Annotated in this window: 96 protein-coding genes (2 of these 96 cut by a window edge); 52 read left to right on the top strand and 44 right to left on the bottom strand. The window is 56.3% G+C overall.

Annotation, left to right across the window (positions count from 1 at the left end):
- A protein-coding gene (locus L881_RS0111605; RefSeq protein WP_025733864.1) for a hypothetical protein crosses the window boundary here: on the bottom strand, positions 1-1,170 show its 5' portion. It extends 297 nt beyond the left edge of the window; the window shows 1,170 of its 1,467 coding nt (coding positions 1-1,170); its start codon is at positions 1,168-1,170; its stop codon lies beyond the left edge, outside the window.
- A gap of 172 nt (positions 1,171-1,342) precedes the next feature.
- On the opposite strand from L881_RS0111605, the gene L881_RS0111600 reads away from it, so the two are divergent.
- The 3 genes from L881_RS0111600 (at position 1,343) to L881_RS0111590 (ending at position 4,669) form a co-directional block, all read left to right on the top strand.
- Positions 1,343-2,236: a BrxR family helix-turn-helix transcriptional regulator gene (locus L881_RS0111600; RefSeq protein ID WP_025733863.1), complete on the top strand. Its 894-nt coding sequence runs from the start codon at positions 1,343-1,345 to the stop codon at positions 2,234-2,236.
- Positions 2,237-2,599: 363 nt separating this feature from the next.
- Complete coding sequence (locus L881_RS0111595; protein ID WP_025733862.1) at positions 2,600-3,181, top strand: hypothetical protein; 582 nt, start codon at positions 2,600-2,602, stop codon at positions 3,179-3,181.
- Positions 3,182-3,397: 216 nt separating this feature from the next.
- Positions 3,398-4,669, top strand: coding sequence for a carbohydrate porin (locus tag L881_RS0111590; protein WP_169730608.1), 1,272 nt, complete (start codon positions 3,398-3,400; stop codon positions 4,667-4,669).
- 108 nt (positions 4,670-4,777) lie between these two features.
- On the opposite strand, the gene cydC is transcribed toward L881_RS0111590, so the two are convergent.
- From cydC to gltA, 4 genes are all read right to left on the bottom strand, one after another.
- Positions 4,778-6,517, bottom strand: coding sequence for a thiol reductant ABC exporter subunit CydC (gene cydC, locus L881_RS0111585; RefSeq protein WP_025733860.1), 1,740 nt, complete (start codon positions 6,515-6,517; stop codon positions 4,778-4,780).
- Positions 6,514-8,334: a thiol reductant ABC exporter subunit CydD gene (gene cydD, locus L881_RS0111580; RefSeq protein WP_051464884.1), complete on the bottom strand. Its 1,821-nt coding sequence runs from the start codon at positions 8,332-8,334 to the stop codon at positions 6,514-6,516. The genes cydC and cydD overlap by 4 nt, the downstream gene beginning before the upstream one ends.
- A 600-nt stretch (positions 8,335-8,934) precedes the next feature.
- Positions 8,935-10,425: a glutamate--tRNA ligase gene (gene gltX / locus L881_RS0111575; protein WP_025733858.1), complete on the bottom strand. Its 1,491-nt coding sequence runs from the start codon at positions 10,423-10,425 to the stop codon at positions 8,935-8,937.
- Between the two features lie 189 nt (positions 10,426-10,614).
- Positions 10,615-11,907, bottom strand: a complete 1,293-nt coding sequence (gltA, locus tag L881_RS0111570) for a citrate synthase (RefSeq protein ID WP_025733857.1) — start codon at positions 11,905-11,907, stop codon at positions 10,615-10,617.
- 568 nt (positions 11,908-12,475) lie between these two features.
- Here gltA and sdhC point away from each other — a divergent pair.
- From sdhC to pcsA, 13 genes are all read left to right on the top strand, one after another.
- Entirely contained in the window at positions 12,476-12,874 is a 399-nt protein-coding gene (sdhC, locus tag L881_RS0111565) for a succinate dehydrogenase, cytochrome b556 subunit (protein WP_245587974.1), read from the top strand.
- Positions 12,868-13,215 (top strand): succinate dehydrogenase, hydrophobic membrane anchor protein, encoded by a 348-nt coding sequence (sdhD, locus tag L881_RS0111560; RefSeq protein WP_025733855.1) that lies wholly within the window; start codon positions 12,868-12,870, stop codon positions 13,213-13,215. Before sdhC ends, sdhD begins: the two co-directional genes overlap by 7 nt.
- A gap of 5 nt (positions 13,216-13,220) precedes the next feature.
- Positions 13,221-14,993: a succinate dehydrogenase flavoprotein subunit gene (gene sdhA, locus L881_RS0111555; RefSeq protein ID WP_025733854.1), complete on the top strand. Its 1,773-nt coding sequence runs from the start codon at positions 13,221-13,223 to the stop codon at positions 14,991-14,993.
- Between the two features lie 17 nt (positions 14,994-15,010).
- The gene (locus tag L881_RS0111550) at positions 15,011-15,721 is read left to right on the top strand and encodes a succinate dehydrogenase iron-sulfur subunit (RefSeq protein WP_025733853.1); all 711 of its coding nucleotides are present in this window, start codon (positions 15,011-15,013) and stop codon (positions 15,719-15,721) included.
- 172 nt (positions 15,722-15,893) lie between these two features.
- Positions 15,894-18,731, top strand: coding sequence for a 2-oxoglutarate dehydrogenase E1 component (locus tag L881_RS0111545; RefSeq protein WP_025733852.1), 2,838 nt, complete (start codon positions 15,894-15,896; stop codon positions 18,729-18,731).
- A 91-nt stretch (positions 18,732-18,822) separates the two neighbouring features.
- The gene (odhB, locus tag L881_RS0111540; RefSeq protein WP_025733851.1) at positions 18,823-20,394 is read left to right on the top strand and encodes a 2-oxoglutarate dehydrogenase complex dihydrolipoyllysine-residue succinyltransferase; all 1,572 of its coding nucleotides are present in this window, start codon (positions 18,823-18,825) and stop codon (positions 20,392-20,394) included.
- 154 nt (positions 20,395-20,548) lie between these two features.
- Positions 20,549-21,988, top strand: coding sequence for a dihydrolipoyl dehydrogenase (lpdA, locus tag L881_RS0111535; RefSeq protein WP_025733850.1), 1,440 nt, complete (start codon positions 20,549-20,551; stop codon positions 21,986-21,988).
- A gap of 219 nt (positions 21,989-22,207) precedes the next feature.
- Entirely contained in the window at positions 22,208-23,380 is a 1,173-nt protein-coding gene (sucC, locus tag L881_RS0111530; protein ID WP_025733849.1) for an ADP-forming succinate--CoA ligase subunit beta, read from the top strand.
- Complete coding sequence (gene sucD / locus L881_RS0111525) at positions 23,377-24,249, top strand: succinate--CoA ligase subunit alpha (protein WP_025733848.1); 873 nt, start codon at positions 23,377-23,379, stop codon at positions 24,247-24,249. Before sucC ends, sucD begins: the two co-directional genes overlap by 4 nt.
- A gap of 294 nt (positions 24,250-24,543) precedes the next feature.
- Positions 24,544-25,653: an S-(hydroxymethyl)glutathione dehydrogenase/class III alcohol dehydrogenase gene (locus tag L881_RS0111520; RefSeq protein ID WP_025733847.1), complete on the top strand. Its 1,110-nt coding sequence runs from the start codon at positions 24,544-24,546 to the stop codon at positions 25,651-25,653.
- A 189-nt stretch (positions 25,654-25,842) separates the two neighbouring features.
- A complete protein-coding gene (gene fghA, locus L881_RS0111515) occupies positions 25,843-26,715 on the top strand; it encodes an S-formylglutathione hydrolase (protein WP_034579634.1) in 873 nt (290 codons plus the stop codon).
- A gap of 104 nt (positions 26,716-26,819) precedes the next feature.
- The gene (gene mtgA / locus L881_RS0111510; RefSeq protein ID WP_025733845.1) at positions 26,820-27,536 is read left to right on the top strand and encodes a monofunctional biosynthetic peptidoglycan transglycosylase; all 717 of its coding nucleotides are present in this window, start codon (positions 26,820-26,822) and stop codon (positions 27,534-27,536) included.
- A gap of 55 nt (positions 27,537-27,591) precedes the next feature.
- Positions 27,592-28,362, top strand: a complete 771-nt coding sequence (pcsA, locus tag L881_RS0111505; protein WP_342664106.1) for a phosphatidylcholine synthase — start codon at positions 27,592-27,594, stop codon at positions 28,360-28,362.
- 113 nt (positions 28,363-28,475) lie between these two features.
- Here pcsA and L881_RS0111500 read toward each other — a convergent pair whose 3' ends face one another.
- Positions 28,476-29,255: a TSUP family transporter gene (locus tag L881_RS0111500; protein ID WP_025733843.1), complete on the bottom strand. Its 780-nt coding sequence runs from the start codon at positions 29,253-29,255 to the stop codon at positions 28,476-28,478.
- 92 nt (positions 29,256-29,347) lie between these two features.
- Positions 29,348-30,379: an aspartate carbamoyltransferase gene (gene pyrB, locus L881_RS0111495; protein ID WP_025733842.1), complete on the bottom strand. Its 1,032-nt coding sequence runs from the start codon at positions 30,377-30,379 to the stop codon at positions 29,348-29,350.
- A 387-nt stretch (positions 30,380-30,766) separates the two neighbouring features.
- On the opposite strand from pyrB, the gene L881_RS0111490 reads away from it, so the two are divergent.
- The 3 genes from L881_RS0111490 to tusA all read left to right on the top strand — a co-directional run bounded on the left by L881_RS0111490 (position 30,767) and on the right by tusA (position 32,769).
- The gene (locus L881_RS0111490; protein WP_025733841.1) at positions 30,767-31,162 is read left to right on the top strand and encodes a DUF4168 domain-containing protein; all 396 of its coding nucleotides are present in this window, start codon (positions 30,767-30,769) and stop codon (positions 31,160-31,162) included.
- A gap of 178 nt (positions 31,163-31,340) precedes the next feature.
- On the top strand, positions 31,341-32,435 hold the full coding sequence (gene rlmM, locus L881_RS0111485; protein WP_034579629.1) for a 23S rRNA (cytidine(2498)-2'-O)-methyltransferase RlmM: 1,095 nt from the start codon (positions 31,341-31,343) through the stop codon (positions 32,433-32,435).
- 91 nt (positions 32,436-32,526) lie between these two features.
- Complete coding sequence (tusA, locus tag L881_RS0111480) at positions 32,527-32,769, top strand: sulfurtransferase TusA (protein ID WP_025733839.1); 243 nt, start codon at positions 32,527-32,529, stop codon at positions 32,767-32,769.
- An 87-nt stretch (positions 32,770-32,856) separates the two neighbouring features.
- On the opposite strand, the gene L881_RS0111475 is transcribed toward tusA, so the two are convergent.
- Both L881_RS0111475 and L881_RS0111465 read right to left on the bottom strand, forming a co-directional pair.
- Positions 32,857-33,546, bottom strand: a complete 690-nt coding sequence (locus L881_RS0111475) for a hypothetical protein (RefSeq protein ID WP_025733838.1) — start codon at positions 33,544-33,546, stop codon at positions 32,857-32,859.
- Between the two features lie 339 nt (positions 33,547-33,885).
- Complete coding sequence (locus L881_RS0111465) at positions 33,886-35,313, bottom strand: MATE family efflux transporter (protein ID WP_034579520.1); 1,428 nt, start codon at positions 35,311-35,313, stop codon at positions 33,886-33,888.
- A 222-nt stretch (positions 35,314-35,535) separates the two neighbouring features.
- On the opposite strand from L881_RS0111465, the gene L881_RS0111460 reads away from it, so the two are divergent.
- Positions 35,536-36,120, top strand: coding sequence for an elongation factor P hydroxylase (locus tag L881_RS0111460; RefSeq protein WP_025733835.1), 585 nt, complete (start codon positions 35,536-35,538; stop codon positions 36,118-36,120).
- 25 nt (positions 36,121-36,145) lie between these two features.
- Here L881_RS0111460 and L881_RS0111455 read toward each other — a convergent pair whose 3' ends face one another.
- Both L881_RS0111455 and L881_RS0111450 read right to left on the bottom strand, forming a co-directional pair.
- On the bottom strand, positions 36,146-36,661 hold the full coding sequence (locus L881_RS0111455; RefSeq protein WP_025733834.1) for a hypothetical protein: 516 nt from the start codon (positions 36,659-36,661) through the stop codon (positions 36,146-36,148).
- A gap of 229 nt (positions 36,662-36,890) precedes the next feature.
- The gene (locus tag L881_RS0111450; RefSeq protein WP_025733833.1) at positions 36,891-37,733 is read right to left on the bottom strand and encodes a TatD family hydrolase; all 843 of its coding nucleotides are present in this window, start codon (positions 37,731-37,733) and stop codon (positions 36,891-36,893) included.
- 166 nt (positions 37,734-37,899) lie between these two features.
- On the opposite strand from L881_RS0111450, the gene L881_RS0111445 reads away from it, so the two are divergent.
- Positions 37,900-39,861, top strand: a complete 1,962-nt coding sequence (locus L881_RS0111445; protein WP_025733832.1) for an ATP-binding cassette domain-containing protein — start codon at positions 37,900-37,902, stop codon at positions 39,859-39,861.
- Between the two features lie 125 nt (positions 39,862-39,986).
- Here the strand turns inward: L881_RS0111445 and L881_RS0111440 are convergent, their stop codons facing one another.
- The 12 genes from L881_RS0111440 to L881_RS13805 form a co-directional block, all read right to left on the bottom strand.
- On the bottom strand, positions 39,987-40,445 hold the full coding sequence (locus L881_RS0111440) for a universal stress protein (RefSeq protein ID WP_025733831.1): 459 nt from the start codon (positions 40,443-40,445) through the stop codon (positions 39,987-39,989).
- A 138-nt stretch (positions 40,446-40,583) separates the two neighbouring features.
- On the bottom strand, positions 40,584-41,051 hold the full coding sequence (gene slyA / locus L881_RS0111435; RefSeq protein ID WP_025733830.1) for a transcriptional regulator SlyA: 468 nt from the start codon (positions 41,049-41,051) through the stop codon (positions 40,584-40,586).
- A 276-nt stretch (positions 41,052-41,327) separates the two neighbouring features.
- A complete protein-coding gene (holA, locus tag L881_RS0111430; protein WP_025733829.1) occupies positions 41,328-42,392 on the bottom strand; it encodes a DNA polymerase III subunit delta in 1,065 nt (354 codons plus the stop codon).
- Complete coding sequence (locus tag L881_RS0111425; protein ID WP_025733828.1) at positions 42,389-42,961, bottom strand: LPS-assembly lipoprotein LptE; 573 nt, start codon at positions 42,959-42,961, stop codon at positions 42,389-42,391. Before L881_RS0111425 ends, holA begins: the two co-directional genes overlap by 4 nt.
- Positions 42,962-43,064: 103 nt before the next feature.
- Complete coding sequence (leuS, locus tag L881_RS0111420) at positions 43,065-45,644, bottom strand: leucine--tRNA ligase (RefSeq protein ID WP_025733827.1); 2,580 nt, start codon at positions 45,642-45,644, stop codon at positions 43,065-43,067.
- A 239-nt stretch (positions 45,645-45,883) separates the two neighbouring features.
- Positions 45,884-46,621 (bottom strand): YdcF family protein, encoded by a 738-nt coding sequence (locus L881_RS0111415; protein ID WP_025733826.1) that lies wholly within the window; start codon positions 46,619-46,621, stop codon positions 45,884-45,886.
- Positions 46,621-48,162: an apolipoprotein N-acyltransferase gene (lnt, locus tag L881_RS0111410; RefSeq protein WP_245587973.1), complete on the bottom strand. Its 1,542-nt coding sequence runs from the start codon at positions 48,160-48,162 to the stop codon at positions 46,621-46,623. The genes L881_RS0111415 and lnt overlap by 1 nt, the downstream gene beginning before the upstream one ends.
- Positions 48,163-48,267: 105 nt before the next feature.
- Entirely contained in the window at positions 48,268-49,137 is an 870-nt protein-coding gene (locus L881_RS0111405; protein ID WP_025733824.1) for a CorC family transporter, read from the bottom strand.
- A gap of 115 nt (positions 49,138-49,252) precedes the next feature.
- A complete protein-coding gene (gene ybeY, locus L881_RS0111400) occupies positions 49,253-49,735 on the bottom strand; it encodes an rRNA maturation RNase YbeY (RefSeq protein ID WP_025733823.1) in 483 nt (160 codons plus the stop codon).
- Positions 49,732-50,727 (bottom strand): PhoH family protein, encoded by a 996-nt coding sequence (locus tag L881_RS0111395; RefSeq protein ID WP_025733822.1) that lies wholly within the window; start codon positions 50,725-50,727, stop codon positions 49,732-49,734. The genes ybeY and L881_RS0111395 overlap by 4 nt, the downstream gene beginning before the upstream one ends.
- A 181-nt stretch (positions 50,728-50,908) precedes the next feature.
- Complete coding sequence (miaB, locus tag L881_RS0111390) at positions 50,909-52,267, bottom strand: tRNA (N6-isopentenyl adenosine(37)-C2)-methylthiotransferase MiaB (protein WP_025733821.1); 1,359 nt, start codon at positions 52,265-52,267, stop codon at positions 50,909-50,911.
- Positions 52,268-52,314: 47 nt separating this feature from the next.
- Entirely contained in the window at positions 52,315-52,485 is a 171-nt protein-coding gene (locus L881_RS13805; RefSeq protein ID WP_156926556.1) for a hypothetical protein, read from the bottom strand.
- 278 nt (positions 52,486-52,763) lie between these two features.
- Here L881_RS13805 and L881_RS0111380 point away from each other — a divergent pair, with 278 nt between their 5' ends.
- From L881_RS0111380 to L881_RS0111355, 6 genes are all read left to right on the top strand, one after another.
- Entirely contained in the window at positions 52,764-53,096 is a 333-nt protein-coding gene (locus L881_RS0111380) for a DUF1820 family protein (protein WP_025733820.1), read from the top strand.
- 322 nt (positions 53,097-53,418) lie between these two features.
- Positions 53,419-54,087: a TIGR04211 family SH3 domain-containing protein gene (locus L881_RS0111375; RefSeq protein WP_025733819.1), complete on the top strand. Its 669-nt coding sequence runs from the start codon at positions 53,419-53,421 to the stop codon at positions 54,085-54,087.
- A 406-nt stretch (positions 54,088-54,493) separates the two neighbouring features.
- Positions 54,494-55,987 carry an aspartate ammonia-lyase gene (gene aspA / locus L881_RS0111370; RefSeq protein ID WP_025733818.1) on the top strand — a complete coding sequence of 498 codons (1,494 nt, stop codon included), beginning with the start codon at positions 54,494-54,496 and terminating at the stop codon, positions 55,985-55,987.
- Between the two features lie 166 nt (positions 55,988-56,153).
- Positions 56,154-57,281 carry an asparaginase gene (locus tag L881_RS0111365; protein ID WP_211238920.1) on the top strand — a complete coding sequence of 376 codons (1,128 nt, stop codon included), beginning with the start codon at positions 56,154-56,156 and terminating at the stop codon, positions 57,279-57,281.
- Between the two features lie 91 nt (positions 57,282-57,372).
- Positions 57,373-58,080, top strand: coding sequence for a ribulose-phosphate 3-epimerase (rpe, locus tag L881_RS0111360; protein ID WP_025733816.1), 708 nt, complete (start codon positions 57,373-57,375; stop codon positions 58,078-58,080).
- Positions 58,073-58,378: a GIY-YIG nuclease family protein gene (locus L881_RS0111355; RefSeq protein ID WP_025733815.1), complete on the top strand. Its 306-nt coding sequence runs from the start codon at positions 58,073-58,075 to the stop codon at positions 58,376-58,378. Before rpe ends, L881_RS0111355 begins: the two co-directional genes overlap by 8 nt.
- 47 nt (positions 58,379-58,425) lie before the next feature.
- Here the strand turns inward: L881_RS0111355 and gpgF are convergent, their stop codons facing one another.
- The 4 genes from gpgF to L881_RS0111335 all read right to left on the bottom strand — a co-directional run bounded on the left by gpgF (position 58,426) and on the right by L881_RS0111335 (position 63,599).
- Positions 58,426-59,463 carry a glucosaminyl phosphatidylglycerol flippase gene (gene gpgF, locus L881_RS0111350; protein WP_025733814.1) on the bottom strand — a complete coding sequence of 346 codons (1,038 nt, stop codon included), beginning with the start codon at positions 59,461-59,463 and terminating at the stop codon, positions 58,426-58,428.
- Positions 59,464-59,535: 72 nt separating this feature from the next.
- Complete coding sequence (gene gpgD, locus L881_RS0111345; protein WP_025733813.1) at positions 59,536-60,306, bottom strand: N-acetylglucosaminyl phosphatidylglycerol deacetylase; 771 nt, start codon at positions 60,304-60,306, stop codon at positions 59,536-59,538.
- Complete coding sequence (gene gpgS / locus L881_RS0111340) at positions 60,303-61,436, bottom strand: N-acetylglucosaminyl phosphatidylglycerol synthase (RefSeq protein WP_025733812.1); 1,134 nt, start codon at positions 61,434-61,436, stop codon at positions 60,303-60,305. The genes gpgD and gpgS overlap by 4 nt, the downstream gene beginning before the upstream one ends.
- Before the next feature lie 210 nt (positions 61,437-61,646).
- Positions 61,647-63,599: an exoribonuclease II gene (locus tag L881_RS0111335; RefSeq protein ID WP_025733811.1), complete on the bottom strand. Its 1,953-nt coding sequence runs from the start codon at positions 63,597-63,599 to the stop codon at positions 61,647-61,649.
- 255 nt (positions 63,600-63,854) lie between these two features.
- Between L881_RS0111335 and L881_RS0111330 the strand changes: the two genes are divergently transcribed.
- Positions 63,855-64,661, top strand: a complete 807-nt coding sequence (locus L881_RS0111330; protein WP_051464882.1) for an HAD family hydrolase — start codon at positions 63,855-63,857, stop codon at positions 64,659-64,661.
- 210 nt (positions 64,662-64,871) lie between these two features.
- On the top strand, positions 64,872-65,537 hold the full coding sequence (locus L881_RS0111325) for a fumarylacetoacetate hydrolase family protein (protein WP_025733809.1): 666 nt from the start codon (positions 64,872-64,874) through the stop codon (positions 65,535-65,537).
- Between the two features lie 288 nt (positions 65,538-65,825).
- On the opposite strand, the gene coaA is transcribed toward L881_RS0111325, so the two are convergent.
- Complete coding sequence (coaA, locus tag L881_RS0111320) at positions 65,826-66,770, bottom strand: type I pantothenate kinase (protein WP_025733808.1); 945 nt, start codon at positions 66,768-66,770, stop codon at positions 65,826-65,828.
- A 340-nt stretch (positions 66,771-67,110) separates the two neighbouring features.
- Here coaA and L881_RS0111315 point away from each other — a divergent pair, with 340 nt between their 5' ends.
- The 4 genes from L881_RS0111315 to L881_RS14005 all read left to right on the top strand — a co-directional run bounded on the left by L881_RS0111315 (position 67,111) and on the right by L881_RS14005 (position 72,817).
- On the top strand, positions 67,111-67,362 hold the full coding sequence (locus L881_RS0111315) for a GlsB/YeaQ/YmgE family stress response membrane protein (RefSeq protein ID WP_025733807.1): 252 nt from the start codon (positions 67,111-67,113) through the stop codon (positions 67,360-67,362).
- Between the two features lie 891 nt (positions 67,363-68,253).
- On the top strand, positions 68,254-69,600 hold the full coding sequence (locus tag L881_RS0111310; RefSeq protein WP_025733806.1) for an acyltransferase family protein: 1,347 nt from the start codon (positions 68,254-68,256) through the stop codon (positions 69,598-69,600).
- A 27-nt stretch (positions 69,601-69,627) separates the two neighbouring features.
- Complete coding sequence (locus tag L881_RS0111305; protein WP_025733805.1) at positions 69,628-71,910, top strand: YbeU/YbeR family protein; 2,283 nt, start codon at positions 69,628-69,630, stop codon at positions 71,908-71,910.
- Positions 71,911-72,148: 238 nt separating this feature from the next.
- On the top strand, positions 72,149-72,817 hold the full coding sequence (locus tag L881_RS14005) for an NlpC/P60 family protein (protein WP_245587972.1): 669 nt from the start codon (positions 72,149-72,151) through the stop codon (positions 72,815-72,817).
- Here L881_RS14005 and L881_RS13800 read toward each other — a convergent pair.
- The gene (locus L881_RS13800; RefSeq protein ID WP_156926555.1) at positions 72,814-73,029 is read right to left on the bottom strand and encodes a hypothetical protein; all 216 of its coding nucleotides are present in this window, start codon (positions 73,027-73,029) and stop codon (positions 72,814-72,816) included. The genes L881_RS14005 and L881_RS13800 overlap by 4 nt on opposite strands.
- 40 nt (positions 73,030-73,069) lie before the next feature.
- Complete coding sequence (locus L881_RS0111295; protein ID WP_025733803.1) at positions 73,070-73,552, bottom strand: FKBP-type peptidyl-prolyl cis-trans isomerase; 483 nt, start codon at positions 73,550-73,552, stop codon at positions 73,070-73,072.
- A 271-nt stretch (positions 73,553-73,823) separates the two neighbouring features.
- On the opposite strand from L881_RS0111295, the gene L881_RS0111290 reads away from it, so the two are divergent.
- Together L881_RS0111290 and L881_RS0111285 are read left to right on the top strand one after the other, a co-directional pair.
- The gene (locus L881_RS0111290) at positions 73,824-74,462 is read left to right on the top strand and encodes an MBL fold metallo-hydrolase (RefSeq protein WP_025733802.1); all 639 of its coding nucleotides are present in this window, start codon (positions 73,824-73,826) and stop codon (positions 74,460-74,462) included.
- Positions 74,463-74,579: 117 nt separating this feature from the next.
- Complete coding sequence (locus tag L881_RS0111285; protein WP_025733801.1) at positions 74,580-74,867, top strand: hypothetical protein; 288 nt, start codon at positions 74,580-74,582, stop codon at positions 74,865-74,867.
- 230 nt (positions 74,868-75,097) lie between these two features.
- On the opposite strand, the gene proP is transcribed toward L881_RS0111285, so the two are convergent.
- The 5 genes from proP to L881_RS0111255 form a co-directional block, all read right to left on the bottom strand.
- Positions 75,098-76,600, bottom strand: a complete 1,503-nt coding sequence (gene proP / locus L881_RS0111275; RefSeq protein WP_025733800.1) for a glycine betaine/L-proline transporter ProP — start codon at positions 76,598-76,600, stop codon at positions 75,098-75,100.
- 327 nt (positions 76,601-76,927) lie between these two features.
- Positions 76,928-77,812, bottom strand: coding sequence for a UTP--glucose-1-phosphate uridylyltransferase GalU (gene galU / locus L881_RS0111270; RefSeq protein WP_025733799.1), 885 nt, complete (start codon positions 77,810-77,812; stop codon positions 76,928-76,930).
- 278 nt (positions 77,813-78,090) lie between these two features.
- Positions 78,091-79,602, bottom strand: a complete 1,512-nt coding sequence (scpC, locus tag L881_RS0111265; RefSeq protein WP_025733798.1) for a succinyl-CoA:acetate CoA-transferase ScpC — start codon at positions 79,600-79,602, stop codon at positions 78,091-78,093.
- Between the two features lie 105 nt (positions 79,603-79,707).
- Positions 79,708-80,196 carry a transcriptional activator RfaH gene (locus L881_RS0111260; protein WP_034579496.1) on the bottom strand — a complete coding sequence of 163 codons (489 nt, stop codon included), beginning with the start codon at positions 80,194-80,196 and terminating at the stop codon, positions 79,708-79,710.
- Between the two features lie 96 nt (positions 80,197-80,292).
- Positions 80,293-81,870, bottom strand: a complete 1,578-nt coding sequence (locus tag L881_RS0111255) for a TerC family protein (protein WP_025733796.1) — start codon at positions 81,868-81,870, stop codon at positions 80,293-80,295.
- A 558-nt stretch (positions 81,871-82,428) separates the two neighbouring features.
- Between L881_RS0111255 and L881_RS0111245 the strand changes: the two genes are divergently transcribed.
- The 3 genes from L881_RS0111245 to L881_RS0111235 all read left to right on the top strand — a co-directional run bounded on the left by L881_RS0111245 (position 82,429) and on the right by L881_RS0111235 (position 87,069).
- Positions 82,429-82,803: a hypothetical protein gene (locus tag L881_RS0111245; RefSeq protein WP_025733795.1), complete on the top strand. Its 375-nt coding sequence runs from the start codon at positions 82,429-82,431 to the stop codon at positions 82,801-82,803.
- Positions 82,804-84,096: 1,293 nt separating this feature from the next.
- Positions 84,097-84,825 carry a hypothetical protein gene (locus L881_RS0111240; RefSeq protein ID WP_025733794.1) on the top strand — a complete coding sequence of 243 codons (729 nt, stop codon included), beginning with the start codon at positions 84,097-84,099 and terminating at the stop codon, positions 84,823-84,825.
- Positions 84,826-85,599: 774 nt separating this feature from the next.
- Positions 85,600-87,069, top strand: coding sequence for a catalase (locus L881_RS0111235; protein WP_025733793.1), 1,470 nt, complete (start codon positions 85,600-85,602; stop codon positions 87,067-87,069).
- A 369-nt stretch (positions 87,070-87,438) separates the two neighbouring features.
- Here the strand turns inward: L881_RS0111235 and L881_RS14070 are convergent, their stop codons facing one another.
- Both L881_RS14070 and L881_RS0111230 read right to left on the bottom strand, forming a co-directional pair.
- Positions 87,439-87,570, bottom strand: coding sequence for a hypothetical protein (locus L881_RS14070; protein ID WP_281172189.1), 132 nt, complete (start codon positions 87,568-87,570; stop codon positions 87,439-87,441).
- A gap of 289 nt (positions 87,571-87,859) precedes the next feature.
- A complete protein-coding gene (locus tag L881_RS0111230) occupies positions 87,860-88,327 on the bottom strand; it encodes a DUF6314 family protein (RefSeq protein WP_156926554.1) in 468 nt (155 codons plus the stop codon).
- 29 nt (positions 88,328-88,356) lie between these two features.
- On the opposite strand from L881_RS0111230, the gene L881_RS0111225 reads away from it, so the two are divergent.
- From L881_RS0111225 to L881_RS0111175, 10 genes are all read left to right on the top strand, one after another.
- Positions 88,357-89,229 (top strand): DMT family transporter, encoded by an 873-nt coding sequence (locus tag L881_RS0111225; protein WP_025733791.1) that lies wholly within the window; start codon positions 88,357-88,359, stop codon positions 89,227-89,229.
- Between the two features lie 81 nt (positions 89,230-89,310).
- Positions 89,311-90,207, top strand: coding sequence for an NAD(+) kinase (locus L881_RS0111220; protein ID WP_025733790.1), 897 nt, complete (start codon positions 89,311-89,313; stop codon positions 90,205-90,207).
- A gap of 2 nt (positions 90,208-90,209) precedes the next feature.
- The gene (locus L881_RS0111215; RefSeq protein ID WP_025733789.1) at positions 90,210-91,190 is read left to right on the top strand and encodes a metallophosphoesterase; all 981 of its coding nucleotides are present in this window, start codon (positions 90,210-90,212) and stop codon (positions 91,188-91,190) included.
- 18 nt (positions 91,191-91,208) lie between these two features.
- Positions 91,209-92,093 (top strand): rhomboid family intramembrane serine protease, encoded by an 885-nt coding sequence (locus tag L881_RS0111210; protein WP_025733788.1) that lies wholly within the window; start codon positions 91,209-91,211, stop codon positions 92,091-92,093.
- Positions 92,090-92,371 carry a YeaC family protein gene (locus L881_RS0111205; protein WP_025733787.1) on the top strand — a complete coding sequence of 94 codons (282 nt, stop codon included), beginning with the start codon at positions 92,090-92,092 and terminating at the stop codon, positions 92,369-92,371. Before L881_RS0111210 ends, L881_RS0111205 begins: the two co-directional genes overlap by 4 nt.
- Positions 92,368-93,201, top strand: coding sequence for a DUF2797 domain-containing protein (locus tag L881_RS0111200; protein ID WP_245587971.1), 834 nt, complete (start codon positions 92,368-92,370; stop codon positions 93,199-93,201). The genes L881_RS0111205 and L881_RS0111200 overlap by 4 nt, the downstream gene beginning before the upstream one ends.
- 50 nt (positions 93,202-93,251) lie before the next feature.
- Entirely contained in the window at positions 93,252-93,719 is a 468-nt protein-coding gene (locus L881_RS0111195; RefSeq protein ID WP_025733785.1) for a GNAT family N-acetyltransferase, read from the top strand.
- A 215-nt stretch (positions 93,720-93,934) separates the two neighbouring features.
- A complete protein-coding gene (pepN, locus tag L881_RS0111190; RefSeq protein WP_025733784.1) occupies positions 93,935-96,577 on the top strand; it encodes an aminopeptidase N in 2,643 nt (880 codons plus the stop codon).
- A 403-nt stretch (positions 96,578-96,980) separates the two neighbouring features.
- Positions 96,981-97,958, top strand: coding sequence for a DUF1852 domain-containing protein (locus L881_RS0111180; RefSeq protein WP_025733783.1), 978 nt, complete (start codon positions 96,981-96,983; stop codon positions 97,956-97,958).
- Positions 97,959-98,016: 58 nt separating this feature from the next.
- On the top strand, positions 98,017-99,057 hold the full coding sequence (locus tag L881_RS0111175; protein WP_025733782.1) for a methionine synthase: 1,041 nt from the start codon (positions 98,017-98,019) through the stop codon (positions 99,055-99,057).
- Positions 99,058-99,153: 96 nt separating this feature from the next.
- On the opposite strand, the gene L881_RS0111170 is transcribed toward L881_RS0111175, so the two are convergent.
- The 3 genes from L881_RS0111170 to nfo all read right to left on the bottom strand — a co-directional run bounded on the left by L881_RS0111170 (position 99,154) and on the right by nfo (position 100,954).
- Entirely contained in the window at positions 99,154-99,636 is a 483-nt protein-coding gene (locus tag L881_RS0111170; RefSeq protein WP_025733781.1) for an Lrp/AsnC family transcriptional regulator, read from the bottom strand.
- A gap of 129 nt (positions 99,637-99,765) precedes the next feature.
- Positions 99,766-100,053: a hypothetical protein gene (locus L881_RS0111165; protein ID WP_025733780.1), complete on the bottom strand. Its 288-nt coding sequence runs from the start codon at positions 100,051-100,053 to the stop codon at positions 99,766-99,768.
- A gap of 10 nt (positions 100,054-100,063) precedes the next feature.
- Positions 100,064-100,954 carry a deoxyribonuclease IV gene (gene nfo / locus L881_RS0111160; RefSeq protein ID WP_025733779.1) on the bottom strand — a complete coding sequence of 297 codons (891 nt, stop codon included), beginning with the start codon at positions 100,952-100,954 and terminating at the stop codon, positions 100,064-100,066.
- A 657-nt stretch (positions 100,955-101,611) separates the two neighbouring features.
- Between nfo and L881_RS0111155 the strand changes: the two genes are divergently transcribed.
- The 3 genes from L881_RS0111155 to L881_RS0111140 all read left to right on the top strand — a co-directional run bounded on the left by L881_RS0111155 (position 101,612) and on the right by L881_RS0111140 (position 108,421).
- Positions 101,612-103,204 (top strand): glucan biosynthesis protein G, encoded by a 1,593-nt coding sequence (locus L881_RS0111155; protein WP_245587970.1) that lies wholly within the window; start codon positions 101,612-101,614, stop codon positions 103,202-103,204.
- On the top strand, positions 103,197-105,698 hold the full coding sequence (mdoH, locus tag L881_RS0111150; RefSeq protein ID WP_051464880.1) for a glucans biosynthesis glucosyltransferase MdoH: 2,502 nt from the start codon (positions 103,197-103,199) through the stop codon (positions 105,696-105,698). Before L881_RS0111155 ends, mdoH begins: the two co-directional genes overlap by 8 nt.
- A gap of 623 nt (positions 105,699-106,321) precedes the next feature.
- Positions 106,322-108,421, top strand: a complete 2,100-nt coding sequence (locus tag L881_RS0111140; protein WP_025733775.1) for a M13 family metallopeptidase — start codon at positions 106,322-106,324, stop codon at positions 108,419-108,421.
- A gap of 180 nt (positions 108,422-108,601) precedes the next feature.
- On the opposite strand, the gene L881_RS0111135 is transcribed toward L881_RS0111140, so the two are convergent.
- From L881_RS0111135 to gcvH, 3 genes are all read right to left on the bottom strand, one after another.
- Complete coding sequence (locus L881_RS0111135) at positions 108,602-109,834, bottom strand: M20/M25/M40 family metallo-hydrolase (RefSeq protein WP_025733774.1); 1,233 nt, start codon at positions 109,832-109,834, stop codon at positions 108,602-108,604.
- Between the two features lie 83 nt (positions 109,835-109,917).
- Positions 109,918-112,809, bottom strand: coding sequence for an aminomethyl-transferring glycine dehydrogenase (gene gcvP, locus L881_RS0111130; RefSeq protein WP_025733773.1), 2,892 nt, complete (start codon positions 112,807-112,809; stop codon positions 109,918-109,920).
- Positions 112,810-112,942: 133 nt separating this feature from the next.
- Complete coding sequence (gcvH, locus tag L881_RS0111125; RefSeq protein WP_025733772.1) at positions 112,943-113,332, bottom strand: glycine cleavage system protein GcvH; 390 nt, start codon at positions 113,330-113,332, stop codon at positions 112,943-112,945.
- A gap of 562 nt (positions 113,333-113,894) precedes the next feature.
- Between gcvH and gcvT the strand changes: the two genes are divergently transcribed.
- Complete coding sequence (gene gcvT / locus L881_RS0111120) at positions 113,895-115,010, top strand: glycine cleavage system aminomethyltransferase GcvT (RefSeq protein ID WP_025733771.1); 1,116 nt, start codon at positions 113,895-113,897, stop codon at positions 115,008-115,010.
- Positions 115,011-115,186: 176 nt separating this feature from the next.
- On the opposite strand, the gene L881_RS0111115 is transcribed toward gcvT, so the two are convergent.
- Positions 115,187-115,343 carry the 3' portion of an alpha-ketoglutarate-dependent dioxygenase AlkB family protein gene (locus tag L881_RS0111115; protein WP_025733770.1) on the bottom strand. It continues 494 nt past the right edge of the window, so only the last 157 of its 651 coding nucleotides appear in the window; the start codon falls outside the window, past its right edge; it ends in the stop codon at positions 115,187-115,189.

Below are 115,343 nucleotides of genomic sequence, written 5' to 3'. Positions count from 1 at the left end.
CGCAACGGGCTGGTCGGTGGGCGTCTGTATTTCGCGAGGAAGTACCTGTTCAAACTTATCGAGATACAGGTTCAGCACTGTCTCGATATCGAGGAGAATATGCAGCTCATCATCCTGTCTGCGGGGAGCCAGCAGGCAGGCCACCAGCGCATCCATTTCCTGCTCTGCGACCGTGGGCGCATGAGCCAGCAAAGGAGCGAGGGCACCTTTTTCCAGCGTCTCCCGAAACAGGGTATTGTCTCGGGGAATGATGAGATTGAGCCGGGCCTGCTCAAAATCCTTGTTTATATCGTGCAGGCGGTTCTGGTAGGTCAGTGTGAAGGCACTGACGTCGGCAAAAATCTCCTGCGCCTTGCGCAGTTTGTGTAGCTTGTCGGGATGTAAGTCCGAGTGCCTGTCCGCCAGCATTTCGGTGATGGTCGCCAGGGAGCCTTGGATGTGTTCCAGTACTTCTTGCGTCTTGTCGAAGGACTCGATGATGACCGTGTGAATATCGTCCGTGTAGGATGGACTCAAATCGCCTGACTGGGCGGCGCGTACTTTGATCCGCATTCCCGTCAGGTATTGTTCCAATTGCCGTTGGGTTGACTGGATCTGCTGTACGGCCTTGTCAATTTCACCGCGGCGGATGGTTTTAAGGGTTCGCCAGGCAAGAATGGCCGCTCGCTCGACCGGCGTTTCGTCCAGGCGGAGGGTATAAAACAGCATTCCTTCATCGGTCAGGGACCAGAGAATCTCGTCAGTGCCGGGCATCTGGTCGTGGCGTATCAGACGGACTATCTGCTCATCGGAATGTGCTCGTTTTATGAAGTCGTAGTATCGGAGGCGAAAGGAGTCCTTGATCGCAGCGAAAATCCTGCTGGCTACCCATGTATAGCTCAGCGCCTCCTGGCCCGGATATGCCTCCTGCAAGTGTTCTACCAGGCACTGCTCTGCTTCCTTGCGAGTCATGCCAGGCTGATGCTCACGGTCGGCGTAGTAAAGCATGGTGTCGAAGAGGTGCATAATGGCCGCGAGGGCATCAAGGTCGGCTCCTTCAAACACCTTGCGCTGTAGAGCGCTATAGATTGAATCCAGTGTTCGCACGACCAGCAGCGCCTGAGACTGAATGGTCAGCTCTCGGCGTGCCATGGATTCATTGCGGGTCTGCTCAAGAAACTCTTGCGACATGGCGCTCTCCAGATGATAGAGCGCGACTATAACTAATACTTTCATCAGGCAAATTAACTTTGTCTGATGTTTTTATGATCCAAGGTTTTTTTCGCTATTTTTGGTCGCTCTACACTGGTTTCTTGTATCAAGCTGAATAACCAGTGGTCAGCCAACGCAGAATGAAAGTGATATGCATTACTCAACATTTCTCGAGAAGCACCAAGCCTCTCTCAGCCACGCGCAATGGCTACGTTTGCGCTATATTGAGCGGCAGTTGCTGTGGGAGCGAAAAGTGACATCGCGCATGATTGCGAAGGAGTTTGGCATCTCGCCACAGCAGGCCCGGAGCGACGTTCGAGCCTACCTGTCGTTAGCGCCAGACAACGTTTTTGAGCAAGAGGGCGGGCGCAAGGGCTATTGCCCCAGCGCGACATTTTCGCCCGTTTTGCTCGGGGATAATGATCTGGTCTGGCGTGCGACGGCTGAATTTCAACCTCCCCAGGCGGCCCATGTGGAGGAGCTTCCGATTATCCATCGGGCGGTCCCTAGCCATATACTGGCTGTTTTCCTGTCAGCGATTGAGCAGCAGGCCCAGGTACAAGCGGTCTATGCGTCAATGGAAAATCCGCAAGGCACGGCGCGTATGCTCACCCCGACGGTTATCATCACTGTCAATGGACGCCAGCATGTGCGTGCCTATGACTGGGGGAGCCGGATTTTTAAAGACTTTGTCCTGGCGCGTTTTCTGGGTGTACCCGAACCGGTTGCCCCAGCGGCAGCGCCGCCGCCGGAAGATACGGCGTGGGAAGTCACGATCCCGGTGCGTTTTGTGGTCAATCCGGCTTTGAGCAAGGCGCAGCAGGAAGTGATTGAGCGGGACTATCTGCTGGTTCCATGTGAGTTCAGCATTCGCGCGCCAATGATTTTTTATTTATGCCCTGAAAACAATCTGCCTAAAAACGACGAGGAGTATGCACGGGCCATGGACCCTAGCGTTCAGGGGCCTTTTGCCTATCCTGTTCTCGCGGTGCACGCGCAAACCGGTGAGCCTATTCACAAGTATCGTTATGCAGGCCAGCGCTAGATGGTTTTTCCCTTTATGGTCTTTCTCTTTATCAATGTGGATGGTTATACATTGCTAGGGGGATGGTGTTACGGAAAATGGCGTTGCGGCACCGCGCTATGTGAAAGGAGAGTGAACACCACCTTGAAGGTTATCCATGGTGGGGCGGGAATGCGCTCAGGCGGCTCTCGATTTCCCCGTAAGCGCGCACTATCGCTGAATAAGTGCCAGCTCCTCAGCGGCGCATTGATGGCATACCGCTTTCAATAAACGCTTTCCAGCGACAGGATAATATGTGCCTGGAAAGTCACATTACATTTGAGCGCTCGGCGGCAAGCAGTGCTACCCTAGAGCCAACTCAGAATTTCAACAAGGAGACTCCCTATGGTTGCCCATTCACCAGATAACACCGTTGAAAAGCCCGTCACGCATCGCGGGCGCCGCATTGGTGAGTTCTTTTTCGAGCTCGTGCTGTGGCTTTTGATTGGTATGCTGGTGCAGTGGATCATGCCTGACAGTACTCATCTGGCGCTGATGTCTCAAACGGACGGTAGTGAGCCATCCTTTTGGAATGCGCTTGGATTGGTAGCGCTGTTCTTCACTGTACTGGCATTTTTATTGCGTGATTTTTTCGGCACCAAAGCGGCTGCAAGAGGGCTGAGCCTGGTCGCTACTCGTGTTTTGGCGACTACCTTCGATCTCGGCATGTTTGCCTTCGGTGGGTATCTGCTCACCGTGATTCTCGGCCAGAGCAGCGACATGACACTGTGGCAGCAGCTCTTCTTCTCCAACATTATCGTGTTCATTATTAGCCTTGTCGTGCTTGGCGCACTGCTGCTGGTGCTGCGCTGCTCGCATATTTCGCTGGCGTCACTTTCTGTACTGGAATACAAGCCGTTGGCAAGGTTCGCTATCTATATTGTTGCCCTTGTAGCGCTGGTGCTGATCGCTCTGTTCCTGGTGTAATACTCAAAGCAAGCTGCAATGTTCACATGCTGAAGGGAGCCGTTATGGCTCCTTTTGGCTGTCTGCGCTGTGATGTTAGCGGTAAAAACGCTATCTTAGTCTTTTGCTTAATATTTTCTTGGGAACCTCAGGTGTACGCTTGGTGTTCCTGTCTGAGTCCCTGCTCATAATAAATTCCGGACTCTATTTCGAGGTGATGATTCAATGGGAAAATTCATGGTAGTTTGGGCGGGCACGCTCTGTGTCGGCTGCGCCGCTCTATCTTCACAAGCGCAGGCTTACTCGGCCTTTGATCCAGATTCTGAATACATGTTTGGTGACTGGGGCGGTGAGCGTACGCGCCTCGCAGACTCAGGCATTACCTTCGATTTCGATTTTACCGGTGAAGGCGCACGTAATATTGGTGGCGGTGATCGCTCCAGCAGCACCACTAAATTTGCCGACCAGTTTGGCGCAGGGGTCGGGTTCGATCTTGAGAAGCTGCTGGGTGTATCGGGCGCTGACGTACATATGAGTATTACCAACCGTAATGGTCATAATGTCGGTTCGCGTCTCAACTCTCCCGACTCTCTTGTATCAGGATCTTCCACTCAGGAAGTCGAAGGGCGTGGGCCGGTAACTCGCCTGACGTCACTCTGGTGGCACCAGCGTCTCTTCAATAATGCTCTGGAACTGAAGTTTGGTCGTATTCCTGCCGGCGACGATTTTGGCGTTATCGACAACCATTTCCAGAACCTTGCGTTTGGCGGCAACCAGGTAGGCAACTGGGGCAATAATATATACAACTCGCCTATCGCGCAGTGGGCGGCCATTGTTCGCTATAACTTCGTGCCGAATGCCTATTTCCAGGTGGGCGCCTTTAACGTAAATGACAGTAACCTTGAATATGGTCATGGCTTCAACATGACTACCAACGGCTCACAGGGCACTCATTATCCCATTGAGGTGGGTTATACGCCGAAGATTAATGGCCTTCAGGGTACGTACCGCTTCGGTTACTACTACAATAATGCGGACTCTCGCAGCTGGGGCGCGCGTGCGCCGTCTACCAATGATTCCAACTCTGGCCTTTATTACGTCGCGCAGCAGCAGGTAACTCGTCAAAACGGTGATGATGCTCGTGGCCTTACGCTCTTCAGCCAGGGGAATATCAACCATGGTGATACCGCGGGTGTTGATCGCTATATCTCGGGCGGCCTGACCTATAAAGGTCTGTTTGATGCTCGACCCAAGGATGACATGGGCATTGGTGTCGCTTACCTGCACTTCAATAATGACATTAATGACTTCGTTAATTGGTCCAACAGCCGATACGGTACTCACTACCTGCACCAGGGCCATGAAATAGACGCTGAAATCTATTACGGCTTCCAGATTACCAATTATCTGAGCGTGCGCCCCAACCTCCAGTATGTAGCCAACCCTTCCGGTGCCAGTTCAGTGGATGATGGCTGGGTATTGGGCAGCCGTATCGAAGCCACTTTCTAGTCTTCAAGACATTCGAATACATAATCAGCAGTTGATTGCTGGAAAGGGGGGAAGTCCAACGACTTCCCCCTTGTTCGTCATATGAGGGCTTGTGCAGTGTCAGGCTATCTACACGCTCATGGCATGAAGATACTGGCTGTTTATGGCCTGATGGGTGAGTCCTTGTTCGACAATGCTGCCGTTATCCATCACCGCATAGCGGTCGAACCATTCAAGGTCAGTGGCGCGGTGGCTGATGGCCAATAGTGTCTTGCCTTGGCAGCGCTGCCTGATGAATGCCAGCACCTGCCGCTGAGTTGCCGCATCCAGCCCTTCGGTAGGTTCGTCCAGCAGCACGATCGGGGAGTCCTTGAGCAGCGCACGCGCAATACCGAAGCGGCGTAGCTGCCCGCCGGAGAGCGAGGTGCCAGACTCATCGGGCCAGCTCTCCAGCCCTTCCGGCAGCGATGCGACCCACGTAGCAAGCCCCAGCCCTTCGAGCACTTCCATAATGTCGTCATCGCTGATGGCGTTCCTGCCCATACGCAGATTGTCGCGGAAATTGGCGCTGAACACCTGTACCTGCTGCGGCGCTACGCTAAAGAGCTGTCTGAGGGTCGGCTCGCTTAGCTGGCGAATATCGACACCGCCAATTCGGATGTCGCCTGCATCGGGATCGACAAAACGCACCAGACTATTGAGAAGGGTGGTTTTCCCTGTACCGGAGGGACCGCTTAATAGCCAATGTTCGCCCTGACCGAGTGAGAAATTCAGCCGATCAAGCACCTGAATATTCTGGAAGGAGACTGACAGCTCTCTTATCTCCAATTGGTGGCCTGTGACTGACGCTTCATCATGGTCGGGAAATGAGCTGCTGGGCACATTGTCACGCAATTCATTCAAGCGCCGCGCCGCGCGCTGCACTTTGCCCAACTGCTGCCACGCCTGGGGCAGTAGCATGATCGCTTCAAAGGCAGCAACCACCGTCAGTGCGATAGCGGCTACCAGCGTGGTTGGCAGGCCGTAGTGCGTAGCGCTGTAGGCCGCCAGAACCATCGCGCCGGTCACGCTGATACCAAGCAATGCCAGTGACAACCACAAGGCATCTCCCCATTGTCGCGCCAGGATGAGCTGCTGCTGGTCGCGCTGCTGCTGTTGATCCAGCAACGCTTCGCACTCTTGCTGCCATTGACCATAAAGGCTCAATTCAGCAAATGAGTCGAGTCGTTCAACGATGCGTGCGCGCAAGGCAGTGTCGAGCTGCTGGTAATGAGCCGAGTACCGGCGTCCTCGAAACCAGGCGAGCCACGGCCCCAATGTACCGGCAAAGCCCAGAGAGAGCGCGACAAATAGCCCAATGGCGGGGTCGAGCAGCCCAATGAGCACACCGAGAGTGATGATGGTCAGCAGGGCGACGATGGAAGGCACCAGCACTCTTACATAAAGAGCATCCAGGACATCAATGTCGGCGGTCAAACGGGTGCTCAGCTCGCTGCTGCCATAGTGTTGCAGCGCTGGCGGCGAGAGCGGTTCAATCAGCAGGTAGGTGCGTTTGCGCAGCTGTGACAGCAGCTTGAAGGTGCCCTGATGGGTGATGACCCGTTCGCCGTAGCGGGTGATGGTGCGCGATATGGCAAAAAAGCGCACGCCCGACGACGGCAGCATATAGTTGAACGCCAACGCTGTTGCGACACTGGTGCCTGCCAGTGCTGAAGCGTTGAGGAACCAGCTGGAAACCGCCACCAGTCCAACGCTGGAAAGCATCGCCAGCAGATTTAACAATAGCCCGACTATCAGCAGCGGCAAAAAGGGCTTCATCATTGCCACATAGGGCGCCAGGTCGCGCCATGATTCACGGCGAGGCTTCATGGGGCACCTCCTGTGGAGTGATGCACGGCGTGGAGCGGGCCACCTGCTGTGCTGAGTTCATCGAAGCTGCCCTGCGCTGTGATGCAACCGTCATCCAGCATCACGATATGATCCGCCAGTTTCAACAGTTCCAGACGGTGCGTCAGGATAACCAGCGAGTGCCGCTGCTTGAGTTCTTCCAGTGCGTCGATAACCAGACGTTCATTGTCGCTATCAAGACTCGCAGTAGGTTCATCCAGCAGCGTGAGTGGCGCATCTCTGATGAAAACACGCGCCATCGACAAGCGCCTTGCCTGCCCGCCCGAGATCGGCTGGCCGCCTTCCCCTAGTGGGGTGTCGAGCTGCTGAGGAAGGTGCTCTACCCACTCTTTCAGGTGCACCTTTTCCAGAGCGTCCCATAGGGATGCCTGACTAACGCTGGCATTGGCGCCCATGCGCAGATTATCGGCCAGTGAACCTTTGATGATGGCGGGGTGCTGGCCCACCCAGCCCAGCGAGTGGTGCCACTGTTCGCGGGAAAGAGCTGTCAGGGGCTGGTCATTGCACCGTATTGCACCGCTTGATAGCGGCAGAAATCCCATCAGCGCGCTTAGCAGGGTGCTTTTTCCTGCGCCACTGGGACCGATAACGGCGAGGGTTTGTCCTGCCTTGAGAGTGAAGGAGACCTCCTCCAGCGCAGCCTTGGCGCGATTGGGGTAGTGAGCCGTAACCTTATCGAAGGTGACAGATACAGCTCCCTGCGGCTGCCAGGAAGACGATGACTCGTCTTCGGCGTTATCGGCTGCGCCGTTTTCCAGAGGCATCAGCACCTCGGCAGAAGCTTCGGCAGCGGCCTTGGCGTGGTAGTGGGTGCCCAGGTCACGCAACGGCTGATAGAACTCAGGTGCCAGAATCAGGATAAACAGGCCCGATTGGAGGGTGAGGGTGCCGCCCCAGTTGCCAAAATGAAACTGACCGAGATAGACGAAGCCAATATAGATCGCAAGGATAGCGATAGAGACCGCTGAAAAGAATTCCAGTGCAGTCGATGAAAGGAAAGCCAGTTTCAGCACCTTCATCGAACGTTTGCGGAAATCTTCGGAAACGCGTTCGACGCTGCGTGCCTGACGTTTCCCGAGGCCGAACAGCTTGAGGGTAGGAAGACAGCGCAGCGTATCGAGGAAGTGGCTGCTTAGTCTTCCCATCTCGACAATCTGAGCCTGCTGAAGATTTTTTGCACCCATGCCCACCATCGCCATGTTAAGCGGGATCATCGGGCCGGTAATCAGCAGAATCACGCCGGCGGCCCAGTTGAGAGGCATGACGGCAATGATAATCACAAGAGGAATCAGACCGCACAAATACATTTGCGGCACGTAGTCAGCGTAGTAGCCATCCAGGGCGTCAACGTCGTTGCACAAATGGCTGCCAAGCGTTGCACTGTGCTGTCCGCGCACCCACATGGGACTACGTTTTGAAATACTCGCCAGAAGCTGGGCGCGCACTGCCTGGCGCACCTGGATACCGGCTCGGGCGCTGGCGATAGTTTTGGCCCGCAGGCATAGTCCGCGCAGCACTAATGTCACGGGCAGCAAAATAAAAAAAGGGTAAAGCTGCGCGAAAGAGGCACTCTCGATCACCAGACGCTGGGCAATGGTAGCAATGGCATAGGCCTGCACTAACATCAGCAGGGTTGAGAGCGTTCCCATCGCAACAGCGGTTTTGGGCCACCGGCCTGCGTAGGGCAGCTTGCTGCGGAGCCACTTTTTGGCATCTTGAATGGGTGGCGAAGGCGTCGAGGCTGGCTCGGTAGTACGGTCAGTTACGGATGTTGTCATAGGAACTCCCCATCAGGCTGACCAGTGTAATGGATAGTTGTGGTGAGCGGGCGAGGCGATCTGTCGCACAGGCCATTAAATTGCGGCAAGGGTGGGGCTGGAAGGTGGTCGTTTATACTCTGGCTGATTCTGTTTTATAGCTTGACTTTTTTGCTTAAGGCTAAATTTTCAACGCAATGTGCCGTTGTCCACACTTTCTGTGGATAACCCTGTGCAAAACCACTTGTATTTGTCTTCTGATGTGCATCATTAAAGGGGTAGCAGCAAATTGTTTATTTTTTGACCATATTTAAGTTACTGATTTAAAAGAAAATAGTAGGAATTTGTTGATCTTTTATGACAGAAGAGAAGGTTTACGCAGAATGTTTAAGAAAAGTGCATTCAGTGGAAAAGTATTCGCTTGTCAAGCCCAAATAGGGGTGAATTCAATCACGAAGGGATGGGGCGTAACGTCGTTGAACGTGCGCCAAATATGCCGGTTTTAGGTCTGTATATAGGGTGTTTGTCGTGAAAACGGGTGGCACCGGCCTCCTTGTGGTGCCGGTGCCCAGTCTCTCTTTTCAGCAGCAAAGGAGAGACTGTTGCCTGAATAGGCCGCTATCACTCTTCGAACGCGATACCCTGATACTCTTTTTCCAGTGCCTTGGCTTTCTTCTTGGAGATACCGCCTAGCACCTCAACAGCGTTGCGCAGTCGGGCGCGGGTGATGTCCGAGCCTAAAATAGCCATGGCATCCAGCACTGAAGTAGAACTCAGTTGGCCTGTAATAGCGACAAATACCGGCGCCAGTATCACCTTCATTTTCAGTTCGAAATGAGCAGCCAGCTGCTGAACCTGGTGCATGATCGACTCCTTGTCCCACTGCGGAAGCCGTTCGAGGCGCCAGATCAAGAACTGAAGCAGGGCAACCTGGCGCTCCTGCTCGATCTTGATTGCTTCGAAATCGTCGGCTTCAAGCACGGGAATACCCGAGAAGAAATGGCCGGCCAGCGGCATAACGTCCGACAATAGCTGCACACGCGGCCTGATTTCGGGCAGCAGCTGGTGAATATAGTCGCTATTGAACGCCCATTGCTGCATTGCCTCTATAAACTGAGCGTCATCAAGATCTTCACGCAGATATACGCTGTTCAGCCAGCTCAGCTTATCAAGATCGAATACCGGGCCGCCCAGGGATACGCGCTGAATATCGAATTCGGCCTGCATCTCTTCAAGCGTAAATTTTTCACGCTCATCGGGCATTGACCAGCCCATCCGGCCCAGATAGTTGAGCACTGCCTGAGGAAGGAAGCCCATCTTGCGATAATAATTGATGGATGTCGGGTTCTTGCGCTTGGACAGCTTGGTCTTGTCGGGGTTGCGCAGTAGCGGCAGGTGGCACAGAACCGGCATTTCCCAGCCGAAATAGTCGTATAGAAGCTGGTGCTTGGAGGCTGAGTTGATCCACTCTTCACCGCGCAGTACGTGGGTGATTTCCATCAGATGGTCATCGACCACGTTGGCCAGATGGTAGGTAGGCAGGCCATCGGACTTCATAAGAATCTGCGCATCCACCTGCGCCCAATCAAGCTCAATGTCACCGCGCAGCAAATCCTTGACGATACAGGTGCCTTCACTGGGCACCTTCATGCGTACCACATAGGGCGCATTCGCCGCTTCACGACGCGCAATTTCGGCCTCATCAAGCAGCAGGTCATCCTGTTTCAGAGCGGAGAAATTGCCCTCTGCCTTGCGCTGTTCACGCAGCTCGTTGAGCTCTTCAGTGGTGCGGTAGCACTTGAAGGCGTGACCATCGTCGAGCAGTTGCTGAACGTGGCGCTGATAGATGTCCGCACGTTCACTCTGACGGTAGGGGGCGTGTGGGCCGCCCACATCAGGCCCTTCGCTCCACTCGATGCCCAGCCAGCGCAGCGAATCAAAAATCATCTGCTCAGAAGCGCGTGTTGAGCGGGTTTGATCGGTGTCTTCGATACGCAGAATAAATTCACCCTGATGCTGTTTAGCGAAGCACAGGTTGAAGAGTGCTACATAGGCGGTGCCTACGTGGGGGTCGCCCGTCGGGGAAGGTGCAATGCGAGTACGAACGGTCATGGAACAGAACCTTGATGATAATGATGAATACTTCTGAAAAGAAGGTGATCGCGACGTACCGGAAATGCTGTTGGCAATCGTCAGGGGATACGTCGGCAAAGTGGCGCTATTTTGGCATGATTGCAGCATGTCTGAAACTAAAAGCGCCAGCTCAAGGCTGGCGCGTTGGGACGTGCAAATGGCAGGGGCTTATTTGTCGGTGGGGTAATGGCGGAAATCGGCCCCTACGTAAAGCTGGCGTGGACGGCCAATCTTGACGTTGCCCGCGCTGACCATCTCATTCCAGTGGGAAATCCAGCCGATGGTGCGAGCCATGGCGAAAATTACCGTGAACATGTTGCTGGGAATACCCATTGCTCGCAGGATAATACCGGAATAGAAGTCCACGTTGGGGTAGAGCTTGCGCTCTATAAAGTAGTCATCTTCCAGCGCAATCTGCTCAAGGCGCTTGGCAATCTTCAGCTTGGGATCATCTGCGATGCCAAGCTCTCCCAGTACTTCGTCGCAGGCTTCTTTCATCACCTTGGCGCGTGGGTCAAAGTTGCGGTAGACGCGGTGCCCAAAGCCCATCAGACGGAAGGGGTCTTCCTTGTCCTTGGCGCGATCGACAAAACGCTGAATGTTCTCTTCCGAGTCATCGTCGATCTCATCGAGCATGGCCAGTACTGCCTCGTTCGCACCGCCGTGAGCAGGCCCCCAGAGTGCGGCGATACCCGCGCTGATGCAGGCAAACGGATTGGCGCCTGTGGAACCTACCAGACGAACAGTGGAGGTGGAGGCGTTCTGCTCGTGATCGGCATGCAGCATGAAGATGCGATCCATTGCGCGAGCCAGAACAGGACTGACCTTGTACTCCTCACAGGGCGTACTGAACATCATGTGCAAGAAGTTGGCGGCGTAATCAAGATCGTTGCGCGGATAGGAGAAGGGCTGACCAATGCTGTATTTGTAGGTCATCGCTGCCAGTGTGGGCATTTTTGCCACGAGACGGTGCGCCGCGATTCTGCGGTCACGCTCGTTACTGGCTTCCAGACCATCATGATAAAAACCGGCCAGCGCACCTACCGTGCCGCACATGATCGCCATCGGGTGGGCATCACGACGAAATCCCTTGAAGAAGTGGTGGATCTGTTCGTGCACCAGCGTGTGGTAGCGGATGATATGAGCGAATTGCTCATACTGCTCCTTGGTGGGCAGTTCGCCATAAAACAGCAGATAACCGAGTTCAAGGTAGTTGGAGTGTTTCGCGAGTTCATCAATCGGGTAGCCGCGATGCAGCAGCATGCCCTTGTCACCATCAATGTAGGTAATCGCAGAGTTACAGGACGCTGTCGCTACAAAGCCCGGGTCGTAGGTGAAGTAGCCAGCCTTGGTTAGAGCCCTTACATCGATGACGTGTGGACCTACGGTGCCCGAGTAGACCGGCAGCTCTACCTTCTCGTCAGTGCCTTCTAGGCTTAAGGACACAGTATTGTCAGCCATGTTGAACTCCTCGTTTTTAGTCGTTGGTTGATCTCGCAAGCATTGGCAGAAAACGCGCTCAACCGCTCAAGGGGAGGCAGCGATTCAGTCAAATGGGGCCATAAGGTGGCGCTGTTGCTCGCAAGGAATCATTTCTCTCTCATGTTTGCATCGCTAGTGTAACGCTGCGTGACCCTTTTGTGTGTACACCATCCACTTTGGTAGTAGGCCGCCGTGGCCAATCGACCTTCGCCTTCAACTGCCGTACCACAGCATGGCGAGCATGACAGCCGCGCTGATGCGGTATTCAAGGGCTTGTCACCGGTGTAACCGCAGGGCCGTTTTCAGGTACAGCGTGCCTGTGTGCAAGGGTGAAGGCAATTTGTCATCTTGCCTTTGCAGGCATATACTTTTCGTCCGTCAAATAAAGACTTTGGGCTGCCTCTCGCTTCCCAGTCAATCGGCAGTTTGCCAGTGGTTTGGCGTGTCTCTCGATCTGTGACTGCGAGTGCAGAACCTGAAAAGCAGTAAATCAACGCTAACCCTCACCTTCGCGCCGTGCGACGGTCAGGTCGAGAGAGTGATCACCGTGACTAGCAAAAAGCCTATAAAGGCTGCTAAACGTCCAGTTAACCTGGATCTTGGCACTATAAAGCAGCCGCTCCCCGCCCTTGTTTCCATTACCCACCGTGTGACAGGCGTCATGCTCTTTATCGGTCTCATCTTTGCCCTATGGGCATTTGATGTATCGCTATCGTCCCAGCAGGGGTTTGATAGTGTCAGGCACGCCCTTGAGCACAATTTCTTCGCCAAACTGGTCGCCTGGGGTCTGCTTTCAGCACTGGCATGGCATTTCGTGGCCGGAATTCGCCATCTGGCGATGGACCTTCACTACGCTGATGACCGTGAAGGAGGTATGCGTACCTCTAAAATCGTGGTGGTCGTATCGGCTGTTCTCATTGTGCTAGCGGGGGTGTGGGTATGGTAACCATGATTACAAACCTTGGGCGCAGTGGTCTCTCCGACTGGCTGGTTCAGCGTATTTCGGCCGTTGTTCTTGCTCTCTACACCCTGTTCCTGGTGGCATATGTGCTGTTTCACCCCGGGCTTGATTACCTCACCTGGTCGGCGCTGTTCGAAAGCACTGCCATGCGTATCTTTACGCTGGCCGCGCTGCTCTCCATCGCTGCGCACGCGTGGATAGGCTTGTGGACAATCTTCACTGATTACGTCAAGTGCACCCGCCTGCGCCTAGTGCTTCAGGTGGTTGTTGTTCTTGCGCTGTTTACCTTTGTGATCTGGTCCGTACAAGTGCTCTGGGGGGCATGATCTAAATGTCTGATCTTCATGAAATGAGTTTTGATGCCATCATCATTGGCGGTGGTGGCTCTGGCCTGCGCGCAGGTCTGGAACTGGCAAAATCCGGCAAGAATACTGCCGTTCTTTCCAAGGTATTTCCTACCCGCTCTCATACGGTTTCTGCCCAGGGCGGTATTACCTGTGCCATCCAGAGCGCTGATCCCAATGATGATTGGCGTTGGCATATGTACGACACCGTCAAGGGGTCTGACTTCATTGGCGACCAGGAAGCCATTGAATACATGTGTATGGAAGGCCCCAAGGCGGTGTTCGAGCTGGAGCACATGGGGCTGCCGTTCTCACGTTTTGATAATGGCCGTATCTACCAGCGTCCGTTTGGTGGTCAGTCGAAGGATTTCGGCAAGGGCGGCCAGGCTGCACGTACCTGTGCTGCCGCTGACCGTACCGGCCATGCGCTGCTGCACACGCTGTATCAGAACAACCTGAAAAACGGCACTGTCTTCCTTGATGAGTGGTACGCGGTTGATCTGGTGAAAAATGCCGGCGGCGATATTGTTGGCGTTATCGCCTTCAGCATGGAAACCGGCGAAACCTGCCTGATCAAGTCCAAGGCGGTAGTGCTGGCGACCGGTGGCGCGGGCCGTATCTATGCCTCCACCACCAATGCCCTGATCAATACCGGTGACGGTGTCGGCATGGCGCTGCGCGCGGGGCTGCCGGTGCAGGACATGGAAATGTGGCAGTTCCACCCGACCGGTATCTATGGCGCCGGCTGTCTGGTGACGGAAGGCTGTCGTGGTGAAGGCGGCTATCTGATCAATGCCGATGGTGAGCGTTTCATGGAGCGCTATGCGCCCAACTTCAAGGATCTGGCAGGGCGTGACGTGGTAGCACGTTCGATGGTCATTGAAATTCTTGAAGGACGTGGCTGTGGTCCCAACAAGGATCATATCCTGCTGAAACTGGATCACCTTGGCCCGGAAGTGCTGCACAAGCGTCTGCCTGGCATTGTTGAAATGTCGAAGACCTTCGCTCATGCCGATCCTGTGCAGGAGCCGATTCCGGTGGTGCCTACCTGTCACTATATGATGGGCGGCTTGCCGACCAACGTGCATGGTCAGGTGCTGACGCAGGACAAGGACGGCAACGATCAGGTCGTCAACGGTCTGTACGCCTGCGGAGAGGTGGCGTGCGTATCGGTTCACGGCGGTAACCGACTGGGCGGTAACTCGCTGCTTGATCTGGTGGTGTTTGGACGTGCCGCGGGGATGTATATCGAAGAGACGCTTAACCAGGGTGTCGAGCAGCTTGAGCCAACCGAATCCGATATCGAGCAGGCGCTCAAGCGTCTTAACCGCTGGAACGAATCGACTGGTGGCGAGTCGGTACCCGAGCTCAAGCGTGAACTGCAAAACATCATGCAGAACAACTTCGGGGTATTCCGCGAAGAAGAGAACATGCAGAAAGGTCTGGAGCAGCTCGACGCCATGCGTGAGCGTATCGCCAACGCCTATTTGCCTGACAAGAGCATGACCTTCAACACTGCGCGTGTTGAGGCGCTTGAACTTGATAACCTGTTTGAAGTAGCAGAAGCAACGGCGTTTGCCGCGCTTAACCGTCGCGAAAGCCGTGGGGCGCATTCACGCCCTGATTACCCCGATCGAGATGACGAAAACTGGTTGAAGCATTCGCTCTATTTCCCGCAGGAAAAAGAGCTGCGCAAACGCGATGTCAACATGTCGCCGCGCACCGTGGATTACTTCAAGCCTGTTGAACGTCACTATTAAAAGTGGGGAGACCGATAATGACTATGCTGACCGTCTCGGTATACCGCTATAACCCGGATACCGACGACAAACCTTATATGCAGGATTTTCAGGTCGACACCGAAGGGCGCGACCTGATGGTACTGAATGTCATCATGATGATTCAGGAACAGGACGCCAGTGTTGTATTCCGCCGTAGCTGCCGAGAAGGGGTGTGCGGTTCGGATGGTGTCAACATGAATGGGCGCAACGGCCTGACCTGTATCACGCCTCTGTCCCAGGTGGTGAAGAACAACAAGCTGGTGCTGCGTCCGCTGCCCGGCCTGCCGGTTATTCGCGACCTGATCGTAGACATGCAGATGTTTTATCGTCAGTACGAAAGCATTCAGCCTTATTTGCAAAACAACACTACGCCGCCGGCCATTGAGCGTCTTCAGTCACCCGAAGATCGTGACAAGCTGGATGGCCTGTACGAGTGTATTCTGTGTGCGTGCTGCTCGACGTCGTGCCCATCGTTTTGGTGGAACCCTGACAAGTTTGTAGGGCCGGCTGGCCTGCTGCAAGCGTACCGTTTCCTTGCCGACAGCCGCGATGAATACACGAAAGAGCGTTTGGCGCGTCTTGATGACCCGTTTAGTGTGTTCCGCTGCCGTGGCATCATGAACTGCGTTAGTGTGTGTCCGAAAGGGCTAAACCCAACTCATGCCATTGGCAAGATTCGGGAAATGCTGATGACTCAGGCCACCTGAGCCGAGTCTCCATAGGCGCGGAACAGCGCCCTGTTCAGTACCGTCGCTTGCATAGAGGCTGTTGAGGCGGTACTGATCAACATAATTGTTAGTCGAGAGAGTTGCTGCGAGGGCGAAGTATCTCCGCCGCAGCCCGAACAATAGCCTGTAACAGGATTTAGGGTAGGTAACCATGTCACAAGGCACCATGGACTTGATGTGGCGAACGTCGCACATGAGTGGGGCGAATGTTCATTACGTTGAGGAGCTCTACGAGCAATACCTTAACGACGCTTCATCGGTTCCCGATGAGTGGCGCCGCTATTTCGATACGCTGCCCGCCTATGATGGTGGGCCGGCACACGACGTGCCGCTGGCGCCGGTACGCGATGATTTCGAGCGTCTTGGCCGTCAGGGGCAACGTACCAAAGCTGCCAGCGGTGGCTCTTCCGATGAAGAGTTCCGTCGCCAGGTGCGCGTACTGCAACTCATCAACGCCTACCGTTTTCGCGGTCATCAGCACGCGAACCTTGATCCGCTCGGCCTGCGTAAAACAGAGTCGGTGCCCGATCTGGATCTTGCGTTCCATCAGCTCTCCGAATCCGACATGAATACCGAGTTTCAGACTGGCTCGCTCTTTATTGGCAAGGAGCGAGCCAAACTGTCTGAAATTGTTGCTGCGCTGAAGAATACCTACTGCCGCTCGATCGGTTGCGAATTCATGCATATCGTGAATACCGACGAGAAGCGCTGGCTGGAAGAGCGCTTTGAATCAGTGCAGGGCAAGCCCGGTTATTCGGTCACCGAGCGTGAACATATCCTGGAGCGCCTGACGGCTGCGGAAGGGCTTGAGAACTATCTTGCCAGCCGCTATCCCGGTACCAAGCGCTTTGGTCTTGAGGGCGGTGAATCCTTCATCCCGATGGTTGATGAGATGATCCAGCGTGCCGGCAGCTATGGCACCAAGGAAGTGGTCATCGGCATGGCGCACCGTGGCCGTCTCAACCTGATGGTCAATATCCTTGGTAAAAGCCCCGCTGATCTGATCGACGAGTTCGATGGCAAGCATCCCGAACACAGCGGTCAGGGCGATGTGAAGTACCACAAGGGGTATAGCTCCAACGTCATGACGCCGGGTGGTGAAATTCACCTGGCGCTGGCGTTCAACCCTTCCCATTTGGAAATCGTAGGGCCGGTAGTCGAAGGCTCGGTGCGCGCACGTCAGGATCGTCGCCGTGATGAGAGCGGTGATCTTGTCCTGCCGATTTCGGTACATGGTGACGCGGCCTTCGCCGGTCAGGGCGTGGTCATGGAAACCTTCCAGATGTCACAGACTCGCGGTTTTAAAACCGGCGGTACCGTGCACATCGTGATCAATAACCAGGTCGGTTTCACCACGTCGATTCGCGAAGATGCGCGTTCCACTGAATACTGCACCGATATTGCCAAGATGGTGCAGGCGCCCATCTTCCATGTGAATGGCGATGATCCTGAAGCCGTCCAGTTGGTGACCCAGATTGCCATCGACTATCGTCGCCAGTTCCACAAGGATGTGGTGATTGATCTCGTATGCTACCGCCGTCGTGGTCATAACGAAGCCGATGAGCCTTCCGGTACGCAGCCTGCGATGTATGCGGCCATCAAGAGCCACAAAAGCACGCGCGCCCTGTATGCCGAGCACCTGATTAAAGAAGGCGTGATCAGCGACGCGCAGGCCAAGGGCATGGTGGACACCTATCGTACCCAGATTGATGAGGGCGATCAGGTGGTCAATGCTCTGGTGAAAGAGCCTAACACCGCGCTGTTTGTCGATTGGAGCCCCTATGTGGGGCAGCGCTGGAGCGATGACGCCGATACGTCATTCGATGCTGGTCGCCTTGCCGAGCTTGCCGACGGTATGTGCACCATCCCGACTGACGTGAGCGTGCAGCGTCAGGTTGCCAAGGTGTATGAAGACCGGCGCAAGATGATTACCGGTGAAGTGGCCATGAACTGGGGCTTCGCTGAAACCCTGGCCTATGCCACGCTGCTTGATGAAGGGTACTTCGTTCGCATCAGCGGCGAAGACAGTGGCCGAGGCACCTTCTCGCATCGCCATGCGGTAGTGCATAACCAGAATGATGACTCGACCTGGATTCCTCTACAGCATCTCAAGGAAGGGCAGCCGGATTTCTGGATTTACGATTCACTGCTCTCAGAAGAAGCCGTGCTGGCCTTTGAATATGGCTACGCGACTACGGCGCCTGATGGTCTGGTGGCCTGGGAAGCGCAGTTTGGTGACTTTGCCAACGGTGCTCAGGTGGTGATTGATCAGTTCATCTCATCGGGTGAAACCAAGTGGGAGCGCCTGTGCGGCCTCACCTTGTTGTTGCCACATGGCTATGAAGGTCAGGGTGCCGAGCACTCTTCTGCACGTCTGGAGCGCTTCCTGCAGCTGTCGGCAGAAAACAACATGCAGGTAGTACAGCCCACGACCCCTGCACAGATGTTCCATCTGTTGCGTCGTCAGGTTGTGCGCCCGCTGCGCAAACCGCTGGTCGTCATGCAGCCGAAGAGTCTGCTGCGCCACAAGGCGGCAGTATCCTCGATGGAAGAGCTGTCCAGCGGTCAATTTATGAGCCTGATCGACGATCAGAGCGGCCAGCATCCGAGCAGCATTCGACGTGTCATTCTCTGTTCCGGCAAGGTGTATTACGATCTGGCGGCATACCGGGAAGAGCAACAGCGGCATGATGTGGCCATCATTCGCCTTGAGCAGCTCTATCCGTTCCCGGCCGACAAGCTAGAGGCCGCATTGGCACGTTTCGATCAGCTTGAGAGCGTCTGCTGGTGTCAGGATGAACCGCGCAACCAGGGCGCATGGTTCATGATCAAGGAGGAGCTTGATGAGGCCATCGCCCAGAGTCATCCTTCGTTGGGTCGTGTACTTTCTTATGCTGGGCGTGCTTCGTCAGCCGCTCCGGCAGCAGGTTATATGGGCGATCACCTGGCGCAGCAGCAAGCGCTGATCAACGATGCATTTAATGAATAAAGGGGCGCTGCTGTAGAAAGCGCAGGTGCGCTCCTTGAAGGAACGCTCCACACCGATTGTCACAGACACGAGTGTTAAGGAACCAAACAACATGTCTACCGAGATTAAAGCGCCCAGTTTTCCTGAATCCGTAGCGGAGGGAACAGTCGCTGCATGGCACAAGCAGCCCGGTGATAGCGTCGAACGCGATGAGCTCATCGTTGAGATTGAAACTGACAAGGTGGTGCTGGAAGTGGTTGCTCCCAGCGCTGGCGTGCTGAGCGAAATCAAGGTGCAGGAAGGCGATACCTGTGATTCAGAGCAGGTGTTGGGCTTGCTGGGTGTAGCGGAAGAAGCCAGCGCTGGTGTCGCTGAGGCAGTAGTGGCCGCTGAGCATGAAAGCAGTGCTGAGCAGAGCAGAGCAACGGCCAACCAGGCAGCTGTCGAAGGCGGCGCTCGTCATGAAGTCAAGGCTCCCTCTTTCCCGGAGTCGGTGGCCGAGGGCACTGTCTCTACCTGGCACAAGAAACCTGGTGAACAGGTTGCGCGTGATGAGCTGCTGGTTGATATCGAAACTGACAAGGTAGTGCTTGAAGTCGTAGCGCCTGCCGATGGCACGATCAGTGAGATCAAAGCCAGCGAAGGTGATCAGGTGGCTTCTGAGCAGGTATTGGCTATCTTTACCGAGGGTGCGGCTGGCGGTGCTTCAGAAGTAAGCGTAAAGGCTGCGCCCAGCGAGGCGCAAAGCGAAGAAGAAGGTGCTTCCAAACTGGGCAGCAAATGGCTCTCTCCGGCAGCACGTCCGCTGGTGGCCGAGCACAATCTGGATGTCGAAAAGATCTCCGGCAGCGGTCGCAACGGTGTGATCCTCAAGGAAGATGTCCAGAAAGCGCTCAAGGCTGGCAATGCAACCACCAGTGCTGCAACCTCTGCGCCAGCAGCGGCTCCCGCTGCCGCCAGCAGTGCCGAGCTGCCGCAGGGCGAGCGTCCCGAGCAGCGCGTACCGATGAGCCGTTTGCGCCAGACCATCGCCAAACGACTAGTGAATGCGCAGCAGACCGCTGCGATGCTGACGACCTACAACGAAGTCGACATGAGCGCGGTCATGGGCCTGCGTAGCCAGTATCGTGACGTCTTCCAGAAAAAACACGATATCAAGCTGGGCTTCATGGGCTTCTTCGTGAAAGCTTGTACCGAAGCACTCAAGCGCTTCCCGGACGTTAATGCCTCCATCGACGGCACGGATATCGTCTATCACGGCTATCAGGATATTGGTGTGGCGGTTTCTACGCCGCGCGGGCTGGTGGTGCCGGTCATTCGTGATACCGACACTCTGAAACTGGCAGATGTCGAGAAGCAGATCGCTGATTTCGGCAAGCGTGGCCGTGACGGCAAGCTGGGCATCGAAGACATGACCGGTGGCACCTTCACCATCACCAACGGCGGTATCTTCGGTTCGATGCTGTCAACGCCGATCCTGAATCCGCCGCAAACGGCTATTCTGGGCATGCATAACATTCAGCAGCGTCCGGTGGCTGTCGATGGCGAAGTCGTCATTCGCCCGATGATGTACCTTGCGCTCTCTTACGATCACCGCATGATCGACGGCAAGGACGCGGTACAGTTCCTGGTTGCCATAAAAGAGCTGCTGGAAGATCCTGCTCGTTTCTTGCTGGATGTGTAAACAGAGCGTGGAATAGCGCTCATGCCGGGTGACCCAGGAGGTCAGCCCGGCCTTTATTCTTTTGGCACAGGTCTTCGTTGTGACAGCGCAATAGTGTTCAGGCAGGCAACCGTGCCTGTGCCACATCTTTTCCTTTAACGGATGGAACGATTTTATGGCCGATAAATTCGATGTGATCGTCATTGGTGCTGGCCCCGGTGGATACGTCGCCGCGATCAGGGCTGCACAGTTGGGGCTGAAAACCGCCTGCGTCGAAAAGTGGGTGAACAAGGAAGGCAAAACCGTTCACGGTGGCACTTGCTTGAACGTTGGCTGTATTCCTTCCAAGGCACTGCTCGAAAGCTCTCACAAATTTGTCGAAGCGCGCGATCATTTCGCTGACGTAGGTATTGAGGTGGGCGATATTTCCACCAATGTCAGCAAAATGCTCGAATTCAAACAGTCGGTCATTACCAAAAATACCGGCGGCATTTCGATGCTGTTCAAGGCCAACGGTGTCACCGCACTGGAAGGCACCGGCAAGCTGCTGGCAGGCAAGAAAGTGGAAGTAACCGGCCACGATGGCTCCAGCGCCACCTATGAAGCGGCCAACGTGATCATCGCGTCAGGCTCGGTGCCGGTGAACATTCCCCCGGCACCATTGACTGACGACATCATTGTCGATTCCACCGGCGCGCTGGAATTCACCGAAGCACCCAAGCGTCTTGGCGTGATTGGCGCTGGCGTTATTGGTCTCGAACTCGGCTCGGTGTGGAGCCGTCTTGGCAGTGAAGTCACCGTTCTTGAAGCGCTCGACAGCTTCCTGCCAATGGTTGATTCACAGGTTGCCAAGGAAGCGAAGAAACTGCTGGGTAAACAAGGGCTTGCTATCAAGCTGGGAGCCAAGGTCACCGGTTCGAGCGTCAACAATGGCGAAGTGGAAGTCAGCTATACCGACAGCGAAGGCGAAAAAACGCAAACCTTCGATAAGCTGATCGTGGCCGTTGGCCGCAAACCCTATACCGAGAAGTTGCTGGCCGACGATGCAGGCATTGAGCTGGGCGAACGTGGTTTCATCAACGTTGATAACCAGTGCCGCACCAATGTTGACGGTGTTTATGCCATTGGTGACGTTGTGCGTGGCCCGATGCTGGCTCACAAGGCTTCCGAAGAGGGCGTGATGGTGGCTGACATCATTGCCGGGCACAGCAAGGCGCAAATGAACTATGACGCTATTCCTAGCGTTATTTATACCGCGCCGGAAGTAGCCTTTGTAGGCAAGACCGAGCAGCAGCTCAAGGAAGAGGGCGTTGAATATAAAACCGGCTCCTTCCCGTTCTCGGCCAACGGTCGTGCGCTTGCCAATAATGCGCCGGAAGGTATGGCGAAGGTCATCGCCGATGCCAACACTGATCGCATTCTGGGTGTGCATATTCTTTCGCAGCATGCAGGTGAGCTGATTGCACAGGCGGTTATCGCGATGGAATTCGGTGCCAGCGCTGAAGATATCGGTCTGATCTGCTTCGCTCACCCCACCACTTCTGAAGCCATTCATGAGGCTGCGCTGGCGGTGGACGGTCACGCTATTCATATGGCGAACCGTAAAAAGCGCTGAAACCAGTCTTAGGTTGAATACTCAGCGAGGGTCTTTGGAAGTAAGCTTTCCAAGGGCCCTGCACTAGACAGGGCGATGTGAAAACATCGCCCTGTTTGCGTTGGGAGAGTAGAACCTCCAGAGCCGCATCGTCAGGCAGGCCCGGTGGCGAGGTGAGTGGCATAGTGCTATCGGCTGACGTCTGGCGACACAGACCTGGTTTGATTGTGGAGTGGTTCCATGCTGTTGCATGAATACCAAAGTAAACAGTTATTCAAGGAATATGGCCTGCCGGTACTCAATGGCCGCGCAATTGAATCTCCCCTGGAAGTCGCGGAAGCGTGCCGCGCACTGGGTGGGAGCCGATGGGTCGTCAAAGCACAGGTGCATGCAGGGGGCAGGGGCAAGGCGGGTGGTGTAATCATTGCCCAGTCCCCGCAGGAGGCCGAGCAGTTTGCCGAGCGCTGGCTGGGGAAACGGCTTGTCACTCATCAGACCGGTGCGGAAGGGCAACCGGTCAACCGTATTCTGCTTGAACCGGCTGCCACCATTGACCGCGAGTTATACCTTGGCGCTGTGGTCGATCGTTCCAGTCAGCGCGTGGTGTTCATGGCTTCGTCGGAAGGCGGCATGGATATAGAAGAAGTCGCTCGCACTCATCCCGAACGTATCTTCAGCACGACCATTGACCCTCTCACTGACGCCCAGCCCTGGCAAGCAAGAACGCTCGGTTACCAGCTTGGCCTGAATAACAGCCAGCTCAAGCAGTTCTGTCGGATATTTACCGCGCTGGCACGGCTTTTTGCCGAGCGAGACCTGTCGCTGGTCGAGATCAATCCGCTGGTTATCTGCAATGACGGCGAGCTGTGCTGCCTTGATGCCAAAATCAATGTAGATAGCAATGCGCTGTTCCGGCAGCCCGACATTGAGGCCATGAATGACACCACCCAGGATGATCCGCGCGAAGTGCGCGCTGCCGAATGGTCGCTCAACTATGTAGCGCTGGAAGGCAATATCGGCTGTATGGTGAATGGTGCTGGCCTGGCGATGGGGGTGATGGACACCATCAAGCTCAACGGCGGGCGTCCTGCCAACTTCCTTGATGTGGGGGGCGGTACTACCCGTGAACGTGTCGCCGAAGCCTTCAAGATCATTCTCTCCGATCAGTCGGTCAAGGTGGTGCTGGTCAACATCTTTGGCGGCATCGTGCGCTGTGATCTGATTGCTGAAGGCATTATCGGTGCGATCAAGGAGATTGATCTCAAGGTGCCGGTGATCGTGCGTCTTGAAGGTACGCACGCGGCTGAAGGCAAGCGTCTTCTGGATCAGAGCGGCATGGATATCATTGCATCCGAGGGACTGGAAGACGCAGCGCAGCGCGCTGTTGCATTGGCGGGGGGAAGCAGCGAATGAGTATTTTGATTGATCGTTCCACACGGGTTATCTGTCAGGGAATTACCGGCAGCCAGGGCAGTTTTCATTCAAGACAGGCGCTCGATTACGGCACTCAACTGCTGGCGGGCGTTACGCCAGGCAAGGGCGGTGAACTGCATCTGGGGCTGCCGGTCTTCAATACGGTTGCCGAGGCAGTGGCCCACACTCAGGCTGATGCCACGCTCATCTTTGTACCCGCGCCGCTATGCAAGGATTCGATCCTTGAAGCAGCCAATGCGGGTATCAAGCTGATTGTCTGCATTACCGAAGGCATTCCTACCCTCGACATGCTGGTGTGCAAGATACGCTGCGATGAACTGGGCGTGCGTCTGATTGGCCCCAATTGCCCGGGCATCATTACTCCCGGCGAGTGCAAGATGGGCATTATGCCCGCCAATATTCACAAGCCCGGCAAGGTAGGGATCGTTTCGCGTTCGGGCACCTTGACCTATGAAGCCGTGAAGCAAACCACCGATGATGGTTTTGGTCAGTCAACCTGTGTAGGGATTGGCGGAGACCCGATCCCCGGTACCAGCTTTATAGATATATTAACGCTGTTTGAACAGGACCCAGCGACCGAAGCGATTGTAATGATCGGGGAAATTGGCGGCACTGCCGAGGAAGAAGCGGCTGAGTTCATCCGTCACCATGTCAGCAAACCGGTGGTTTCCTATATTGCCGGTGTTACCGCGCCAAAGGGCAAGCGCATGGGCCACGCTGGAGCGATTATCTCAGGTGGTAAAGGGACTGCGGAAGGCAAGTATGCCGCGCTGGAACCCGCAGGCGTTGTAACGGTGCGTTCACTGGCAGGCATTGGTGCCGGTCTGAAACGCGCTACCGGCTGGTAGCCCACGCTTTCTGTGGCTGCTCGTCATCGGCATATCATAACGCCGGGCTTGGGTCCGGCGTTTTTTGTGCGCCACATTTCGACGGGTTACTTTATAACAATCAATGAGGTGCGCTATCCGAATGCAGGCACCAGCCTTTTCATCCATCGCTCTGGGCATTAAGCTTTCGTCATAAAGCAGCATCGTGTGATCCCCATTCGTTTATCGGTAATACGTGCGCCAGACGCTGCGAAGTGGCTTTGGTTTGGTCGCGAATGGCGCGGTGCTGATTCATCCTTGTCCTTGGAGAGCCTAATGAAATCTCGTGCTGCTATTGCCTGGGAGGCGGGCAAGCCGCTTTCCATTGAAGAAATTGATGTTGCAGGTCCCAAGGCGGGCGAAGTGCTGGTGCGCATCGTCGCCACGGGCGTGTGCCACACCGATGCCTTCACGCTGTCGGGGGCTGATCCTGAAGGGCTGTTTCCCGCTGTGCTTGGGCATGAAGGTGCTGGTATCGTGGAAGAGGTTGGTGAGGGGGTAACGTCAGTCGCTCCCGGGGATCACGTTATTCCGCTTTACACCGCCGAGTGTGGCAAGTGCAAATTCTGCCTGTCGGGTAAAACCAACCTGTGCGGCGCGGTGCGTGCTACTCAGGGGAAAGGCGTAATGCCTGATGGCACCTCGCGCTTTTCCTTCGAAGGCAAGCCGCTCTATCACTATATGGGCACCTCAACGTTCTCTGAATATACCGTTGTCTCGGAGTATTCGCTGGCGAAGATTAGCCCTGATGCTCCCCTCGACCGTGTGTGTCTGCTGGGGTGCGGTATTACTACCGGCATCGGCGCAGTCTTCAATACCGCTAAAGTGGAAGAGGGCGCAACGGTCGCGGTGTTTGGGTTGGGCGCGATTGGTCTTTCGGTCATTCAGGGGGCCAAGCTTGCCAATGCAGGGCGCATTATTGCGATTGACCTTAATCCACAGAAATTCGACTTTGCGCGCCAGCTAGGGGCAACGGATTGCATCAACCCTGCCGATTACAATGTGCCCTTGCAGGAAGTGATTGTCGAACTGACTGATGGCGGCGTTGATTATTCGTTTGAATGTATCGGCAATGTCGATGTCATGCGCCAGGCGTTGGAGTGCTGCCATAAAGGCTGGGGCGAGTCGATCATCATTGGCGTAGCAGGTGCAGGTGAAGAGATTGCCACCCGTCCTTTCCAGCTGGTAACTGGCCGAGTCTGGCGAGGCAGCGCCTTTGGTGGTGTAAAAGGGCGCACTCAGCTGCCTGGCTATGTGTCGCGCTATATGGATGGCAAGATCAACATTGATGATTTTGTTACCTACGACCTCAAACTTGAGCAGATCAACGAAGCCTTCGATCTGATGCACAAAGGCAAGTCGATTCGCAGCGTGCTGCACTTTTAATGCAGCCGAGCCACCAGAGCGCGGGCTGATCCGATAAAGGCACGGCAGCCGTTGGTAATGGCTGTCTGGCTTGCGGGCCAGGCACGGCGCGAATCAATGGCGCAGAGTAGCGGCGCTATTTACATTTACCAGCGCAATGCTGTACTGATCGGCCCCGTACTGTTTCATTCTCAAGGAGACTCTCTCGCGATGAGCAATGCTCAGCCTTCCCATCTTGAACTGGTCTCATCACACCTGAGCTTCGGCGGCCTTTATCAGCGCTATCGCCACTCTTCTCAGGTGCTTGATTGTGAGATGACCTTTGGTATTTTCCTGCCCGACCAGCGCCAGCACCCTCAGCCCAATCTGCTGTGGTGGCTATCGGGGCTGACCTGTACCGATGAAAATTTCATGCAGAAGGCGGGGGCTCATCGCCTTGCCAGCGAACTTGGGCTTGCCATTGTCTGTCCGGATACCAGTCCGCGAGGCACCGATCTTCCCCACGAGCATGAGAGTTACGATCTTGGCTCGGGAGCAGGCTTCTACCTGAATGCGACGCGCGCTCCCTGGAATCAGCACTATCGCATGTACGATTACGTGGTTGATGAATTGCCCAGAGTGGTGCGGGATAATTTCTCACTCGGTGAAGGTGAGTCGATTTGCGGCCACTCCATGGGTGGTCACGGCGCGCTGGTGCTGGCGTTGCGTAATCCTGATCGCTACGCGTCGGTGTCAGCCTTCGCGCCGATTGTGAATCCGTCGCAGGTGCCATGGGGTGAGAAGGCGTTTTCGCACTATCTGGGCGAACATCGCGATGAGTGGCAACAGTATGATGCGGTAGCGCTGCTGGCATCACACGCGCCGGGCCGCACGGTGCCGCCCATGCTTGTCGATCAGGGCGAGGCCGATAGTTTCATTGAGGAAGGGCAGCTAATGCCGCAGCGGCTAGAGGAAGCCTGTCAGAAGCAGGGCGTTGCCTGCGAGCTGAGAATGCAGCCGGGCTACGATCATAGCTACTTCTTCATTGCCAGCTTCATCGAAGATCACCTGCGATTCCACGCCCGTCATCTAGGCCAGCGATGAGCAGAGAGAGGGCAGCGTGTCAGCGGAGTAACAGGTTGCCGGCAGAACGCTGCTATACTGGTGATTCGCCCTACTCATCAGCGCCTGAGTCTTGATAAACGCCCATGTCTTCACCTCTCTCCAGTACCATGCGTATCGCACGCAGAGCTGTCGCGATTGCGATCGCGGCTTTCGTGCTGCTGTCAGTGTTGACGGTAGTGCTGTTTCGCTGGCTGCCGATTCCGGTCTCCTCGGTGATGGTGGAGCGGCAGATCGTGGCAGCGGTAACGGGGCATGGCGTGAACTATCGCTATCAATGGGTGAGCTATGATGAAATTTCACCGCAGCTCAAGCTGGCAGTGATCGCCAGCGAAGACCAGCGTTTTCCGTTTCATCGCGGTTTTGACAAGCAGCAAATGGCCCTGGCCTGGCGTGATTGGCGTGACGGGGCTGCGCTGCGTGGTGCCAGTACCATTAGCCAACAGACTGCCAAGAATGTGTGGCTATGGACCCACTCCGATCTTGCGCGTAAAGGCATTGAGGCGTGGTTTACGCTGTTGATTGAAAACCTGTGGCCGAAGCAGCGTATTCTTGAGGTTTATCTCAATCTGGCGGAATGGGGAGATGGGGTCTATGGGGCTCAGGCCGCGGCGCGCTATTACTTCCATACCGATGCGGCAGCGCTCAATGCGCAGCAGGCGGCGCTGCTTGCGTCGATATTGCCCGCCCCGCGCCAGTGGAGCGCCAGCCGCCCCAATGCACGGGTTGCCAACCATTCGCGCTGGGTAATTCGTCAGATGAGACAGTTGGGCGGAATACGATATCTTGATACTCTTCACTGATATAACGATCTCTCGTTTGCCGTTCTGATGTTTTTTGCAGGTGAGGTATCGTTCAATGAACAACGAACACGATGAGCGGGAGTTCTCCCGCAACCAAGGAGTTGATGTGTCGCAATCAATGACGCCTTCCGCCGGATCGCGCGTATCAGTGCTACGGGCCTGGAGTATCCACGCGTTTACCGCCAGCGGTGTGGTATTTGCCATGCTGGCCTTGATGGCGCTGTTGAACAGCAATGTGGTGGCATGCCTGCTATGGCTGGGAGCAGCCATGATGATTGACGGTGTTGATGGTAATCTGGCGCGCAAGTACGAGATCAAATCGGTATTGCCAAACTTCGATGGCGTTATCCTCGATGTTATGGTCGATTACCTTACCTGGTCGTTTATTCCCGCCATTTTTATCTTCCAGTTTATTCCGCTGCCGCCTTATTTAAGCGCGCTCTCGGTGGCGATCATTCTTCTTTCATCAATGTTCTGCTACTGCAACGTCAATGAGAAGAGTGAAGATTCCTACTTTGTCGGTTTTCCTGCTGCGTGGAATATCGTGGCGGCCTATTTCTATGTGTTCCAGCTGCCGCCCTGGGTCTCGTTCGCCGTTATTCTGGTGATGGCTGGCCTGACCATGACGCAGATCAAGTTCCTGCATCCTTTCCGCGTCAAACTGCTGATGCCGATTAATATCGCGGTCACCGTTGCATGGTGCGTTTGCATGACAGCGCTGATTCTCTCCAGCCCCGTGCACGCTGCCTGGGCCGTATGGGGGCTGGTAGCAAGCTCACTCTATTTCGCTGCCATGTGTATTGCCCGCACCATTCGTGGGCATTAAGTTGCAGGAAGTATGAAATCTGATATAGCTACAACGTAACGAAGATCTAAGTAAAAAGAAAAGGGCGTCGTTGATATTCAACGACGCCCTTTGGGTTTATCGATATTCCCTGCTTACCACCATCCGCTAAGCAAGCCGTTCTGCCATGAATAACGTATCAGCATGGCAATACAGACGATGACAATCAGCGGGCGGATAATGCGCGCACCTGCCCCCAATACCACCAGCGAGCCTAGATAAGCCCCCACCAGTTGGGCCAGCAGCATCACAATGCCGGCAGTCCAGAGTACGTGCCCGCCAATGATAAAGATCAGCAGCGATGCAATATTACTGGCCAGATTGAGCGCCTTGGCCGTAGCGGTGGCCTGGATCAACTGGCGACCGCGCAGCGCAACTTCCGAGAGGGAAAAGAACGAGCCGGTACCTGGCCCGAAAAATCCATCATAGAAGCCGATCAATGGCACCACGGTGGCGTCATAAATCCTAGCGCTCAAGCGCGGCGTTCGCTCTACCTTACCGGCACTGGGCACCAGCAGAAAGTAGAGGGCAATAAAGGTGAGCACTATCGGCACCAGCACTTGCAAGGCATCGGTATTGACCTGCTGCACCAGCAAGGTGCCCAGTGCGGCTCCTATCAGTGCAAACAGAAAGGGCTTTTTTATCGTCGAGAAGGAGAGGTGCCCGCGCCGCCAGAAGGTCAGCGATGAGGTAAGGGTGCCAAAACTGCCTTGCAGCTTGTTGGTTGCCAGCGCTTGTACCGGTGGAATTTGCGCCAGCATCAAGGTGGGCACGGTAATCAGCCCGCCACCGCCCGCAATGGTGTCGATAAAGCCGGCACACAGTGCCGCGAGCGCCAGCATGGCAAGGGTGCTTCCGTCCAGCATGATCTCCATGGTGGGATTCCTGAATTATTCTTGATTTATTATGCGGTGACCGTGGTGAAGTTCAGCACAGCCACCGACTGCGGGACGCCGCGAGGTGTGGATCAGAATGTGGTGTCATTCACGCCGTACTGGGCGGGCACACGCCAGTTGACGGGGGGCAGCCCTTTGTCGAAGTCACTGCTGATACCCATCAGTTCGGCGAAAATCGCCATGCGCACCGGAATGCCATTATCGGTCTGGCGGAAGATAGCCAGGCGAGGGTCGCTATTGAGGTCAGGGCTTAAATCGTTGGCCCCCGGACGGCTATCGCGCGGCAGCGGGTGCATGACAATGGTGTGAGAGGTACAACGCTGGTCGAGGAAGGCTTTGTTGACGCGATATTCATCGGTAACGCCAGCAAAGCTTTCTACCATCTCTTCCGTAAAGCGCTCTTTCTGAATGCGCGTGGCGTATACCACGTCGATGGGTTCGAAATTCTCCTGCAAGGTCGTGCGCAGTTCGACCTTGTGCCCGCGATCTTCAGCAAGAGTGAGCAGGTAAGTCGGCATTTCAAGTCCTGCTGGGGCCACCAGCGTGATATGCAGCGGCGGATAGAGGGTGAGAAGCTTGATCAGCGAGTGCACGGTGCGGCCATATTTCAGGTCGCCCGTCATCAGGATATGGGCACCTTCCAGAGAGCGGCCGAGACGCTTGAACTCCTTCTGAATGGTGTAAAGGTCCAGCAGTGCCTGGCTAGGGTGCTCGCCGGGGCCATCGCCACCATTGATGACCGGCACGTTGATGGCGCTGGCAAATTCGCTGACCGAGCCGAGATCAGGGTGGCGCATGACGATAGCGTCGCAGTAGCCTGCCAGTACTCGCGCTGTGTCGGTCAGGGTTTCGCCCTTGGCCATTGAGGAAAAGGTGAAGCCGGTGGTGTCGCATACCGAACCGCCCAAACGTGAAAAGGCAGTATGAAAGCTGACGCGGGTACGTGTACTGGCTTCAAAGAAGAGGTTGCCGAGCACTGCGCCTTCCAGCACGCGACATACCTTCTCGCGTCGGGCGATAGGTTCCATGCGCTGGGCAAGCGAGAACAAGTTGCTGATGCGATCAAGGTCGAGCTGATCGACAGAGAGTAGGTGGGGGGACATGGACAACCTCCGGCAGATAAAAAGAGCGTCAGCGAGTCTATCACTGTCGCTGGCGAAGAGAGAGTGTCAGTTGGTGAGCTGAAACTGTCAGTAAATGTTATGCGCCACCTTTATGTGTAGCCAGAAAGGAGTGACATTTCATTTCGTTACATGAAAAGGGTTTTTTATTTTGCTGGGGGTTGAAAAGATTTGGGTACGCCAGCAGGTTAGGCGGTATGGCGAAAGGCGGAACAGGTTTCTGTTCCATAAAGGAAACCTGCCTGCACCACACCTGCACCGTAAAAGGTACTCAGGGCTTTTTCGTCTTTCGGCCGATGGGTCGGGAACTAAATAAATTTCGTGTTGACCAAGATTGGTACACTCAAAAGCGACTCCTCGGAGGAATTAATGAAACGGACTACCGCTATTATCTCAGCTGCCCTGGTTTCTACTGGCATGATCGCATCTCCTGCCGTATTCGCGCAGAGCGCAGCATCTCAGCAGGGTGGAGCCCAAGCGTCGTCCGCCAGTGCCCAGAATTTCAGCGATGCACAGCTGAAAAACTTCGCTAACGCCTCTCAGAGCATTGCTGGTATTTCCCAGGATTACACCAAGCAGCTTCAGGCTGCTGGTGATGACAGCGACAAGGTCAACAGCATCCGTCAGGAAGCGAATGGCAAAATGGTCAAGGCTGTTCAGGACAACCACCTGAAAGTGGATGAATTCAACCAGATCGGTCAGTCTCTGCAGCAGAACCCTGATCTTCTGAAACGTGTTCAGGGCATGGTTCAGCAGCAGAACTAAGTCGCCTGCCGTGATCACGGCAAGCATGACTTAAGCAGAGCGGCGTATCGCAATAGGCGGTACGCCGCTTTTTTGTATCGCCCGAATGTTGGCCCTGATGGTATGCCTTGCTATGGCCCCGCAGGGGGATGCGCTACACTGGGCGCATTCTCGCATCTTCAGTAACAGCAGGTATTTCATGTCCGAGCAGCGCCCCTCCCTTCCCGCCAGTGAATGGCTTTTGTACTGTCGCCCCGCGCTTGAGTCAGACCTTGCTGCTGAACTGGCAGACCGCATTACGGATGCCGGCATCAACATTGAGGTGGAAATTGATGAGCTTCCTCACGGCGGCTATGTGCGCGTTATCTCGACCGAAGGGCAGGCGCTGAATGATGTGCAGCGTCAGGTCAGCCTGGCATCGCTGGTCTTCGCGCGTCAGTCACTGGTAGCGCTGCCACCGCTGGATGAGCTGGAGCGCAGCGACCGCCTGACGCCTATCATCGAGCAGTTGAGTGCTGCGGGGTGGAGCGCGGAGGAGCTGGTATTTGAAGCGCCCGATACCAACGAAGGGAAGGCGTTGACATCACTGGCCAGGGCGCTTGAACGGCCGCTGACCAGCCAGTTGAAACGGCGCAAGATTCTGCGTCGGCGGGCCGGTGCGCGGCGTCTTCACGTATTCATGACCAGTGGCAACAGCTTGCAGCTTGGGTTGAGCTTTCGCGGTAATCGCAGCGAGCATCCCAACGGTATTCAGCGGCTGCGCTTTCCTCACGGTGCGCCCAGTCGTTCGACGCTGAAACTGGAAGAAGCCTGGCATCAGTTCCTGCCTGCCGAACGCTGGGAAGAGGTGCTGGCACCGGGGAGTACGGCGGCTGATCTGGGGGCGGCTCCCGGTGGCTGGACATGGCAGTTGGTCAATAAAGGCATGCAGGTCTACGCCGTCGATAACGGCTCGATGGACAAGGGATTGATGCGCAGCGGCATGGTCGAGCATCTGCAAGAAGATGGCCTTAAGTGGCTGCCCCCGTGGCCCCTCGATTGGCTGGTGTGCGACATGGTGGAGCGCCCATCGCGGGTCATTGAGACGATCGCGGCGTGGCTGACGGGCGGCCATTGCCGTTACACTGTATTCAATCTGAAACTACCGATGAAACGCCGCTGGCAGGAAGTATCCGAATGCCTTGGTCAGCTGCGGGAACGACTCGATGCAGCGGGGCTACGCTACCAGTTGCGCTGTCGGCAGCTTTACCATGACCGTGAGGAAGTAACCGTTTTTGTGGAAGTGCTGCGCTGAAGAATGGCTGGCAAGCGTGCGCTGCGTTTGCTGCAAGGTGCGGTGATCTCTTGTTAGGCTTTAACTTTTGGTGGCAGCACAGGAAAACGTGATGAGTGACGATACCCCTACGCCAGATGATGTACTGGATACTCAAGGGCTTTATTGCCCTGAGCCGATCATGATGATGCACAACAAGGTGCGTGACCTGCAAAGCGGACAGTGGCTGGAAGTGGTGGCGACCGATCCCGCCACTCAGCGCGATATTCCCCAGTTCTGTTCCTTTCTTGGGCACCGTTTGGCCAGCCAGACAGAAGCTGATGGCATCTTTCGTTACCTGATCGAAATCGGCTAGAAGGGTATCGCTGGCAAGACAATCAGAGACCTCGACACGCGGCGTGCATGTCGGGGTCTCTGCTTTTTGCTTTTTTGGAAAGAGCAGCTAGTCGTCGTTGACCATCATGGTCAGCGCTTCAAGGGTTTCAGGATCCTGACGCTTGATGCGGTTAGCAATGCTGCGCTGGAAGAAATAGAGCGCGCTGTGATACTGGCTGCCTGAGTAGAGGCAGTCGTCGCCTGGCAGTACCGGCGTGTCGATCATTTTCTCTTCATCCAAGAGCAGCACATCAATGGTGCCATCGCTGAACAGGCGCCAGCCATATACCTGCTTGAGCAGCCATGGGCTATGTGAATCGTTCATGCACAGAGCGTGGGTGCCGAGGGTATCGGGCAATTGCTGAATCAGAGCTACATCAGCGGTGGGCTCATAATCGAAATAGCTCGCCGCATGCTCCAGCTCCTGCACCTTGTGTTCGGGAGGCTCGGCCAGCAGCTCTTCGGTTTCGGGGTCACGATAGCCAACAAAGGTGCCATGCTCAGGGTCGTCCAGCTCATGGCACGGCGCCAGTCTGTTCATCCACGGCACCATGCCGGCGACATCCCCATTTTGCCTGAGCGCCCATGCCAGCACCGGCATGGCGTAAAGTGATTCATCGTCGGATGCAATTCGGTAGATCATCTCGATGCCATCATGCTCAGGCGCCATGCGAATAACACGCTGATTGGCCTTGAACCTGTCACGGACGCTGGAAAAGTCGATGATCTTGGCGGTGCGGGGAAGTGGGGTGCCCATGAAAGCCCTCCTCGACGGTGTCGAACGATGTGCTTGCCGATGACCAGGCCATAATGATCAAAGCGCCGCAGGAAGGCGCGTTTGTGCCATTACGCTTGGTGCGAATGAGCAACGGGCATCAGCCGAAGGCTGCGGGCATACAACTCGGTGCGCTCTGTTCCGCCTGGGCCAGGCGCCGCTCTCGGCAGCGCTTGGCGCGGGGTCATGGCTCCGTGCTGCAGGCTCGAACTCCTTGAGCGGTTGCGCGTTGGCCACGATATTGCGAGGCATTTCGGCGCAGGGCCGATTTTCCTCACACGTCACTATTAACACACCTTTGGCGTTGCGCCCAGAGGGTTTTTACAGTTTTGTCTGAGGATAGCTCTGGGAAGCAGGAGTTTCCTTGAGCAGCCATGAGGGCGGCGCATGGCGGCGAGCCACACGGTGCAAACGGAACGCCAGCATGATGGCGGCTGACGTCAGGCTGATAATAAAGCCGGTCCAGAAGCCGTAAATACCGAAACCTTCAAAGGCGCTACCGACACCGTAGCCCAGTAGCACGCCACTGCCGATGCCAATGGGCCAATAGGCGGTCAGGGTAATCAGCATCACCGCACGGGTATCCTTGTAGCCGCGCAGGGCGCCCGCCAGGCCCGCTTGCAGCGAGTCGGAAAGCTGGAAAATCATGGTCAGGTACAGAAGGTTAATCGCCAGCGCTATGACGTCGGCGTTGCTGGTGTAGATCGCCAGAATTTGCCGCGCAAAAAACCAAATGATCGACGCGTTGATCAGCGCTCCCAGCACCGCCAAAAGCATACCGTTCCACGCCTCCTTGCGCGCCACACGCGGCTGCTGTTCCCCCAGCCGTGTACCGACGCGAATGGTCAGCGCGATGCCCAGTGACATGGGCACCATAAACAGCACGCCAGTGATATTCAGCGCCAGTTCGTGGGCGGCAATGGTTACCGTGCCGTATACCGAGATCAGCAGCGCAATCACCGAGAACATGGTGACTTCTGAAAAGACCGCCACCCCGATGGGCAGCCCCACCTTCAACAGCGCGATAATGCTTGAAAGGCGCGGCGGATGCAGGCCATCCTTCCACACCTCGACAGGGCGATATACCTTCACTTTGGCAACATAACGCCACATGCACAGGCAGCTTACCCACATCGACACGGCGCTGGCGATGCCACAGCCCACCGCACCGAAGCGTGGCAAGCCCGCCACGCCCGAGACCAGCAATATGCCCACTACAACACTGGCCGTAAGCCCCAGCAGGCTGATCCATAAACCGGGTCTGGTGTGATTGAGCCCGTCTGACCAGGCGCGCAGCGCAAAATAGAGGGCCAGCCCCGGCATGCCAAAGGCCACCATATGCAAATAGCGGGTGGCGGCCTCCTGCACCTCATCAGGCACGGACATCAGTGCCAGCAGCGAAGGCGCAACGGCGTAAATCAGTAGCGCTGCAATCACGCCGCAGCACAGGGCAATCCAACAGTTTTGCTGTACCGGATCACGCATGTCGGCAAAGCGTCGCGCACCAAACAACTGGGCAATCACTGGTGTCAGCCCCATCAGAATGCCGTTCATCAGCACCAGCAGTGGCACCCACAGGCTGGCCCCCAGCGACACCGCAGCCAGATCAACCGTCGATGAGTGCCCCGCAAGAATCACATTGCCGGTGCTAATGCCCATCTGGGCAAGCTGCCCCACTAAAATAGGCAAACTCATGCGAATCAGCGACGCGCTGGCTGCTTTACGATTGAAATCCGGGAGTGCTGACATGGGAAAACTCAGGCAAATATCGAGGGCGGCAGTGTACCAGAGGTGCTGAGCGTTCGTGTGATCAAACGCTTACCCCAGGAGCATGACCAAAGACCAGGAGAGGACAAGGAGCAGGGCGACTTCATTCGCCCGCTATCTTCGAAGCGTTACTGCCATGTGAGAAGCGAACTGGGTTCGCTATACTGCTGCGCCTTGTTTGGGAGGATGTAGGAGGAAGAGGTTATGAGCAACGACATCGAAGATGAGAGCGCGCAGGTAGAGCGTTTGATATCGCTGTTCGATGCGATGTTTGCTGAGCGCTATTGCACGCGTCTGGTGCGCGGCAAGGATGAACCGATCTATCTGCCTGCCGATGCGCAACACGACCATCACCGGATTATCTTTGCCCACGGTTATTTTGCCAGCGCGCTGCACGAGATCAGCCACTGGTGCGTAGCGGGGCCGGCTCGCCGCCAGCAGGAGGATTTCGGCTACTGGTACATTCCGGATGGGCGTAGCCAGCAGCAGCAAGAAGTATTTGAGCAGGCAGAAGTAGAGCCGCAAGCGATTGAACTGCTGTTGACCCAGGCGTGTGGGCGTCGCTTCAACGTTAGCGTGGATAATCTGAATCCTGACGTGGAAGTCGATCGCGATGCTTTTCTGGAAAAGGTGGAAGCACGCGCCAGAGAGCGGCGGGAGTACGGGCTTCCGGTCAGGGTCGCCGTGCTGTGCGAAGCGTTGAAGCTGCGCTTTGGGCAGCAGCGTAGCGAGGCGGAAGCGCTACAGGCGGCACACGCGATCTTTGCGCAACGCGGCACACCGCCCTGATAACGTTTTAGATTGGGATAATCTCTTACTGCTCGCGGGGCGGGGCATCTTCGGGCCATTCGTCGGCAAAGCGCTGGTGCAGAAAGAGCATCGCTTCGACTTCATGCTCGGGGTGCATCGGGCTGAGGCCGCGCTCCTCAAAAAGCTCGCGACGCTCCTCTTCCCACTGTTCGCGGTCAAGCTGGGTGTAAAGTTGCCAGGCGTTAGCCAGCTCCACCACTGGGTTTAGCCCATATTCCGTGTAGATGCGCTCCAGCGCGCCTTCTTCATCGCTGGTGCCGGTGACGTAGAGCGTTTCGCTGTCGTGATCCATCTCCAGCTCGCGAATCACATCCAGCGGGCTTACGCCCATGCCATAAAGGTTCGATTCATCGAAGCCTTCCAGCCCGATATCTTCCTCTTCGAGCCAGCTTTCCAGTGGCTGAATCAAGGTGTGTTTGATGCGGCCATCCTTCAGGCTCCACGCAATGGCAACCGGCAGAGCGCCATCGCCCGTTGCGATATGAAGAAAGCCGGGCAGTCCTGAGCGGCTAGAGGGCATGATGAAATCCTTCGATAGCGTAAGTGGTGACCGCCATAGTGAGGCGATTGCAATGTGGTTGATGCCAATAGAGCGCCAGCCGCCTGGCTGTCGATAACACGGCATCTGGGTGCTGTTGAGGGCTGGCCGGTGCACTGGCTCAGCATGGTAACGACGGCTGAAGCGGCTCGGTGCGAATAACGAATTGTCACCGTGCTGGGTGAGCAAACGCAAGCCTGCGCACCTTGGGTTATAGCGCGAAGAAGTCGCTGGCCGTGGCGGTAGTGGATTCAGCCAGCGTTTTTTCCGACACGCCTCGTAACCGAGCGGCTTCACGGCATATCCATGGCAGCAGGGCGGGTTCGTGGCGGCGAGCCTTTACCTTGCCGGGCAGGTGACGCGGCAGCAGATAGGGGCAGTCGGTTTCGATCATCAGGCGGTTGGGCGGAATTTCCGGAAGTGCATCGCGCAGATCACCGCCGCGCCTCTCATCGCACAGCCAGCCGGTAACGCCAATATAGAGATCGAGATCCAGGTAGCGGTAGAGAGTTGTGCGGTCCCCTGTGAAGCAGTGAATGACTGCCCGTGAAAGATCATCGCGCCACTGTTTCAGAATATCGAACATGGGGCGGCTGGCGTCGCGTTCATGCAAAAACAGCGGCAGTTTGAGTTCAGCGGCTATCTGTAGCTGCGCTTCAAAGGCGTTGAGCTGCTCCCGCTCGCTGCTGTAGTTACGGTTGAAGTCGAGCCCGCATTCGCCTACCGCGATCACTCCCGGCTGCGCCACTGCATCGCGAATCTGGCGCTCAAGAGCCGGAGTCCATTCACTGGCATGATGAGGATGCGCGCCCGCGGTCGAGCGCAGCGCAGGCAGCGTCGCTTCGCTATCATCAAATCGTTCTCTCAGCGCAATGGAAGCGTCGATGCTCGCCGCATCCGTGCCGGTCAGCACCAGTGTCTCTACCCCCGCAGCGTATGCGCGTTCAAGCACCGCTTCTATATCATCGCTGAAGCTCTCGTGGGTCAGGTTGGCGCCAATATCGACCAGGGGAGCAGGGGATACGATGCGGTTTTCCTCAGCGAGCGGTGACATATTTCTCCTTGATCGGCAGCAGACGGTTGGATCGACAACATGAGGCTGGCGCATGGTAGCGTTGCCTTGATTTGGGCGCCGATTCTACACCTTACGGTTCGGCTTGGGGGCGCGATCAGGTACAATCCATGCCCTTTATCATGACTTACCAAGAGGAACGCTCGCGATGAGCCTGCTCCAACTCGATGCGGTACATCTTGCCTATGGCCCCGATGTACTGCTTGATAACGCTGCCTTGACCATTGAGCGCGGCGAGCGGCTGGCGTTGATTGGCCGTAATGGGGCCGGCAAATCGACGCTGATGGCGTTGATTGACGGCACGATCCAGCCTGATGATGGTCTGGTGCGCCGCAGTGCCGAGCTGCGTGTCGGTGTGCTGGCCCAGGATCTGCCCGCCGCGGAAGGGCGACGCATCTTTGACGTGGTCGCTGAAGGGCTGCCTGAAGTGGGGCGCTTGTTGAGCGAATACGATCAGCTGGTGGCCGCCGCCGAACCCGACATGACACGTCTGGCAACGCTACAGGAGCGCCTTGAAGCGCTCGACGGCTGGTCATTTCATCAGCGCATCGACAACGTGCTGGAACGCCTGGGGCTGCCTGGTGCCGCGATGATGGAAGGGCTTTCCGGCGGCTGGCGGCGGCGCGTTGCTCTGGCGCGTGCGCTGGTGGCCGAGCCTGATCTGCTGCTGTTGGACGAACCGACCAACCATTTGGATCTCGACACCATCGTTTGGCTTGAAGAGCAGCTACAGGCATTTCGCGGTGCGGTGCTGTTCGTGACCCACGACCGCGCCTTCCTGAACCGTGTTGCCACCGCTATTCTTGAGCTGGATCGTGGTCAGCTCAGACGCTATCCCGGCGATTTTGACAATTACCAGCAGACCCGCGCCCACGAGCTTGAAATAGAAGCGCGTGAGCAGGCGCAGTTCGATAAGAAACTGGCGCAGGAAGAGGCGTGGATTCGGCAGGGCATCAAGGCGCGCCGTACCCGCAACGAAGGCCGAGTGCGTGCGCTCAAGCAGTTGCGCGAGGAGCGCTCACAGCGTCGTGAACGTCAGGGCACGGCAAAAATTGAAGTGGATAGCGGCGAGCGTAGCGGCAAGCGGGTGGTCGAGTTGCAAAACGTCAGCTTCCGCGTGCCTGGGCGCAACGAGGGCGAATACGTTATTCGCGACTTGAGCCTTGAAGTGCAGCGTGGTGATCGCATTGGCTTGATCGGGCGCAACGGTGCCGGTAAAACGACGCTGCTCAAGATCATGCTGGGGGAACTGGCGCCCAGCGAAGGCAAGGTGCAGCTAGGCACTAAAATGTCGGTGGCCTATTTCGATCAGCTGCGCGCGGGGCTGGACATGGACGCCACGGTGTACGACAACCTGGCACAGGGGAGCGATCATGTCACCGTGGGCGGTCGTCAGCGCCACGTCATGAGCTACCTGCAAGACTTCCTGTTTAGCCCGCAGCGTGCTCGTCAGCCGGTGCACGCGTTGTCAGGGGGGGAATCCAACCGTCTGCTGCTGGCGAAACTCTTTACCCAGCCGGCGAACGTGCTGGTGCTTGATGAGCCGACCAACGATCTGGATGTCGAAACGCTTGAGCTGCTGGAAGAGCTGCTGCTCACCTTTGATGGCACGCTGCTGCTGGTCAGTCACGATCGCGCCTTCATGGATAACGTGGTCACCAGCGTACTGGCCTTTGAAGGCGATGGCGTGGTGCGTGATTACGTGGGCGGCTTCAGCGACTGGCAGCGTCAGGGGGGGCGTCTTCCTCCGGCTCCCGGTGATCTGGGAAGCGGCAAAACCTCAGCGGATGCCTCTCTGACTACCGATAAAGGGAGCGAACGCAAGGCTGCCGAGCAGCCACCGGCCAAGAGCGCCAATAGTACTGCTGCTAAACCGCGCAAGCTCTCCTATAAGCTACAGCGGGAGCTGGATGGACTTCCTGCTGAAATCGAAGCACTCGAAACCGAGATCGCTGAACTGGAAGCGCGCATCGGCGCTGCTGACTTCTATCAGAACGATCAGGAGGCCGTACAGGCCACGCTGGCAACGCTGGGTGAGCGGCAAGCGCACCTCGAAACGCGCATGGAGCGCTGGATGGCGTTGGAAGAGATGAGGACCGGCGAAGAGTAGCAGGCTGAACGGCAAGAAAGGCAGGGCACGGTTACCCAAGGGGGCCGTGCCCTGTTTTTTATGACCGCTTTTTATGGGCCAGAGAAGGGGCCGCTGTCACTGCTGCGAGATACGCCAGTGTGTGTTTAATCGACCGGCTCCTGCTGAACACCTTGCACCTTGACCGCCAGCACGTCGCACTCAGCATTGCGTAGCACATCAGCGCTGGTCGAGCCGAGCATAAGTGCCCACCCCGTGCGTCCATGAGACCCCACCACAATCAGATCTGCCTGATGATCGGTGGCAAAGGTTTTGATGGCGGTGTCGGCCTGGCCGCCAAGAATATAGAGCTGATCGGTATTGATGCCATAGGGAAAGGCAAGCTCTTGCAGGCGTGCATGGGCGTGCTCGGTGAGCTGCTGACGCAATGTATCCACGTTTATCGAGTCGTCTGCGCCGTAGGTGGTGCTGACTTCACCCAGGGTGTGCACTACCGAGAGCCTGGCTCCGGTGCGCTGGGCGATCATGATCGCCTGATCAATGACATGGCGCGATTCGTCGGTAAGATCGACGGCAACGGCGATATGTTGATAAAGAGAGGTCATGGAGCTTTTTCCATCCGTTGCTGAAAACTGGGATGCGCTGGGTTCCTGACAATATGCAGGAAGTGTGCGGGCTATCGGCCCCTCAAAGAAGGGGCCAATGGCGGGAAGTGATCTGTCTGCGTGTACGGCACGCACGGCCTAGCGTTTGTGGTCGAGCAGCTGCGCGCAATTCTGATCGAGCTTATCAATGAGATTGATCAGTGTGTCGATATCCTCGTCATCGAGACCTTGCAGCAGCTCCATGCGGGTAGTGCGCACAATGGTTTCCATCTTCTTGATCAAGGGCGTGGCGTTGGCGGTCAGGTAGACGCGCTTTGAACGTCGGTCATCGCCGCATTGGCGACGTTCAATCAGCCCCTGCTCGGCAAGCTGGTCCAGTGTGCGCACCAGTGAAGGCGCTTCGACCCCGATAATGGCGGCCAATTCACGCTGGACAGCGCCTTCGCCGCCTTTGGCAAGGCAGTAAAGCGTTACCCAGCGGGTTTGCGTCAGCCCCAGCGGTGCCAGTTTGCTATCCAGCACGGCACGCCATTGGCGTGGAAAACGAGCGATGTGTTGGCCAATTTTTTCCGCTTTGGCAGCGCGGCTATCGTGAGAACTGGTCATAATCCATGTGCATCAAGGATAGTAACAACTGTGTATGTGTCTTGATTTTAGTTCTTGCCCGAAGCTATGTCAGAGGTACTTAATCGCTACATTGAGGCTCATCCGGCTTATGCCTGCCAGTACCTTTCAAGACACTGCGAAATAGCGAAGGGGGGCGTGCTTCCCCTGATACGCCAGCCTTAAGGCAGTTCGGTAGCGAGTAACGCTACCTTGCCGACTCTCATATTGAGTGCTGTGACAGCATTTGGTTCATGCGTAACGATCATGGGAATGACATTAGCCTGTGCTTCGATAGGCTTCGCGCCATTCACAGAGCAACCCTCGCCCGCCTGCAAGCGTTAGCGCGACATCTGACAGCCCGTCCCACAGCGGAATGGACGTTGCCCCTTTCACTGCCAGGTCGAGCCGTTGGCAGAAGGTTAACAGCCGGTGCAAACGCATGCGCGGTAGACGTTTCAGGGCGCCCTGATAGGCCGGGCGGCGGCGCTCGATAATCATCGGCTTATGCTGCTTGCAGGCGTGTTCGAAACTCTGTCCCTGATCCATGTGCTGGCGCAGCGAGAGCAGGGTTCGCAATTCACGAGTGAGCGCCCACAGCACGATGGGGGCTTCGATGCCTTCAGCACGCAAGCCGGCCACAATGCGCAATGCACGACCGCGATCGCCGCTGATACAGGCGTCGGTCAGAGTGAAAACATCAAAACGGGCACCGTCGCCCGTATCGCCTTCGATCTCATCAAGCCCCAGACGACTGTGCGGGGGATGGAGCAATTGCAGCTTGATCAGCGACTGATCCAGTGCCAGCAGATTTCCTTCGTAGCGCTCGGCCAGCGAGTGGCACGCCTCGCTGGATAGCTCCAGCTGATAGTGGCGGGCGCGATCGGCAATCCAGTAGTGCAGGCGTTTGAAGTCAATCGGCCAGACCGGCACAAAAATGCCCTGTGCATCCAGCGTCTTGAACCATTTGCTCTGCTGGGTGCGGTAATCAAGGCGGCCAGCACTGATCAACAGTACGTCGTCACTGTGTTTGGCATTGGCAGCGTAGGCTTCCAGCGCCTTGGCCCCTTCCTGACCCGGTGAGTGAGTGCCGAGGCGTAGCTCAATCAAGCGTCTGGAAGAGAAGAGCGACAGCGACTGCGAGGTTTCGACCAGTTGGCCCCAGTTGAAGCCTGACTCGACCTCAAGAATTTCGCGCTCGTCGGCACCGCTGTCACGCGCTGCACGACGTATGGCGTCGCAGGCTTCCATATGCAGGAGCGGCTCGTCACCGGCGACGATAAACACCGGTGCGAGCTGTTTGTTGGAAAGCTGATCGCCAAGCTTGTCAGGAAATACCTTCATTGGGCCGTGGAGGTGGAGGCTGCTGATTCTTGCGCGTTGGAGCTGGCAGAAATAGCGCGCAGACGCTCTACCAATTGGCTGGCGGCTTCACGGGACAAGCGGCGCTGCAACTGCTCACGCTCCTGATCGCGCTGCAGTAGCTGGCTGGTGCTGGTGTTATAGGTGCCGTTGACCTGCACGACCTGGCCGTCAATGACATAGGCGCCATCGGACATGCGCTGTACCGAGTAGGGCACGCGCAGTGCGATATTACGCTCCTGATTGCCGCCGGAACCACCGTAGCCAATCTGGCTTTCATCGTAGGAGGGTGTACCCACGTTCAGCTCAAGGTTGGCTGAATCGTCGATGCTGACGCCAGCGGTTTCGAGGCGTTGACGCAGCTCACGCGCCAGCTGGTTTTGGGGGGTGTCTGACTGAATGTTGAGCTGCAAATGCTGCACGATAGGCCCTGATCCTTCACCGACACCGCGTAGCTGGAAACCACAGCCGCTCAGGGTGAGGGTACACAGTGATCCTGCCAATACCGCGGCCACCAGAGAATTGCGGCGATGTTGAGTTGATCGAGTCAAGCGACGTCTCCTTGAATGTTGCTGGCGGCCGCGCTGGGGCGACCGCTAGATATACCGTTGCACAAGGCGATTAAAGCCACACTGGACAGCTTGTCCGATGGCATCAGCTAGCGACGATGTTCACCAGCTTGCCGGGAATGACAATCACCTTGTTGATGCTTTTGCCCTCGACGTGTCGGCGCACGTTTTCATGGGAGAGCGCTTCACATTCAATGGTGACCTGATCGGCATCCGCGGGCAGTTCCAGCTTGGCACGCAGCTTGCCGTTGACCTGTACCGCCAGTGTCATCGAATCCCGTTTCAGCGCTTTTTCATCGACCTGCGGCCACGGCGCATCAATCAGTGCGGTGGTGTGGCCCAGCTCCTGCCACAGGGTGTGACAGATATGAGGAGTGATCGGTGACAGCAAGATAACGCACGCTTCAACGGCTTCACGGGATACCGCCAGCCCTTGCAGGGTATCGTCGTTGAGCTTGCCAAGCGCGTTGGTCAGCTCCATGACCGCAGCGATGGCCGTATTGAACGTGGTACGACGACCAATGTCATCGGTACACTTCTTGATGGTCTCGTGGGTTTTGCGCCGCAGCTCGCGCTGTGCATCGTTCAGTTCAGCGGAGACGATATGGCCTGGCTCACCGTGCTGGATATGATCGAAGGTGATTTTCCACAGACGCTTGAGGAAGCGGTGAGCACCTTCAACGCCTGAATCGGACCATTCAAGGGATTGTTCGGGGGGCGCGGCAAACATGATAAAGAGACGCACCGTGTCGGCACCGAAGCGGTTGATCAACGACTGGGGATCGACGCCGTTGTTCTTCGATTTCGACATCTTCTCGGTACCGCCGATAGTAACCGGCTCGCCATCGGCTATCAGCGTGGCTTGCGTTACATTGCCTTTTTCATCCCGCTCAACGGTGACATCAAGGGGATTGAACCACTCCTTGCTGCCGTCTTCGTTGTTACGGTAGTAGGTGTCGGCAATCACCATCCCCTGGGTGAGCAGGCGCTGGAAAGGCTCATCGCTTTCGACCATGCCGAAATCGCGCATCAGCTTGTGGAAGAAGCGCGCATAGAGCAGGTGCAAAATGGCGTGTTCGATACCGCCGATATAGATATCAACTGGCAGCCAGTAGTTGGCGCGCCCATCGAGCATTGCTTCCTGGTTGTCCGAGCAGCAGAAGCGCGCGTAGTACCAGGAAGACTCCATAAAGGTGTCGAAGGTGTCGGTTTCGCGGGTCCAGCCAGCGCCCATCTCATAGAAGGTGCGCATTTTCTTGAGCGGCGAGCCGCTGGCGTCGATTTCAACCTCGGTGGGAAGAGCGACCGGCAGCTCATCATCGGTGAGCGGTACGGTTTCGCCTTCGGCGCCATACTTGACCGGAATCGGTGCACCCCAGTAACGCTGGCGGGCGATACCCCAGTCACGCAGGCGGAAGTTGATGCGCACGCGGCCTTTCTCTTCCTTCTCAAGCTGACGTGCAATCGCGGTGAAGGCGTCGTCGAACAGCATGTCGTCGAACTCGCCCGAGTTAATCAACTGACCGTGTTCGGTGTAGGCACCCTCGCTGACATCAGGCTGGTTGCCGTCGAGATCGGCGATAACCGGCTGGATGGGCAGGTCGTATTTTTTGGCAAATTCCCAGTCACGCTGATCGTGGGCGGGCACTGCCATGACAGCACCGGTGCCGTATTCCATCAGCACGAAGTTGGCGATATAGATGGGCACTTCCGCGCCGGTAATCGGGTGGCGGGCAACATAGCCGGTGTCCATGCCCCGTTTTTCCATGGTGGCAAGGTCGGCTTCGGAGGTACCGCCAGAACGGCACTCCTTGCAGAATTCCATGATCGTGGGGTCGATTTCGCCCGCGCGCTTGGCAATCGGATGGTCGGCTGAAATACCCACGTAGGTGACGCCCATCAGGGTGTCGGGGCGCGTGGTGAATACTGTCAGACGGCGCAGCTCTTCACCCACATCCGGGACTTCAAAGTCCAGCTCGATGCCTTTCGATTTACCGATCCAGTTGCGCTGCATGGTCTTGACCTGTTCAGGCCACTCGACCTTATCAAGATCCGCCAGAAGCTCTTCAGCGTAATCGGTAATCTTCAAAAACCACAGGGGAATTTCACGCCGCTCGACCTTGGCGCCGGAACGCCAGCCACGACCGTCGATCACCTGCTCGTTAGCCAGTACGGTCTGATCGACCGGGTCCCAGTTAACGGTAGAGTTCTTCTTGTAGACCAGGCCCTTTTCGACCAGCCTGGTGAAAAACCACTGCTCCCAGCGGTAGTAGTCGAGGTCGCAGGTGGCAAATTCACGATCCCAGTCGTAGCCGAAGCCCAGCGCTTTCAACTGATCGCGCATATCGGCGATATTCGAATAGGTCCACTTGGCGGGCGCTACCTGATGCTTGATGGCAGCATTTTCGGCGGGCATGCCGAATGCATCCCAGCCCATCGGTTGCAGGACGTTCTTGCCCTGCATGCGCTGAAAACGAGCGATCACATCGCCAAGCGTGTAGTTGCGAACGTGGCCGATATGCAGTTTGCCGCTGGGGTAGGGAAACATGCACAGGCAGTAATATTTTTCGCGATTGGCATCTTCGATCGCTTTGAAACAGCGATTCTTTTCCCAAAACTGCTGTGCTGTGCGCTCAACGCTGGCGGGTGAGTACTGTGCTTCCATTGTGTGATTTCTACACCGTGAAGTTGTTATCGCAGGCCGCGCTCAATGCGTGGCTGCCATGGGTCCATCGTCGCTCGGCGTGGACGCGCTGCTGAACAGACAGACGTGCTGCCCAGTGGCGCCCAGCTATATATGGCGCGAGCGTTATAAAAATTCCAGTGGTGCTAGCATACCTTACCGAGACGGCGACAGATAGCGCTTGGCGCGTCGCCGGCAGTGGCGTACAGGGGAGTGCTGGATTAGCGCCCGGCCAGCCAGCCGACGGCTTCATGCAATGCACGCTGACTTTGCGCCAGCCCCAGCGTTGAAGGGAGCCACCCCAGTAGCCCAGGGGGCGCGCTGGAGAACCCAGTGGGCGCTGCGATGACCTTGATACCCGCTCGCTCGAAATCACGCTGTGCGCGTGCCATATGAAAAGCCGTCGTAACCAGCACCACCGTCTCAATCCCTCTCTCTTTCAGGATAGCCGCGCTATAGCACGCATTTTCGGCAGTATTGCGGCTGTCGTTTTCCAGCCAGCGTGGCTGTTGGGCAAAGCTGTCACTCAGCGCCTGCGCCATCAGCTGTGCTTCGGAAGCGCGCTCGCCGCCCGGTGCACCGCCGGTCAGGAGTATCGGAAGGTGGGTGATCCGCGCGATTCGAGCGGCTTCTGCTACTCGGGCGAAGCTGTCCAGATTGATGCGTTCCGGCGATCTCGATGAAGCCGCTGCACGCCCGCCGCCGAGCACCACAATGGCACCGGCATTGCTCCACTGGGCTGGCGCAGCGGGCGTGATGCGTTCAATGGGGGCGCTTAACCAGAGACTGACGCGGGGAATGCACAAAATCAAAAAGGCAGCGCCTATCATCACGGCGAGTGTTATTCCCACACGTGGCCAGCCGCGAGCTATCAGCGTTGCCATCGCCAGCCCGACAATCACACCGCCGGGCGGAAAGATCAGCGCCTTGAAGACGGCCAGCAAGGTAGTCGTGGTCACTATGACGCCACTTTATCTTGTGGTGCTTGCTCGGAGCGCGAGCGACGACGCGATGCGACAGCGCCGGCTGCGGCCAGCACGATGCTGAACAGAATAATGGGCAGGCTGCCGGTGCGGGTGAAGAGGGTTTCGCCCTGCATCGGGTGTATCTGTGCATGCAGCACACCCGGCTCGAAGCGCGGTATATCGCTGATCAGCTTGCCATCAGGGCCAATAACGCCTGTCCAGCCGTTGCTGGTATCACGCAGCAGGTAGCGATTGTTTTCCAGCGCCCGCATCTGCGCCATCTGCATATGCTGGAGCGGCCCGATGGAGTGACCAAACCAGCTATCGTTGGAGATGGTCATAAGTACGTTGGAGCGGCGCGCCTGATCGCGCACCAGATCGGGGTAGGCGATCTCATAGCAGATTGCCATGCCGATACGCAGGGCATCCGCCTGGAGCGGCTGCTGGTTGGCAGGCCCCTGGATAACATAAGGCGCGGGCAGCCCCAGAAGCTGGATGATCGGCTGAAGCAGCCCAGGCAGCGGGACATATTCACCAAAGGGCACGAGCCGGTGCTTGGCGTATTCAGTGCGCAGCATGCCTTGCGGCGCGCTTTGATCGTAGGCCACGGCGCTGTTGAAGGTGCCGGTCGCCTGACGGGTCAGAATGCCGCTGATAAGAGTGGAGTGGGGGCGCATGGTTGATTGGGCCGTCGCAAAGATGGAACGTGCGTCATCTTCCGTCATCGGCAGCGCAACTTCCGGCCATACCACCAGTTCCGCATCGCTGGCCTGTTCTCGGGTCAGATCGAGATAGCGGTTCACCGCATTCTGCACACCGCCGATGCTCCACTTCATGGTCTGCGGTAAATCTCCCTGCACCAGTGCAACGGAAAGCGCACGCGGTTCGGCATCAAGCCAGCGCGCTGGCAGCACCAGCCCCACGACCCATAGAGCGATCAACGGAAGCGCCAGCCAGTAACGGCGTCGAGTAAATAGCTGCCAGAGCAGGGCGCCGCTGAGTGCGATGATAAAACTGATCAGGAAAACACCGCCGAGGGGCGCATACCCTGCCAGCGGGCCTTCTACTTGCGAAGTACCCAGCAACAGCCAGGGGAAACCGGTCAAAAACCAGCCGCGAAATACTTCGCCCAGTGTCCAGGCGGCAGCGAAGGTGAGCGGTTCAAGGCAGGAAACACGAGGCGATAACAGCCGATAAAAGGCCGCTACAATAAGATAGAACAGCGCCAGCCCAGCAACAAACAGCGCCGTCATTACCAGCGCCAGCGGCATGGGCGAGCCGCCAATGTCGTGGATCGAGACGTACACCCACGAAGCACCGCTGGCAAAAAGTCCAAAACCGTAACAGTAGCCCAGCAGCATGCCGCGCTTGACGGTAGTGCCGCGCAGAAGTCCGAACAACGGCGCACATAGCAGTGGCGCCAGCCACCACAGGCCGAAGGGGGCGAAGGTCAGCGTGGTCAACGCGCCCAGCAGCAGCGCTGTCAGACAGCACGCCCAGCGGCTGCGAAAGGGAAAAGTGCATAAACGAGCCACGTACTGCTCCTTCTTGATGGCGGTCATGCCATATGCGCAATGGGAAAGTAAACGCCTTGCCACGTCTTGGTACAACGAATGGTAAGGCGCTCAAAATGGCTGGCGTCAGAGTGGTTGGGCGTCGCTGCTGCGCGATACCTTGAGCCAGTGCAGCCGACGATTATCGACGTTGGTGACGGCGAAGTTCCAGCCGCCCAGATTGGTAGACTCGCCGCGTTCCGGCAGATGACCAAAGCTCTGCATCACCAGACCGCCCACGGTATCAAATTCTTCATCGGGGAAGGCGGTGCCGAAGCGTTCATTGAAGTCCTCGATAGTGAGGATCGCCTTGACCGCATAGGTGTCGCTGTCCAGTTCGCGAATTTCATCGTCGTCGTCGATATCGTGTTCGTCTTCGATATCCCCCACGATCTGCTCAAGAATATCTTCGATGGTAATAATGCCAGCGGTGCCGCCATATTCATCGACCACAATCGCCATGTGCGAGCGCGTATCGCGGAACTCCTTGAGAAGACTGTTCAATCGCTTGGACTCGGGAATGAAGATCGCCGGGCGCAGAATATCGCTGAGGTTGAAATTGTCGCGCTCGGCCTGCGACTTGTTGATTAGCGGCAGCAGATCCTTGACCAGCAGGATACCGATAACGTCATCAAGATCGTCGTTAACCACCGGATAGCGGGAGTGGCCCGATTCGAGAATCATCGAAAGGTAATCATCGACGCTTTGGTTGGCACGAATGATCTCGATCTGCGAGCGCTGGATCATGACATCGCGCACCTGCTGATCGGTAATGGCGAAAGCGCCCTCGATGATCGCCAGTCCATCGCTGTCGAGATCGAATCTTGGTCCTGTTTCACGCAGGAATTCCAGCAGTTCAGCGCGGCTAGTGGGCTCGTCGGAGTCGTTGGAAAACGCTTGGATCACACGTTCAAGCCAGTTTTTACTGCTGTGGTCAGCCGATCGGTCGTCGCTCATGACGGCGGTCTCTTGTCCTCTTTATTGATAATGGGGCGTTGTCTGGGGTTGGCTATCAAGCGGAATACGGTGTCTGTACCGTGCCTGACGCAGCGCATGGCGCCTTGTCAGGAGATCAGGGCGTATCCAGCGCGTAAGGGTCAGGAATATCGAGCTGGGCCAGTAGCTGGCGCTCAAGGGCTTCCATCTCCTCCGCTTCATCGTCTTCAATATGGTCATAGCCCATTAAATGCAAGGTGCCATGCACCACCATATGGGCGAAGTGGTTAATCAAAGGCTTGTGCTGCTCGTCGGCTTCGCGCGCCACTACATGGGGGCTGATCACCAGATCACCCAGCAATGGCAGCGGAACACCCTGGGGCGCTTCGAAGGGGAAGGAGAGCACGTTGGTTGATGAATCCTTGCCACGATAGGTGTGATTCAGCGTGCGGCTCTCCTCCTCTGTCACGAAGCGCACCGTCATCTCGGTGCGCTCATCGTCGGGGTGGGCTGCCAGTACGACGCTAAACCACTGCTCAAGTGCGCAAGGATCGGGCAGCGGTGAAAAATCCACCGCTACCTGTACATCGACCTCGCCGATAGGGGAAAGCTGGCTCACGATTCGGCTTCACTCTCGCTTTCAAAACGGTCGTAGGCGTCGATGATGCGCTGCACCAGCGGATGGCGCACCACATCCTTTGACAGGAAACGCGTAATGCTGATGCCGGCGACATTATCCAGTACACCCAGTACGTGGGTCAGCCCTGATTTCGAGCCGCGCGGCAAGTCAATCTGGGTGATATCACCGGTAATAACGGCGGTTGAGCCGAAACCAATGCGGGTCAGGAACATTTTCATCTGTTCGCGCGTGGTGTTCTGGCTCTCATCAAGAATGATGAAGGCGTTATTGAGGGTACGTCCACGCATATAGGCCAGCGGCGCGATCTCAATCACCTGCCGCTCGATCAGTTTATTGACCTGTTCGAAGCCGATCGTCTCATAAAGAGCGTCGTAAAGCGGGCGCAGGTAAGGGTCGATCTTCTGCGCTAGATCGCCCGGCAGAAAGCCCAGTTTTTCACCGGCTTCCACTGCAGGGCGCACCAGCAGAATACGCTGCACCTGCTGCTGGTTGAGCGCTTCGACCGCCGCGGCGACAGCCAGATAGGTCTTGCCGGTGCCGGCAGGACCTACACCAAAGTTGATGTCGTGCTGGCGCACCGCACGCACGTAGTCCTGCTGGTTGAGACCACGCGGCTTGATCATCAGTTTGGGGGTACGAAGGATGACATCACCACGCTGATGCTCCTCAATATCCTCAGCGCTCTCCATACCGGATTCACGGATGAACAGATGCACGGTATCAGGGGTAAGGTCGCCCCCTTCGGTCTCGTGATAAAGCTGCTCGAGAATATTGGCAGCCGATTTTACCTGCTTGTTGGGGCCTGCCAGCTGGAAGGTATTGCCGCGATTACGAATGGTTACCGCGAGGCCTTCTTCGACCAGCTTCAGGTTTTCATCCTGCTGACCACTTAGCGTGGCAAGGCGCATGGGGTCGTTGGGTTCAAGAGAAAGCTGCAAAACACGATGGTTGGTAGCGGTATCCTGACTCAAGGGTTGGTGTCTCCAAATGAAGGAAAACGGAGTATTCGGCGCACTGCATTCGCAACAACGAACGGCGATGGTCGGTACAGGAAGAGTGTACACGTGCGGCTGTATGACTGCACAACCACACGTCTATTGAGAAAAGTGTAGACCCATATCACCGTAGTGGCATGAATGCGACAGGAGAGCGTTAGTAGCGCTCGCCCGACATCAGTTCGCCACGTAATGAATTGGCATACGCTTCGGTAATTTCAACATCAACGAAGTAGCCGATCAGTTCAATGGGATTGGCCGCCTTGAAGTTGACCACCCGATTATTCTCGGTACGGCCCGATAACTCGCTGGGGTCCTTGGGTGAGAATCCGGTAACCAGAATGCGCTCGGTATTGCCGACCATCCGCCGTGAAATCTGCTGTGACTGCTGGTTAATGGTTTTCTGCAACCGCGCCAGCCGCGCTTTCTTGACCTCTTCGGAGGTGTCGTCGGGCAGTGTCGCAGCAGGGGTGCCGGGACGTTTCGAGTAGATGAAGCTGAACGATTGGTCGAAACCGATCCGCTCAATCAGGTCCATGGTCTGCTCGAAGTCTTCCTCGGTTTCACCCGGGAAGCCGATAATGAAGTCGGAAGAGAAGCTGATATCGGGACGTAGCGCGCGAATGCGCTCCAGCTTCTCGATATACATGTCGCGCTCATGACCACGCTTCATGGCTTTCAGAATACGGTTGGAGCCTGACTGTACCGGCAGGTGCAGATGGCTGACCAGCTCCGGCACTTCAGCATAAGCCTGAATCAGGCTGTCGCTGAATTCGACCGGGTGCGAGGTGGTGAAGCGAATGCGGTCAATGCCATCAATACCGGCTATCGTCGCGATCAGCTCGGCCAGATCCACCTCGTCACCGAACTCATCCAGGCCACGGTAGGCGTTGACGTTCTGCCCAAGCAGGTTGATTTCGCGCACGCCCTGACCGGCCAGGTGAACGCACTCATCGACCACGCTTTCAAAGGGGCGCGAAATCTCCTCGCCGCGGGTGTAGGGCACCACACAGAAAGAGCAGTACTTCGAGCAGCCTTCCATCACTGAAACGAACGCGCTGGCACCTTCGCTCTTCGGCGCGGGCAAACGGTCGAATTTCTCGATTTCAGGAAAGGTGACATCGACCACCTGAATGCCACCGCTGCCGGCAATGGGCGTGCTGCGGCTTTCAATCATGTCGGGCACGCGATGCAGGGTTTGAGGGCCAAACACCAGATCCACATGAGGCGCACGCTTTTGAATGGCACTGCCTTCCTGACTCGCCACACAGCCACCCACTCCGATCACCAGATCAGGGTTTTTCTCCTTGAGCTTTTTCCAGCGCCCCAACTGGTGGAACACCTTCTCCTGCGCCTTCTCACGGATGGAGCAGGTGTTCAGCAGAATGACATCCGCCTCACTTTCGTCGTGAGTCAGTTCAAGCTTGTGTGATTCGCCAAGCAGATCTGCCATGCGTGCCGAGTCGTACTCGTTCATCTGGCAGCCGTGGGTTTTGATGAAGAGTTTTTTTGCCATGCCGTTTGCCAATAAGTGCCAAGCCAGAGCTATCTACGCTGGAGATATCAGCGGATAGACGGTGAAAAGGTGGCCGCAATTCGTTGCCAGGTCTTGTGCGCCAGCCACAGGGCAAGAAAGTTCTCGCTGCCCGGATGACCAGCAGTGCCTGCCTGCGCATTGATGCCAACGTTGCTGAAGCTGGTGGGCGTTGCGTCACTGAGGGAAATTCTCCACATGCGTGATGCGATCGCGCCAGGGGGCCATATTATACGGTCATTATGCCTGTGCGACCAAACCCTGCTCCATGTTACGCTGTGCGCCCTTTGTTGCGTCACTTATATTGCGGTGGCGCTCGGGCCGACATTGGTGCCGCCGCCGTGATTGCCGCAAAAGTGCGTTTTCAGTATGGCGGTGGTATCAGCAGAAGCAGGCATTAGGCAGCGAAAGGCGAGGTGCAGGCTCGTTCGGGTGTCGCGCACTCCTTGCCTTTGGCGTTAACCACGATGGAAAGAGCATGTCAGTAAAACCTGTTTATCGCGTTACTGTTCACCAGCAGGGCGAAGTGTGGGAGCTTTATGCACGCGAAATTTACCAAAGCGAGCTATGGGGCTTTTTGGAAGTAGAAGAATTTGTATTCAGTGATAACGCTAAACTCGTCATCGACACTTCCACCGATAAGCTCAGACGCACGTTTGAGGGAGTGAAGCGCAGCTATCTTCCCGTCAATATGATTGTGCGCATTGATGAAGTAGAGCGTGAGGGTGAAGCCAAAACCCTGAAAAGCGACGGCAAGATTGCCAGTTTTCCCCAACCGGCTCAGTGGCCGCGCAAGCCTTCGGACGATTGATCAACATCGCCTTCTACATGGGCATGCCTTGTGGCGGGTGAGATATTGACGTATTTGCCACTCTCGCTGCTGTAGGCGCTTGAAGGAATAGCAGCATGGGGCGCTTATGCCCGCGCAGAGCTGCATGTGCAGGCGGAAACAGTGAAAAATGGTGAGTGCGGCGTACCAGATGGCATGGGTTCTGGTCGGGCTGCGCTTCCGCTGTCTCAATGGGGTTGCCTGGTGCTCTCTGGCGAAGGACGTCTTGATAGGAACGCCGTTTTACGTGCTTCGGTGCCTGTTGTTTTATAATTGAATTCGTTTTTATTGATACTAAGTTTTTATGATGCCCATTTTTGATACCCCACGTACTTCGCGCGCCAGGTTCGCACTCTCTCGCTATGTCGCCGCCGTTATGTTGACCGCTACCGCAGCGGGGGTGGTCAGCGAGGCCAGCGCAGCGGAGGCCGATCGTTGGGTAACCGATGATCTTTCCACTTTTGTACGCAGCGGCCCCACTGACGGCTATCGTATCGTTGGCAGGGTAACCGCAGGGCAGCCTGTCACGGTACTTTCGACCCAAAACGACTATAGCCAGATTCGTACTGCCAGCGGTGATAGTGTATGGATTCCCAGCGATCAGCTGCAAGAGAATGAAGGTGCCAGCGCCCGAGCACCGCATCTTGAGCAGCAGGTGGCAGAGCTTTCACAGCGTCTTGAAGGCATCGACGATGAGTGGAAAAACAAGGTGCAGTCGATGCAGCAGAATATCGACGGCCAGAAGAACTATATTGCGGAGCTGGAAGCAACCCGCAGCCGTCTGAATGAGCAGCTTGAAAACGCCCAGGCAGATGAGCGCGATGCCAAAGCGCAGGTGGGTAACGAGCGTCAGCAGGTATTGATGCGCTACTTCGCGTATGGCGGCAGTGTGGGAGGCATCGGCCTGCTGCTGGGGCTGGTGCTGCCGAACATGATACCCAAGCGCAAAAAGCGCAAGAGCAACTGGTTCTAGGCCAGCACTCTCTCTTCTGGCGGGAAGAGGGGCTATTCTCCTCTTGACCTTGCCGGTCAAAGCGTCTGCCGTTGGGTAGGCGCTTTTTTTGTGGCTGAACATAGTCTGAACACATTTCTTGCGCGGGCAACCCATGGAAGGATTAACCGCCGCGCTGCGCATTGTTTTCTGTGGGCCTTCGCGTGGGCAGGTAGATGAGAGAGGTCGCAGCGGGCGGGGCGTAGCGCCGTGCAGTGATGACGACGAACTCGCTGGAACGACTCGCTGCATGTGGCGATGCCGGTTGTGCATAACGTAACCCAATCCTGCATTAGGCATGGCTGTCAGCCCGGCGTTACCCTCGCTGGTGACTCATTTATGACCGCTTTTAGCAGCGGTTATCCTTCCCAACAAGAAAGTGGATGCCATGGTAGACGTAAACGATCAATCCCAGCAGGAAATGACACGGCCCGGCGCAGAGGTGCTGGATGAAGGTGAACAGTTGGCTGCAAGGCCGGATGACTTTCGCCGAGAGCACGATTTGCTGGGGGAGCTGGATGTGCCCGCGGACGTCTATTACGGCATTCAAACGCTGCGTGCGATGCGCAACTTCAAGCTGTCGGGGGTAACGCTATCCCACCATCCGCGCTTTATTGTGGCGCTGGGCATGGTGAAGCTGGCAGCGGCTGAGGCCAATCATCAGTTGGGTGATCTGGATGATCGCCGCTACGAAGCCATTCGCTATGCGTGCGAGCAGTTGATTGAGGGGAATTATCACGATCAGTTTGTGGTGGACATGATTCAGGGGGGAGCAGGTACGTCCACCAACATGAACGCCAATGAAGTGATCGCCAATATCGGCCTTGAGTATCTGGGCCATGCCAAGGGTGAATACACACATCTCCACCCCAACAACCACGTCAACATGGCGCAGTCCACCAATGACGCTTACCCCACCGCCATCCGGCTAGGGATGCTGCTGGGCCAGCAAGGGCTGTGGGAGAGCCTGGAGCTGCTGAGCGATTCGTTTGCCGCTAAAGGCGAGGAGTTTGCCGGTGTGGTCAAAATGGGCCGCACCCAGCTACAGGATGCGGTGCCGATGACGCTGGGGCAGGAGTTCCACGCCTTTGCCACCACGCTGCGCGAAGACCTTGGACGGATGAAGCGCCAGGTGCCTGAACTGTTCGTTGAAGTGAATTTGGGCGGCACCGCTATCGGCACCGGCATCAACGCCTCCGACGGCTACCAGAAGCTGGCCGTTGAAGCGCTGGCACGCATCAGCCAACAGCCGGTAGTACCGGCAGCCGATCTGATTGAAGCGACCTGGGACATGGGCGCTTTCGTGCTGTTCTCTGGCTCGTTGAAGCGTCTGGCGGTGAAGCTGTCGAAAATCTGCAACGACCTGCGTCTGCTCTCAAGCGGCCCTCGCACCGGCATCAATGAGATCAATCTGCCAGCGCGCCAGCCGGGCAGTTCGATTATGCCCGGCAAGGTGAATCCGGTGATCCCCGAGGCGGTCAATCAGGTCGCGTTTGAAGTGGTCGGGAACGATACGGCGATCACCATGGCCGCCGAAGCGGGGCAGCTTCAGCTCAATGTCATGGAGCCTTTGATCGCCTACAAGATGTTCGATTCCGTGCGCTTATTAGGCCGCGCCATGGAGATGCTGCGCACCAGCTGCATTGATGGCATTACCGCCAATGTCGAGCACTGCCACCATCTGGTCGAAAATTCAGTGGGGCTGGTAACGGCGCTTAACCCTTATATCGGTTATGAAAATTCAACGCGCCTTGCCAAGCGTGCACTGCATGAAAGTCGCAGTGTGCTCGATCTGGTCAAAGAGGAGCAGTTGCTCGATGAAGCGCAGCTTAGCCGCATCATGAGTCCTGAAAACATGGTGAATCCGCACGCTAAAAGCTGAGGTGCCGCTGCTTCATCCGTGATGGGAACACCCGCATTCGGATAACGATGGCGATAAGCGCAACACAACGCCTGTCCGGTAGTTACGGATGGGCGTTTTTGATATTCCTCCACCGGCAGAGCGCTATCCTTGCGTGCTGAAATGCTTGCCAATCGCGGCGCTCGCCGTGACTTTGTGCGTTACACTACGCGCGCTTTTCAATAACGCTGTCGCGGTGTTGGGAAGGCGGCTATTTCTTTGTTTTCTTGTCACCACCTTCCGTTTTGAGGGCACGGCCTGGATGGTGGAGGCGACAGGAGGCGATGTTTATGACAAGGCAGTTCCCATGATTCATATTCTCTATACGGGCGGCACCATCGGGATGCAGCCGAGCGCCGATGGGCTAGTGCCCGCTTCGGGATTCGCAGCCTTGGCGCACACGGCACAGGCGCAGCGCAGCGATAGCGACAGGCTGCCTGACTGGCAACTGAAAGAGCTGGTGCCGCTGATTGATAGCGCCAACATGACCCAGCACCAGTGGCAGCGGTTGGCGCAGGAGTGTCGCGAGGCGCAGCAGCAGGGGGCGGCAGGGATCGTGATACTGCACGGCACCGATACGCTGGCGTATACCGCGGGTGCACTGGCCTTTCTGCTGGCAACGCTGAAGATTCCCGTGGTGATAACAGGTGCCATGCTGCCTGCGGGGGCACCCCGAAGTGACGCCTGGGAGAACTTCTTTGGTGCGCTCGCCGCTGTCGAGCAGATGGCCGAGCCAGCCGTTGAGGTGTTTTTCCATGGCAGGCGCATGCCGGGCTGGAACTGCTGCAAGGTGAAAAGTGCCGGTCGTCACGCCTTCCTGCCTGCTCGGGAAGAGGCGGTATCGCGTCGGGGCCGTGATCTGCCCGAACTGCCTGATGCTGGTTCAACACCGCAGGTCGCGACACTGACGCTGTTTCCCGGCATTCAGGTGGCCTGCGTCGAGCCGCTGCTGAATACGGTGGATGGCCTGGTTATTGAGTGCTACGGCAGTGGTACTGCGCCCAGCGAGGATGAAGCCCTGATGGCTGCCTTCGAGCGAGCAGCGGAGCGTGGTGCGCTGCTGCTGGCAATTTCACAATGTGCACAGGGCAACGTGGTGCTTGATACCTATGCGGCAGGCTCCCGGCTTGTCAGGGCAGGCGTTATCGGCGCTGGCAGGATGACTCGTGAGGCGGCGCTTGGAAAGCTCTACTGGTGCTGTGGCATTGATTGCAGTGTCGAAGAGCGTCGCTATTGGCTTGAACAGAACGTACTGGGCGAGCGCGGCAGCGCCTGATCCAGTAAACTGGCGGAAGTGTGGAGGCGCTGATGTCGATCAGCAGCTTCCTGCTTATTCAGCGATTCAACAACCCAACTCGGAGGCTCTGATGGCCGCATCTACTTCCTATCGTATTGCTCCTTCCATTCTGTCGGCCGATTTCGCACGGCTTGGAGATGAAGTCGAAGCGGTAATCAACAGTGGGGCTGATCTTATCCATTTCGATGTGATGGATAACCACTATGTTCCTAATCTGACCATCGGGCCTTCCGTGTGTGCGGCGCTTAAAAAGCACATGGAGCGCACAGGAGTTGAGCTGCCTATCGACGTGCATTTGATGGTCAGTCCGGTGGATGGTCTGATCGAAGCCTTTATCGACGCGGGGGCCAGCCATATCAGCTTTCATCCAGAAGCAACCAAGCACATCGACCGTTCTCTCCAGCTCATCAAGGAGAGCGGCCTGACGGCGGGGCTGGTCTTCAATCCTGCAACGCCGCTGCACTATCTTGACTACGTGCTCGATAAAATCGACATGATCTTGATTATGAGTGTTAACCCCGGCTTTGGCGGTCAGGCGTTTATTCCTGAGATGTTGAACAAGCTGAAGCAGACAAAGGAAATCGTGGAGCGCAGCGGCAGGAAGATTCATATCGAAGTGGATGGCGGGGTAAAACTCGATAACATCGCCGATATTGCAGCGGCAGGCGCCGATACCTTTGTGGCCGGTTCCGCTATCTTTGGTGCGCATTCAGACGCTGATGCCCACGGTTATGATACCATCATCGGTGAGCTTAAGGCCAAACTGGCGAATGTCTGAAGGCGTCGCCGCGACCGGTGAGTGGTGGTTATACGTGGTAGAAACCGCCGCCGGTCGGCTTTATACCGGTATCACTACTGATGTTGAGCGGCGTTTTGGCGAGCATTGCGCAGGCAAGCGTGGTGCTCGTGCGCTGCGTGGCAAGGGGCCGCTAACGCTGCGCTTTTCAACCCGGGTAGGAGATCGCTCAACGGCGCTTAAGCGTGAGTATGCGTTCAAGCAGCTTGCGCGGAGTGACAAGCTGGCGGTGGTGGAGGGGCGGCAGTGGCTGGAAGAGGTGCTGAGGGTGGGCAAGTAAGCTGTGCCCTCGCACCTGCATGCGGTGCGGCTGCCGTCTGACAGTAGCTAGCGCTGCTCTTCCAGCGGCCCTTCTTCTTCCGCCTGTTTGTTCTTGCCGAACTTGAATACGCGATGAATCAACGGCTTGCCTGCCAGCATCAAAAAGACCGGCGCGCCCGCGATCAAATAGAAGTAGTAGGTGACCGCGCGCCAGATCAGAATCGCGGCGGCAGCAACGTGCTGGCCCACCAGCGGTGACAGCATCGCCAGTGAACTCAGCTCGGCACCGCCAGCGCCACCGGGCAGCAGGGTGAGCTGCCCTGCGGCCATCGACAGCATTTGCACCAGAAAGGTCCAGCCCCAATCCAGCGGTTTGCCCAATCCCACCAGCGTGAAGTAGAGCACGCTGTAGCGCACGATCCAGTGCAGCACTCCAAAGAAGAATGCCGACAGCAGCAGATGGCGGGGCATCCGTAGGGTCTCTGCCAGCGCATCACGGAATACCAGCAATCGGCGAAGCAGGCGACGGCGGCGATCCTCACGCAATTTCAGTCGCTGCAATAGCCAGGCCACGCCGCGAATGACCTTGGTCTGGTAACGCCCCAGCAGCACCAGCAGCGTCAGCCCTGTCGCCATCAGGATCACCGGCATCCCCAGCATCCAGCCAAATTCCACATTGATGGCACGAATGGTGATATAGATCAGCATCGCGGTCATCGAGGTGAAAAAGAACAGCAGATCAATCATCTGATCGACGGCAAACACTGCGGTGGTCTGCGCAGGACGCATGCCGCGCTGCTTCATCAGCGCAATCAGCGTCAGCGGCCCACCGGCACCGCCCGGTGTGGCGCAGATCGCGAACTCGGTCGCCATCACCACGCCCATCGCTTCGCGGTGGGTCAGATGCCCCGAACGACCCGCCAGCAGTACCTTGAGCTTGGCGGCATTCAGGAACCAACAGACGAAGATCATCGCGATCATCAGTACCAGCATGCCGGGCGGGAAGTTTACAAGCTCATGCCAAAGCTGGCCGCCACCAAGTATCAGCGGAATGCTGATAACCAGCACTAACCCAGCGAGCAGCAGCCAAAGTGTGCGATGCATGCAGATCCTATTTGCGATTAAAAACGGTATAGCCAAAACATGGGGTGAAGGCGATGTTATTCGCGACCGTCATCATACCGTGCGTGCGCCTATGCACCGATCGAACCAGTCGCGTTTGGTTTCACTGCGATAGCCCTGATCGAGCAACTGCTCGATGCAGCGATGCCAGTAAGTGCGCGACGAATCAAACCGCATATCAATGGGGTGCAGACCCATGCGTATGGTAGGAAGGTGGCGGTACTGCCATTTCGAGACATCATTGACGACTTTCGACATGGCGCGACGCCAGGCAGCGCGAGCGCTCCATACCAGCGTCGGTACGCGGTGGGCGGTAAACGACGGCAGCTCATAGAAGTGGCCAGGGTCGCTGGTGTAACGAAACGGCAGGTGCTTCAACGCATTGCGTGTGCCTTCACCCATCAGCCAGGCGGGGGCAACGAACCCATCAAGCGGCCAGCCACGCTGTGCAAATAGCTCGATTCCGCGCTCCAGTCGCTCGCGCGCCTGCTGCTCGTCGATGGGGTAAAACTCGCCTTCATAGGTGTAGAGCCTGCGCATGTAATAGTCGCGCAGGGTTTTGGGCGCTGGAGCGTCGTCGCAATGATAGTAGCCATGCAGCACTAGCTCATCGCCCTTGGCAAGACGGCTCTCCAGCATATTGAGGAAGGCGGGGTCTTCAAATGTCGCGCTTTGGTGATGGAAGTCGGGCACCACCAGCCAGCTCATGCGCACATTGCCAAGCGCATCCATGCGCTCCACAAAGGGGCGGTAATCCTGCCAGGTTTGCGGGGCGATATCGTGGAGGGCCACGATAAATGATTGCTCGGAAGAGGGTGTGCTCATGAGCTGTAGACCTCTGGCATGGGCTGCACTTCGCTGATGCCCAGTGCATTACGGTATTGCTGCATCACGCTATCGACCACCGCCGACCAGTCGTGGCGGCGCTCAACTTCAAGGCGGGCCTGGCGGCCAAGTTCAGCGACATCGTGGGCAAAAAGATCACTGACGGCAGCCGCCATGTCGGTGGCATCATGGGGGCGGCTGAGCCTGCCGAATTGCTCGGTAACGTTTTCCTGTAGCGCACCCGCTCGTGCAACCACCACAGGCAGGCCGCTGGCCATCGCTTCCAGCACAATCAGCCCGAAGGTTTCGTTGGTGCCTGCGTGAAGCAGGGCATCGGCACTGGCGAAGTAGCGCGCCAGATCTTCCTGCGATACGAAGTGGTTGATGACCGACACATTGTCGGGCACTTGCGCTGGCATGTTGGAGCCGATCATCAGCAGATGATAGCCGCTGCCGAGATGGCGCATGGTGTCGAGCAGTACCGGCAGGTTCTTTTCATGCGAACCGCGTCCGGCAAAAATCAGCAGCCGGGTTTCAGAGGGCAGTTGCAGGGCTTCACGTATGCGCGGATCACGCTTGCTGGGGCAGTACAGCGTGGAATCCACCCCCAGTGGCTGCACATGCACATTCCGCACTCCCATATCGGAGAGGGTTTCTGCCATCACCCGGCTGGGGGCCAGTACGCGCTCAAAGCGGTTATAGAGGTTATTCACATAGCGCTGGAGCTTGCGCCGCGTGAAGTTGCCGAAACGGCTGCCGATCATCTCGGGCAGGTCGGAGTGGTAAAAACCAATGACTGGCACATCCAGCTTGCGCCCCGCGTCCAGACAGGCCCAGCCGGTCACATAGGGATCGGCTGCCTCGATGAGCGAAGGGCGCAGGTTCACCAGACGCTCGATCCACGGCCCACGGCGTAGCGGAAAGCGATAACCATTGCTGAAAGGCAGTGGCGCGGAGGGTACGCGAATAACGTCATCGGACGGTGAGGGGTCTGCACCTTCGGTAAGGGGGACCATCAGGGTGTGCCGCACGCCTTCCAGCTGTTTGAGCCGTTGGCGCTTGGCGTCCAGATAGGTACGCACACCGCCGCTGGACGGCGCGTAAAACATGGTCACATCGGCAATATGCACGTTGCCGCTACCTCCTGTGGGCACGCTCGGAATGCGTGCCGCGTCTTGTTGCCTCGACGCCACAGCGGGCGGCGAGTGCGGTATTCATATAACGGTGTCAATTTGACGGCAGCCAATTATATAGAGAGATTTAGCTGCCGTCAGATTGGCATTTCATGTGATACACGAAGGGCGCCTTCCCATGCAGGAAAGCGCCCTTGCTGGCTAACGCTACTCGGCGTTGGCAGGTCGTGCAATCAGTGAACGCGTATCTTCACGCGCTTCCACCAGTACCACCTTGACGCTATCGCCCAGACGGTAGCGCTGTTCGCCCTGAATGGCGATGGTGCCTTCCTTGTCGTCGATGGCCAGCGCGCTGCGATCAGAATGCAGGAAGGAGGCGGGAATGAACGCCGATGCACCGTTCTCCGTCAGGCGCACACGCATACCGCCGCGACGAATATCCACCACATCGCCAGCGAAGGATGTCGCTGCTTCCACCGCCGGTGTCAGGTAGCGAACATAGAGCCAATCCTTGACATCACGCTCAGCCATGCGATTCAGGCGGCGACGATCGGAGAGGTGTGCGGTCAGCGCATCGGTATCGTTCAAGGGGTGCTGGCGATCCAGCAGCAGAGCCTTGATTAAACGGTGGTTGACCATATCGCCATATTTGCGGATCGGCGATGTCCAGGTAGCGTAAGCTGCCAGACCCATGCCGAAATGGGGGCCAGGGGTCGTTTCCATCACCGTATAGCCCTGAAGACGACGCAGGCGCGCTTCAAACCACGGATCATCTTCGCGCTGATCGAGGCGCTGACGCAGTTCACGCCAGCCCGCAATATCAGTGAGCTGCTCACGGCTGGCTTCGATCTCGTGCTGGGCAAGAAACGCCAGTGCCTGATCGAGCTTCTCTTGCGCGACGCCGCGATGAATGTTGAAGATCCCGAGACCGACCTTGTCGCTCAGTAGCTGCGCGCAGGCAACGTTGGCGATAATCATCGACTCTTCGATCATGCGGTTGGCAATGCGGCGCGGCTCTACCTTGACGTTGAGCAGGTTGCCCGCTTCATCAAGTTCGAAGGCGTAGTCGGGCATATCCTTGAACACAATGGCATTTTCGACCCGCCATTGATGGCGCGCGCGGGTGAACTCTGCCAATAGCGAGAGCTGCTGCTCGCCGTTTTCGAAGGTTGGTTTCCACTCACCGATACCTTCAACCCAGTCAGAAACGTCGTCGTAGGCAAGCTGGGCGTGGGAGCGCACGGTAGCGGCGTAGAAGTCGTAATCGAGCAGTTCACCGGCGGCACTGATGTTGATGGTGCAGGCGAGCGCTGCACGATCTTCGCCTTCACGCAGCGAACAGAGATCGTCGGCCAGCTTCTCGGGCAGCATCGTGACATTCTGGCCGGGCAGATAGACCGTAAAGGCGCGCTGTCTGGCTTCATTATCAACGATATCGCCCTGTTCGACGTAGGCGGTGGGGTCTGCAATGGCAACCCGCAGCCGCCAGCCGCCTTCTTCACGCGCTTCGATATGCAGCGCATCATCCATGTCGCGGGTGGTGCGGCTATCAATGGTGAAGAACGGCAGCGCAGTGAGATCCTGGCGCTTCAGCCCTTCATCACGCAGCGCGACGGGGGCATCCTCGACCGGTGACGCATATTCGAGGTTATGGCGTGCCAGCGTTACTCGCCACGGCACACGCGGATCACCTGTCTGGCTAATCAGCTCTTCAACCTGTACCAGAAACGAGCGATCGTCGGGGCGCAGAGGGTGGCGTACCAGCGTGGCTACCACCCAGTCGCCATCCTTGAGATCGGCTTCGTTCAGGCTGCGCTTGGCACGCGCATTCAGCGTCAGATTGATCGAGGGGTGATCGGGAGCGACGCCCAGGCGTCCATCGCGCCGTTTGATACGGCCAATAAAACGCTCCAGCGAAGGCTCGACAAGCGTTTCGGGTTCGACGCTCTGTTTCTCCCCTTGGGTGTGCAGGGTCGCTTCGACCTTGTCACCGTGCACCACGCGTTTCATGGCGGGAGGCGGAATGAAGTAGGACTGACCGTCATCGGTTTCGAGAAAGCCGAAGCTTTTGTCGGTGCCTTTGATGGAGCCAGCCACTCGGGGTGTTTCTTCGTGCAGCTGCTGTTTGAGCTGAGCGAGAAGGGGATTATCAGAGAACATTGAATTCTGTCAGTTGGCGAGTCAAGCCACACATCATAAGGACTCCGACACGGTGGATAAAGAGTGAAGCAAGGAAAATAACCCTTGCTGCTGCCAATCGACTGCCCATGGCTCGGAATTGAAACAGGGAAGTTAGACCAAGGTATGGGTCTTGTGTGCGGTGATGAAGGGGGAATGCAACGGACGCCAGCAGCGTAATCGGGCATAATGAACAGCACGATTTTACTGTCTGTCTTTTATGTTCAGCGAGGTTTTATGGCTATGCGCACGCTGGTTGTCAGCGATCTTGATAACACTCTTCTCAACAGTAGCCATCAGCTTGATCCACTGACCATTACTACCTTTCAGCAGCTTGAAGAGCGCGGAGTAACGCTGGCGATAGCGTCAGGCCGCCATTTTCTGGATATTCAGCGGGTGCGCGCTCAACTGGGTGTAAGTGCCAGCATTATCAGCTCCAACGGTGCCTGCCTGCACGAGCCGGATGACCGGCTGGTCTTTGAACATGTACTCGATGCGGCGCTGGTGGAGCAACTGACGGGCATCGAGCGCCCCGATAGCGTCAGGCTCAACCTGTACACTCCGGACAAGTGGTTGATTGACCAGGGCGATGCTCGCATTGAAGCCTTCCACCACAGCACCGGTTTCAAGTATCAGATTGATCCTTCCATTGTGGGGCAAGCGCGGAGCGATGTGTGCAAGGTGCTCTATCTGGGGCCGGCTGAGCAGTTGGCAGAAATAGAGGCACTGATTCGCGCGCGGATGGGGAAGCAGGTGCACTTTACCTATGCGCTGCCCAACTCCCTTGAGGTCATGGCGCTGAATGTTAATAAAGGCAGGGCGCTGGAGCAGTTGCTTGAGCGTCTGGGCATGACCGCGGCGCAGTGCGTCGCCTTTGGCGATAATCTCAATGATATCGAGATGCTGGAACTGGCCGAAGGCGGCTGCATCATGGAAAACGCCAACCCGCTACTGTTCGAAGCGCTGCCCGGTAGAGAAGTGATCGGTCACCACGATCAGGCGGGGGTGGCGAAGAAGCTGAGAGCGCTGTTCGAGCTTGATTGATATTCGCACTCGACTCAATGGAGCCTCAACAATCTGACTCGGCGCGCTGAGCGTTGATACGCAGGCCCACTCCAGCGTGGTGCCACAAGCCGCCGTTGAAGGTAGACTCGATAAGCCGCCGCTGACGGCGGCTTTTTCGTTCCGGTACGGTTCTTCTGCCGTTTGGAAGTATTTCTTTCACGCTCACCGCTACGGTTCTGGGAGTTCGACATGCCTTTCTCCACTCGCTTCATCGACGGTCTCGAAACCGGTCTGCCGTTGGGCAAGATTCTCTGCGTGGGTCGCAACTACGCTGAGCATGCCAAAGAGCTTAATAATCCGGTGCCCGCGTCGCCGCTCCTGTTCATCAAGCCATCGACCAGTGCGGTCGAACTCGAAGAGCCGATCGAACGGCAGTTTTCTCATGGCGATGTGCATTTTGAGACCGAGATTGCGCTGCTGATCGGTGAGCGCATGAGTCAGGTGAGCGCCGACGAGGCGATGAGCGGTGTGGTTGGTGTTGGCCTGGCGCTGGATTTGACCCTGCGTGATGTGCAGTCTCAGCTCAAGGAGAAAGGGCATCCGTGGGAGCGAGCCAAAGCCTTTGATGGCGCCTGCCCGCTGTCGCGCTTCGTTCAGGTTGAGGGCGGTGATGTCGATTGGGAAGCGGTCACGTTCCATCTCGATATCAACGGCAGACGCCAGCAGAGCGGCAAGACCAGCGACATGCTGTTCACGCTGCCGGCGTTGCTGGAAGAGATGACCCGCACCTTCACCCTTGAACCCGGTGACGTCATTCTCACTGGCACGCCCTCTGGCGTCGGGCAGTTGCCTCGTGAGGCGGTGCTCGATCTGTCGCTTTCACTAGGGTTGAAGGTCGGCACGCAGACACGATAATCGCAGCTATGAGCAAGGAAAATCGTCAGGGGCATTCGTCGCTGGCGCTTTTCCTTGCCACTCTCTTCGTCACCTTCTTTGCCACATGCCTCGTCTGATCTTCGCGGTTCAGCGCTCCAGAGAGGCGCACATCCCACCACGGCGCGTGTCAGAGGCTTAAAAATGACGAGCCCCGCCAAATAAGACAGGGTTCGTCAGCCATCTGAGCGCAGCCAGGGCTGCGTTTTACATGGTTATGCTTGTTACATGGCCGTGCATTACGGTGAAAGAGGAACGCCTGAGAGTGGCTTACTTGCGCAGCAGAATCTGCTCTATCTGATGGCCTTCGCCCTTGGTCAGAATCAGACTGGCCCGTTCGCGAGTCGGCTGGATATTCTCCCGCAGGTTGCGCTCGTTGATGCGATACCAGATATCCTGCGCGGTGGCGACACTCTCTTCATCGGTCATTTTGGCGTACTTGTGGAAGTAGGAGTCAGGATCTGAAAAGACGCTCTGGCGCAGCTTCATGAAACGATGCACGTACCACTCCCGCAGACGTTCCAGCGGGGCATCCACGTAAATCGAGAAGTCCACGTAGTCCGACACGAAGTTATGGTGCTGATCCTCGGGGTAATCGTTGGAGCCTTGCAGTACGTTAAGCCCTTCCAGAATAACGATGTCAGGCTGCTTGATGACCTTCCGCTCGTCGATAATGTCGTACACCAGGTGCGAGTAGAGGGGCACCTCGATGTGCGGCTCGCCCGCTTTCAGACGTGCGACAAAATCAATCAGTTCGTGTGTCTTGTAGGATGAAGGAAAGCCTTTCTCCTGCATCAGGCCACGCTCATTCAGCTCTTTATTGGGGCGCAGAAAACCATCGGTGGTGACCAGCTCAACGGTACGGCGCTCGGGCCAGCGGCTCAGCAGCGCTTGCAGTACCCTGGCGGTCGTGCTTTTGCCAACCGCCACGCTTCCGGCAATGCCAATCACATAAGGCGGGCGCTTGTCGTGGGTGTGCAGAAAGCGATCCAGCACGTTGCCGCGCTGTAGATGCGCATTGACATACAAATTCAGAAGACGGGTCAGGGGCAGGTAAACGCGCGCCACCTCGTCAATCGAGAGATCTTCATCAATGCCTTTCAGCGCCTTGACTTCATCGGCGCTGAGCGTCATGGGTACTGCGTTACGCAGCGCTGCCCACTGCTCGCGGTCAAAACGCATGAAGGGGCTGTGGGAAGTGGCAAAGGACTGCATGGGATGTCCAACTCGCTACGGATCAAATCGTGGTTAGGAAGCGTTGCACAGGCGTTTTCAACGCGCTTGACCGGCAGGCTTCACAGAAAAAACAGCGCCTTTCAAAGGCTTCGGCTGCAAAAGCAGCGCAAGCCACGGCGTTAGCATGACGCTGCACACCCTGTCACAACCTGCTTGTGAAGGGAAGCGGGCCAAAGTCTACACCCACATGACCAGAGCGTGGAGTCTTGAAATCAACGCGTTCGTACCTATTATGAGTGAACACTAGATATAAAAGCTCTATCAGCACCCGATGGATCTCCAGGGATCTTCTTGATGGGCGCCGCTTGGGAGAAACGCCATGCAAATATTACTGTGGGTTGTGATCGGCGGTTTGGCGGGCTGGATTGCCGGCAAGCTGATTCGCGGTGATAGCTTCGGTCTGCTGGGTAATCTGGCGCTGGGGGTTGCGGGCGGAGCCATCGGTGGGCCTTTATTGGGGCTGGTGGGGCTGAGCAATAATGGCGGTTTTATCGGCTCGTTGGTGACGGCCATCATTGGGGCCGTGATCATGCTGTGGTGTGTCGCCTTCTTCCGCGAGAAATTTGCCTGATCCCTTTATTGAGCACCGTCAACCTCAGCCATTTGAACCAGCGGGAGCGTTAAGCGCTTCCGCTGGTTTATATTCAGTACGGCAGGTTCGATATGGCAGCTTCAGGATGTGCCCGATAGCGATTGCAAACGCTACACCGCCGCACGTTCCCAATTCCATGAGGCGTCGCTGCTGAACTGCTTCTGGCGAGAATGTCAGGCAAAGTGGAGCGCTTCGTGAATGTGTTGTCTGCTCTTGTAGCCTCAACGGTGCAGGTTTAGCCACTGGTGGCGATAGGGAAGGTGCATAGGGGAAAGGGCGTGCTGATCTACACTTTGTGGGGTGTTTAATGCGCTGCGGCTGCAACGGCCCTGGGGCGCAAGTTTACACACCGCAACGCCAAATAGCGCTTCAGTCTTGCCAGCGTGCGGTATTGGCAGCCTTGAACATACAGAATTACAGAAGTAACCGATGGTTACCATTTCGACTTGCTTATTATGGTGGGGGCTTATACTGTCGCTATCGCTCTATACTTGTGCCTGAAAATCATCGGCGGCACTGGCTGCTCAACCTGCTTCTATACTCGACTCCCATACGTTTGCCCGGATATTGCTCGCGCAGCATACGTGTGTCTCGAATTTGGATGGGTGTGCCGATGGATGCAAGGCTCGGCGTTTGCCAAACCCATGAGGTAAGGTGGCGCTAATGTTACCAGTGTGCCCGGCAGCGGGGTTTGCGCTGCGCAGGTGCTGGGGAAATAAAAGGGCATACGGGTTAATGATGAGCGATCTGTATCGCTCCATGCCTTAATTATTAAATTATTCTTAAATAATAGTCGGCGACGGCTTCGGGCTGACTTCCAGTGTCGATACTTGGCCTGGCAATAATATAGCGCTGACATCGGAGTGTTGAATGGCGACAAACGCCCATAACCAGGAAACAGTCTCTCAGGCCGGTGCCTCCAATGGACACGGTGTTTCCGTTGGCAAGCCGCGCTTTGTTTCTCTTGAATGGCTGCGCTTTCTGCTTGGCCTTTATATCGTTATCTTCCATACGCTGCATCACTACAAGGATAGCGTGCCGTGGGCCGAGTATGTGTCCAATATCGGTTTCTTCTCGACCAGCACCTTTTTTATTCTGTCCGGCTTTTTGCTGGCCCACGTCTATCTGGACCCGGCGCCCAATCACTCCTTCCGTCTGCGTGAATCGAAGCTGAGTTTTCTGATCAAGCGCTTCGCGAATCTGTATCCCATTCATATTGGCGCCATCATCATTACGATAGCAGTCATTCTGATTCTGCAAGCGCTGACGATATTCCCCGAGGATGTGCACACTACCTCCATTCGTTATGTGATTATCGACTCCAATAACGATACGCCCGCCGAACAGCTACGCATGTGGATGAATAATACTCAGCTTGCCTGGGCGACCTTCACCAATTTGACGCTAACCCATGCGTGGAACCCTTATTACCTGACGTTTAATGCGCCTTCCTGGTCGATATCGGCACTGTTCTTTTTCTATCTGCTGTTTCCCTTTATTGCGCCGGCGCTGCGCTCGGTAAAGGCACCGCTGCTGACGCTGATTGCCATTAATGTCTGCTATCTGATACCGGTGGTGCTGATTGTGCTGTTTACCCAGCATGGCGCGCCGGAAACGGGCATCCTGCACCGCAATCCTATTGTGCGTCTGCCTGAGTTCATGGCCGGTATCGTGCTGTGCGGTGTTTATCACCGCTGGGCGGTGGCGGGCGGCAAGCCGACGGCCAAACTGGTGCTGTCATTGATTGCGCTGGTGGTGGCCGAACTGGCGATGGCGGAGTACCTGATGTCGTTCGGATTTCATGGGGTGTGGTACTACCTGTTGCATGATGGACTGCTGATGCCTGCCGAACTGGCGCTGCTGTTCCTGTGCGCCATTGTGCCTTACGACCCCTCACCGAAATGGCGCAAGATTGCGGCTTATCTGGGAGGTGCGTCGCTGCCCATGTTCGCTCTTCATGTGCCGCTCTACCTGATTTTCTCTCGTATTGAAGGGGTGCTGTCGGGCCAGCCAGAGCTGTGCATGGCAGGGGAGTGGCGTGCCTGCTTTGACGCGGCGCAGCAGCCTACCATCTATTTCTACCCGTTGTTCCTGCTCCTGACCGTACTGTTTTGCGTACTGTTCCAGCAGCAGTTTGTGGTTAGGGTAAGGCGTTTTCTTATCGCCCATCTCACTCCTGCGTCGGTGGCGGCCAATAACAAGGCAGCAGCGAAATAATGGTGACGGCATGGAGAGGGCGCGAGCGTGGCTGATGCTATCCCCGATGATGAGGGAGTGTGGGCGGAAGCCACCGATGCCTCTGCCCAAGGGGAACAAAGAGTAGAGCCTGACGCACTGGTCTGGCGGTTGCTGGCCCTATCCGAAGTGAGTCTGGGCAGCGTCGGTGCTCAGGCTCGGCACGCTTTGCATCACCTTGATCAAGTGCTGGACACCGCGCTGCGCCATGGGCAGCTTTCTACGGATGATGTGGAACGCTGGCGTCGTGCGGCGTCTGGTGAGCAGGTGCCCCATGAAGTGCTGTGGGGTGGCAAGGCTCTGTTACCGTGGCGGCTGCGCGCAGGCGTTGCACCGCTGCTCACGCTGTCTGCCGAGTCGGAAACACGGCGCGCTTGTATCTGCCAGCAGCTAGCTAGCCAGTGGGATGTAAGAGATCGCGATGCCCTTGTCAAAACGCTGCTCTGGCTATCGGCGCAAGGCGATCGCTATAGTTGGGACATGGACGCCCACGACCTGACGCAGCTTACCTCCGAGGAGCGTCTGGCGTGGCGCGCACGACGTCTGGCAGAAGAGCAGGCCAAGGGAAGGGCGGCTGATCCCACTGAGCCTCACCGAACTGCGCTGCTGATTGAGTGGGTCGAGCAGCAGCAACCGCTGGAGTGGGCCGCCTGGGACTGGCTGCGGCTGGTGGAGCTGGCCTGTCAGGGCGTGCGGTGTGGCTGGTTGAGTGAGGAGGAAGGGCGCGGTTTTACCGTGCATGCGGTGCATTTGATGCAGCAGCGCTATGCCAATTGGGGCGAGCTTGCCGCTGCCTGCCAGCGTGGCCGGTGGCTGCTTTCCGGCCCGCCCGATGAAGCCGAGCGTGAACGCTGGAACCTGCTGCTAACGGCGCGGTTAAGCCCTTGGAAAAGGCCGCTGACGACGTTGATCGGTGATAGCGAACGTCAGGCCGCGCATGACTTTATGCTGCAATGGCGCTGCCAGCCGTGGCACTTCGCGATGGCACTGGCGGCCATACGTGATCCTGCGCTGGTAGCGCGCTGCGCCGGAGATATGGAGCGTGCGAGCGAACGTGTTGAAGAAGCGCGGGGTTATCTTGCCGATGTGCTCGAATGGGCGCCGGGCGATGACGACCAAGCGCTGATGCGCTGCTGGCAGCCAGCCTTGGTGCACTGCCTCAACCAATGTGCGGCGGATGCAGCGCGCGGTGTGCTGCCCTCGGGGGATACCGCCATTGGCAGTGCTGTACCTGAAGAGCTTGCTGAGCGAGCGCGGCTTGCCTTCGGCGCGCCCTATTCGGCGACCATTCACATGGCTGAAAAGTACGCCTTCCATTTGGTGATGGCGGTAGATGCTGACGTCATCGACGGCGCTCGTTTTCTCTCGTTGGCGAAGTCTCTCTGTGCAACGCTGTGCTGCTTCTATGGGTCGCCGCAGCCGCTTATTGAAGCATGGCGGGCATGGGAGACCGCTCTTGCTAGCCCCGTGCAAGCCTCGCTGGTGGCCGAACTTGAGTGGCATCTGGCAGACCCCGGTTCAGTGCTGAAGTGGGTGCCCTGGCGGGGGCGGGGTGCCTTTCAGGAGCCTGGTGAACGCCCTTCACTGCGCGAATTTACCGCGCTGGCGCTGATCGGCCCGCTGAATGCGGTGCAGTGGTCACTCCCTGTAAGAGCCGGTCATGCTGCGACAGCGACATTGATCGACTGGCTCGACAGCCATTATGGTCTTGCCAGCGCCGCAGGACTGACGGCTTTTCTGGATTTTCTGGCAGCGTCAGGCGACCGGCAGGAATATCAGATCAATTACGCGCCCTATACGCTTAACCATGCGCGTCTTGAGGGTGAAATCGCGATTCTGGAAAGTGCTGCGCGCAGTGAAAACGAGCAGGTACATCTGGAGCGCCTGCGGCGGGTGAAGCTGAACAGTGAAGGGTGCAACGATCATGACCTGGCCGCCTGGGATATTGCTCAACTGGTCGATTTGGCCTGCGCGGGAGTGAGCGTGGGCTGGCTTGACCGTGACCAGCTTTCCTCTTATCTGGCCCTGGCTGAAACACTTGCGGCAACCCATTACAGCGGCTGGCAGGATTATGCGAGCGGTTTGCTGGCGGGGGCCGGTTTTTTTATGCCCGAGGAGGCCGAACAGCAGGGCGTTATCTCAGAGCTGAGACAAGCGCTGATCGCCTGGCTGACCGGCGTGTCACCCTGGTTCGGTTGCTGGAGCTGTCTGACGTTTCCAGGCCAGCCCGATCAAGGGTGGCCGTCGCGGCATATTGATGTGCTCAGCGCTGATCACTATACGCTTCACTGAGTTGATCGCGCTGAGAGAGGAAGAATTGAGGTGGTGTCATTTCCCGTATTAAGAAATAAATAATGCAAACATCGTGTAAAATGGGGAAACTTTCGCTCCAGGTCGGTATTCAGTTTGACCACATGGCGTCAATGGGTAATATTCCCCGTAGGTCAGGTGCCCACCGTCTTGTTAAAGCGTACATACCTCGCCATATCGACACTAAATAAGCCCGCTATAAGAATCCAGGAATCGCCCAATGCGCCGATTGACAGGCTGCTGCTGCATGCTGTTATTGCTCTCGGGATGCGCCTCCCAGCAAAGCAACATGCGCACCACTGCATCCTATACACCCCACATTGATACGAGTTCTGCCCTGATTGTCGCCAAAACAGCCGCCAATCAGCCTGTAAATTTCAGCCAGGGCCAACAAAATGCTCGGCTTTCCCACTACACCGAGCCTACCATCCCTACACCGGCAGCGGTACGCAAGGTATTGATGGAGCAGTTTGCGCAATGGCAGGGTACCCGCTACCGGCTTGGTGGTGTCAACCACGGTGGCATTGATTGTTCGGCGTTGATGCAGCATATCTTCCGCGATGGTTTTGCTCATGCCTTGCCACGTACCACGGCATCACAGGTACTCGAAGGCGGGCGCGTACTGAAATCGAATCTGCGCCCCGGCGATTTGGTCTTCTTCCGCCCCTATCGTGGTGATCGCCATGTAGGTGTCTACGTTGGCAATGGCTCCTTTATGCACGCCTCTACCTCGCGTGGCGTGATTATCTCAAGGCTGGATAATGTCTATTGGTCCCGTCATTACTGGACCGCCAGACGCGCACTGGATGACTCGCAGCTGGCCGCTGTACTTGGCGGACATGCGGCTGAAGGCAAAAGCCGTGGTTACATGAATTCGGCGGATTACTAAACGTCCTGCTGGGCGTTACTCAAGCGGCAGTAGTCTTTGTTGAATGGCAGCACCCACCCCTTGAGGGTGGGTGTTTGCGTTTGGGGTATAGGGAAGGTGTTGGCGATCACAGTGGGCAGCCGAGAAGGGCTATGGCAGTGCATGTGTCGCGCCTCACGCACTCCTTCCTGCTCGTGTAGTAAAACGTGTGGCATAAAAAAACGGCGACGCATGGAGCGTCGCCGTTGATCGGGCGTTTATGCCGGCACTGGATTAGTGCTCGTGGCCGCCTTCGCCGTGAACATGACCATGTTCGAGTTCTTCATCGCTGGCTTCACGAACGGTTTCCACTGCCACGTCAAAGTTGAGCGGCTGACCAGCCAGGGGATGGTTGCCATCAACAGTAACCGTATCGCCTTCTACCTTGGTTACGGTGACCAGCAGCGGGCCGCCCTGGGTCTGCGCCTGGAACTGCATGCCCGGTTCAATGCTTTCAACGCCCTGGAAAGAAGCGCGCGGCACTTCCTGAACGAGCTGTGGCTGTACTTCGCCATAACCTTCGGCTGGCTCAACACGCACCTGAAGTTTGTCACCAGCTTCACGCCCTTCCAGCTGGCGCTCAAGGCCAGGAATGATGTTGCCTTTGCCTTGGAGATAGCTGAGCGGTTCGCGGCCTTCAGAGCTGTCGAGCACTTCACCTTCGTCGTTGGTCAAGGTGTAGTGAAACGACACGACTGAGTTGGGAGCGATCTGCATAGTAAATAACCTGCTTGGTTGAAGTTGATCAATTCACCCTGGATAAACGCCATCGTTAACGTGTTTATCAGCGGTGGGCGTGCGCCTTATTGCGCATCTGAGAAGTAGGGTGGGCGCGCTTGGGGGTGTTTTCAAGGCCGCCACCCAATTCTTTTCTTTTTTCGGTGATTAAATGAAGCAGGCGGGAGCGCAAAAAATTACGTGGCGTGGCGAGATATGGCAAAATTAACGGCAATTGATTACTACCTGCCCCTTGTTGCGGAGGTTTCGTTTGGATTTTTCGCTGATTACCGTTACTCCCTTTGCCCAGAACTGTACGCTTTTGGTGTGTCCTGACACCCGCTGTGCGGTACTGGTCGATCCGGGCGGTGAGCCTGAGCGCTTAAAGGCGGCCTGTGATGCCGCCGACGTGAGCATCGAGAAGATTTTGCTGACCCATGGGCATCTTGATCACATCGGGGCAGTGGCAGACATGCAGCGCTATCTGGACGTTGATATTGTTGGCCCGCATCGTGATGATCTGTTTTTGATTGAAGCCGCCCCCGAATTTGCCCGCGCTTATGGTTTTGAGCCGCCCGAGGCGTTTGTGCCCAGTACATGGCTTGAAGAAGGGGATGTCATCACCTTTGGCAATCAGCGCCTGGATGTACTGCACTGCCCCGGCCATGCGCCCGGTCATGTCGTGTTTGTTAATCATGCGCACAAGCTGATTCAAATGGGCGATGTGCTGTTTAAAGGCTCCATCGGGCGTACCGACCTGCCGGGCGGCGACATGCCCACCCTGATACAGTCAATTCGTAGCAAACTGTGGCCGCTGGGCGATGATTATCGTTTTATTCCAGGCCATGGTCCGCTCTCTACACTTGGCGAGGAGCGGCGCACTAACCCCTTCGTGGGAGAAGGGCGCTAACGGCTAACTGGGAGCAGGGAGAGTTGCGACGCCATGCCCGGGTAGCGCATGATACGGGCAAGCTTTTTGATATAAGTAGTAACAGTAAACAGTAGACGCTTGGAGGGAGAGACTGCAATGTGGACGTTGATTTGGATTGTAATATTCCTGGTGGTAGCGGGTTTTGGCTATAAGAATTGGGACGGCACCTTCGGCAAGCAGGTGAAGAAGTATGTTCCCGAGCCGGTCAAGCCGGATGACACCACTGCCGCCACAGATCGTTATATATGGCCGATTGCCGCCGGTATCTTGATTGCAACACTGGTGCTGCATCCGATCTCGACTATTATTACGCTGGTACTGATCGCAGTGATTGCATTCGTGGTGAAGTGGCTGCTGGGAGCAGTTATCAGCAGATTCCACTAAGTTGTTAATGCCTGAGTAGTTACTATTACTCAAGCAACGAAAAAGCCTGGTGTCGGGATCTCCGACATCAGGCTTTTTGCATGTCAGTGCATGAGGCCCTGGCAAATAGTGCTATGAGTGACTGTCTGCCAAAGGGAAGCCTGCACGCAGGCACCTGCCTTTGATTTGACCTCAACCCAACCCTGCCAATGGGCAATCTTGACGATTGTGCCCATTGGCATATTGCCCTCCTAACGGATGGAAGGGTGCTGATCGGCCAGGTCCGCTCGTATTTTCTGAAGCTCAGCGATTTGGCTATCAACATCACGAATACGCTCAGCAATATCCTGATGGTGATCCGCCAGCAGCTCCTTGGCTTCTTCGCGGTCCGATGCTGCCGGTTTTGAGCCTTGCAGCGGCTTGCGCGAGCTTTCTGCGGTTACCAGGATCACGAGCATACCGATGACTGCCACGATCATCATGTAGTAGGCAGGCATCATGTCGGAACCGGTCAGATCAATCAGCCCAGTGGAGACCAGCGGCGTAGTACCGCCAAACAGCGAGGTGGAGAAGTTCAGCGCGATAGCGATGGCGCCGTAACGAATGCTGGTCGAGAACAGGGCTGGCAGGGTAGACGGCATGGCTCCCATAAAGCAGTTCTGGAAGACGCCCAGCATTAACAGTCCCAGGAATACCAGCACCAGACTATCGGAATGCAGCAGCCAGAATGCCGGAATAGAGAACAGCAAGAAGCCCAGGCAGCCAGTAAAGATGACCGGACGACGCCCCCACTTGTCACTTGCCATGCCAGCAAACGGTTGGATGATCATCATCACCACCATCAGGGCGATCAGCAGGTAGTTGCCCATATCGGCCGAGTGACCAAGTTCTGACGAGAGATAGGTGGGCAGGTAGGAGAGCACCATGTAGGTGCCGACCATGTATACGATCACCAGGCCAATGCACAGCAGCATGGGGCGCCAGTGGCCCGATACCATGGTGACCAGTTCGCGGGCAGCCGATTCTTCTACTTCCGCGGTTTTCTTGTGCTCTTCGAAGGCGGGCGTCTCTTCAAGCTTCATACGCATATAAAGGCCGACGATGCCCAGCGGCCCCGCGACGAAGAAGGGAATACGCCAGCCCCAGTCGAGCAGCGCTTCATCTGACAGGGTAGAGGTCAGTACCGCGGCCAGCAGGGCGGCTACCACGTAACCGAACAGGGTGCCGAATTCGAGCCAGCTACTCAAAAATCCGCGAATGCGGTCAGGCGCATGTTCGCCCAGATAGGTCATCGCACCGCCAAATTCACCACCGGTCGAGAAACCCTGTACCAGACGCAGCGCCAGCAGCAGTATGGGTGCCCATACGCCAATGCTGTTGTAGCTGGGGATCAGACCGATACAGAAGGTGCTGCCCGCCATCATGATCATGGTGAAGGCGAGCACTTTCTGGCGGCCCAGCTTGTCACCCAGCGGGCCGAGAATCAGACCACCGATGGGGCGTACCAAAAAGGCAGCAGCAAAGGCACCGAAGGAGGCCAGCAACTGTATTGTCGGATCGCCGCCAGGGAAAAATACGCGACCAATGATGGTCGCCAGATAGGCATAAACGCCAAAATCGAACCACTCCATCGCGTTACCGAGCGCGGTGGCGGTGATGGTGCGTTTGAGGGATTTTGTTTCTATGAGCGTTACATCATCTACGGTAAGCGCGCGCTTTTTGCGAGCAACACTACCGGAGGAAGCACTGACCATATTGTTATCCTTTGCTATTTAATTACGATGTGATCCCGCGTTATTGGCAGATGGCGAATAACCGATGAATTCTGGCACAAAGTACCAAGAAGCAGTGCGAGATCAAAGATAGTCGTCAGGTTGACGTAGTAAGTGCAGAACGTAGGGTTTAGCGCGCAAGCTGACACTGTGTTGCGATTAACCGTACTGATAGAAGGGGAAGTAAGCACCTGAGTGCCTTGTAGCAGCGTATTCTTCTGCACTGGAGATAAAACTGACAGCCATGGGGATGCCTGGCTGTCAGTGTGTGACGTAAAGAGACGAGGATTACACGCCTCTCACCGCCTGTCAGTCGACGTATTTCTTGAGCATTTCCTTGAATCCTTCGCCTAGAGCAGGATGACGCTTGGCATAGGAGACAGTCGCTTCCAGATAACCGAGCGCAAAGCCGCAATCATAGGTGTCGCCTTCCATGCGATAGGCTTCGACCGGATGGCTGCTGCGTAGCTCATCAATGGCATCGGTCAGCTGAATTTCGCCGCCGGCACCGGGCTTGGTTTCCGCCAGCAGCGGGAAGATGGAGCCTGGCAGCAGGTAGCGGCCGATAACGGCAAGGGTAGAAGGCTCTTCGCCACTTTTCGGCTTCTCAACCATGCCATTGATCGGCGTATGCTGACCGGCCTGAGGCGTGTCGCCTTCAAGGGATACGATGCCATACTTGTAGGCAACTTCCTGCGGCACGTTTTCAACCATGATCTGGGCGTTGCCCGTTTCATCATAGGCTTTGATCATGCCGGCCAGGTCGTTGGGCGAATGACCATCGGCATCCACCAGCACATCGGGAAGCATGACCACGAAGGGATCGTTGTCGCCAATTACCGAGCGGGCGCACAGAATCGCATGGCCCAGGCCCTTGGCTTCTTCCTGACGTACCGAAATGATCGACACATCGGAAGGGATGATGTTGCGCAGCTCTTCCAGAAGCTCGGTCTTGCCCTTGGCTTCCAGCTGATGTTCAAGCTCGAAATGGTGATCGAAATGGTTTTCGATGGCGGCCTTGGCAGAGTGAGTTACCAGCACGATCTCCTTGATGCCGGCTGCTACTGCTTCTTCCACCACATATTGGATTACCGGTTTATCAACGATGGTAATCATTTCCTTGGGGATAGCCTTGGAGGCGGGGAGGCAGCGAGTGCCAAAGCCTGCTACTGGAAGAACCGCTTTGCGAATCATCAAGTTTCTCTCTTGGTTAACAACACATGCCGTCAGGACGACACAAAATTAAGTGAATAATCTGGCGTATCAGCGAAGTGTTCCTATCGTGATGGCGAGATATATGGCACTTATTTGAGCATTCCCTTCAGGGAGTTTCAATCATCGCTTTAATGTACCTGAAGGCAAGCGCACCGTGCTACGCACTTTAGCGCCTAATGGTATGTTTTTTGTTACGGCGTATTACAGGCATGCTGCTGATACTGTAATACGCCGTTTTTCAACAAGTGATACCGATATTATGACTGGGCTGGGGAGTCGGCAAAATGGCGCATTGAGCCGCTTTCTACGACCGCCTGATGCCATGACAGCGCTTCATTGAGAAGGTGAGGCGTGTGACCACCGCGTTCGCAGGCACGATGGAAGTAGTCGAGCAGCGCTGGGCGGTAAAGGGGATCAGCACATTTTTCGATGATGATCAGCGCCCGTTCGCGGGGAGCGCAACCGCGAAGGTCGGCCAGACCGTGCTCGGTCACCAGAATATCGACATCATGCTCACTATGATCGACGTGGCTCACGAAGGGCACAATGCTTGAGATATCGCCGCTTTTCGCCACCGATTTGCTGATAAATACCGACAGATGGGCGTTGCGTGCGAAATCCCCCGAGCCACCAATGCCGTTCATCATCTGGGTGCCGCACACATGGGTAGAGTTGACGTTGCCATAGATGTCGAATTCGAGCGCGGTATTGATGGCAATGATGCCTATGCGACGGATCACTTCCGGCAGGTTGGAAATTTCCTGCGGGCGCAGCACGATACGATCCTTGTACTGCTCAATATTGGGCCAGAAGCGGTTGCCAACCTCTTGCCCCAGCGTGATTGACGTAGCGGATGCAAAACGGAAGGTGCCGTTATCGAGCAGCTTGATGGCGCTGTCCTGTAGCACCTCGGAATACATGGTCAACCCTTCGAAGCCAGCGGTTCCCAAGCCTTCCAGTACCGCATTCGCCATGCTGCCAATACCTGCCTGGAAGGGGAGCAGCTGCTCGCCGAGTCGCCCGCTGGCTATCTCGTTTTTGAAAAAGTCGATGAGATGATCGGCGATGCGCTGGGTGCCTTCATCAGCAGGCACGTTATCGGAAGGGGAGTCCGGACGATGGGTCAGCACGATAGCGGCGATTTTTTCCGGCGGCACTTGAATATAGGGCGTACCTATACGGCTATCGGCTGCGGTGACCTCAACTGGCGTACGGTCAGGGCGCATGGCGGGAAGGTAGATATCGTGCAGCCCCTCCAGCGCTTCAGGCCAGACATCGTTCACCTCAATGATCACCTTGTCGGCGAGCCTGGCAAAGCTGGCAGAGTTGCCGACCGAGGCAGTAGGAATAATGGCCCCTTCTTCGGTGATGGCCGTGGCCTCAATGATGGCGATATCAATATGGCCCAGATAGCCGTGGCGGGCCTGTTCGACAACTTCCGACAAGTGAATATCGGAAAACAGTACTTCGCCCTGATTGATCGCCTTGCGCAGCGTACGATCGACCTGAAACGGCATGCGGCGCTTGAGTGCGCCTGCGTCGGTCAGCGACGCATCAACGTTATTGCCCAGCGAGGCGCCAGTCAGCAAGGTGATCTTGAGCGACTCTTTTTTGGCGCGTTCGGCAAGTGCCAAGGGTACTTCTTTTGCTTCTCCTGCCCGGGTGAAACCGCTGGTGCCGATAGTCATGCCATCCTTGATCAAGGTGGCGGCCTGTTCGGCACTCATTTTCTTGGATTCCCAGCCTGGTAGCCGACAGCGATGTGACATTTATCATTCTCCTCATCAAGACAGGATAATCATACTCTCTTATCAACTGCCCTGTTTAGAGGCTGACTTTCATACTATTGTCGGTGATATTTCACGCGGTAACGGTTATAGGGCGCGCGGGTCCTGGATGCGGCTGATAATATCCAGCAGCGCAATCACGCGCTCTTCACCACTGCGCTTGTCGAGTAGCTGGGAAAGTTTGGCACTCGTGCTATCCGATGTGGGTTGCAGGCGGGGCTTTAGCCCAATGTAATGATTGATGGGGTCGCCATCGTGCATCGACGCATGTGCCTTGAGCATGTCGATGAGCGACTGGGGCACGGGCAGCGGCGTATCACCGAAGCTGACCAGCCGCAGCACGCCACGGGTTGAGCGGATGGGGCGCCAATTGCTGGCAACCTGGCTTAACCTGATAAACAGGTAGTAGGGAAACAGCGGCTCACGGCGCGCTTTTTTTTCGTTTTTAGCCACCAGGGGATGAAAGATCTCAAAGCCCTGGCGGTGCAGGTTTTCAGCGGCCCTCAGTGATTCTCCGCCCTTGCACTGGATAGCGTACCAGCGGTAGATGCTCTTTTCGTTCTGATCGCCTGTCATAGGGGCACTTCCTTGCAACCTGTCGGCTGCCCTTAAAAATGACGACAGCACTCGATGTCCATGGGCCATCGAGTGCTGTAGCGGTAAGTATGGCTATTAAATGCGGGGCTTTCCGTTGCCCACTTCACTTAAGGTCAGGCGCACGCGCTTGATGCGATGGCGCTCAACATCGAGTACGCGAATATCCCAACCATCAATGCTGGTAGCAGCTCCTATATAGGGTAGCGTTTCAAGACAGTAAAGTACCAATCCTGCCAGAGTGGTGTAGTCGCGCCCGATAGGCAAGGGGTGCGGCAGCTCTTTGTTGATGTCATGAATGTCTTCACTGGCATCCACATCGAAGCTCTGCTCGTTCACCTGGGTGACGACGGGCGCTTCTTCTTCCCCCTTGTTGGGCAGCTTGCCCGCGATCTCTTCGAGAATATCGTTGGTGGTAGCGATGCCGGTAAGCGTACCGAATTCATCGACCACGAACGCGATACTGTTGCCCGAGTTGCGGAAATGCTCCAGCGCGTTGATGACCGAGACATTTTCAAGCAGTACCAGCGGCTGCTCGATCCAGCTACGTAGATCGGCAGGCGGGTGGGCCGCGATAAGCGGATCAAGCAAGCGCTTGGTGTTGATTACGCCGAGGGGTTCATCGCTGTGTCCATCTTCAATCACCACCAGCCAGGAGTGCTGGCTCTTGGCTATGGCGGATAGCTGCTTGGCGATGGGGTCGTGCAGATCAATGGTTTCGATATCACGGCGCAGCGTAATGATCGCCTCTATCGGCTTGTCCGCCAGCGACAGTACACCTTCCACCATGCGCCGCTCGCTGGCACCGAACAGCTCCTCGGTGGGAATGCTGTGTGCCTGCCCATCATTCGAGGATGCCTGCACCGAGAGGTTATTCCCCCCAATCATACGCATAATCGCGGCGGTGGTTCTGGCGCGGCGGCTGCTGTATGGCGCGTCGGCACGAGTGCCGCGACGGCGCAGCTCCTGCAACAGCTCCACCAGCAGCGAGAAGACGATCGCACCGTAAAGATAGCCTTTCGGAATTTCGATATGAACGGCCTCACACACCAAGCTGAGACCGATCATCAGCAGGAAGCTGAGGCACAGAATAACGATGGTCGGGTGATTCGACACGAAGACGGTCAACGGCTTGCTCGCCCACATCATGATGCACACCGCAATTACTACTGCGACCATCATGATTTCGAGCTGCTGCACCATGCCCACGGCAGTGATTACCGAGTCAATGGAGAACACCGCATCCAGCACGACAATCTGTGCCACCACCATCGCAAGGGGCGAGAACGTCTGGTTGTCACTGCTGGCGTGATGGGTAGCGGGCGATATGTGTTCGTGCAGTTCGCTGGTCGCCTTGTACATCAGGAACAGGCCACCCGCACACAGAATAAGATCGCGCAGGCTGATCGCGAGATCACCAACGGTGAAGAGCGGATCGGTAAGGCTCATCAGCCACGACATGCTGGCCAGCAGCGCCATACGCATGAAGAGTGCAAGTGCCAGCCCGATGATACGGGCGCGGTCACGCTGGGACGGATGCACCTTGTCGGCAAGAATGGCGATAAACACCAGATTATCAATGCCGAGCACTAGCTCCAGCACAATCAGGGTTACCAGACCTGCCCACGCGGTAGGATCGAGAAATATCTCAAGCATGGCGGCCAGCCAAAGCGCAGGCGGTTACGCAGTCGAGTTCAACATCAGCGCAGCAGAAGGAAGCGCTCTTTGGCGGAAGAGATGTGGGTGCGCAAGAAAGACAACAGGGCCCGTCAGCGTTGGTATTCAAGTGTTCGTCCATATCGTTGTGGAACACGGATTCTAAGACCTGATCGAAAGCTTGACTAGGGAGTGCTGGAAATAGATAGGCGCTTGTTCGACCAGATAAGCCGAGCAGTGGCCTTGAGAGCACCTTGAGTGCTGCGCAAATGCGTGTTGATGAGCGGAGGGAAGGGTGAATATCAGACCGCTGCATTCAACACCGAGGCGATCACGCAGAATACGGCGCAACGCGCCAAATGAGTAGCATACGGTGGTTATGCAAGCGGATCGCACTGCCTGCTGATATTTCCACCGGCACTGGGCGAGGGTTTACGCGGTTTTTGCCAAAAGGGTTCTGTGAACGGGTAGCTGTGGTAGCATCAGCGCAAATGGAGCCACACAGCGGCTATCAAAAGGCTGGCGTGCTGGCGCCCCCCGTTTCGTTGGAGAGACCTTATGTTGAAATACGTTATCGCCGCCGCAAGCGGCTTGCTGCTGGCAGGCTCAGTGCAGGCAGCGCCTTCATCCTCCCAGGTCGATCACTACTTTTCGACCATGCAGCTCTCGATTGATTCAGCCAATGATCTTGGTGAACGGTGCTCGCGCGCTATCAAAGCAGGCAAACCGACTTCCAGCGGTATTTGTGTCTCCTTCGAGCAGTCGTACAGCATTGTGCTGGATCAGTCCGAGCGTCTGAACAAGGAGCTGAAGGATGCCAATCAGCAGCTCCCCCGTAACGATCCACGCTTGTCCAAGTTGCACTCTTCCGCTAAGCAGCTTAATAGCTATGCCGATGACTACTACGCTAAAGCGGATGCTGGTCAGAAGTAGTGCGACAAGGCTGACTTACGCGGTATAGTGCATCAGTTCAGTAGTTTTATGTATAGGGCAGCAGGGCAGAGGTCGTCTTGCTGCACTCAGCGTCAGGCGGGTATAGCTCAGTTGGTAGAGCGCCAGCTTCCCAAGCTGGATGTCGAGGGTTCGTTTAAATAACGTCACTGAACTCAGCGCTAACAGTGGCAATACGCTTTCTCTCTGGCTGTTGGGTTTACCCAAGGATACTCTGGAGTCGAGTTTGCTTTTTATCAACAATGTGTAAGCTGAGACCGCTGCGTTGTCTCTGGGAAATAGTGTTTGCGAAATCAGTATCAGCGTCGCTAACACTACCAATTGCTCCAGCAGCTGTCGTAATAATATTTTCTGTGGTTATTATCGCCACCAGCCCATATTGCAATCCGACTTATGAAGGCATGACAGTCTCATAGCTGCTTGATGCGTCTCTGGTTTATAAAAAAGGAGCACCGATATTTATGGCGACTTACTGTCAAATTGCCGAGGATGTTAAATCCAGGACAGGGAAGACAGTAAAAACATGCTGGATCGCTCATGTTAAATCTTTGCATGGGCTGACCCGCCGTGTATCACCGAACCGAATTAGCATCGAAAGCCGAGTTTATCCTTGTCCTGAAAAATGGGTGGCGGAGATCGAGCAATCACTGAGAAATTTGGGTGAGCTTTAGCTTTACCACGTCGCTTAACTTTGGGGCTGTTGCCTCTATAAGGAGAATCCTACCACTGTCGGAGTTTTTGGACGCAATACCTAAGAGAGGATTGGCAAACCTAGGCCCCCGGGGGATAATCTTTAACTTAAAAACAATAAGAACTTAGTTCTTGTGTAGTCTTGTATTTTTAACTTATTGTATTATGAACTTCTTTTCAGGGTCCCCGTCTGGCATCGATGATGCAGAGCTACTCTGCTTTAAAAAACTCACGACGTAAATCCTTTGCAAAACATGATAACTCGCTATTCTTATTGGCTGTGCAAGTCCAATGCTCAGCCCACGTATCTTGGCATATGCCTCCCCATCGTAACCAGACCAGTGGGTAACGATGTGCCATTTTAACCTCCTGCGCCGTTAGCAGCAGAGCCTTGTTGATATGTCATCCTGAGTAAGCATATGTATACCAAAAACTCGAAATGTTTTATGATGGTAATGTTTTTAACATATGGTTGTAAAGTGTTGTTATAGAATGCCATAAGTAACTATTGTTTGATGCTAACAGGGAGTGGTTGGAAAAATTAGAAAGTCATTGAAATAAAAGATTTATTCTGGTGGAGGAAGGATGATTTTAGGTGCAGACATTGTAGGAAAGGTAGTCGTATTTATATGCCAAAAAGTGGGCGAAAAGCTTGTTGGAATTCCGTTTGATAAAAGGAAAAAGGCTTGTCGTTCCTTAACTAAATTATATTTTTGTTTGCAATCCTTGGACGATGTGACTCAGGAAGTACTGACTGATATTAATGAGTGTGGTGATAATAGAAGTGCTTTTTCTATCATTAACTCGTTTAACAATCACATTACTGAAATTAAACTTGCCACGAATATGTTTATTGATCTTAGTTATGAGCTATATGAGGGGTTGAAAATAATAGATCCTAATTTAGCATACTGCTGTAGCTCTCTATATATGGGAAAAATGGATTTTTTACATTTCATGACGAATTGTGTTCAGTGGGAGAATAAAGGCGGTCAGCATGGAATTGTAGTAAAGCTTCCAAAAGGTTACCAGCAATCGGTTGATATGGATAAAATGTATCATGATGTCGAGAGGGCTATGAAAAAAGGTGAGAAGTTTTATTGGCCTATCTCTGAGTTTGATAATTTCTCTAGGGATTACAATAATGTTTGTATTAATTGGAGTGATCAAGAAACCGCAGAATATGTTCTTAATGAGATTGAAAAACAAAATAAATTATTGGGAAAAGCAAAGAAAATGCTACGGGATATTTTGAAGTCTAGTTTTTCTATAGAGGAAGTGCTATTTCAAAATGATAGTCATCCTTATCGCTGATTATTTAAAATAGTTGTAATAAATTACATTTTGTTGTTTTTTATATCAATAAACGACCATTGGCCGGCACTGTTCCGGCTTACGTTGTAAACTGTTGGGAAATTAGCCTTGTCTTTCCTGGTAGGCCATCTAATCTTGGCCTTGTTTTCTGGCAGGGGCTGGATGAAGAGGTTAGTATGGCAACTTTTGGTTACGGGCGCATTTCCATATCCCAGTAGGATACCGAAACCAGCGGATGGAATTTGAGCACGCTGGATGGAGGGGCGACTATTGGTTTGCCGATGTTGTTAGCGGGAAAGTCTCCAGTGGTCCAACGTAAAGTATTCTCGGAATTGTTGGATAAAATCTGCGAAGACGAAACGCTGGTGGGGGAATCCTACGCATTCGATAATAAGCGATAATGGATGGACTCCCTTTCTGGAACAATAATGATGCAAGGGCTGGCTATTATATCTCTTGTTGCTAACAACAAAACGGCAGCATTTTACTGGCCTGCTTGATATCCATGGCAACCTGACCCTCTCCAGGGCACCGGTGAACTAGGATGAGGTTATATTATAAATCATTATAATTTCCCCTTTGATAGTTGATCGCTATCAAAACGATGCGCCTGCTGCCATGGACAGTGCTGGCTTCACCCTCTATAACTATGAACTGACAACGATTCATTGATCGTCGCAGTGCCATTGTGTACACCGCGATAGCAGGAAAAACGCGGTAAAACACTGAAGCGACGCCGTTTTACCCTTACTGACCAAAAGGGAGTAGCAATCCGTGACTAGCAATAAACCGACAACGGCCACCAACGATGCGGGCATTCCGGTAGCCAGCACCGAAGACTCGCTCACCGTTGGTCCAAACGGTCCAATCCTGCTGCACGATCACTATCTGATTGAGCAGATGGCAGCATTCAACCGCGAAATGATTGCCGACCGTCAGCCGCACGCGAAGGGAAGCGGTGCTTTTGGCCACTTTGAAGTAACGCACGACGTCAGTAAGTACACCAAGGCGAGCTTTTTGCAGCCGGGCAAGAAAACCGAAATGGCGGCACGCTTTTCGACGGTGGCGGGTGAGGCAGGCAGCCCCGATACCTGGCGCGATCCGCGCGGTTTCGCGCTGAAGTTCTACACCGAAGAAGGCAACTTCGACATGGTGGGGAACAACACGCCGGTCTTCTTTGTGCGCGATCCGATGAAATTTCAGCATTTCATCCATTCCCAGAAACGTCGCGCCGACAGCGGTCTGCGTGACAATGAAATGCAGTGGGATTTCTGGACTCAATGTCCTGAGTCTGCGCACCAGGTTACCTGGCTGATGGGCGACCGTGGCATTCCCGCTACCTGGCGTCACATGGATGGCTTCTCCAGCCATACCTATATGTGGGTGAATGCCGAGGGCGAGCGTTTTTGGGTCAAGTACCACTTCAAGACCGATCAGGGCATCCAGTGCATGACGCAGGATGAAGCCGATCAGATGGCGGGGGCCGATGCCGATTACCACCGTCGCGATTTGCGCATGGCGATCGAGCGTGGCGATTTCCCGAGCTGGACGCTGAAAGTGCAGATCATGCCTTATGAAGACGCCAAGACCTATCACATCAACCCGTTCGATCTGACCAAGGTGTGGCCGCAGGGCGAATATCCGCTGATCGAAGTGGGCAAGATGGTGCTCGACACCAATCCGACCGACTTCCATACCCAAATCGAGCAGTTGGCGTTCGAACCCAATAACTTCATTCCAGGCACGGGATTATCGCCGGATAAAATGCTGCTGGGCCGCTCGTTCGCCTATGCGGATGCGCACCGTGCGCGTCTGGGCGTCAACTACAAGCAGATTCCGGTAAATGCGCCCAAATGCCCTGTGCATAGCTACAGCCAGGGTGGCGCCATGCGCATCAATAACGTGAGTGATCCGGTGTATTCGCCCAATTCCAAGGGTGGCCCGGTGGCTGACGAGCAGAAGTTCCCGGAAGACGCCGTGTGGGCGACCGACGGTGAGTTTGTGCGCCAAGCCTATACCTTGCGTGAAGACGATGGCGACTATAACCAGGCGCATGTGCTGGTCAATCGGGTAATGGATGACGCCCAGCGTAAGCGTCTGGTCAACAACGCCAGCGGCCATATTCTTGGTGGTGTTGAAGATCCCGACATTCTCGAACGGGTGTTCCAGTACTGGATCAACGTCGATGAAACCATTGGCAATCGCATCAAGGAAAAAGTGCTGGCGGCCAAACAGGGCAATTGATCGCTGATACGGTGGATAGCGCATAGCGTTCTTCGCTACTGATGCAAACAGGCTCTTCCTGCATGGGAAGAGCCTGTTTTTTATGGGAACTACCTCAGCCTGGTGAAGCAGATTGCCCTATACCGGTGGAGCCATCGCTATTTTCGGGCCTGCTGAAAGGAGTGCTGATATAGCGCCTGAAAACCAGTACGTACAAAGAAGCACCATAGCCAAGCGATGGTTTAATAACGGTCAGTATGAAAGCAGCAGGTGATGCAAATGCGAGGTACGGTCTAACGTCGGGCCACGTCGTATGACAGGCGTTTAGGATGAAGGCGTCGTGAAGATCATGTCAGGTCGAGGCAAACAGAGGGAATTGCGTAGAGCGTGTTATGCAGTGGGGCGTGTGCAGTAAAAGACAAGTGAGACCATGGCGCCAAGGCCCATGCCTACCGGGATATTATCCATCATGGCACCGGTAATGCCTCCCGCGCATACACCGATCAAGAGTGTTGTTAACATGGTAACTCCGCTTTCCATTAACAGACTAACATTATAGTCTTATTACGTTTTGTTTTAAATAATAATCAAAAAGTTCGGTGGTTTTGACCGAAGCAAACAGGAAGGAATAGCGAACCGCGAGGCGAATAATCTGCGTGGAATCAGCCGCTTCAGCACTTTGATCTTTCGCCGGAGAAGAGCACCCCAGCGTGTCTGAGAAGCGCAAAAGCGCGCCAATGTCATATGGGACAATGGCGATGAAGGGGAATTGAGCCACTAGCGGTGAGGGGGCAGTGGCTCAAGCGCGCCGCTAGCGGTAGTGGTATTCGAGGTACTCGTTTTTACGCGGCCCTTCGATTTTCCAGCACAGCATAAAACCGGGCTGGGTCAGGGCAAGTCGGGCTGCGTAGGTATCATCACCGCAGGGGTGCGGGTGGCGGCTTATCAAGCGTTCACTGTCGCTTGGATCTTCGACCAGATCGAATAGCCATACGGCGTTCTCCTGGCCGCGCCGTTCATGATGAAGACGAATGAAGTCGCTGTACCAGGTCAAGCGATAGTGATTGGTAAAAGGAACCGACGGTTGTCCTTCCAGCGCGAATTCGCCCTGTTCCTCCAGGCGCACCACGCGACGCTCTTCTTCCAGCGACGAATGCACGGTAACGCGCCCGCTGCCATGTCCGTCCCACCCGGTACGTGAGCCGCTAAGCGTGCGAGCGGAAAATTCCAATTGCGAAATGCTGTTGATCTCGATTCCCAAGCGTATAATTGCAGTCAACTTTCTTTTCTCTAATAGGTTAACCAGGGATGGTGTATTTAATAGCCGTAACGATCCTGTGGTCGTTTTCGTTCAGTTTAATCAATGTATACCTGTCGTCGAGTGTGGACAGCTATTTTGCTGTAATGATTCGTATTTTGCTCGCGCTGGTACTGTTTTTACCCTTCTTGCGGCCACGCCGCACTCCGCTCAAGACGGCGCTGGGGCTGATGGGGGTAGGGGCCATCCAGATCGGCGCGATGAGCATTTTTGTCTATCAGGCATTTACGCTGCTGAGCGTCCCCGAAGTGCTGCTCTTCACGGTGCTGACGCCGCTCTATGTGACGCTGTTTGATGATGCTCTGGCGCGCCGTTTTTCCGGCTTTCATCTGGCAACCGCCGCCATTGCGGTAACCGGTGCGCTGCTGATTGCCTCCTTCGACGTTAAACCAGGCTTCTGGAACGGTTTTGTGGTGGTGCAGCTCTCGAACCTCTGTTTTGCCGTGGGGCAGGTGGCCTACCGGCGCTTGCCTGGGCTGGCCGATAGCCGTCATGGGCACAAGGGGGCGTTACAGCAGTTCGGGTGGTTCTACGTTGGTGCAGCAGTGCTGCTGGTGCCGGCGTGGCTGCTGTTGGGGGACTGGACACGTTTGCCTACCACCTCAGTCCAGTGGGGCGTGCTGGCATGGCTGGGGCTGATCGCGTCGGGGCTGGGCTATTATTTCTGGAATGAGGGGGCGCGTCGCGTGGATGCCGGTACTCTGGCTATCATGAATGAGGCGCTGAAACCGGCGGGGCTGGCGGTCAATGTCTTGATCTGGAATCACGATACGGACCCATGGCGGCTGGCGCTTTGCAGTGTCGTCATTTGCGGGGCGCTGGCGCTCAATTTATGGGGCGGTCGCCGTCGGCGTACTGCCTAGATCATCTGCCGGGCCGTTGGCGCGGCGGTATGTGATCGGCATAATGGGCGCTATGACCGTTTTGATGAGCGAACTTCCAGCATGATGCAATTTCCTACTGTCGGGATTATTGGGCGGCCCGGTAGCCAGCATATAGAAGCCTCACTGCGCTGGCTTGTCAGTTTTTTGCGCGAACGGGGCCATCAGGTGGTGCTCGAAAGCGGGGTGGCGACGCTATTGCAGGATGACAGCAGCGGTACGGTAGAAGGGGTTAGCTGTGCGCCGCTCGATACCCTGGGCCAGCACTGTGATGTAGCGATCGTGCTGGGGGGCGATGGCAGTCTGCTGGGGGCTGGTCGGGCGCTGTGTGCTAGTCACACGCCGATTATCGGCGTCAATGGCGGGCGGGTAGGGTTTTTGACTGATATTCCCGCCGATGAAATGGAGCCACGCCTGACCGATATACTCAACGGGCATTACGACCGTGAGCAGCGCCTGCTGCTCGATAGCCGGATTGAGCGCAACGGTAAAGAGGTTTCCTACGGTCTGGCGCTGAATGATGTGGTGGTGCACGCTGGACAGGTGGCGCGCTTGATCGAGTTCGATCTCTATATTGATGACCAGTTTGTCTACCGCCAGCGCTCCGATGGCCTGATTATTGCCACGCCTACGGGTTCAACCGCTTATGGATTGTCGGCGGGTGGGCCTATTCTGCATCCTTCTCTGGACGCTCTGGCGCTGGTGCCGATGTGTCCGCATACGCTGTCGAGTCGGCCGCTGGTGGTCTCTGCGGCCAGCCGCATTCGGCTCGATATCTGCGCAAATATTGAGCAGCATCCCTCCATCGCCTGTGATGGGCAGTCGGTACGCACGGCTCAGGTGGGCGATTCCCTGCATATTACACGTAACCCCAGCTATCTTGAGCTGCTGCACCCGAAAGGGCATAGCTTCTATGAAAGCTGTCGCAGCAAGCTCGGCTGGACCCAGCATGGCCGGTGACTATGCTGCCATCTGCTGAAGCCATTGATGTTATCGGGGATATTCACGGCTGTGCCACGCTGCTCAAGCGCCTGCTCGACCGCCTGGGCTATCGGCGCAATCGCGATGGCGTGTGGCATCACCCTCAGCGGCGCGTGCTGTTTCTGGGAGATCTGATCGACCGCGGGCCGGAAATCGTGGAAACCGTCGAGATTGCACGCGCCATGGCGGAGCAGGGGCACGCCACCGTGCTGCTGGGTAATCATGAAATCAGTGCGCTGACAGCCTTCTTTCTGCGCGATGAACGGCGGGTGCCACGGATTCACAAGGAGACCGTCGAGCAATACCGCAACTGCCCCGAGCGCTGGCGGGATACCCTGAAATGGCTGCTCGAATGCCCGCTGTGCATCGACGGGGGCAGCTATCGTGCGGTACACGCCTGCTGGGATGCGACGCTGGCCGAGCGTTTTCTTGACCATCACCCGGATGGGCGCATTGATCGCCATATGCTGATGCGTGCCTGCGATCCCCAGAGCTTCTCCCATATGCTGTTTGGCCGACTTACCCGTGGGCCGCAGCTTGCACTGCCCGATGACCGCTCCATGACATCACGGGATGGCGTGACGCGGCGCACCTTCCGCACCAGCTTTTGGGCCTGCAAGCCGCGCTGCTATCAGGATGTGCTCTTTCAGCCTGATCCGCTGCCCCCTGATATTGCGCAGCGCCCCCTGGATGATGCCAGCAAGCGCCGCCTGGTCTTTTATGGCCCCGATCAGCCTCCGCTGTTCTTCGGCCACTACTGGCGTCAGGGGCGCCCCGAGCTGATCAGCGATAACCTCGCCTGTCTTGATTACAGCGGCGTTAAGGGTGGTCACTTGGTGGCGTATCGTTTCGACGGTGAAGCGCGCCTGAGCGCCGACAAGCTGGTGTGGGTATCGGTAGATGACCCCGCTGATATTGGCGCCAGCAAGGCCGATATGCAGTGCAGCCAGATATGCCAATAATGCTGCCAAGGAACCTTTATGCAGACTCCCGTGTTGCGCTTCGCCCCTGATGTTGATTTAGCTCCGCTCAGGCAAGCGTTGTGGCAGTCGCACATTACCCACGATTTTCGAGCATCCGACGAGTGGCAGCTTGTTATTCTGAGCGACCCCAAACGTTATCAGGATGCCATTGCACTGATTGAGCGCTGGCAGGCGGGGGAGCCGCTGCTGGCACGGCTTCCAAAACGCAGTATCGGAGAAGCATCGCCACTCGTTCAGGCGCTGCTGGCGGTGCCGGTAACGTCGCTGCTGATCGTTGCCTCTCTGGTGGTGTATGGCTTGCTGCAACTGTCCGGCGATAGCGTATTGCAGGCGCTCTCCATCGTGCCCCTCGATAGCATGGGGCAGCCGCAGGCGACGCTTTTGGACACCATCAGAAGTGGCGGCTGGTGGCGTTTGGTGACGCCTGCCCTGATGCATTTTTCGCTGCTGCATCTGTTCAGCAACCTGATCTGGGTATGGGTGTTTGGCCGTCAGCTTGAGCTACGTGCAGGGCGTATTCATCTACTGGTGCTCACTGTGCTGATGGCGCTGTTATCGAATCTGGCTCAATACGCCACCGAAGGGCCGCTGTTTGGCGGCATGTCGGGAGTGGTGTTCGGCTATCTGGGCTATATGTGGCTGCTGAACCAGTTACGCCCCGCGTGGCGGTTTTTTGTGCCAACGGTGCTGCTGCTGTTTATGCTGGCGTGGCTGGTACTCGGCTTCACTCCGCTCACCGCTATGCTGGGGCTGGGCGTGATGGCCAACTGGGCGCATTTGGCAGGTTTGTGCGCTGGTATTGTTGCCGCGCTGATGCTGCATTTTATCGTGAGAGCACAGCCGCGCGACGCTGATGCTTCTCAATCCAGGAGTTCCCAATGAGTGATATGACCTTCGATGATCTGGCGGGGCAAATGACGCCCGCGACCCATCTGGCGCTTAAGCAGGCGGTGGAGCTGCGCAAGTGGCCCGATGGCCGTAAGCTGAGCCGGGAGCAGCTTGAGCTGTGCCTTGAGGCGATCATCAAGTACGAAAATACCCATCAGTTCGAGGAAGAAGAGCGCACGGGCTATATTGATCGCAGCCGCCATCCGCAGCAGGATCAGCTTCACTCGGAAGCCAGCGATGACGGTGACGATATCAAGTGGGTCAAGCAGTGACACTGCAAGGCCATGCACGCAAGCTCGATATCACGGCTGCCGACAACCATAGCGTGGCGGAGTACCGGCTGCCTCTGGGGGAGCATTCGATTGACTTGAATGCGCTGCTGGGTCAGCGCATCAGACTGCGCCATCTGGGGGAGATTTGCTGTGTCTCTTGCGGCAAGCGCACCAACAAAAGCTTCTCGCAGGGCCACTGCTGGTACTGCTTCACCCATCTGGCGCGCTGTGACCGCTGCATGATGGCGCCTGAACAGTGTCACTATTTTCAGGGCACCTGCCGCGAGCCTGAGTGGGGCGAACGCCACTGCTTTGCTCCTCATATCGTCTATCTGGCGGCGAGCGCATCGCTCAAGGTAGGCATTACCAAGCCTTCGCAGATGCCGGTGCGCTGGCTCGATCAGGGCGCGAGTCAGGCGTTGCCGATTTTCACGGTGGCCTCGCGCCAGCAGTCCGGCATGATCGAGGACCTTTTGCGCAGCGCCGTCTCTGATCGCACGCCCTGGCAACGCATGCTGAAGGGCGAGCAGCTTGATGTTGATCTGGCGGCCACCGCAATTCAACTGCGCGAGCGTTTTCGCGATGGCTTGCAGGCCCTGCACGAGCGCTTCGGGGAAGGGGCCATTACTCCCTACCATGACACCCAGGCGTGGCACTTTCACTATCCTGTTCTCGCCGCGCCAACGAAGGTCAAATCCATTGATCTTGAACGCACACCGCTGCTTGAAGGCACCTTGCTGGGGATGAAGGGGCAGTACCTGATTCTCGATAGCGGCGTGATCAATGTGCGCCGTTTTCAAGGCTATCTGCTTGAGTTTGATGCCGCCTGATGAACCCATCACCTTCCTTATCTGCCATAAGCGCTAGCGCTCTTTCCTCCATGGTCATTCGTCAGGCGCAGCTCTCCGATCTTGATGAGCTGGAAGAGCTTGAATTCGACTGCTTCGAGGATGACGTTGCCTTCTCGCGTAGCCAGTGGCGTCACCTGCTGACGCGAGCCAACGCCATGACGCTGGTGGTCGAAAGTGCCGGCCAACAAGCGCTCTCCGGCCAATACCTGTGGGGCTACGCGATGCTGCTGCTGCGTCGTAATAGCCGCAAGGCACGCCTCTATTCGCTCTGCGTTGATCCCAGGGCGCAGCGCCAGGGGCTGGCTCGGCAGCTTCTCCATGCGGCTGAAAACGCCGCAATCGCACAAGGCTGCACCAGCGCCATGCTGGAAGTGCGCGCCGATAATCGTGCTGCACTGGCCCTGTATCGGCGGCTGGGCTGGCTGCCGCAAGGCTGGATTGAGCATTACTACAGCGACGGCTGTGCGGCGTGGCGCATGATCAAGCCGCTGGGCTGAGGGGAGAAAGGCTCTCCCATAGGTGAGGGAAGCGCCCTGACCGCAAGCAGCCTCATTCTTCTCTATTCTCTCTCGGTGTCACTCTTCTTGTGCCCCTTCAATAGCCTGCCGAAAGACTTAGGATGCACGCCAGGCTCAAGACCTGCGTTCAACTGCTGAATCCCTTATGATGGCAGCATCATTGTGCATTGCTGCATTTATCAAGGGAGGCTTGGATGTCCGAACCGCGCACTATCTATCTGAAGGATTATCAGCCACCGGCCTACTGGGTGGATGAGGTTCGCCTTAAATTTGTGCTTGATGACCACGATACCCGCGTGCACGCCACGCTCTCCGTGCGCCACAATCCGGCGCGAGAAACAGGGCTGCCACTGCGCCTTTATGGTGTCGATCTAACGTTGCACGCCATTGCTGTCGATGGTCAGCCGCTTGAAGAGGGGCGCGATTATCGTATCGAGGGGGAGACCCTTGATGTGTTGAGGGTGGCGGAGCGTTTTGAGCTGACCACCGAAGTGAGTATTGATCCGGCTGGCAATACGGCGCTGGAAGGGCTGTACCGTTCCAGCTCCATGTTCTGCACCCAGTGCGAGCCGGAAGGCTTCCGCCGCATCACCTGGTATCCCGATCATCCTGATGTGATGGCAGCTTATACCGTTACCGTCGAAGGTGAACGTGCGTCGCTGCCGGTGCTGCTCTCCAACGGCAACCCGATCGAGTCCGGCGATCTGCCCAATGGTCGCCACTACGTGACCTGGCAGGACCCATTCCCCAAGCCCAGCTATCTGTTTGCGCTGGTGGCAGGGAATCTTGAGAAGCGTGAAGATCACTTCATCACCATGAGCGGTCGCAAGGTAACGCTGCAAATCTGGGTCGAGCAGCAGGACATCAACAAGACCGAGTTCGCCATGGGCGCACTCAAGCGCGCCATGCGCTGGGATGAAGAGACCTATGGCTGCGAGTACGATCTCGATCTCTTCATGATTGTGGCGGTCAGCGATTTCAATATGGGGGCGATGGAAAACAAGGGCCTCAATATCTTCAACAGCGCCGCGGTGCTGGCAAACCCCGAAACGGCGACCGACGCTGCCTTTCAGCGCATTGAAGGCATTATTGCCCACGAATATTTCCATAACTGGTCGGGGGATCGCGTGACCTGCCGTGACTGGTTCCAGCTAGCGCTGAAGGAGGGGCTGACCGTCTTCCGCGATCAATCCTTCTCGGCGGATATCAACTCGGCACCGGTCAAGCGCATTCAGGATGTCAATTTCCTGCGTACCCATCAGTTTGCCGAAGATGCCGGCCCGACCGCCCATCCGGTCAGGCCCGAGAGCTTTATCGAAATCTCGAACTTCTACACCCTGACCATTTATGAGAAGGGCGCTGAACTGGTGCGAATGCTCAAGCACCTGCTGGGGCCAACGGCCTATCGCAAAGGGACGGATCTCTACTTTTCGCGCTTTGATGGTCAAGCGGTGCGGGTAGAAGACTTTATCGACTCGCTGGCCGAAGCCGGTGAGATTGACCTTACCCAATTCATGCGCTGGTACGCTCAGGCGGGCACGCCGGTGCTGGAGGTCAGCGATGAGTATGATGCAGCGGCGCAGCAATACCGCTTGACCGTGCGGCAACACACGCCCGCCACACCGGGGCAGCCCGCCGATACCAAACAGCCGCTGCATATACCGCTGCGGCTTGGCTTGCTCAGTGAGCAGGGCGAAGCGCTGGCGCTGACGGTGGATGGCAAGGTGCTGGGCACCGATACGGTGGTCGAGCTGCGTGATGCTGAACACACTTTCGTGTTTGAGCAGATTCCGAGCCGCCCTGTGCCGTCACTGCTGCGTGGTTTTTCGGCACCTGTTCAGCTTCAGTATGACTATTCCCCCGCGGCGCTGGCGCTGCTGATGAAGTATGACGAAGATGGCTTCAACCGCTGGGACGCCGGGCAGCAGCTCATGCGGCGCGCCATTGAGTCAGCCATGAGCGCCATTCAGCAGCAACAGACTCCAACTCTTGATCCACTGCTGGCGGATGTGGTGGCGGCGCTGGTGTCAACGCCAAGTGATGACAACGCAGTGCTGGCCGAAATGCTCACCCTGCCTAGTGAGCAGTATGTGGCGAGTTTCCAGCAGCGTATTGATATTGATGCCATTCATCAGGCGCGCAATTTTGTATATCAAGCGCTGGGCGATACCTTTTACGCGGAATTTCTTGCGCTTTACCGTCAGCATCAGAGCGATGCGCCCTATGTGCCGGACTTTGAACAGAGTGCGCAGCGAGCGATCAAGAGTGTGGCGCTGGGTTATCTCTGCGCCAACGGTCGCGATGAAGGGCTTGAGCTGGCGCGTCAGCAGTTTGACGCGGATGCCAACATGACCGATGTGCGGGCAGCCATGACGCTGCTGGTGCATAGCGATAACCGCGAGCAGGCCGATCATGCCGTGAAGCGCTTCGGCGAGCAGTGGCGTCACGACTCGTTGGTGATGGATGCCTGGTTTGGCATTCAGGTGACTCGCCCGCAGCCCGATGTGCTTGATCGCGTGAAATTCCTGATGCAGCATCCTGCCTTCTCGCTGAAGAACCCCAACAAGGTGAGGGCGCTGGTAGGGGCGTTTGCCACCAATCGGGTCAACTTCCACCGCATTGATGGCGCGGGCTATCAGCTTCTGGCCGATGTCGTGATTGAGCTGAATCGCCTGAATCCTGAAATTGCCGCGCGGATGGTGGTGCCATTAACGCGCTACCAACGCCTTGATGAAGAGCGCCAGCAGTTGATGCGCGAGCAGCTTGAACGCATTCGTCGTGAGCCGCTGTCGCGAAATCTGTTTGAAATCGTCGAGAAGGCGTTGAGCGCAGCCTGATGTGGCTCACTCTGGCTGGCAGTGAGTAGGCCACGCCAGAGTAATATAAGAAGGATGAAGTGAGAGAAAGCGCCGTATCGAATGAGTCGATGCGGCGCTTTTTATGTGCTGGCGTCTGTCAGCGCTTGGGCGTAGCACCATGGCATGAAGCGCATTCCGAGAGGTATCAGGCGACTGTTGGTACGCTCGCTGTCACTGCCTGAATTCAAATCATGAAATACATTCACTTTGTTTTGAGGATAAATCATTTTTTCTCATGTTCGTGGGGCTGTATAAAGAACCCATCACGACTGTTCAGCGATGCTCGCCCTGTCAGCAGGAGGTGGCACAACGGATGCCGGAGCAAAAAAGCGCCCGAAACAGTTGGAACGATTTCTGATATAAGCAGAGGCCCTTGGCTGACATGAATAACGGCATCACTTTCAGCGTGAATACGGTTCGCTTCGATGAACACTATGTGCCCGCTGATCACACCCGCATTACCACCAATTTTGCCAACCTTGCACGAGGCGAGAGCCGCCAGGCCAATCTGCGCAATACGCTCGCGATGGTCAATCATCGCTTTAATGAGCTGGCGCACTGGGATAATCCTAACGGTGATCGTTACTCTGTGGAGCTGGATATTCTCTCGGTAGATGCTGACATTGAAGGGAAGGGAGAGACCTTCCCTATTATTGAAACCTTGAAAACCACCATTCACGATCGCCTTAACGATCAGCGTCTGGAAGGTATGGTGGGCAATAATTTCTCTTCTTACGTGCGTGATTATGATTTCAGCGTAGTGCTGCTGGAACATAACAAGGACAAAGAGCAGTTCAGCATTCCCGATAACTTTGGCGATTTGCACGGCAAACTGTTCGACAGCTTTATACACTCATCCACCTATCGGGAGCATTTCAGCAAGCCGCCGGTGATTTGCCTGAGTGTATCGAGTACCAAAACCTATCATCGCACCGAGAATTATCACCCGATTCTGGGAGTGGAATATCGTCAGGATGAGTTTTCACTGACGGATCATTATTTCGCCCAAATGGGGCTGAAAATTCGCTATTTCATGCCACCCAATGGCGTAGCGCCACTGGCGTTCTATTTCCGCGGTGATTTGTTGAGTGATTACTCCAATCTTGAGCTGATTAGCGCCATCAGCACCATGGAAACCTTCCAGCGTATTTATCGCCCCGAGATTTATAACGCCAATGCAGCGGCCAGCAAGTGTTTCCAGCCCAGCCTCGATCATCAGGATTTTTCGCTGACCCGCATTGTTTATGATCGCGAGGAGCGCAGTCAGTTGGCGGTGCAGCAGGGAAGATTTACCGAAGAGCAGTTTATCAAGCCGTATCAGCGGGTACTCGATCAGTGGGCCAGCGATTACACGATTTGATCGAGCAACAGTGACAGCATTATCCAGAATAGAACTCTCCGGCACAGGATTATCTAGCGTGAAAAGCCATCGTGAAAAGCTATTACCGACAGCCACGGCAGGCAGTCTACCCAAACCCGTCTGGCTCGCCGAGCCTGAAAAACTCTGGTCTCCCTGGAAGTTGCAGGGCGATGTACTGACCGCAGGCAAGCAGGACGCCTTGCGTTTGGTGCTGCAAGAGCAGGAGCTGGCGGGCATTGATATTGTCAGCGACGGCGAACAGACCCGGCAGCACTTCGTGACCACCTTTATTGAGCACCTTAACGGTGTTGATTTTGAAAAGCGCGAAACGGTACGTATTCGCAACCGTTACGATGCGAGTGTGCCGAGTGTGGTGGGCGAGGTTTCCCGTCAGCAGCCGGTGTTTGTCGAAGATGCCAAATACCTGCGCCAGCTGACCCGTAAGCCGATCAAATGGGCGCTGCCTGGCCCCATGACCATGATTGATACCCTCTACGATGGTCACTACAAGAGCCGCCAAAAGCTGGCATGGGAATTTGCCACTATTCTCAATCAGGAAGCGAAAGAGCTGGAAGCGGCTGGCGTAGATATCATTCAGTTTGACGAGCCTGCCTTCAATGTGTTCTTCGATGAAGTCAATGACTGGGGCATCGAGACCCTTGAGCGCGCCATCGACGGCCTTAAATGCGAGACCGCCGTGCATATCTGCTATGGCTACGGTATCAAGGCGAACACGGACTGGAAGAAAACGCTGGGGAATGAGTGGCGCCAGTACGAAGAGGTCTTCCCCAAACTGCAACGCTCGGCTATCGACATGGTATCGCTGGAGTGCCAGAACTCCCATGTGCCCATGGAGCTGATCGAATTGCTGCGCGGCAAGAAAGTGATGGTAGGGGCCATTGATGTGGCAACCCACACCGTTGAAACACCGCAGGAGGTGGCCGATACCCTGCGCAAGGCGCTACAGTTTGTGGATGCGGACAAGCTGTATCCATGCACTAACTGTGGCATGGCACCGCTGCCGGGCAAGGTGGCAAGCGCCAAGCTCAAGGCGCTGAGCGCCGGTGCTGAGATTGTGCGTCAGGAGCTTGAAGGGTAACGGATTTCACGGATTGGTGTCGCATTGAAATAAACGACCCCGCAAGGTTGGCCAACCTTGCGGGGTCGTTTATTTGCAAAATAGCGGGTTGAAGGGTTATTCCAGCGGCAGAGGATTGTCGAACACCTTGCGCAGTACGAAACTGGACTGCACGCCGGTAACGCCTTCGATACGGGTGATTCGGTTCAACAGCAGGTCGTGGTAGTCGTCCATATCGCGCACCGTGACCTTAAGCTGATAGTCGGCTTCCTGACCGGTGACCAGCAGCACCTCGATGACATGGGGCAGCTCGGCAATTTTCTTTTCGAACTGGGCGAAGCGTTCGGGGGTGTGCTCATCCATGGAAATATACAGCAGCGCCATCAGCTTCAAGCCCAGCTGCTTGGCGCTGACTTCAGCACGATAGCCGCTGATCAGGCCGCTCTCTTCAAGCGCACGAACACGCCTGAGACAAGGGGATGGTGAAAGGCCAATACGGTCGGCAAGCTCCTGGTTGCTGATGCGCCCATCGCGCTGTAGTACTTCAAGAATTCTACGGTCGTATCTGTCTAGCGAAAAAGTGGGCTCAGCCGGGTTCATTCTACTCTCCTGAAATCTTATGTCGTATTTTGTTTTTATTGTGCAATAAACTACTGCGCATTTAGCCATTGAAACCGTTTTAACGCAACATTCGAAATACGCTGAGCACTGTTTCGAGCATTGTCGGCCTCAGTGGGTCACAAAACCGAGCAGACTTACCCCAATCAATAGCCAGATGATGCCGCCGATAAACGCCTTCCCGATCAACTGGCGAATGCCTTTGATCACCAGCGCGATGCCAATAATGGCGATGACGATACTGAAAATCGAGTGACCAACGCCCAGCTCATCGCCCAGGCCGCCGGCAAATCCTTTGAAGCTATCGCCAACAGAGGAGAAGAGAGCCTGAAACAACTCGATCAACGTGCGTAAAACAGCGCCAATGGCTGCGCCTATCTGAGCAAAAAAATCGTGCATGAAGTGTCCACTATGGTGAGGGTAAAGGGCGCTTTTGTGATGACCAGGCGTCAGCGCTGGGGGTAAGCTGCGCGTTCATCCAGCTAATCTCTTCGGGCCAGCGTGCCGGCTCGACGGTTTCCAGAATCATCGGAAGCTGATCGAGGCGCGTATCGCTGATAAAGGCACCGATGCCCTCCAGCCCAATGTTGCCATCTCCCAGGCTGTCGTGACGATCGACGCGGCTACCGAGAGCACTTTTGGCGTCGTTGACATGAAGCGCTTTCAGAAACTCCATGCCGACAATACGCTCGAAGTCATCCCACACCCGAGCGGCGCCAGCGGTAGAGGTAAGCTCGTAGCCGGCTGCAAAGGCGTGGCAGGTATCAATACAGACGCCTACCCGCTCCTTGTTCTCGACTTGATCAATAATTTCGGCAAGCTGCTCAAAACTATAGCCAAGGTTGCTGCCTTGACCAGCAGTATTTTCAATGACTGCCGTGGTGAAGGCGGTGCGCTCCAGCGCCTGATTAATGGATTCGGCGATCAGTGTCAGCGACTGGCTGGGCGATAGCCTGCGCAGATGGCTGCCCGGGTGAAAGTTGACCAAATGGATGCCCAGCTGTTCGGCGCGTTCAAGTTCGTCGATAAAGGCCGCGCGCGATTTTTCCAGTGCCGCGCTATCGGGATGGCCCAGATTAATCAGATAGCTGGCATGGGGAAGGATTTGTCGAGGGCCAAAGCCGTGCTGATCGCAGGCTTCCTTAAAGGCTTCGATCTGGGCGGGGTCAAGCGGTTTGGCGTGCCACTGGCGCTGATTCTTGGTGAACAGCGCGAAGGCGTTGGCGCCAATCTCTACGGCGCGGCCAATGGTATTGGCAACGCCGCCAGCGGCGCTGACGTGGGCTCCGGTGTAGTTCATGCCAATAATGTCCTGTCGCGTAGTAACTGGTTGAAATAGCGCTTAGTTTAACAAAGGCGCTGGCAATCCCACCATCATGGCCCTGACACCACGGCCCTGGCAGCCTTCCTTGTGGGAAATCAATGTCGTAGGGAGCGCAGGGGAGGCAGAAATGCCATGCCAGCCCTCACGCCATCAGGTTTTGCAGATAGACAGGCATGCCTGATGCTGTACCTGATGGGCGTGTATTGGGTAACACCGTCTTTGCAGCCTGTATTAACTGTGTAAACCAACGTTGTCGCGACTGGCATTTATAAAGGCAGCACGTCATTATGCTGAACTGTTTAACAGTGTCTGCTCTCCCCATGATGATGCGGCCAGCGAATTTAATGGAAGGGTAGCGGTGGGTATATAAGGCAGACCCGCTGCTGGGAAGTTCAGCGGTTGGCAATAACGCGCTGTTATTGGCAGCGGCAGTTCTGGCGGTAGTCGTGTTGAGGGTTATTTCTCGCTACTCAAGTGAAAGTGGCCCTTTGATGCTGTACCGTCGCTGCCGATATATGCCACTTGCTCTTTGCGTCTGGCTAGAGCAACTGAATTTGGTTGTCTGATCCGCTACAATAAAATGCATCAACGTGGCGGCAGCCTTGGTTTTCAGTTAAGGAGTTTTACGTGCCTGTGCACATTCAATCTTATCAAGTTGGCCCTAAACGTCGTCGGCAAACGCGAATCGCGGCGCTGTGCGTTGGGCTGGCCGGTTTTTTTAGCGCCCAGCTGGCTTTTGCCTTCAATTTCGAAGATGTTGCCGATCAGGCGCGCAGCTTGTCGCAGGAAAGTTATTCCGCTCCTTCCAGCAATCTTCCCGATAGTCTCAAGCAGCTCGATTTCAAGCATTATTCCGATATTCAATTCAAGCCTGATGCGTCGCTGTGGCGCAGCGAAGACTTGCCCTTTGATATTGGTTTCTTCCATCAGGGCATGCGTTATGACACGCCGGTCAAGATCAATCAGGTGGATGAAGGGCAGGTAGAACCCCTTACCTACAGCCCTGACCAGTTCAACTTCGGCGATAGCGGTGTTGACCCTTCCAGCCTTCAGGATGTGGACGGCTACGCTGGTTTTCGCGTTAACCACAAGCTCACCGGCAACAGCAAGCAAGAGATGATGGTGTTCCTGGGCGCCAGCTATTTCCGTGCCATTGGCGGCAATCAGCGCTACGGCAGCTCCGGTCGCGGTGTAGCGATCAATACCGCTCTGTCATCCGGTGAGGAATTCCCGCGCTTCAAGGAGTTCTGGATCGCCAAGCCGAAGAAGGATGATCCTTATCTGGTCATTTATGCGCTGCTCGACTCCAGAAGCATGACCGGTGCCTATCGCTTTGTCGTGCGCCCTGGTGCCGACACCGTGGTGGATGTGCGCTCCGAGCTGTTCCTGCGTAATAGCGTCGAGAAGATCGGTATTGCGCCCCTGACCAGCATGTACCTGTTCAGCCCGGCGCAGCCGACCTCGCAGGTCAATTATCGTCCTGCTATTCACGATGCCGATGGTCTGGCGATTCAGACGGCCAACGATAACGGTGAGGATCAGTGGCAGTGGCGTCAGTTGGCGAATCCGCAGCGCTTGAACATTTCCGACATTCCGGTTGATAGATTGCGCGGCTTTGGATTGCTGCAAAGCAGCCATAACTTTGCCAACTATCAGGATCTCAACGATCGCTATGAGCTGCGTCCCAGCCTCTGGATCAAACCATTGGAAAACTGGGGCAAGGGCAATGTCGAGCTGGTCGAGATTCCTACGCCGGATGAGACCAACGACAACATCGTTGCGTACTGGAAGCCTGATGCTGATCTGCCGGTAGGCGAGCCGATCAACTTCAACTACCGCATGGTGGCAACCAGAAACGAACAGCGCCTGAAAAACCCGGATCTGGCCTGGGTTGACCAGACCCGTCGCTCGGTGGGTGAGACCACTCAGGATAACCTGGTGCGCAAGGCGGATGGTTCTACTGCCTATATCGTCGATTTCAAGGGGCCGAACCTCAAGGATCTGGATGCCAACAGCGGTGTGAGCGTTGAAGCGAGCGCAGGCGACAACGGTAATATTGTTGATCGTCAGGTGCTGCGTAATCCGGTCAGTGATGGTTTCCGCGTTATCCTGAAAGTTACGGCGAAGGATGCGTCGAAGCCGGTTGAGATGAATGCGTTCATCAAGGATGGCACCGGCCGTCGTCTATCTGAAACCTGGAGCATGGTGCAGCAACCTCATGACTGACATTTCCGCATCCGCCGATAATGCCGCTGCGCTTTATCTGCAGCGTCTTGCTCAGCAGGCGAATGATCGCGCCGAGGCTGAAACACTGCAACGTGAAGCGGCATCGGTTGAGACATTCGAGCAGGTACAGCAAACCCTGGCGGGTGGCGAGCTGAATGCCGCCGACCCGGCCAGCGCTTCGGTGCTCAAGCGTATTGAAATTGCCTACGGTGCCACGCCATTGGCACCGCCAGGCGTGCTGCGTACCGACCCAGCAGGGCGCGCCCAGCTGCTAACACTGCCGCCCATCAATCGTCTGCCGATGGGCCCCAAGCCGTGGACGACCGGCGTTTTCGCCCGCATGATCAAAGGGGTGCAGCTTCGTCGCGGCAAGGTCAGCCCATGGCGCAGCAAGCGTGAGTCCACCGATCGCCCGTCACGCCCACGCTGGCGTATTGTCGGTAGCATTCGCCGCTGGATTCTGCTGTTTCTGGTGATTGCCCAGAGCGCGCTGGCGGTCAGCTATATGTCTACCATCCTGCCCAATCGCGGCAGTACAGCGCTTGAAATGACCAATATGGTGTTTTTCGCGGTGCTGTTTGCCTGGGTGTCGTCAGGCTTCTGGACAGCATTGATGGGTTTCTATCAGCTGTTGACTGGCCGTGATCGTTATTCGATCAATGCGAAATCCATTCCCGACGATGCGCCCATTGCGGCAGAAGCGAAGACAGCGCTGCTGATGCCGATTTTCAATGAGGATGTCAATCGCGTTTTCGCGGGACTGAAAGCGACCTATCTGTCGCTCAAGGACGCTGGCAAGCTCGATCACTTCGACATCTATATCTGTAGTGACTCCGCCGACCCCGATACCTGTGTTGCGGAACAGACCGCGTGGTTGCGGCTATGCCGCGAAGTGGATGGCTTTGATAACATCTTCTACCGCCGTCGTCGTCGCAGGGTCAAACGCAAGAGCGGTAACCTTGATGACTGGCTGCGCCGCTATGGTGCCAACTACCGCTATATGCTGGTACTGGACGCGGACAGTGTCATGACCAGCGCGTGTCTGACACGTCTGGTGCAGTTGATGGAAGCCAACCCCAACGCCGGTCTGATTCAGAGTGCGCCGGTCGCAGCGGGGGCAACCAACCTCTATGCGCGCCTTCAGCAGTTTGCCTCCAAGGTATACGGGCCGCTGTTTACTGCGGGCCTGCACTTCTGGCAGCTGGGTGAGTCGCACTACTGGGGCCATAACGCGATCATTCGCGTCGATCCTTTCATGCGCTATTGCTCGCTGGCACCGCTGCCCGGCAAAGGCTCGTTGGCCGGTGAAATTCTTTCTCACGACTTCGTGGAAGCTGCATTGATGCGGCGCGCTGGCTATGGCGTGTGGATCGCCTATGACCTGCCGGGTTCCTACGAAGAGCTGCCGCCTAACCTGTTGGAAGAGTTGCAGCGTGACCAGCGCTGGTGCCACGGCAACCTGATGAACGTGCGCCTGCTGTTCGTGAAAGGCATGCACCCGGTTCACCGCGCGGTATTTGTAACCGGCGTGATGTCCTATCTGTCGGCACCGCTGTGGTTTATCTTCCTGCTGCTCTCGACGGCGATGCTGGCCGTGTCTACCTTCTCGACGCCCCAGTACTTCACCCAGCCGATGCAGCTATTCCCGAGCTGGCCCGAGTGGCATCCATGGCGTGCGGTGGGGCTTTTCAGTACCACGCTCACGCTGTTGTTCCTGCCCAAGATTCTTAGCGTGCTGTTGATCGCTTGCAAGGGCGCGGATCAATATGGCGGACGGCTGCGTCTGTTCGTGAGCATGGTGATCGAGTCGCTCTTCTCGATGCTGCTGGCGCCGGTGCGTATGCTGTTTCACACCAAGTTCGTCTTTGGTGCGCTGTTTGGCATCAAGGCCAAATGGAAGTCGCCCGACCGTGCCGGCGGTGAAACCAGTTGGGGAGATGCGGCCAAGCGTCATATGGGACAAACCCTGCTGGGCATTGTCTGGATTCTGGTGGTGCTGTGGCTCGATCCGCGCTTTTTGATGTGGCTATCACCTATTGTCGGGGCGCTGGTGCTGTCGATTCCGGTGTCGGTCATTTCCAGCCGCGTCAATCTTGGCATTGGTGCGCGCAATCGCCGTCTGTTCCTGACGCCCGATGAAGCGCATCCTGCTCGCGTGCTGCGACGCACCTGGAAGTTCAATCAGCTTGGCCGCGAGCGCGGGCTTGGCCCCAGCTTCGTTGACAGTGTGGTATCGCCGGTCGCCAATGCCGTCGCGTGCGCCATGGGCTTTGCCCGCCACCGTGAGTCGGAGCTGCTGAATGCGCGGCGCCAGGAGATCGTGCGTCAGGCGCTGGCCGCTGGGCCTGAGCGCTTTCCTGCACCGCTCAAGGTCGCGCTGCTGGATGATCCGGTGATGCTGTCACGGCTGCACTATGCCGTATGGAATCGCCGCGCCCAGTACCCCAGTTGGGTGGATGCAGCAGGCCCTGAAAGTGCTGCTACCAGGCCCTGAGTAATGCAGAGCCTTGCATGACCCATCAAACCGCTGTTGCCGAGGCAATGGCGGTTTTTTATGAGAGGGCCAATGGAAAGGGACAAGGAGAGAGGCAATGGCCTGACTGCTGCACTGGCATTGCAGTCGAACTATCTTCGCGCAATAAACATGTTCAATCTGTTGCCAGATGGCGTGCGCTACTGGCAGGACGCTCAAGGTGCTATGGCGTGCAACCGCTGGGTGCTTTATAAGGGGCACAGAGGAAGGAATACTCGCCGCTGACTGGTGCAAAACGTGCCCGACCATGCGGTAACACCGTTTATCCAAAACAAGAGGAACGATGCTTCCTTGACTGCTCCTCTCCCTGAAGGAAGGGAATTCCTGTTTCACAGAGGATTGCCCGAGGGAAATGGCCTGGTTATCGCCGCAAATGTCCCGAGAGGAGATTTTTACGGTGGTGAGCCAACCTCACGTCCCCCACATCCTCTCCGCAGGCTTAACATCCCGACAGCCCGTCGGTAGGTCAAAAAGACAACCAAAGGATAGCCAACCAAAACGGAGGAAGCGAGATACTGGGCAGCCTGATGGCTGCGCGCTATCCCTCCCCGCACTAAAAGTACGGGGGTTCTCGCGCAAAACTGATGAGCGCTTTTTTCATTAAACGCACGGCGCTGGGCGCTGCCATTGCACTGACCATGGCGGGGTGCCAAAGCCATTCCGGGAGTAATGGCATGGCCGATCAGCCGATTTCGCAAAGTTCGGTGGACTATCACATTGATCAGCAGAAGCTGCCGGCGCTTATCCAGTTCTCTCCCGACGATCTGGATGAACGGCTGAGTGCCTGTACCGACCTGAATGCCTACGTTAACCAGAAATGGATTGATAAAGCGGAGATTCCGTCGGATCGGCCCCGTTGGGGCGCTTTTGATTCACTGGCTGAACGCTCGCTGGGGATTCAGCGGCAGATCGCTGAGCAGGCTGGCGCGGCTGATAATGCCGCAGGCGTTGACAAGCTGCTGCACGATTTCTGGCGGTCGGGCATGAATGAAGCCCACATCAATCAATTGGGGATTACCCCGATCAAGGGGGAGCTGGCTGCCATTGACGGATTGTCATCTTCAGCGGAGGTGGTGCAGCTACTCGAAGATCGCTTGCAGGAGGGCGATGGCCTGCTATTCGATATGGGGGCCAGCTCTGACTTCAAGAATCCCAAACGCAATATTCTCTATATTGATACCGGCGGTCTGGGCCTGCCGGATAAAAACTATTACACCGACGCCCGTCACGCCGATGACCTGAACGCCTATCAGGCGTATCTGGCGAGGCTGCTCAGGCTCTCCGGTACAGAAGCACGCCAGGCGGCCTTGCAGGCAGAGCAGGTGGTGGCGCTGGAGAAACGGCTTGCCAGGGTATCCTACTCCCAGGAACAGCAGTCGCGGGATGCTTCGCTGGCCTATAATCCTATCAGCGTGAGCGCCGCCGATACGCTGACGCCGCATATCAAGTGGACCACTCTGTTGCAGCGGCTGAATGTCGATACGCAGGATAAGGTATCGCTGGTGAACCCTGAGTTTTTCAAGGCGCTCGATCATGAGCTTGCGTCAACGCCTGTCGAGGTATGGAAGGCGTACCTGAAGGCGCACACCTTGAATGATGCTTCTTCCTATCTGAGCGATGATTTCGCCAATGCGCGCTTCGATTTCTATGGCAAGGTACTGAGCGGTCAGAAGCAGATTACGCCGCGCTGGAAGCGGGTGCTGAGCCAGATCAATGATTCCGTGGGGCAGGCCATGGGGCAACGCTATGTAGAAGTTGCCTTCCCCGGTGATGCCAAGGCCAGGATTCAGACGCTGGTGGGCAATCTATCCGAGGCGTTGAAAGCGCGTATCGAAGCGGCTGACTGGATGAGTGATGAGACCAAGGCGCGCGCCATCGAGAAATGGAAGGCGTTCACCCCACGCGTTGGCTATCCCGACAAATGGCGTGACTGGTCGGGGCTGACTACGTCAGACGGCGATTATCTAGCCAATATCCGTGCCGCGCAGCGCTTCAACTTCAAGTGGGATCTGGCCAAGGTAGGGCAGCCGGTAGACCCCAACGATTGGGGAATGACCCCGCAAACGGTCAATGCCTACTACAATCCGTTAGCCAATGAAGTGGTATTCCCTGCCGCCATTTTGCAGCCGCCATTCTTCGACCCTAATGCTGATATCGCCTTCAACTATGGCGGCATTGGAGCGGTGATCGGTCACGAAATGACCCACGGCTTCGACGATCAGGGCGCTCGCTTTGGCCCCCATGGCAATTTCGAGAACTGGTGGACGCCTGCGGACAAGAAGCACTTTGATGCGCTGGCGCAAGGATTGGTCGAGCAGTTCGATCACTACAAGGTCAATGGACAGCCGGTGAACGGTCATCTGACGCTTGGTGAAAACATCGCTGATCTGGGCGGGCTGAATACTGCCTATGACGCGCTGCAAAAAGCGAAAGCAGGGCAGCCGGACCCCATGGTGGGCGGCCATAGCCGTGATGAAAACTTCTTCTTCAACTTTGCCACCGTCTGGCGTTTCAAGGCGCTGCCGCAGTATCAACGCATGCTGCTGACCGTTGACCCCCATGCGCCCACCTCGCTGCGTGCGATTGGCGCACCTTCCAACATGCAAGGTTTTGCTGATACCTTCCAATGCAAGCCTGGCGATCAAATGGTGCGCAGCGGCAAGCAGCGTGTGCAAATCTGGTAATGCGGGCGATACATTAACGACGCTGTACTGATTGATAAGGCTCGGGAAACACTTCCGGGCCTTTTGTTTGTGGTACTGCTGTCGGAGGGCTGTTCCTCGCGTATCTTGAGCGGCCTGTCATAAAAAACGCTCTGCCGAACTATCAGCAGAGCGTTGGATGATTGCTCGATACGCTGGGTATCAGGGCTTATTGCTTCCCTGATGAGTAAGCGTGGTGACTTCATCAAGGCGCACATGCCCATCGGTGAAGGCGGCGCGGGCATCGGGCAGCGTATCCAGTAGCTGGATCGTGCGGGTCAAGGCGTGAATGGCCGCGACCAGATCACGGGTGTTGCCGGTTTCCGAGATGGTGTGCATGTTTCTGATCGGAAAGCCTACCGAGGTGGCGGCGCTATCCACGGAAGCCAGCGCGGCGGCCATGCCGTCGGTGCCGGTATCGCGACCGGTAACATCAAGCTGCATCGGGATATTGTGCTCGTTGGCGGCCTTCTGGATGAAGTGGTTCAGGGTGGTGCTGGTGACTGCACCGACTGCCAGGGTGAAGCCTTTGCCCATTTCCAGCGGCTGTACGCGCTTGTCGCCAATGCCGGGTGCGGCCACATAGTCGTGGTTGACATCGACACCGACCACCGCGTCAGGTTTGAAGCTGCCGGCCAGCACGCGACTGCCAAAGCGCCCGATCTCTTCATGGGTCGCCATGGCAAACAGTACACGTACCTTGTCAGTACCGCCTGCTTCCGCGATTAAGCGCGCCACCTCTGCGGTGACATAGCAGCCGAGACCGTTATCGAGATAGGCACCATAGAAGGTGTCGGGGCTAAAGCCGCGCTTCACAGGGCGGTTGAAAATGATCGAATCACCAGGGCGAATACCCAGATTCAGCACCTGCTGCTTCTTGTTTTCGCCCCAGATTTGCAGGTCAACGTAGATCTGTTCCTTGCGAATACCGCGTTCGCCGCTGCGTGTGGCTGCATCGGCAAAGTGAATCGCGCCCAGCGCCTCGACGGTGCCGCCATCTATGCGGCGGTACTGGCCGGGCTGCTGTGGATCTTCGCTGAAAAGCGAGACTTCATGGCCGACCAGCACATTAGGCAGCATCGAGTCAGTATTGACCCAGATCTTGCCATCTTCGCCAATCGAGCGAACCTGCATACGAATCTTGTCTGCGTGCCCAATCAGCATGATCGAAAACAGATCATCGCGCCCAGGGTGGGTATCAAGCACGATCCCCGCGTTGCCCTTGAACTGATGAATGTGCCAATCATCCAGCTTGACGCTCTCCAGGCGTGGCTTCAGTACGCCGTAGGTCATGGCGCCTTCCAGACCTACCGGGCTTGGGGCTGCCAGAATTTCCTTGATCAGCTCAAACTGCTCGTCGGGCAGCGACTGTTGCCAGGGGGCGTTCTCACTCATGCTGTACTCCTGTTGTTGGGTGTCTCTGGCCGAGCGCTGCCGTGGCAGGCGCGGGCTTTGTAACGTGGCGCTGGCGCGTTTGCTCAGGCGTCGCGGTATGCCTCGGTGGGCGCGCAGCTACAGATTAAGTTGCGATCACCAAAAACGTTATCAACGCGGTTGACCGATGGCCAGAACTTGGCGTTGCGGGTCGCTTCGGTGGGGAAGCAGGCGGTGTCGCGCGAGTAGGGGGGATGCCACTCGCCGGCCAGGTCACGCTGGGTATGGGGCGCATTGACCAGAGGGTTATCGTCGGCGGGCCATTCGCCGTCTTCAACGCGCTTGATTTCCGCATGAATCGCCAGCATCGCGTCACAGAAGCGGTCAAGCTCGATCAATGCTTCCGATTCCGTCGGCTCGATCATCAGCGTGCCCGCTACCGGAAACGACATGGTGGGGGCATGGAAGCCGTAGTCCATCAAGCGCTTGGCGATATCCTCCTCGGAGATACCGCTGGTCGCCTTGAGCGGGCGGATGTCGATAATGCATTCGTGACCGACATGGCCGCCGCTACCGCGATAGAGCACGGGGTAGTGATCCTTGAGCCGCGCAGCGATGTAGTTGGCGTTGATAAGCGCCTGCTCGGTGGCCTTGCGTAGCCCTTCGCCGCCCATCATGGTGATGTAGGCCCAACTGATCGGCAGAATCGAGGCGCTGCCGAAAGCGGCAGCCGATACCGCATGGCTGCTGGCGTCGATACCGGTGAGCGGCGTGACCGCATGATTGGGCAGCCACGGGGCCAGATGCGCCTTGACGCCAATAGGCCCCATGCCGGGGCCGCCGCCGCCGTGAGGAATACAGAAGGTTTTGTGCAGGTTAAGGTGCGAGACATCACCGCCATAATCCCCCGGGCGGCAGAGGCCCACCTGCGCATTCATATTGGCACCATCAATATAAACCTGGCCGCCGCAACGATGCACGATATCGCAGGCTTCGCGCACATGGGCTTCAAACACCCCATGGGTGGAAGGGTAGGTAATCATGACCGCTGAAAGATGCTGCTGGTGCTGCTCTGCCTTGGTGCGCAAATCATCAAGATCAATATTGCCCTGAGCGTCGCACTCCACCACTACCACCTTGAGCTGTGCCATCGCGGCCGAGGCGGGGTTGGTGCCGTGCGCGGAGCTGGGAATCAGGCAGATATCGCGCTGGCCTTCGCCCTGCGCCTGCTGGTAGCGCCGAATGGCGATCAGCCCGGCATATTCACCCTGTGCCCCTGAATTTGGCTGCATCGACAGCGCATCGTAGCCGGTAATATCGAGCAGCGCCGTGGACAGCTCGTCGATCAGTTGGCCGTAGCCTTCCACCTGAGCGGCGGGGGCAAAGGGGTGAATATGCGCAAATTCCGGCCAGCTGATCGGGAGCATCTCGCTGGTGGCGTTGAGCTTCATGGTGCAGGAACTCAGCGGAATCATGGCGTGTGCCAGCGATAGATCCTTGTTCTCCAGCCGTTTCAGGTAGCGCAGCATCTCGGTTTCAGAACGGTAGCGCTGGAAGACCTGATGAGTCAGGTAGGGGGTATTGCGTAGCTCGCTGGCGGGCAGCGCAACGAGATCGCGCAGCTGCTGATCGAGGGTGGTAATGTCCAGCCCGTGACCTTCGCCAAGCAGCACGTCAAATAGCTGCTGAATATCCTGGGCCGAGGTGGTCTCATCAATGCTTATGCCGATGCCGCCATCGGTACGGTAGCGCAAGTTGATGCGGGCCTCTTCGGCGCGCTGTCTGATTGCCTCAAGATCAAGCCCATCCAGCGTTAGCGTGTCCACATAGTGGGCGTGGCGCAACTGTATACCGTGAGAGCTAACGCCGTGACCGAGGATATGCGCCAGGCGATATACCCGATTGGCGATATTCGCAATGCCTTCAGCGCCATGATAAACGGCATAGAAACCCGCGATATTGGCGAGCAGCGCCTGAGCGGTACAGATATTGGAGGTCGCCTTTTCGCGACGAATATGCTGCTCGCGGGTTTGCATTGCCATGCGCAGCGCCGGTTGACCGTGACTATCGCGGGAAACGCCGATCACGCGCCCGGGCATGGCGCGCTTGAGTGAGTCGCTGACCGCTAAAAAGGCGGCATGAGGGCCACCAAAGCCCATCGGGACACCAAAACGCTGAGCCGATCCCAATACCACGTCGGCACCGCGCTGGCCGGGGGCTTCCAGCAGCGCCAGGCTCAATAGATCAGCCGCTATGCACGCCATGGCGTTTTGGTGATGCGCTGCTTCGATCAGTTCACCCTGTGCGCTCACTTCACCGCTTTCACTGGGGTAGGAGAATAGCGCACCAAAAACGTCGTAGCGGTTCAATTGATCCGGGCTGTCGATAATCAGCGTGAAGCCCAGATAGGTAGCGCGGGTGCGCAGTACGTCCAGGGTTTGGGGGAGCAGGTTGTCGGCAGCGAAGAAGGCGGTACATTTTTTGGCTTTTTTATTGCCTCGCGCGCATAGCGCCATCGCTTCGGCGGCAGCAGTGGCTTCATCGAGCAGTGAGGCATTTGCCAGCGGCATACCGGTGAAGTCGAGGATCATTTGCTGGAAGTTGAGCAGTGCTTCCAGCCGCCCCTGGCTGATTTCAGGCTGATAGGGGGTGTAGGCGGTGTACCAGCCAGGGTTTTCCAGCACATTGCGCGCGATCACCGGCGGCAGCACCGTGCCGTAATAGCCCATGCCAATGTAGCTCTTGAAGACCTGATTACGGCCAGCCATCTCTTTCAAATAACGTAGCGTGTCACGCTCGCTGCACGGCCCGTTCAGTGCCAGCGGGCGCTGTAGCCTGATATCTGCGGGAATGGTGTGATCCAGTAGCGCGTCAATGGATGGCTCGCCAATAGCGTTGAGCATGAGGGCGTTGTCAGAGGAGCCGGGGCCGTTGTGACGGCAAATGAAATCGTCCTGAGCGGCAAGCTCGGACAGTGCGCGAGTATCGAGGGGCATGGGCGTTCATTACCTGCTAGGGTGAAAACCGCCACCTGCGCCGCTCAGCGACAAGGCAGCGGACCCGAATAAGGAAGGGCGCGGCATTCGCAAATGCCGCCATCAAGGTATAGCGCCACGGCAGCTATAGCGCTTATTCGTTCTCGATCAGCTCAGCGTAAGCGGTTGCATCGAGCAGTTCGCCAATGGCATTGGTATCTTCCACTTTCAGCTTGAGCAGCCAGGCATCCCCATAAGGGCTGTCGTTGAGCTGTTCGGGCTGATCTTCAAGCGTATCGTTGACTTCCAGCACCTCTCCGCTCAGCGGTGCATACAAATCGGAGGCGGCCTTTACCGATTCCACAACGCCAAATTCCTCACCTATGCTCAGCGTAGCGCCCACTTCCGGCAGCTCAACGAAGACAACATCGCCGAGCGCCTGCTGCGCGTGGTCGGTAATACCAATCGTCACGGTGCCATCACCGTGATCAAGTATCCATTCATGGCTGTCAGAGTAACGGAGCTGCTGCGGGATTTCGCTCATTATGGAAGTCCAGTACTGAAGGTGTAAGTAATAGTGGATGGGGTTCGATTATGCCTGAGCAACGGGGGGCGGGAAAGCGCCCGCTGGTGCTGGCATGACTGAATAACACGCAGATTACGGCGAGCTGGTACACTCGTTGGGCCAACGTCATTTCGCTATTGTTTTGCTTATGAGAAAGAGCGCTGAACACACATCAATGCCTGTCAGCATGTCGCGTTGCACTGTTCCTGTAAAGCCTTTGTTGCACGCCATTGTGTGGGAAGCGGTGGTGTATAAAGGGGGGGCAAGAAGGTGTCAAGAAGGTGCCATTATGCTGAACGGCGAGGCTGACAGGCGAGTTACCTGGGTGCTCAAGCAACGTTTAACGGCGCTGGCTCTCCGGATATGCTAGTTTCCATGGCAGGGTGATTCGCGCTAGCGCCTTGCCGTATCGAGTTTTCCGTATAGAGAATAATCGTCGGCCTCTCGCTGGAGCGCTCGTTTCAGTAGTTGTTGAGATCTGCGCTTGGGGTGGCGTTTTTCCCGCCCCTGAAAACCTCTTGCTACCACAATAGGAGTGGCTATGTGTAGTTTGAAGCGTACCGCCTTGTACGACCTCCATCGCGAGCTGGGGGCGAAATTCGTGCCTTTTGCCGGATATGATATGCCGGTGCAGTACCCCATGGGCGTAAAGGGCGAGCATCTTCATACCCGCGCCCAGTGTGGCCTTTTTGATGTGTCGCATATGGGGCAGGTGGAGGTGCGCGGTGAGCAGGCGGCTGAGCGTCTTGAAACGCTGGCACCGGCAAATTTTGTGGGGCTGGCAGAAGGGCACCAGCGCTATGCGTTCTTTACCACGGAAGAAGGCGGTATCTACGACGACTTCATGACCGTTAACGCGGGGGATCATCTCTATCTGGTGGTCAATGCCGCCTGCAAGGAGCAGGATCTGGCGCTGCTGCGCACCGGTCTGGGTGGTGATGTCGAGGTCACCCTGCGCGATGACCGTGCGCTGCTGGCGTTACAAGGCCCGGCTGCCCATGCGGTGATGCTGAAAGTGCTGCCTGAAGCCACCCAACTGCTGTTCATGCAGCACGGCCGTTATCAGCATGAAGGCCATGACATCTGGGTGAGCCGTTCGGGCTATACCGGTGAGGATGGATTCGAGCTATCGCTGCCTAATGAGTACGCCGAGCGTTTTGCCCGTCTGCTGCTGGAACATCCAGAGGTGGAGCCCATCGGGTTGGGAGCGCGCGATTCACTGCGCCTTGAAGCGGGTCTGTGTCTTTATGGCAACGATATTACTCAGACCACTGATCCTGTTGCGGCTGACCTGATCTGGGCCATTGGCAAGGCGCGACGTCAGGGCGGCGAGCGTGAAGCGGGCTTTCCGGGGGCTAATGTGATCGTGTCGCGGCTGATTGAGCGTGACGACGCGCGTCGTCGGGTAGGGCTGATAGCGGAAGGTCGTGCTCCCGTGCGTGAGGGAACGGTGTTGTTCAGCGCCGATCATCATGAAGTGGGCAAGGTCACTTCGGGCACCTTCGGGCCGTCGGTAGGCAAGCCGATCATGATGGCCTACGTTGACCCCGGTGAGGCAGCGCTGGGCACCCAGCTCTTCGCAGAGGTGCGCGGCAAGCGCTTGCCGGTACAGGTCAGCCAGATGCCCTTTGTGACTACCCATTATTATCGCGGTTAGGCGGTTATCAGCGCCTGAGCCTGCTCTTGATAGCGGGCGCTGGAGCCGTCTGCTGCCAAGGGCGGGTGAGATAAGTGCATATAAGTAAATGGAATGACCGCTTATCAAGCAAACGTGCGTAGTGTGATGTGGGCAAGGTTCAGCAGAGGGAATTGCTTCAGCGAATGGGCGTTTTTTTAGGTGCTGACGATGGATCTGAAGGTCAGGCTAATACGCAGGCCGCCCCGACTACGAGCGGGAATGCCGTGTTGCAGCAATCGTTGTGAATCTGGCCCCATCAGCAGCAGGCTGCCATGGGTCAGGCGCACGTTGAAGGCTTCTCCTGCTACGCCT

The sequence above is a fragment of the Carnimonas nigrificans ATCC BAA-78 genome (assembly GCF_000526695.1).
GTDB classification, from domain to species: Bacteria; Pseudomonadota; Gammaproteobacteria; order Pseudomonadales; family Halomonadaceae; genus Carnimonas; species Carnimonas nigrificans.
The sequence above is the reverse complement of the archived record's forward strand: the minus strand, read 5'-3'. Positions and strand labels throughout refer to the sequence as shown.

Bases quoted from the DNA above. Each gene is read 5' to 3' on its own strand.
- L881_RS0111600 (WP_025733863.1), top strand. From the start codon at position 1,343: ATGCATTACTCAACATTTCTCGAGAAGCACCAAGCCTCTCTCAGCCAC.
- L881_RS0111460 (WP_025733835.1), top strand. From the start codon at position 35,536: ATGAGCAACGACATCGAAGATGAGAGCGCGCAGGTAGAGCGTTTGATA.
- gltA (WP_025733857.1), bottom strand. From the start codon at position 11,907: ATGGCTGACAATACTGTGTCCTTAAGCCTAGAAGGCACTGACGAGAAG.
- L881_RS0111170 (WP_025733781.1), bottom strand. From the start codon at position 99,636: ATGAACCCGGCTGAGCCCACTTTTTCGCTAGACAGATACGACCGTAGA.
- L881_RS0111405 (WP_025733824.1), bottom strand. From the start codon at position 49,137: ATGAGCGACGACCGATCGGCTGACCACAGCAGTAAAAACTGGCTTGAA.
- miaB (WP_025733821.1), bottom strand. From the start codon at position 52,267: ATGGCAAAAAAACTCTTCATCAAAACCCACGGCTGCCAGATGAACGAG.
- L881_RS0111520 (WP_025733847.1), top strand. From the start codon at position 24,544: ATGAAATCTCGTGCTGCTATTGCCTGGGAGGCGGGCAAGCCGCTTTCC.
- L881_RS0111220 (WP_025733790.1), top strand. From the start codon at position 89,311: ATGATGCAATTTCCTACTGTCGGGATTATTGGGCGGCCCGGTAGCCAG.
- L881_RS0111500 (WP_025733843.1), bottom strand. From the start codon at position 29,255: ATGGAGATCATGCTGGACGGAAGCACCCTTGCCATGCTGGCGCTCGCG.
- L881_RS0111490 (WP_025733841.1), top strand. From the start codon at position 30,767: ATGAAACGGACTACCGCTATTATCTCAGCTGCCCTGGTTTCTACTGGC.
- L881_RS0111310 (WP_025733806.1), top strand. From the start codon at position 68,254: ATGGCGACAAACGCCCATAACCAGGAAACAGTCTCTCAGGCCGGTGCC.
- L881_RS0111335 (WP_025733811.1), bottom strand. From the start codon at position 63,599: ATGTTCTCTGATAATCCCCTTCTCGCTCAGCTCAAACAGCAGCTGCAC.
- gpgF (WP_025733814.1), bottom strand. From the start codon at position 59,463: ATGCATCGCACACTTTGGCTGCTGCTCGCTGGGTTAGTGCTGGTTATC.
- slyA (WP_025733830.1), bottom strand. From the start codon at position 41,051: ATGACCAGTTCTCACGATAGCCGCGCTGCCAAAGCGGAAAAAATTGGC.
- L881_RS0111450 (WP_025733833.1), bottom strand. From the start codon at position 37,733: ATGTCACCGCTCGCTGAGGAAAACCGCATCGTATCCCCTGCTCCCCTG.
- L881_RS0111590 (WP_169730608.1), top strand. From the start codon at position 3,398: ATGGTAGTTTGGGCGGGCACGCTCTGTGTCGGCTGCGCCGCTCTATCT.
- L881_RS0111285 (WP_025733801.1), top strand. From the start codon at position 74,580: ATGTGGACGTTGATTTGGATTGTAATATTCCTGGTGGTAGCGGGTTTT.
- pcsA (WP_342664106.1), top strand. From the start codon at position 27,592: ATGAACAACGAACACGATGAGCGGGAGTTCTCCCGCAACCAAGGAGTT.
- proP (WP_025733800.1), bottom strand. From the start codon at position 76,600: ATGGTCAGTGCTTCCTCCGGTAGTGTTGCTCGCAAAAAGCGCGCGCTT.
- L881_RS0111135 (WP_025733774.1), bottom strand. From the start codon at position 109,834: ATGAGTGAGAACGCCCCCTGGCAACAGTCGCTGCCCGACGAGCAGTTT.
- cydC (WP_025733860.1), bottom strand. From the start codon at position 6,517: ATGAAGCCTCGCCGTGAATCATGGCGCGACCTGGCGCCCTATGTGGCA.
- L881_RS0111240 (WP_025733794.1), top strand. From the start codon at position 84,097: ATGATTTTAGGTGCAGACATTGTAGGAAAGGTAGTCGTATTTATATGC.
- L881_RS0111445 (WP_025733832.1), top strand. From the start codon at position 37,900: ATGAGCCTGCTCCAACTCGATGCGGTACATCTTGCCTATGGCCCCGAT.
- L881_RS0111225 (WP_025733791.1), top strand. From the start codon at position 88,357: ATGGTGTATTTAATAGCCGTAACGATCCTGTGGTCGTTTTCGTTCAGT.
- rlmM (WP_034579629.1), top strand. From the start codon at position 31,341: ATGTCCGAGCAGCGCCCCTCCCTTCCCGCCAGTGAATGGCTTTTGTAC.
- L881_RS0111210 (WP_025733788.1), top strand. From the start codon at position 91,209: ATGCAGACTCCCGTGTTGCGCTTCGCCCCTGATGTTGATTTAGCTCCG.
- leuS (WP_025733827.1), bottom strand. From the start codon at position 45,644: ATGGAAGCACAGTACTCACCCGCCAGCGTTGAGCGCACAGCACAGCAG.
- holA (WP_025733829.1), bottom strand. From the start codon at position 42,392: ATGAAGGTATTTCCTGACAAGCTTGGCGATCAGCTTTCCAACAAACAG.
- gltX (WP_025733858.1), bottom strand. From the start codon at position 10,425: ATGACCGTTCGTACTCGCATTGCACCTTCCCCGACGGGCGACCCCCAC.
- L881_RS0111205 (WP_025733787.1), top strand. From the start codon at position 92,090: ATGAGTGATATGACCTTCGATGATCTGGCGGGGCAAATGACGCCCGCG.
- L881_RS0111325 (WP_025733809.1), top strand. From the start codon at position 64,872: ATGCCTTTCTCCACTCGCTTCATCGACGGTCTCGAAACCGGTCTGCCG.
- pepN (WP_025733784.1), top strand. From the start codon at position 93,935: ATGTCCGAACCGCGCACTATCTATCTGAAGGATTATCAGCCACCGGCC.
- L881_RS0111215 (WP_025733789.1), top strand. From the start codon at position 90,210: ATGCTGCCATCTGCTGAAGCCATTGATGTTATCGGGGATATTCACGGC.
- L881_RS0111375 (WP_025733819.1), top strand. From the start codon at position 53,419: ATGATGCCCATTTTTGATACCCCACGTACTTCGCGCGCCAGGTTCGCA.
- L881_RS0111330 (WP_051464882.1), top strand. From the start codon at position 63,855: ATGGCTATGCGCACGCTGGTTGTCAGCGATCTTGATAACACTCTTCTC.
- gcvP (WP_025733773.1), bottom strand. From the start codon at position 112,809: ATGCCCCTCGATACTCGCGCACTGTCCGAGCTTGCCGCTCAGGACGAT.
- L881_RS0111140 (WP_025733775.1), top strand. From the start codon at position 106,322: ATGAGCGCTTTTTTCATTAAACGCACGGCGCTGGGCGCTGCCATTGCA.
- L881_RS13805 (WP_156926556.1), bottom strand. From the start codon at position 52,485: ATGTGGAGAATTTCCCTCAGTGACGCAACGCCCACCAGCTTCAGCAAC.
- L881_RS0111455 (WP_025733834.1), bottom strand. From the start codon at position 36,661: ATGCCCTCTAGCCGCTCAGGACTGCCCGGCTTTCTTCATATCGCAACG.
- L881_RS0111245 (WP_025733795.1), top strand. From the start codon at position 82,429: ATGTTGAAATACGTTATCGCCGCCGCAAGCGGCTTGCTGCTGGCAGGC.
- odhB (WP_025733851.1), top strand. From the start codon at position 18,823: ATGTCTACCGAGATTAAAGCGCCCAGTTTTCCTGAATCCGTAGCGGAG.
- cydD (WP_051464884.1), bottom strand. From the start codon at position 8,334: ATGACAACATCCGTAACTGACCGTACTACCGAGCCAGCCTCGACGCCT.
- L881_RS0111180 (WP_025733783.1), top strand. From the start codon at position 96,981: ATGAATAACGGCATCACTTTCAGCGTGAATACGGTTCGCTTCGATGAA.
- sucC (WP_025733849.1), top strand. From the start codon at position 22,208: ATGCTGTTGCATGAATACCAAAGTAAACAGTTATTCAAGGAATATGGC.
- rpe (WP_025733816.1), top strand. From the start codon at position 57,373: ATGGCCGCATCTACTTCCTATCGTATTGCTCCTTCCATTCTGTCGGCC.
- nfo (WP_025733779.1), bottom strand. From the start codon at position 100,954: ATGAACTACACCGGAGCCCACGTCAGCGCCGCTGGCGGCGTTGCCAAT.
- galU (WP_025733799.1), bottom strand. From the start codon at position 77,812: ATGATTCGCAAAGCGGTTCTTCCAGTAGCAGGCTTTGGCACTCGCTGC.
- sdhD (WP_025733855.1), top strand. From the start codon at position 12,868: ATGGTAACCATGATTACAAACCTTGGGCGCAGTGGTCTCTCCGACTGG.
- L881_RS0111355 (WP_025733815.1), top strand. From the start codon at position 58,073: ATGTCTGAAGGCGTCGCCGCGACCGGTGAGTGGTGGTTATACGTGGTA.
- aspA (WP_025733818.1), top strand. From the start codon at position 54,494: ATGGTAGACGTAAACGATCAATCCCAGCAGGAAATGACACGGCCCGGC.
- sdhA (WP_025733854.1), top strand. From the start codon at position 13,221: ATGTCTGATCTTCATGAAATGAGTTTTGATGCCATCATCATTGGCGGT.
- mtgA (WP_025733845.1), top strand. From the start codon at position 26,820: ATGTCTTCACCTCTCTCCAGTACCATGCGTATCGCACGCAGAGCTGTC.
- tusA (WP_025733839.1), top strand. From the start codon at position 32,527: ATGAGTGACGATACCCCTACGCCAGATGATGTACTGGATACTCAAGGG.
- fghA (WP_034579634.1), top strand. From the start codon at position 25,843: ATGAGCAATGCTCAGCCTTCCCATCTTGAACTGGTCTCATCACACCTG.
- gcvH (WP_025733772.1), bottom strand. From the start codon at position 113,332: ATGAGCGAAATCCCGCAGCAGCTCCGTTACTCTGACAGCCATGAATGG.
- L881_RS0111380 (WP_025733820.1), top strand. From the start codon at position 52,764: ATGTCAGTAAAACCTGTTTATCGCGTTACTGTTCACCAGCAGGGCGAA.
- L881_RS0111255 (WP_025733796.1), bottom strand. From the start codon at position 81,870: ATGCTTGAGATATTTCTCGATCCTACCGCGTGGGCAGGTCTGGTAACC.
- gcvT (WP_025733771.1), top strand. From the start codon at position 113,895: ATGTGTAGTTTGAAGCGTACCGCCTTGTACGACCTCCATCGCGAGCTG.
- L881_RS0111465 (WP_034579520.1), bottom strand. From the start codon at position 35,313: ATGTCAGCACTCCCGGATTTCAATCGTAAAGCAGCCAGCGCGTCGCTG.
- sucD (WP_025733848.1), top strand. From the start codon at position 23,377: ATGAGTATTTTGATTGATCGTTCCACACGGGTTATCTGTCAGGGAATT.
- gpgD (WP_025733813.1), bottom strand. From the start codon at position 60,306: ATGAGCACACCCTCTTCCGAGCAATCATTTATCGTGGCCCTCCACGAT.
- L881_RS0111595 (WP_025733862.1), top strand. From the start codon at position 2,600: ATGGTTGCCCATTCACCAGATAACACCGTTGAAAAGCCCGTCACGCAT.
- L881_RS14070 (WP_281172189.1), bottom strand. From the start codon at position 87,570: ATGTTAACAACACTCTTGATCGGTGTATGCGCGGGAGGCATTACCGGT.
- L881_RS0111295 (WP_025733803.1), bottom strand. From the start codon at position 73,552: ATGCAGATCGCTCCCAACTCAGTCGTGTCGTTTCACTACACCTTGACC.
- mdoH (WP_051464880.1), top strand. From the start codon at position 103,197: ATGACTGACATTTCCGCATCCGCCGATAATGCCGCTGCGCTTTATCTG.
- L881_RS13800 (WP_156926555.1), bottom strand. From the start codon at position 73,029: ATGCGTCGCCGTTTTTTTATGCCACACGTTTTACTACACGAGCAGGAA.
- L881_RS0111195 (WP_025733785.1), top strand. From the start codon at position 93,252: ATGGTCATTCGTCAGGCGCAGCTCTCCGATCTTGATGAGCTGGAAGAG.
- L881_RS0111315 (WP_025733807.1), top strand. From the start codon at position 67,111: ATGCAAATATTACTGTGGGTTGTGATCGGCGGTTTGGCGGGCTGGATT.
- lpdA (WP_025733850.1), top strand. From the start codon at position 20,549: ATGGCCGATAAATTCGATGTGATCGTCATTGGTGCTGGCCCCGGTGGA.
- scpC (WP_025733798.1), bottom strand. From the start codon at position 79,602: ATGTCACATCGCTGTCGGCTACCAGGCTGGGAATCCAAGAAAATGAGT.
- L881_RS0111550 (WP_025733853.1), top strand. From the start codon at position 15,011: ATGACTATGCTGACCGTCTCGGTATACCGCTATAACCCGGATACCGAC.
- pyrB (WP_025733842.1), bottom strand. From the start codon at position 30,379: ATGTCCCCCCACCTACTCTCTGTCGATCAGCTCGACCTTGATCGCATC.
- coaA (WP_025733808.1), bottom strand. From the start codon at position 66,770: ATGCAGTCCTTTGCCACTTCCCACAGCCCCTTCATGCGTTTTGACCGC.
- L881_RS0111440 (WP_025733831.1), bottom strand. From the start codon at position 40,445: ATGACCTCTCTTTATCAACATATCGCCGTTGCCGTCGATCTTACCGAC.
- L881_RS0111260 (WP_034579496.1), bottom strand. From the start codon at position 80,196: ATGACAGGCGATCAGAACGAAAAGAGCATCTACCGCTGGTACGCTATC.
- L881_RS14005 (WP_245587972.1), top strand. From the start codon at position 72,149: ATGCGCCGATTGACAGGCTGCTGCTGCATGCTGTTATTGCTCTCGGGA.
- L881_RS0111545 (WP_025733852.1), top strand. From the start codon at position 15,894: ATGTCACAAGGCACCATGGACTTGATGTGGCGAACGTCGCACATGAGT.
- L881_RS0111165 (WP_025733780.1), bottom strand. From the start codon at position 100,053: ATGCACGATTTTTTTGCTCAGATAGGCGCAGCCATTGGCGCTGTTTTA.
- L881_RS0111475 (WP_025733838.1), bottom strand. From the start codon at position 33,546: ATGGGCACCCCACTTCCCCGCACCGCCAAGATCATCGACTTTTCCAGC.